Raw genomic sequence first — 112,014 nt, 5'->3', positions numbered from 1 at the left:
GAACCGGATCATGGCCGGTGCGCTTGTGTTGATGTTCGTGCTCGTGGCTGCCGCGGCGGCGCTCGGACGGTAGGGCCGTCAGGTGAGCTCGACCAGCCCCGGCCGGACGGCTTCGCCGACGGTGGCGGCACGGTTCTCGGTGCCGAGTTCGCGATAGCTCCGTACGGCGTGGGTGAGCAGCCAGGCCAGTGCCGCCTCGCCGGGCTCCAGACCGTGCTTGTCGAGCAGGTCCTCGTACGCCTGGACCTTCGCGCGTACGGCCGGGGCGGCGAGGGCGTCGGAGGCCCGCCCCGAGCTGCGCCGTCCGCCCTCGACCTCCTTTACTTCATGACTCTCAGCCAACGGCTTGGAGCGCGCTCTTTGCATGCGATCTTGACGCTAACTACTGGTTAGTGCTTTCCTTTGGTTAGCACTAGCTTGAACTTTCAATCTCCTTGGAAAGAGAGCCTCGTGACCCCCACCTCCCCTGCCCGTAGGGCCCTCGTCGCGGTACTGGCCTCGGCCGCCCTGCTCGGGGCCGCCGCCGTGCCGGCTGCCGCATCCGCGCCTGCTTCCGCCGCTGCCGCCGCGTCTGCCGGGTCCACCGCTTCCTTCGCCGATTACCCGGATTCCGTGCGCCTCGGCTACCAGAAGGCCGTCGCCGTCCGCGTTCTCAAGGGCGTGTTCGAGCAGGGCGACACCGAGGTCGTGGACCGTTTCGTGCGGTCGGACTACATCCAGCACAACCCGCTCGCGCCGGACGGCGCCGAGACGCTGAAGAACCTGGGCACGTCCATCCACCAGCAGTTCCCGGACGCCCGGTACGACGTCAAGCGGGTCATCTCCGAGGGCGACCTCGTGCTGGTCCACTCCCACGTGGTCCTGACGCCGGGCACGCGCGGTCAGGCCGTGTTCGACATCTTCCGCTTCCAGGGCGGGAAGATCGCCGAGCACTGGGACGCGGGGCAGAACGTGCCGGAGGGCTCCGCCAACGGCAACGACATGTTCTCCACGGTGAGTTGGCCGCGCACCGAGCAGCCGGGGCCGGCCTGGCTCACGGCGTACAACAAGAAGCTGGTCACCAAGGCCTTCGACCAGCTCCTCGTCCAGAAGGACCTGTCCGCCGTCGACCGGTACTGGGGTGCCGAGTACCACCAGCACAACCCGACGATCGCCGACGGCGTGGAGGGCGTGAAGTCGGGGCTGGGCGGTTACTTCGAGGCGTTCCCGCAGCTCACGGTCACGCCGAAGCGGGTGATCGCCGAGGGCGACCTGGTGGCGGTCCACAGCCACTACGTGAACGCGCCGGGGGAGCGGGGGCAGGCGGTCGTCGACCTCTTCCGGGTGCGGAACGGGAAGATCGTCGAGCACTGGGACGTGCTGCAGGACGTGCCGGAGACTTCGGCGAACGACAACGGGATGTTCTGAACGGGATGTTCTGAACGGGGTGTTCTGAACGGGACTCCAGAAGAGGGCATGGGTGCGGAGTGGCCCGCGAGGCCACCCCGCACCCATGCTGGCGCACGCCTTGGTGCCGTCCCTGAAGGACTTGTTGACGGTGATCGGGCCCCAGGAGAAATCCCGGGCCTCGCAGATCTTGCCGGTGGTCTTCTTCCAGGAGCCGATGGTGATGATGGCCTTGCCGCAGTCGTCGGCGTGGTTCTTGGTGAGGGTGGTCCTGACCGTCTTCACCTTGAGCTTGGTGCCCGTGACGGATGTGCACTTGGATCCGCTGCTGCCCGGGCTTCCGGTGCAGCCGCTGCCGGAGGCGTGTTGCGATTGAGTTGCTCGGTCGGAGTTGACGCTAATGATCGGCGATCTTCCCCGGCAAGTTGTTATCGCCGCTTTTCGCTGGTGCTGCACAATGTGTCGAGCACGGGCGGCGTTCCGTCGAGATACCAGCGCTTCTCCGTTTCGACCACCTGCCAGGCCGTGCAAGTTCCGGGGCCGTTGACCACGACGAACGTGGCGTCCGCGGACTTTTTGACAGCCCCTCGGGAATTATTTGCGGCCGTTTCGCCGAGGCGATTCAGATAGCTCTCCGCATAGTCGTCGGCGACGCTGTCCTCGGTGAAGAGCAGCTGGAATTCATCCGCGTCCCGGTTGTGCAGTGCCGTGACGGTGTGCTCTTCGAGGGAATTCAGGTCAGGGGCTCCGCCGGGGGGCTCGTTGTTGATACTGACGACAATGGTGGTGAGCCATCCCACGAGCAGTGCCCCACCGATCCCAATGCCCAAGCGGCCCTTCCTCATCGGCTGCACCTGCTCTCCGCGTCTCGCTTCTCTGATCAACGTGAGGGAAGCGTAGCTTGCACAATGCGCTGCTCTTCGGGCTGTCCCCAGGTGCCGTGTGGGGATGCCTCCCGCGCGGAACCGGGGGACAGCCGGGGCGAGTTACGGCGGTTGCGTCCGTAGCGTCGAGGTTCATGGAGCGGATGAACAGCACACGCCGAAGCGTGCTCGCGCTCGGCACCGCTGCGGCGGCCACGCCGTGGCTCGGGTCGGCCCCGGCCCAGGCCCAACCCCAGGGTCAAGACCAGACCCACGCCGCCGGCGCCCCCGGAGAACTCGACGAGTTGGGCATCGCGGAGCTGCGTCGGCGGATGGCCGACGGGCGGCTCGACGCCGTACGCCTCACCCACTACTACCTGGACCGGATCGACCGCATCGATCCGCTCCTGCGCTCGGTGATCGAGGTCAACCCCGACGCCCTGCGCGAGGCACGGAGGCTGGACGTCGAGCAGGGTCCCCGGGGGCCGCTGCACGGCATGCCCGTCCTGCTGAAGGACCTGGTGGAGACCGGGGACCGGATGCACACGACGGCCGGGTCGCTCGCCCTGGAAGGCCTGCGGCCGGCGCGGGACGCCACGGTCGCCGCCCGGTTGCAGGCCGCCGGTGCCGTCATCCTCGGCAAGACCAACCTGAGCGAGTGGGCGGGCGGGATGTCGCTCACCCACCACGCCGGGTGGAGCGCCCGCGGCGGTCAGACCCGCAATCCCTACAAGCTGGACCGGTCACCGAACGAGTCCAGCTCCGGTACGGGCGTCGCCGTCGCGGCGAACCTGTGCGTCGCCGGGATCGGTACCGAGACCAACGGCTCGATCATCGACCCGGCCTCGGCGAACTGCGTCGTCGGGGTCAAGCCGACCGTCGGGCTGGTCGGACGCGGCGGTGTGATCCCCGGGGTGCCGAGCCAGGACAGTGTCGGGCCGCTGGCGCGTACGGTCCGGGACGCCGCGATCCTGCTCGGGACCCTCGTCGGGATCGACGCGCGCGACCCGGCGACCGAGGCGAGCCGTGGCCGCTTCCACCGTGACTACACCCGCTTCCTGGACGCCGACGGGCTGCGCGGTGCGCGCATCGGCGTGCCGCGAGCCGTGTACTTCGGCTACAGCGAGCACGCCGACGAGATCGCGGAACGGGCGATCGCCGTGCTCCGCGCGGCCGGTGCGACCGTCGTCGACCCGGCCGACATCCCGACGGCCGAGCAACTGGAGGACCTGCCCGGCTCGATGGTCGTCCAGGCGTACGAGATCAAGCGGGCGCTGAACGCCTACCTGGCCGCCGCGCCCGGCGACCACCCGCGCAGCCTCGCCGAGCTCATCGAGTTCAACCGCGCGCATGCCGACCGCGAGCTGCGCTACGTACGCCAGGACGGGCTGGAGACGGTGCACCGGCTGGACTTCACCGAGCGTGAGTATCGGGAGGCGCTGGCCACCAACCACCGGCTGTCGCGCGCCGAGGGCATCGACGCGGTGCTGCGCCGGCACCGCCTGGACGCCCTGGTGATGCCGACCTCCGGACCCCCGGCCAAGATCGACCTGATCCGCGGGGACACCTACGGCGGCGGCGCCTCGACCCCCGCCGCACTCGCCGGATACCCCGCGATCAGCGTCCCGGCGGGCTTCGCCTTCGGCCTGCCGGTGGGCCTGACGTTCATGGGGACGGCGTGGAGCGAGCCGACGTTGCTGCGGTTGGCGTACGCCTATGAACGGGCGAGCGGGGTGCGGCGGGTGCCGACGTATCGAGCGGCGGACGTGGGGTTCTGAGAGGGGGCGTCAGTCGCGGGGGAAGTCGTCCGTCTTGAGGGTGAGGCCGAGGGGGGTGGTCGTCAGGTCGACGTCGGTTCCGTAGTCGACGCGCAGCTCACACTGATAGTCCCCGTCCTTGGGCTCGGTGTAGACGGTGCACCTGCCCTGGTAGGGGTCGGCAATGAGGTACACGGGGACCTCGGCGGTGGCGCAGGCCGTCTTCTTGCGGCCGTAGTCGTTGGGAGCCGTCCCTTGCGAGATGACTTCGCCGACGAACTCGATGTCCTCGTACCGCCAGCGGCCGTTCTTGTCCTTCGTCGCGCCGCTGCGGAATTTGGCCACGTCGGGGCAGAAGCCGTTCTGATGGCCGGGGAAGTCGACCCGGGCATCCGAGAAAATCCGCCCGTTCCGCCTTCCGAAGCGGTCTTCGAGGGCCCAAAGGATCTCGCGAATGGTTTCCCAGTGGATGTCCCGCTGCGGAGTTATGTGGACGTAGCCCCCGACGATCTCAACCTTGTATCCCTCGGGGACGGGCAGTCGCTCAAGCCGCTCGAACCACTCGTCCAAGCGCTTGGTGTTCTCGTCGGCCATATCGATCTCGATCCTGTCTTCCAGGACGGTCATCTGGCGCTCCTCCCCGGCTGCCCCCATGGACGAGTGCAGCCGCGCACTAAAACGATACGCACAGTGACCGCGACACGGAGAGGAAGCTCACAGGCCTGCCCCGGACACCCAGCCCCTCCTCCACCGCACCCTCGGCATCCACCTCCACAGCTCCGCCATCCTCGGTGGCGCCGGGAACTGCTCGGTGAGTTGCGCAAGGTGTCCGGCGTAGGAGACGGCGCCCGCCCCGTCGAGCTCATCGTCGTCGTACAGGACGGCGTCCCCCCTGCCCCGACATCCTCGTGGACGCCATCAACCGTCAGGCGGCCTCGTACGGCTCGCCCAGCCCCCACGCCTGATACATCGCGTCCGCGAAGGCCTCCGCGATCTTGTGCTCGCCGCTCGCGTTCGGGTGCGTGCCGTCGTACGTGTCGAGGTGGATGTCGTACGACGGGGGAGGGGAGGCCAGGAGCAGGGGCGAGCGTGGCTCGTCCAGGTCCGCCACCGCCTTGGCCAGCAGTTCGTTGAAGCGGGTGACCTCGGCGGCGAAGGGCGCGTCCGATGTGGCGCGGACGTTCGGGATCACCGGCAGCACGGCCATCCGCACCTTCGGGTTCGCCGCCCTCGCCGCGGCCACGAACCCCCGTACGTTCTCCGCGGTCTGCTCCGCGTTCGTGTAGAAGCCCAGGTCGATCAGGCCCAGCGACACCAGCAGCACATCCGCCCGGTACGACCGCACCGCCTCGCCGATCAGCGGGGCCATGTGCAGCCAGCCCTCGCCCCAGCCGGCGAGGTGGGCGCGGGGGAAGTCGGGGTCGGCGTACTCGTACGACGTGGGCGCGTCCATCGCCTTGTCGTACAGCGTCTCGCGCGGGCCGACGAGGGCGAAGGGGCCGCCGTACGTCTCACGCAGGTGCTGCCACATGCGGTAGCGCCATGTGTGTTCGCCGGCGCTGCCGATGGTCTGGGAGTCGCCGACGGGCATGAACCTGAGCATCCGCTCATGATGGACGATCGCTACCTGTCGGTAGGGGCGGGCGGGGTGTGAAGCCTGACACTCCCGGAGCAGTTCACCCCGCTGCCCACCCGGCCGCCGAATCACCGGGCCGGATGGCAGGCTTGGGGACATGCGCCGACCGATCGCCCTTCTCGCCGGATTCCTGCTCGCGGGCGCGTGCGCCCTGCCCGCCTCCGCCGCCGACGGCGACGAGGACTTCACGATCAAGGACCCGCGCATCACGGAGTCCAGCGGCCTCGCCGCGTCGCGTCAGCACCCCGGCATCTACTGGACGCACAACGACCAGGACAAGGGCGCCTACCTCTACGCCGTCGACAGCAGCACCGGCGAGACCGTCGCGACGATCACCATGACCGGCGTGGGCACCCCGCGCGACGTGGAGGCGATCGCCATGGGGCCGGGCAACGAGATCTACGTCGGCGACATCGGCGACAACGACGGTGTGGAGTGGCCCTATGTGTGGGTCTACCGGCTGCCCGAGCCGAAGACGCTCAAGGACCGGACGATCCGTGCCACGCAGTACGTGGTGAAGTACGCCGACGGGCCCCGAGACGCCGAGTCCCTCGTCGTGCACCCCAAGACCGGACGCGTCTACATCATCGACAAGCAGGAGGACGGCGGGCACCTGTACGAGGCGCCGGCCAAGCTCTCCGCCACCGGCACGAACGTCTTCAGGCCCATCACCCCGGTCGACCTGTGGGCCACCGACGCCGCCTTCTCCCCGGACGGCGAAACCCTCGCCGTACGCGGCTACTTCGGCGGCATCGCCTACGACTGGAACGGCGGCAAGCTCAAGCGGCTGGAGCGCATCAGCGTGCCGCTGGGGCAGGGGGAGTCCCTCTCCTACTCCACCGACGGCACGAAGATCATGCTCGGCAGCGAGGGCGCCAACAGCAACGTCGTGGCGAAGGACGCCCCCGGGGACGCAGGATCCTCCGGCTCGTCGTCCGACGGCGGGAGTTCGGCCTCCTCGGACGACGGCGGCAGCGGCAGCGGCAGGACCGGCGACCTCAAGGTCGGCGCCATCGCCGTGCTCGTCGCCTGCGTCGTGGTCTTCGGGTTCCGGCGGCTGGTGCGCCGCAGGTGAGCGGTTACGGCGCGGGGGGTGAGGTCTGTGCGCGCCGGGCGACGAAGACCTCAAGGCCGTCCAGGATGCGTTGCAGTCCGAACTCGAAGTGGTCGAAGTCGGAGCCCCAGGTGCCCTCGTCGAGGGAGGCGAGCAGCGGGTAGCGGCCGGAGGCCATGATCTTCTCCAGCATGGGTGCCTGGGCCTGCCAGAACTCCGTGTCCGTCAGGCCCGTCCGGCGCTCGGCCTCCCGCTGGTACAGCTGGGTGCGCGCGGCCCCGACGACGTAGCCGTCGATCATGATGATCGCCGAGACCAGCTCGGGGTCGGTCAGGCCCATCGGCTTGATGCGGTCGAGCACCTTCTCCATGCCGTCCAGGGCGCTCGGGCCGAGGATCGGGCGGGACTGGTTGACCTGGAGTAGCCAGGGGTGGCGGCGGTAGAGGGCCAGGGTCGCTCGCCCCAAGGCTTCCAGGGCCGAGCGCCAGCCGCCGTCGCCGAGGTCGGCCGGGTTCTCGGAGGGGCGCTGGACGCGGTCCAGCATCAGGTCGAGCAGCTCGGCCTTGCCGGGGACGTACCGGTACAGCGACATCGTGCCGGTGCCCAGCTCGGCGGCGACCCGGCGCATGGACATCGACTCCAGGCCCTCGGCGTCCGCGACCCGGACGGCCGCTTCCACGATCTGGTCCAGGGTGAGGGTCGGCTTGGGCCCGCGGCTCGGGCGTCGGCCCGCGTCCCAGAGCAGCTCCAGCGTGCGGACGATGTCGCCGCTGCCGCTGGTCTCCGTACCGCTGGTGCCGCCCTTGCCGCTCGTCATGCAGTTCAGCTTAAGTCCTCCCGAAAAAACTGAGTACGGTGTACGCGCAATCGGGTACGGTGTACTCAATTACCGAAAGGGGGACCCCATGGGCGAGGGAAGCAACGGGAACGACGGATACGCGGTGCGGGCCGAAGGGCTGGCGAAGCGCTACGGCGAGAAACACGCCCTCGACGGCTTCGACCTGACCGTCCGTCAGGGGACGGTGCACGGTCTGCTCGGGCCGAACGGCGCGGGCAAGACCACCGCCGTACGCATCCTGTCCACGCTGATCAGGCTGGACGGCGGCCGGGCGACCGTGGCCGGTCTGGACGTGGCCCGGCAGCCGCGCGAGGTGCGGGCGCGCATCGGGCTCACCGGGCAGTACGCGGCCGTGGACGAGGTGCTCACCGGCCGGCAGAACCTGGAGATGTTCGGCCGGCTCTTCCATCTGGGCGGCAAGCGGGCGAAGGTGCGTGCCGCGGAGCTCCTGGAACAGTTCGACCTGACCGACGCCGCGAACAAGGGCGTCGGCGCCTACAGCGGCGGTATGCGGCGCCGCCTCGACCTCGCCGCCTCGATGATCCTCGCCCCGGCCGTCCTCTTCCTCGACGAGCCGACGACCGGGCTCGACCCCCGCAGCCGGGGCGAAGTCTGGGATTCCGTGCGGGCGTTGGTGGCAAGCGGCACGACCGTGCTGCTGACCACCCAGTACCTGGAGGAGGCCGACAAGCTGGCCTCGCACATCACGGTCATCGACCAGGGCCGGGCCATCGCTGACGACACCCCGGACGGGCTGAAGAACCTCGTCGGCGGCGACCGTATCGAGGTCGTCGTCGCCGAACGGGCCGACATCCCGCGGGTGGCGAAGGTCGTCGCCCGCGTCGCGGACGGCGAACCGGAGACGGAGGAGGGCGAGTCGCGGGTGCACGCGCCCGTGGTCGACCGGGTGTCCGCGCTGACCGAGGTCGCGCGGACGTTGCAGGACGAGGGCGTCCAGGTCGAGGACATCGGGCTGCGCAGGCCGAGCCTCGACGACGTCTTCCTGCGCCTGACCGGACACCGCGCCGAGAAGACGGAGAAGGCCGAGAAGGCCGAGAAGAGCGAGAAGACCGAGAAGGAGGCCGTCGCATGACCGCCGTAGACCTGCCCGTCCCGGCCACGCGCGGCCGCCTGTACTGGACCCTCGCCGACGTCTGGAACCTCGTCCGCCGCGGCCTCACCCACTACCAGCGCCAACCGGTCAACATCGCCTGGCAGTTGGGCTTCCCGATCCTGTCCGTCCTGCTCTACGGCTATGTCTTCGGCAGCGCGATGAAGGTGCCCGGTGGCGGGGACTACAAGGACTTCCTGATGCCGGGCATGTTCGTGATGACGATGGCGTTCGGCTTCATCAACACCGCCACCCTCGTCGTCCACGACTCCACCAAGGGCGTCATCGACCGGTTCCGCTCCATGCCGATGGCCTCGTCCGCGGTGGTCGCCGGGCGCGGGATCACCGATCTGCTCGCCGCCTGCGCGGAGTTGGCGATCATGATGCTGACGGCCTTCGCGATGGGCTGGCGGCCGGACGGCGGGTTCGGCTTCCTCGGCGCCTTCGGTCTGCTGCTGTGGCTGCGGTTCGCGCTGATCTGGATCGGGGTGTGGCTGGGCCTGATGGTCCCCAACCCGGAGGCCGCGGGCGGTCTGTTCGCCGTCGCCTTCCCGCTCACGATGATCTCCAGCATCTACGTCGCGCCGCAGCTGATGCCCGACTGGCTCGGCTGGGTGGCGGCCTGGAACCCGATCTCGTCCACCGCCGCGGCCGGCCGCGAGCTGTTCGGTACGCCGGCCGGGGGCGGGGACTCCTGGGTCGAGCAGCACGCGGTGCTGATGGCGGGAGTGTGGCCGGTGATCCTGACGGCTATCTTCCTGCCGCTCGCGGTGCGCAGGTTCCAGAAGCTGAGCCGGTGACGGTGACGTCTGCACGGCAAGTGTCTTGACGTGTCCAAGTGACCTGACTTCCATGGGGGGTGAGGGTTGTGGGAGCGCTCCCACTCGGTTCCGGGCCCGCACCTCCCGAGGAGGAGGCAGGACATGTTCCGCAGTTTGCGAAGAGCGCTGTGCGCGGTGGCCGCAGCGCTCCTGTTACCGCTTGCCGGGGCCGGGGCGCAGACGGCCCACGCGGCCGAGGCCGGCGCCGGCTACTGGCACACCAGCGGTCGGCAGATCCTGGACGCGGCCGGGCAGCCGGTCCGTATCGCCGGGATCAACTGGTTCGGCTTCGAGACCGGCAACCACGTCCTGCACGGTCTGTGGGCCCGTGACTACAAGAGCATGCTCGACCAGATGCGATCGCTGGGCTACAACACCCTCCGCCTGCCCTTCAGCGACGACATCCTCAAGCCCGGCACCATGCCGGACAGCATCAACTTCGCCGACGGCAAGAACGCCGACCTGCAGGGGCTGACGTCCGTGCAGGTCCTCGACAAGATCGTGGCGTACGCCGGTCGGACCGGCCTGAAGATCGTCCTCGACCGGCATCGCCCCGACGCCGGCGGCCAGTCGGCGCTCTGGTACACGGCGGCGGTCCCCGAGTCGACGTGGATCGCCAACCTCAAGGCACTGGCGCAGCGCTACAAGGGCGACAGCACCGTCGTCGGCATCGACCTGCACAACGAGCCCCACGATCCCGCCTGCTGGGGCTGCGGCGACACGACCCGCGACTGGCGCCTCGCCGCGCAACGGGCCGGGAACGCCGTCCTGTCCGTCAACCCCGAGCTGCTGATCATGGTCGAGGGCGTCCAGTCGTACGACGGCGTCAGCGGCTGGTGGGGCGGCAACCTCATGGGCGTGGCCCAGTACCCGGTGCAGCTCGACGTCCCGAACCGGCTCGTGTACTCGGCCCACGACTACGCCACCAGCGTGGCCCAGCAGCCCTGGTTCAGCGATCCGGCGTTCCCCGGCAACATGCCGGGCGTCTGGGACCGGTACTGGGGCTACATCTTCAAGCAGAACATCGCCCCCGTGTGGGTCGGCGAGTTCGGTACGACGCTCCAGTCGACGGTGGACCAGAAGTGGCTGACCGCGCTGGTGACGTACCTGCGGTCGACGTCGACGTACGGGGCGGACTCGTTCCACTGGACGTTCTGGTCGTGGAACCCCAACTCCGGTGACACGGGTGGGATTCTGAAGGACGACTGGTCGACCGTGGACACCGTGAAGGACGGGTATCTGGCGAGCGTCAAGGCGCCCGGATTTCCGGGGAGCGGGGGCGGAGGCGGGGATGATCCCGACCCCGGCGGGGGCACGGCCACCTGCAGCGCCGTCTACACCGTCAGCAGCGACTGGGGCGGCGGCTTCAACGCCGAGGTGAAGGTCACCAACTCCGGCGCCACGGCGCTCAAGTCCTGGCGGGTGACCTGGACCTGGCCCGGCTCCCAGCAGGTCACCACCATGTGGAACGCGTCGTACACCCAGACCGGGTCGACCGTCACGGCCACCAACGCGGGTCACAACGGGGCGATCGCGTCCGGAGGTTCGGCGAGCTTCGGGTTCGGGGGCGCGCCCGGGGGTGGCGGGGTGCCGACCGTGAGCTGTGTGGCGACGTGAGAGGAGCGAGGTGAGAGGAGCGACGTGAGAGGAGCAAGGTGAGAGGAGGGCGCCCGGTGTGCGCCGGGCGCCTGACTCGAACCGGCTTCTCAGAACAAGGAGTCCCACAGTTCGAGGACCGCGGGAAACATGGCGCACAGCTGTGCCGCGCGGTGGAGCAGCGGCTCAGAGGCCGTCCGCGCAGGCATGTGGTCAGCCCGATGCGCAGGCACTGGGTGACGCGGTGCAGCAGGTGTGACTCGTGGGGACCGGTCCGGTCGAAGATCGCTCCCGCCAGGGCGGCCACGCGTGGTGCGACCGCTCTGGCCAGCAGCGCGGCGCGTTCACGGTCCGCGACCGTGAGCTCTTGGTCTTCCGGTTCAGTTGGGCAGCTTGGGAATGATCTTCAGGCGCTGGTCCATGTCGTCGAGGTCCTCCGACATGCTGGACAGCGTTCCGTTCATTCCGCCCATCTGCTTGGAGAGATCCTTGATGCTCGACTTCATGTCCTTGACGTTCTTCGCCACCGTGTGCAGTGACGAGGCGTCCTTCTCCAAGGCGCTGACGCTCGAGTTGAGAGCCGTGATCTGATCGCTCAGCTTCGATATCTTGGAAGCCATTCCGGGCAGTGGCTTCATCAACTCCCGCATGGCGGTCATGTTCTGGTTGAGCAGTAGCATCCGCTGCTTGAGGTCGCCCAGCGCGTTGAGCTTCTTGTTGGTCGTGCCCAACTGCGTGTTGGTCGAGTTCAGTTTCCTGTTCGTCTCGCTGAGCTGCCGGTTTGTCGTGCTCAACTTCTTATTGGTCTCACTGAGCTGCTTGTTCGTCAGGGCGAGCCCCGACGTCGTGCCGTCCTGGATGTGGACGAGCGCGTCGTGCATACGCGTGAAGTTGAACTGCAGGACGCTGAGGATTCCGAGATAGAGCAGCGGGGCGATGAGGAGAATCCGCTTGGGCGTCCCTCCGCCGGACGGCTTCTCCTTCTCCTTCTCCTTTCGCTTCCCCTTCCCCTTCCCCTTCTTGTTCTTCTCGCCCGTCGGGTTCTGCTCTTCGTCCCCGGGCGGGACGGCGAGCCCTTCGTCCCGGTCGGGGACCGCGGTCAGCTTGTCGCTCATGGATTGCCTCGCTTTTCCGTGGGGGCATGGCTTTGTGCCCGACGAGCGCCGGTGAACGGGGAGGTGCGGGGGGCGTACGGCTTGGTCGCCGGGCGGTCGCTAGGACGGCGGGAGGGCGTCGTCGCGCAGGCAGGTGTGCAGGATGAGCCGGGAACAGATGTCGGTGGCCTCCTCGTCGCTGAGGCTCGTCCACGGCGGCAGGTGCAGGCCTTCGATCAACCCGCATACGGCGATGGCCAGTTGGTCCAGATCGATCTCCGGGCGCATCCCGGGGTGCGCCGAGAGCAGCTCCAGTCGGTCGCGCAACTGCTTGACGATGCTGTCGCGGATGCCGGTCTCCAGCTCGCGCATCTCGGGATGATCGATGCACGCGTCGGCCCAGGCGGTCAGCAGTCCGGCGGCTCCGCGACGGCGGCTCACCACCAGCGCGACGGTCGCCCTGAGTCCGCCTACGGGGTCGTGCAGGAGCTCGGTGAACTCGGTCGTCTCGACCAGCCCGGTGATCTCCTCGAGGCGCTCGCCCACCACCGCGAGCAGCAGGTCGCGCTTGCTGCCGAAGCGGGTGTACACGCTGCCCACGGACGTGCCGGCCGCCGCCGCGATGCGCTCCACGGAGGTGCCGCGCCAGCCCTCGGTGCTGAAACCGGCGTCCGCGGCACGCAGCAGCGCGGCGTGGGTCTCCTGGCTGCGCCGCTGTTGCGGTTTGGCCGGACCCCGGCCGAGGGGTCGGCTCCCGTATGAGCTCATCGCAGCCTCCGATATATGAATCCTGATTCTTAAGTCAGGTTCATGTTTCCCCTCGGCGCCGGAGCATGTCAACCTCCGACCGCGCGCGGCGTTCCGCTGCCGGAAGCCCATATCCCCGGCGTGACCTGCGGTTTTCACGCCCGGGTGCCAAAGCCCGGACGCCCCGATCTGGGCATCGGTGATATTGCTCGTGGCTCTTCCAGGTGCCTCGATGAGCGCACAGGCACGGCGGACGGCGACGGGGCCGCGGATCCTGGCGTTCGGCCACTACCAGCCCGAGCGTGTGGTCACCAACGAGCAACTCGCCGCCCGGGTGGACACCAGCGACGAGTGGATCCGCAGCCGCGTCGGCATCGCCCGTCGGCACATCGCGGCCCCGCAGGAGTCGGTGACGGACATGGCGGTCCACGCCGGAGCGAAGGCACTGGCCGCCAGTGGACTGCCGTCCGACGAGATCGACCTGGTGGTCGTGGCGACCTGCACGCAGGAGACCCAGATCCCCGTCGCGGCGCCCGGCGTCGCACACCGGCTGGGCATCGAGGCGCCCGGGGCCTACGACGTCAACGCGGGCTGCGCCGGGTTCTCCTACGCGCTGCGCGGGGTCCGCCCGCAATGCGCTGGCGCGCCACCGCACGTCGGCCGGACGGCGGGAACGCGGGCACCACGGCGCACCCCGCCCGCAGCACGCCGAACAGCGCGGCCACGTAGTCGAGTCCGGGGTCCAGCGCCAGGACCCCCCGCCCGCCCGCGAGCCCACGCCGGCGAATCTCCGGCAGCGAGAGGCCCCGGGGTGGGCTTGCGGCTGGTTCCATCGGGCAACTCCCGTTCGCCGTTCGATCGACGAACTGCAGCCTTGCTGCCGACGAGCGCCCCGGACAATGTCACCGATACCCAGACTCGACCGGCCCGCGATTTGTATCCGAAGTAAATCCCGCAGGTCAGGCCATGCTTCACGAGAAAGGGCGCCCGGTGTGCACCAGGCGCCCTTCGTCGTCGTACCGAAGTGATCAGAGCTTCTCGATCACGTAGTCGATGCACTTCGTCAGCGCGTCGATGTCCGCCGGGTCGATCGCCGGGAACATCGCGACGCGCAGCTGGTTGCGGCCGAGCTTGCGGTAGGGCTCGGTGTCGACGATGCCGTTGGCGCGCAGCACCTTGGCGACGGCGGCGGCGTCGATCTCGTCCGTGAAGTCGATCGTGCCGATGACCGCCGAGCGCTTGGCCGGGTCGGTGACGAACGGGTTGGCGTACTTGATGTCCTCGGCCCAGCCGTACAGCGTGCGGGCGGAGGTGGCCGTACGGCGGACCGCCCAGTCGAGGCCGCCCTGGCCGTTGATCCACTCCAGCTGCTGGTTCAGCAGGAAGAGGGTGGCGAGCGCCGGGGTGTTGTACGTCTGGTTCTTGCGGGAGTTGTCGATCGCCGTGGGGAGCGAGAAGAACTCCGGGATGTGGCGGCCGGACGCGTGAATGCGCTCGGCGCGCTCGATGGCGGCCGGGGAGAACACGCCGATCCACAGGCCGCCGTCGGAGGCGAAGGATTTCTGCGGGGCGAAGTAGTAGACGTCCGTCTCGGAGACGTCGACCGGGAGGCCGCCGGCGCCGGAGGTGGCGTCCACGAGGACCAGGGCGCCCTCGTCGGCACCTGCCACGCGCTTGATCGGCATGGCGACACCGGTCGAGGTCTCGTTGTGCGTGAAGGCGTAGACGTCGACGCCCGCCGCGGCGACCGGCTCGGGGTGCGTGCCCGGGTCGGTGGAGATGACCTCCGGCTCGGCCAGCCACGGGGCGAGCTTGGCGGCCTTGGCGAACTTCGAGCTGAACTCACCGAACGTGAGGTGCTGCGACTTGTTCTCGATCAGGCCGTGCGTCGCGATGTCCCAGAACGCGGTGGAGCCGCCGTTGCCGAGGACGACCTCGTAGCCGTCGGGCAGCTGGAACAGCTCGGAGATGCCCTCGCGCACCTGGCCGACCAGGTTCTTGACCGGGGCCTGGCGGTGGGAGGTGCCGAGGAGGGAGGTACCGGTCGCGGCCAGCGCGTCCAGCGCTTCCGTCCGCACCTTGGAGGGGCCCGCGCCGAAACGTCCGTCGGCGGGCTTGATGTCAGCGGGAATCTGGATCTCAGCCACGGGGGGAGCGTAGCTGTTTCGGGAAACCTCGGTGAAACGTGGTCCGTCGGGTGAGACGGCGTTTCGGTGGGCGTCGGACCTGGGGGCTGCCGCCCCCAGCCCCCCGCTTCGGCCCTTAAGGGGCCTCGTCCTCAAACTCCCCCAGAGGGGGCACCCCCAGACGGGCTGGATTGCCTCAGGTTCTCCACTCTGTTGGGGTTCGCGGGTCCGGCAGATAGGCGCAGTACGTACCCGTTCGGACAGTGCGGTCGAGGTGTTCGCCGAGTTCGGGGTGGTGCTCGGCGATGCGCCCCATCGCCCTGCGGACCGCGCGGGTCACCCCGACCCGGGCCCGCTCCGACGTGGACGCGGCTCGCCGGTCACGGCCCCCGAGCCCCACCGCGCGAGACAGCTCCCGTACCAAGAAGTCGCGTTCCCGTTCGGCCTGCGCTGCGCGCTCCGCGTCGCCGAGGGCGCGCGCCTGCGCGAGGTCGTCGTCGATCTCGGTGAGGCGCCGCCGATAAGCGTCTTTGGCTCGCGCGTCGAGCATCTCGCCCGCGTCGCCGAACGCCTCGTACGACAGCTTCGGCCGGTCGGCTGCCCCACCGCTCTCTGCCGCCACCAGGTCCAGGGTGTGGAACTCCCGGCCGGGGTGGGTCAGCAGCCGCGCGAGGTAGTGCATGCCCTTGACGTCACGGACACGCACCGTGCGGCCCTCGAACGCGACGGACCAGTAGTCGCCCTCGCGGCGGAAGAGGGTGGGGTGCGGGGCAGCAGGGCGTGTGACCGTGGCAGCAGGGTCGGGTTCGGTGGGCGTTCCAGCCGCCCGGTCGAGGACTGCGCGGGCCGCTTCCCACTCCAGGGCCGCCCGCTCCGCACTCCCCTCCGCACGCAGCGCTGCGGCGAGACCGAGCCGGGCGAGCGCCGTCTCGTGGGGTGCCCCGACCTCGCTCCACAGGCGCGCGGCATCGGCGTACAGACGTTTGCCGTCGGCCACGGCGCCCTCGGCGAGCCGGACCCTGCCCTGGGCGAGCGTCGCAGCCGCGATCAGTGCCTTGCTCTGGAACCGGGCGGCGACGCGCTGCAGTTCGCCGGCGGCCGCGCGCGCCCCCTCGATGTCGCCGGCCGCGATCCCGATCTCGACCCGCGCCTCCAGCAGCGGCGCCCGCCGCAGGCCCGTGTCCGGTGGCAGCTCCTTCGACGGCACCCGCAGCGGATGCTCCAGCGCGTCCTGGACGGCGGCCGAGGCCGCGGCCACGTCGCCCTGGGCCAGGCGCACCAGGGCCAGACCGGGCTGCGGATCCCACCCGGCGCGATGCGCGGCCAGCAGTGCCTGCTCCGCGCCCTCGATGTCACCCTTGCGCAGCCGGATCCTGCCGAGCTCGCTCAACGGCCAGCCCATCTCGCGCCGCAGGTAGGGACGCAGATCCACGCACGCGCCGAGCGCCACCCGCTCCGCCTCGTCGTACGCTCCGCGCAATCTGAGGATCTCCGCGCGGTGGACCTGGCAACGCCCGTGGAGGCTCCCGATCGCGTCGGTCGCGCACCAGCGTTCCATCGCGGCGGTCCATTCCTCGGCCGCCTCGTACTGGGCGAGGCCCTGCAGCGCGCAGACGAGCTCGCAGTAGACGACGCCCGTGGAGAGCGCGTCGAGGTCTCCGGAGACCGCCGTCACCCCGGCGTCGTCGAGCAGCGCCAGACCGTCCCGCACCTCGCCGTCCAGGATCATCAGTCGGGCCTCGGCGATCCGGCCGATCGCGCACGCCGCCGGATCGCAGCCCGCCCCCACCTCGATCGCGCGCCGGGCCCACGGGCGGGCGCCGGAGAGGTCGCCCGACAGCATCCGTTCGTACGCGCGGACCGCCGCGCACCAGGCCCACGCGGGATTCTCCGCCGGCCCCTCCAGCAGCCGTTCCGCCCGTGCCAGCCAGCCCCGCACCGGCGCCATCAGGGCGACGTCGAACAGCAGGTGCATCGCGACGCGCACCGCCGCCCCCGCCGCGGCGACCCGGTCACCGGCCCGCACACAGGCCGCGTGCACCCGCTCCCAGGCCTCGATCGTGACGTCGAGATGCCCGGCCGCGTAGGCCACCTCGGCGAGCACCGGCAGATCGCCGGGACCGGCGAGACCGTGCGCGTCCGCCTCCGTCAGCAGGTCGTAGGCCGTATGCCAGTCGCCGTGGGCCGCCGCGTCGAGGCCGCTCCGGAGGGTCGGTGCGCTCAGGTCATCGCTCATCGTCGGGTCATCGCTCATCGTCGGCGGCCGTAACCGTCGGAGTCACCGCCGTAACACCACTTGTCACGCACAAAGAGGTAGGAGCACTACAAAAGCCAGCCTATGGGGTGAAAACCATGAAGCGCGTCGACGTCGATGGCGTAGAGCTCGAATACGAGGTGACCGGCGAGGGTGAGCCCGTCCTGTTCATCAGCCCGGTCATCGCCGACGGTTTCCTGCCGCTGCTCTCGGAGCCGGTACTGGCCGACCGCCACCGGCTGATCCGCTACCACAAGCGGGGCTGGGCCGGCAGCACCCACACCCCGCCACCGGTGACTGTCGCGGACCACGCGCGCGACGCCGCGGGGCTCCTCGACCGGCTCGGTGTGCGTCGGGCCCATGTGGTCGGCCACTCCAGCGGGGCCGCGGTCGCCGCGCAGCTCGCCCTGGACCATCCCGAGAGCGTGCACACGCTGAGCCTGCTGGAGCTGTCACTGTTGTCGGTGCCCAGCGGCAAGGCGTTCCTGGAACAGGCGGAACCCGCGTTCGAGGCGTACGGGAACGGCGGCCACGCGCGCGCGATCGCGATGTTCATGGAAGCCGTGAGCGGCCTCGACCGGGCTGCCTGCGAGGACCTGTTCGAACGGCGGGTGCCCGGAGCGTGGGGGCAGGCCGTCGAGGACGCCGACACGTTCTTCGGCATTGAGCTGCCCGCACTGGCCCAGTGGGAGTTCGGTGCCGGGCAGGCGGCGTCCATCCGGCATCCCGTGCTGTCCGTGCTGGGTGCCGAGACCCGGCCGCTCTGGGTGGAGGTCGCCGCGTTCCTGCGCTCCTCGCTTCCCGCGGTGGAGGAGGCCACGATCGACGGCGTCGGTCATCTCCTGCAGATCCAGCGCCCCGAGCCCGTGGCCCGGGCGGTGGCGGGGTTCGTGGACCGGCACCGGCCGACGCCGTCACTGTCAGTGGTCGGGGGCATGCTGGATGCATGACGGATGTCCAGGCCCTTGGGGCTGTTGAGGCGGAGCTGCGGCGGGCCGTCCGGGGTGACGTGGGCTTCGACGTCACGTCCCGGGCGCTGGTCACCATGGACGCGTCCAACTACCGGCGGGTGCCGCTGGGCGTCGTCGCTCCTCGTGACGCCGACGACGTGGCGGCCGTGCTGGAGGTGTGCCGGGAGCGCGGGGTGCCGGTCGTGGCGAGAGGAGGCGGGACGTCGATCGCCGGACAGGCCACGGGCACAGGGGTGGTCCTGGACTTCACCCGGCACATGAACCGGCTGGTGTCCCTGGATCCGGCCACGCGTACGGCGGTCGTCCAGCCCGGCCTCGTCCTCGACCGTCTCCAGGAGGCCGCCGCCCCGCACGGGCTCCGCTTCGGCCCCGACCCCTCCACCCACAGCCGCTGCACGCTCGGCGGGATGATCGGCAACAACTCGTGCGGCTCGCACTCGGTGGCGTGGGGGACGACCGCGGACAGCGTGCGGGAGCTGGACGTGATCACCGCGCGCGGGGAGCGGTTGCGGCTGGGGGAGGAGTGGGCCGGGGCGCCGCGAGGGCTGCGGGAGCTGGTGGAAGGGGAACTGGCTCGCCTCCGTACCGGCTTTCCCGAACTGCCCCGGCGTATCTCCGGATACGCGCTCGACGCCCTGTTGCCCGAGCAGGGCGCCGATGTCGCCCGCTCCTTCTGCGGGAGCGAGGGCACCCTGGGGATCCTCACCGAGGCGGTCGTAGGGCTCGTCGAAGCTCCACGCGCGCGTGCGCTCGCCGTGCTGGCGTACGCCGACGAGAGCGCGGCCGCGGAAGCGGCGGCCGGGCTGCTGCCGTACGGGCCGCTGACCGTGGAGGGCATGGCCGCCGATCTCGTGCCGTCGACCGCCGCGCTGCCCCGGGGCGGGGCCTGGCTGTTCGTGGAGACGGGCGGGGAGTCGGAGGGGGAGGCACGGGCGCGTGCGGAGGCGATCGTGCGGGCCGCCGATGTCGTCGACACGCTGGTCGTGACGGACCCGGCCGGGCAACGGGCCTTGTGGCGCATCCGGGAGGACGCCAGCGGTACGGCGACCCGGATGCCGGACGGCAGCGAGGCGTGGCCCGGCTGGGAGGACTGCGCGGTGCCGCCGGAGCGCCTCGGGGCGTATCTGCGGGACTTCCGCGCGCTGCTGACCGCGCACGGGCTGCGCGGGACGCCGTACGGGCACTTCGGGGACGGCTGCATCCATGTCCGTATCGACTTCGACCTGTTGACGGAGGCGGGCATCGGCCGCTTCCGGCGCTTCTCGGAGGAGCTCGCCGAGGTCGTCGTGGCGCACGGGGGCTCGCTGTCCGGGGAGCACGGGGACGGGCAGGCACGGGCCGAGCTGTTGCCGGCGATGTACGGGGCGGAGATGGTCCGTCTCTTCGAGCGGGCGAAGGGGGTGTGGGACCCGGACGACCTGCTCAACCCGGGCATGCTGGTGCGCCCGGCGCCCCTGGACGCGAACCTCCGGTTCGCGGTCCTGCCCCGCGAGCCGGTGGACGTGGCCTTCGGATACCCGGCCGACGGCGGGGACTTCTCGGCGGCCGTACGGCGGTGCGTCGGGGTCGCGAAGTGCCGTACGCCATCGGTGTCTGGCTCGTCCGTGATGTGCCCGTCCTTCCGGGCCACCGGCGAGGAAGAGCACTCCACGCGCGGGCGTGCCCGGCTGCTGCACGAGATGCTCGCCGGGGAACTGGTGACCGACGGGTGGCGGTCGACCGAGGTGCGGGACGCGCTGGACCTGTGCCTGTCCTGCAAAGGGTGCCGGTCCGACTGCCCGGTCGAGGTCGACATGGCCACGTACAAGGCGGAGTTCCTGCACCACCACTACGAGGGCCGCCGACGCCCGGCCGCGCACTACAGCATGGGCCGGCTGCCGCAGTGGCTGCGCCTGGTGGCACGCACGCGTACGGCGTCGCTGGTCAACGCCCTGGCCGCCATACGGCCGTTGGCGCGGGTGGCGAAAGGGCTCGGCGAGATCGCGCCGGAGCGGGAGATTCCGCGGGTGGCGACGCGGACGTTCAGCCGGTGGTGGGAGGGGCGGGAGAAGACCGCGCAGGGCGAGCTGGTCATCCTGTGGCCGGACACCTTCACCGAGCACCTGTCGCCGTCCGTGGGGAAGGCGGCCGTACGGGTGCTGGAGGCGGCTGGGTTGCGGGTGGGGCTGCCGCCGACGGTTCACCTGAAGAGCCCGCCGACGGGGGACGGCACGACGGTGGCACTGGACCCGGTGTCCCTCCTACGGGGCCGCAGTCGCGTCTGCTGCGGGTTGACGTACATCTCGACCGGGCAGCTCGACCGCGCCCGCGCGGTGCTGCGGCGCACGCTCGACCTGATGGAGCCGGTGCTGGAGACGGCCGCCCCGGTCGTCGTCCTGGAGCCGAGCTGCGCGGCGGCCCTCCGCGCGGACCTGCCGGAACTGCTGCACGACGACCCCCGGGCCCGGCGCCTGTCCGACCGCGTCCTGACCTTCGCGGAGACGCTGGAGCGGCACGCTCCCGACTGGACGCCGCCCCGCGTGGACCGGGCGGCGGTCGGGCAGACGCACTGCCATCAGCACGCGGTCCTCGGTGACGGGGCTGACCGCCGACTGCGTCAAGCCGCTCTGCTCTCCGGCGAACTGAGTGGTGGCTGCTGCGGCCTCGCGGGTAACTTCGGCTTCGAAAAAGGGCACTTCGAGGTGTCGGTGGCCTGCGCGGAGGAGCAGTTGCTGCCTTCGGTGCGGGGCGCGCAGGAGGGGACGATGGTGCTGGCCGACGGTTTCTCCTGCCGGACGCAGCTGGAGCAGCTGGCCGGGGTGCGGGGTCGGCATCTGGCGGAGGTGCTGGCGGAGGCGTTGGAGGGCGACGGAAGTGACCGATGAGCTGGGCCGGGTGGCCGTCCTCTCCGACATCCACGGGGTGCTCCCCGCCCTGGAGGCGGTGCTCGCCGAGCCGGAGGTCGCGGCTGCCGAGCGCATCGTGCTCACGGGGGACATCACCGCGGGACCGCAGCCCGCCGAGGTGCTCGACCTCCTGCGCAAGCAGGGCGACCGCGTGCTGTGGATCGCGGGCAACGCGGACCGGGAGCTGGTCGAGTACCGGCGGGGCGACCGGGCCGGGATCCCCGACCCGATCGCGCCCTACGCCGCCGACCGACTCACCGACGAACACGTCGAGTTCCTGGCAGCCCTCCCCAAAACGCTCACGCTCGACATCCGCGGCCTCGGAAAGGTCCTGTTCTGCCATGCCACCCCGCGTGACGACGAGGAGGTCGTGCTCGTCGACTCCCGCCCCGCCCCGCCCGCTGGACAGAGGTCCTCGCCGGCCTCCCCGACTCCGTCCGCACGGTGGTCTGCGGCCACACCCACATGCCGTACGTCCGCCTCGCCCACGGCCGCCTGGTGGTGAACCCCGGCAGCGTCGGCATGCCGTACGGCCGCCCGGGCGCCCATTGGTGCCTGCTGGGACCGGGAGCCGACCTGCGGGTGACGCCGTACGACATCCCGGCGGCCGTCGCCCGGCTCGTGGCGGAGTGCGCGTACCCGGAGATCGCGGAGTGGGCCGGCTACTTCCTCAACTCCCGGGCGACGGACGGGGAGGCGCTGGAGGTGTTCGGGCCGCGGGACGGCAGAGAGCCTTCGTAGCGGCCGGCCCGCTCGGCGGGCACCCGGTCCTGCGGTCAGGGAACGGGCGCCACGTCGATGACAACGGCCCCGTTTCCGCCGGCGTCCGCGGCCACGCCGGTGCTCCCGGTACCACCGGCGGACCCGCCCGCGGCGGAAGCACCGCCGCTGGTGGCGCCCGCGCCGCCGGAACCGCCGGTGCCACCCATGCCGCCGTCGCCCCCGTCGCCGCCGCTGCCGTAGGTGTCGGTGCCGACGGTGATGCCGGTGCCACCGTTCCCGCCGCTACCGCCACTGCCGCCGGCGCCACCACTGCCGCCGGCCCCGCCCGTGCCGCTCTGCTGGCCCCCGCCGCTGCCGCCGGCCGTGCCGGAGCTGCCTACGGCGCCGGCAGCACCGTTGTTGCCGTCCTGCGTGGCGGTGGGGATACCCAGACACCCTGATACGTCGCCGCCGCTGCCGCCGGATCCCGTGACGCTGCCGCCGCTCCCACCGCCGCCGCCGAATCCGCCGGCCCCGCCGAGCCCGCCGGCAGCGCCGCCGCCACCACCCCGGCCGCCCGTCGGGGCCCTGGTGCCGGCGTCGCCGCCGGAGGCGAAGGCCAGGTCCACCAACGTGGTGAGGCCCACCGAGCTGTCCTGACCGGCTCCACCGAGGGAGCCGGAGCTGCCCGCGCTGCCGGGAGCGCCGCCGAAGGGACCGCCGCCGCTGCCGCCGGCGCCCCCGTTTCCGCCGGTCCCCGCGCCCCCGGTGCTTCCCCCCGCTCCCACCACGATGGTCAGGGTCACGCCGCCGGGAAGTACCTCGGTGCACTCCACGAAGCTGCCGGAGCCGCCGCCACCGCCGCCGGCGCCTCCCCCGCCGCCGCCGCCTCCGCCGCCACCGCCTCCCCCGCCCAGCGCGAGAAGGGCGTTGCCGCCGCCCCCGCCGCCGCCTCCTCCTCCGCCGCCGGCTCCGCCGCTCCCACCGGCCCCGGCGCCCCAGACCTTGATGGTCACGGTCTTCAGGGAAGTGGGGCTGCCGGGAACCGTGAAGGTGTGCACGCCCGGATCCTCGAACTCCTCATGCTGGTTCGGCTGCGCAGCCGCGCTGCCGGCGCTCACCATCGGCGAGAGCAGCCCTCCCACCAGCGCTGCCACGCCTACGCCGACCCGTCTTCCCAGGCTTGAGTGCTTCCGCCGGTTCATCGAAGCCCGCACCATGATGTGCCTCCTGATTCGTACGTGTCCCAAAACCGACTCCGCGGGAATGTCTGCCCGGCGGGAATGTGACGCCACTGCCACGAGAGGGGCGGGAAGGGGCAGAAAAGGAGCAAAAGGAGCAGTGCGGGGAGTGCGATTCAGGCCATCACCGACTGGTCGGGGTCTCTGGGGGGCGTGAGGCAGGCGGGAGTTCGACCGGAGGGCCTCCAGACGTTGTCGCGCAACGACGTAGCGCGTGTATGCCCCGCACGGTCTCTCGGACGTCTTCAATCTCGTCGTACGGCCCAACCCGGTGCTCGCCCCCCGAATGGTCTACGAGACGAAGGGGGCGCGGTGGCTGGAGCAGTGGCCCGAGCTGACCGTACTGGACTGGCCTCGGCCGGGATGAGGGGTGGGAGCTCTCCTCGTAGGGTGGCAGGCGAGCCACCTAAGGAGCCCTGAACATGCCCCTCCGCATCCAGCCCATCACCCGCGACGAGCACCTGGCGTTCGTATCGGGCCGGTCTTCCGCCAGCCACATGCAGGTGCCGTCCTGGGGTGAGGTGAAGCCCGACTGGCGGGCGGAGAGCCTCGGGTGGTTCGACGGGGAGCAGGGCGGCGGGCGGGAGGAACACGGCGGCGGGCGGCTGGTCGGGGCGGGGCTTGTGCTGTACCGGCCGCTGCCGAAGCTGAAGCGGTACCTCGCCTATCTGCCCGAGGGCCCGCTGATCGACTGGGACGCGCCGGACCTCTGCGAGCGCTGGCTCGCACCGATGCTCGCCCACCTCAAGCGTCAGGGCGCCTTCTCGGTGAAGATGGGTCCGCCGGTCGTCGCTCGCCGCTGGAGCCCCGAGGCGGTGAAGGCGGCGATCGCCGATCCCGCGGCACGGCGGCTGCGGGAGGTGGAGGCCACGTCGCACGAGCCGGGCGCCCTCGAAATCGCCGGCCGGCTGCGGCGCGCGGGCTGGCAGCAGACGGAACCGGGCGGCGAAGAGGCCTTCGCCGCCGGGCAGCCGCGGTACGTCTGCCAAGTGCCGTTCGCCGGGCGCTCGTTGGACGACATCCACGGCGGCCTCAACCAGCAGTGGCGGCGCAACATCAAGAAGGCCGAGAAGGCGGGCGTGAAGGTCGTGCGGGGCGGCTACGAGGACCTGCCCGCCTTCTACGAGCTCTACGCCGAGACCGCCGAGCGCGACCGTTTCATCCCGCGCCCCCTGCCCTACTTCCAGCGGATGTGGACCGCGCTCACCGCCGAACACCCCGACCGCATGCGGCTCTACCTCGCCCACCACGACGGCGACACCCTCGCCGCCGCCACCATGCTGACCGTCGGCGACCACGTCTGGTACTCCTACGGCGCCTCCACCAGCCGCAGGCGAGAGGTCCAGCCGAACAACGCCATGCAGTGGCGCATGATGACCGACGCCCACGAACTCGGCGCCGCCGTCTACGACTTCCGCGGCATCACCGACACCCTGGAGGAGTCCAACCATCTGCTGGGCCTGCTGCGGTTCAAGGTGGGCGCGGGCGGTGAGGCCGTCGAGTACCTGGGGGAGTGGGACTTCCCGCTCAACCGGCTGCTGCACAAGGCGCTGGACCTGTACATGGCGCGGCGGTAGCTCGCCCCCCCCCGACCTCCGTTCGGAATTCACTCGACACTCGACCACACTCTGAGACAGCGGCGTAATGGGTTCACACACCTGACGATGTCCAATACTCTGGACTAGGCAGTACAGCACGATGAACAAAATGAATCCCCGAGTCGAGCCCTGGAACGCCCGTGAGCACCCCTGACGCCACCGCCACCGCCACCACGCCCGCACCGTCCCGCGCTCGGGCCACCCCCGAGCCGATGGTCGGCGCCCCTCGCCGCTGGGGCTCCCTCGGCCCGGTGGGTCTGGTGCTCGCCGGAGGGATCTCGGTGCAGTTCGGCGGTGCCCTGGCGGTGAGCCTGATGCCGCGGGCCGGTGCGCTCGGGGTGGTGGCCCTGCGGCTGCTGGTGGCGGCGGTCGTCCTGCTGCTGGTCTGCCGGCCTCGCCTGCGCGGCCACTCCCGCACCGACTGGGGCACGGTGATCGTCTTCGGTATCACCATGGCCGCGATGAACGGCCTCTTCTACCAGTCGGTCGCCCGTATCCCGCTGGGCCCCGCGGTCACTCTGGAGGTGCTCGGCCCGCTCGCCCTCTCCGTCCTGTCCTCGCGTCGTGCGATCAACGTCCTTTGGGCCGGACTCGCCCTGGCCGGCGTCTTCCTCCTCGGCGGCGGAGGCTTCGGCAGCCTCGACCCCATAGGTGTCGCCTTTGCCCTGGGGGCCGGCGCCATGTGGGCTGCCTACATAATCTTCAGCGCTCGCACGGGCCGACGCTTCCCACAGGCCGACGGGCTGGCGCTCGCGATGGCGGTGGGCGCCGTACTCTTCCTCCCCTTGGGCATCGCCGAATCGGGCATGAAGCTCACCGACCCCGTGACCCTCGGACTGGGCGCGGCCGTGGCCATCCTCTCCTCGGTCCTCCCCTACACCCTCGAACTCCTCGCCCTGCGCCGCCTGCCCGCAGCGACCTTCGCCGTCCTGATGAGCCTGGAGCCGGCGGTCGCCGCGGCGGCGGGCTTCCTGGTCCTCGACCAGGCCCTCTCCACCACGCAGGCCGCCGCCATCGCCCTGGTCATCGCCGCCAGCATGGGGGCGGTACGGACGCAGGTGGGGCGTGGGAAGGTGGGGCGGGGCAAGGTGAAGAGGGCGCAGGGCTGAGGGCCCGCCCGGCCACGAACGCCGACGGCGACGCCGTCCGCCCGTCCCGGCCTACCGCATGAGCAGGCCGCGGACGGCGAGGCCGTAGTGAAGGCGCAGTCGGCGCAGTTCCCACAAGCCCACCGCAGTCACGGAGAGGGGGGCGCCGAGGATGAACACGGCCCGGACCGGCCCCGGCAGGCCGGCGTGGGCGCCCGTGAACATGTCGATCAGCGCCATCTCCCACACAACAGTCATGGCCAGGAGCGGCGGCATGGTCTGGTGGATGTCGGCGGTGCGGAACACGTGGACGAGGGCCAGGCCGATGCCCCAGATGACGAAGGGCAGCACCCACACGATGATGAGCACGTTGGCGGTGTAGGTGACGGCGGTCATCACCTGGTTGGTGGTGAAACGGCTGCTGCCGAAGCCGAAGTCGGTGAGCACGGTCAACGGGAAAACGAACATCGCGGCCACGATGGCCACCATCGCGCCGAAGCACCTGGCGGCCCTGCGCAGCAACTCCCGGCGGGCCGAAGGCGCGGCCAGGGCGAGCAGGACACCCACGACGACCGGGAAGGTCACGCACAACACCAGGACGCTGATCCAGGACTGGTTGAGGCGGTCCCTGGCGACGTCACTCACGGAGTTGGCGATCTTGTAGGTGACCGACACCCACACCACCGCACCCAGACCCACCAAGGTGCGGATCTTCTGCATCTGGGTCACCACGGGGTCCTCGATGATGCCCGGCCTGGACGGCTTGAAGACCCTGCGCGCGGTGTGGATGGGGCCGATCTTCTGCCGTAGCCGCGTGAAGGGCCCCGGTGGTGCGGGCGTCGGCAGAACCGGATACGGCGGGTAGGGCGGATGGGGGTGCGGCGCGTAAGGGTGCGGGACGTTGGGCGGCTGACCCCCGGCCGGCGGAGTGGGCTGGGGTGGGTACGGTCCGGGATGCGGCGGAAACTGCTGCTGCCGGTGTGGGTCGTAGGGTGGCTGCCCGCCCGGGTTCCAGTTGCTCATCCCTGTGTTTCCCCCGGCGTGTGAGCGATGCGTTGCCGATGCAACAGGCGCGGCGGCCGAGTGTATTGATCGCACGCCGCACCCGCACCCACACCCTTCCCTTCGGGAACACCTCCCAATTAATGCAAGCATGCTTGCTTGTTTTTCTCCGCGCTGCCATGCTCCTCACCACGCCGTGCCAGAGGGGAGCGCACCGTGTCCGATCCGACGCCCGTGTTCGACGATCTGCGCGAGGAGAGCGAGGAACTCGACCGGCTCGTGGCCGAGTTGAGCCCCGATCGGTGGGCGCTCGCGACGCCCGCGCCCGGCTGGAGCGTCGCCCACCAGATCGCGCACCTCGCCTGGACGGACCGCTCGGCGCTGCTGGCGGTGACCGACGTGGACGCGTTCCACGCACTGGTGGAGAAGGCGCTGGTCACACCCGGTTCGTTCGTCGACGAGGGTGCCGAGGAGGGGGCCGGTCTCCCGCCCGCCGAGCTACTGGCCCGGTGGCGGGAAGGGCGCGTCGCCCTCGATACGGCCTTGCGTGCGGCACCCCAGGGCGTCCGCTTCCCCTGGTACGGCCCACCCATGTCGGCCGCCTCCATGGCCACGGCCCGACTTATGGAGACCTGGGCCCACGGTCTGGACATCGCCGACGCACTGGGTGTGGTGCGCACACCTACCGACCGGCTGAGGCATGTGGTGTGGATCGGGGTACGGACCCGGGACTTCGCCTTCGGCGTGCACGGACTCCCCGCGCCGCTCGACGACTTCCGCGTCGAACTCGTGTCGCCGTCCGGCGAGTTGTGGGCCTACGGTCCCGAAGACGCCCCCCAGCGCGTGACCGGCCCCGCCCTCGACTTCTGCCTCCTGGTCACCCAGCGGGCCCACCGCTCCGACCTCGCCCTGCGTGCCGAGGGCGCCGACGCCGACCGCTGGTTCGACATCGCCCAGGTCTTCGCGGGCCCGCCCGGCAAGGGCCGCGCGCCGAAGGGGATCGCACAGTGACGCCGACGCCCCGCCCGCCGCACCTTCCGCTGCGGATCGGCAACGCCTCCGGCTTCTACGGCGACCGCGTCGACGCCATGCGCGAGATGCTCACCGGCGGTGAACTGGACGTCCTCACCGGCGACTACCTCGCCGAGCTGACCATGCTGATCCTCGGCCGGGACCGGCTGAAGGACCCCGGCGCCGGATACGCCCGCACCTTCCTGCGGCAGCTGGAGGAGTGCCTCGGGCTCGCGCACGAGCGGGGCGTCAGGATCGTCACCAACGCGGGCGGCCTCAATCCGGCCGGACTGGCAAACGCCGTACGGCAGTTGGCCGATCGTCTGAGCGTCCCCGTCCAGGTCGCCCATGTCGAGGGCGACGATCTCACGGCCGCCACCCCGGGCAGCCTCGCCGCCCACGCCTACCTCGGCGGCTTCGGCATCGCCGCCTGCCTGCGGGAGGGCGCGGACATCGTGGTCACCGGGCGGGTGACGGACGCCGCCCTGGTCACGGGGCCCGCCGCCGCCCACTTCGGGTGGGGGCCGGGGGAGTACGACCGGCTCGCGGGCGCGGTCGTCGCCGGGCATGTGCTGGAGTGCGGGGCGCAGGCGACCGGCGGCAACTACGCCTTCTTCCACGAGAGGGGCCACGACCCCGGGAAGCTCCGCCGCCCCGGCTTCCCGCTCGCCGAGCTCCACGACGACGGCACCTGCGTCATCACCAAGCACCCGGGCACGGGCGGCTTCGTCGACGTCGGCACGGTGACGGCCCAGCTGTTGTACGAGACGGCGGGTGCCCGGTACCCGGGGCCGGACGTCACCGCCCGCCTCGACACCGTACGGCTGACGCAGGACGGGCCGGATCGCGTCCGCATCGAGGGCGTACGGGGCGAGGCGCCGCCCCCGACCCTGAAGGTCGGCGTCAACCGCTTCGGCGGCTTCCGCAACGAGGTCGCCTTCGTGCTCACCGGCCTCGACATCGAGGCCAAGGCCGCCCTCGTACGCGAGCAGATGACGGACGCGTTCGCCAAGTCGCCGCCCGCCGAGGCCCGTTGGGACATCGTCCGCACCGACCGGCCCGACGCCCCGACCGAGGAGATGGCGAGTGCGCTGCTGCGGCTCGTCGTACGCGACGCGGACCAAGCGGTCGTCGGGCGGGCGCTGAGCGGGGCCGCCGTGGAGCTGGCGCTCGCCAGTTACCCCGGCTTCCATGTGCTGGCGCCACCCGGAAAGGGCTCGCCCTATGGGGTCTTCGAGGATGTGTACGTCCCCCATGGTGCCGTCGACCATGTGGCCGTCCTCCACGACGGACGCCGGGTTACTGTGCCACCGGCCCACGACACCCCCGTACACGACACCCTCGTACCGGAGGCACCCGTACCGGAGCCACCCCTACCGCAACCGCTGCCCCCCGCGCCCACGAAGCGCGTCCCCCTCGGCCTCGTCGCCGGCGCCCGCAGCGGGGACAAGGGCGGGAACGCCAACGTCGGCGTGTGGGTGCGGACGGACGACGCCTGGCGTTGGCTCGCGCATGAGCTGACGGCCGAGAGATTCCAGAAGCTGATCCCGGAAGCCGGTCAGCTGAAGGTCACCCGGCACTCGCTTCCCCACCTCCGCGCCCTGAACTTCGTCGTCGAGGGGATCCTCGGCGAGGGCGTCGCCGCCCAGCACCGCTTCGACCCACAGGCCAAGGCCCTCGGCGAATGGCTGCGCAGCCGCCACCTCGACATCCCGGAGGTCCTCCTGTGACCGTCCTCGCCTCTTCCCTGGACCCGAAGAGCCCCGACTACGCGGCCCACCGCGAGACCATGCTCGCCAAGCTCGCCGACCTCGACACCGAGCACGCCAAGGCCCTCGCGGGCGGCGGGGAGAAGTACGTCGAACGGCATCGCAAGCGTGGCAAGCTCCTCGCGCGCGAGCGCATCGAGCTGCTCCTCGACCCCGACACGCCCTTCCTGGAACTGTCGCCGCTGGCCGCCTGGGGCAGCGACTACACGGTCGGCGCGTCCCTCGTCACCGGCATCGGGGTCGTCGAGGGCGTGGAGTGCCTGATCACCGCCAACGACCCGACCGTGCGCGGGGGAGCGAGCAATCCCTGGTCGCTGAAGAAGGCCCTGCGCGCGAACGACATCGCCCTCGCCAACCGGCTGCCCGTCATCAACCTCGTCGAGTCGGGCGGCGCCGACCTGCCGTCCCAGAAGGAGATCTTCATCCCCGGAGGCGCCATCTTCCGGGACCTGACACGGCTGTCGGCGGCCGGGATCCCCACCGTCGCGGTCGTCTTCGGCAACTCGACCGCAGGCGGCGCGTACGTCCCCGGCATGTCCGACCACGTGATCATGGTCAAGGAGCGCGCCAAGGTGTTCCTCGGCGGTCCGCCCCTGGTGAAGATGGCGACCGGCGAGGAGAGCGACGACGAGTCGCTGGGCGGCGCGGAGATGCACGCGCGCGTGTCGGGTCTCGCCGACTACTTCGCGGTCGACGAGCCGGACGCGTTGCGGCAGGCACGCCGGGTGGTCGCCCGCCTCAACCACCGCAAGGCGTACGGCGATCCGGGCCCCGCCGAACCCCCCAAGTACTCCGCCGACGAACTCCTCGGCATCGTCCCCGGCGACCTCAAGACCCCCTTCGACCCGCGCGAGGTCATCGCCCGCATCGTCGACGCCTCGGACTTCGACGAGTTCAAGCCGATGTACGGAACGAGCCTGACCACCGGCTGGGCGGCCCTCCATGGCTATCCGATCGGCGTGCTGGCGAACGCCCAAGGGGTCCTGTTCAGCGAGGAGTCGCAGAAGGCCGCCCAGTTCATCCAGCTCGCCAACCAGCGCGACATCCCGCTGCTGTTCCTGCACAACACCACCGGCTACATGGTGGGCAGCCAGTACGAGCAGGGCGGCATCATCAAGCACGGCGCCATGATGATCAACGCGGTCAGCAACAGCCGCGTGCCGCACCTCTCCGTCCTCATGGGGGCGTCCTACGGCGCCGGCCACTACGGCATGTGCGGCCGCGCCTACGACCCCCGCTTCCTCTTCGCCTGGCCCAGCGCCAAGTCGGCCGTCATGGGCCCCCAGCAGCTCGCCGGCGTGCTCTCGATCGTGGCCCGGCAGTCGGCGGCCGCCAAGGGACAGCCGTACGACGAGGAGGGGGACGCCGCGCTGCGCGCCATGGTGGAGCGGCAGATCGAGTCGGAGTCGCTGCCGATGTTTCTGTCGGGGCGGCTGTACGACGACGGCGTCATAGATCCGCGCGACACCCGAACCGTCCTCGGTATGTGTCTGTCCGCCATCCACACCGCGCCCTACGAGGGCGCGCGCGGTGGCTTCGGCGTCTTCCGGATGTGAGGCAATGATTACTTCTGTTCTGGTGGCGAACCGGGGCGAGATCGCCTGCCGAATCTTCCGCACCTGCCGTGAGTGGGGAATCCGGACGGTCGCCGTGCACTCGGACGCCGACGAGAACGCCCTCCACACGCGCGTGGCCGACACGGCGGTACGGCTGCCGGGGGCGGCGCCCTCCGCCACGTACCTGGACGGCGACCTGATCGTGAAGGCGGCCGTGGCCTCCGGCGCGGACGCCGTGCACCCCGGCTACGGCTTCCTCTCCGAGAACGCCGACTTCGCGCGCGCCGTCCTCGACGCGGGGCTCGTCTGGATCGGCCCGCCGCCGGAGGCGATCGAGGCGATGGCGTCCAAGACACGGGCCAAACAGATGATGGGTCTGGCCCCCCTGGGCGAGGTGACCGAGGCCGACCTGCCGGTGCTGGTGAAGGCGGCCGCGGGCGGCGGCGGGCGCGGAATGCGTGTCGTGCGCCGTCTGGAGGAGCTGACCGCCGCCCTGGAGAGCGCGCGCACCGAGGCCGCGAGCGCCTTCGGCGACGGTGAGGTGTTCGTCGAGCCGTACGTCGAGAACGGCCGCCACGTCGAGGTGCAGATCCTCGCCGACACACACGGCACGGTCTGGGCCCTCGGCACCCGCGACTGCTCCCTCCAGCGCCGCCACCAGAAGGTCATCGAGGAGGCCCCGGCGCCCGGACTGTCCGCGGAGCTCGCAGAGGAGTTGCGCGCGCTGTCCGTACGCGCCGCGCGTGCTGTGGACTACGTGGGTGCCGGCACGGTCGAGTTCCTCGTCGCCGACGGCAAGCCCCACTTCCTGGAGATGAACACCCGCCTCCAGGTCGAACACCCCGTGACGGAAACCGTGCACGGCATCGACCTGGTCGCCCTCCAGATCCAGGTGGCCGAGGGCCACGCCCTCGAAGCCGAGCCCCCACGCGCGCGTGGCCACGCCGTCGAGGCACGCCTCTACGCCGAGGACCCGGCCCACGACTGGGCCCCGCAGACCGGCACCCTGCACCGTTTCGCCGTGCCCGAGCACGTCCGGCTGGACACCGGCTTCACCGACGGCGACGAGATCGGCGTCCACTACGACCCCATGCTCGCCAAGCTCGTCGCCCACGCCCCCACGCGCGCGGGCGCGATCCGCAAGCTCGCCGGCGCCCTGGAACAGGCGACGATCCACGGCCCGCTCACCAACCGCGACCTCCTGGTCCGCTCACTGCGCCACGAGGAGTTCACGACCGCCCGCATGGACACGGGCTTCTACGACCGCCACCTGACCGACCTGACCGAGCCGACCCCCGACCCGCACGCCCCCCTGGCCGCGGCCCTGTCCGACGCCCACGGCCGCTCCCGCTTCGGCGGCTGGCGCAACGTGCCGTCCCAGCCCCAGACCAAGCGCTACGCGATGGCAGGGCAGGAGCACGAGGTCCCTTACCGGCACACGCGGGAGGGCCTTGAGGCCGACGGGGTCCGGGTCGTACACGCGGACGCCCGTGAGGTCGTACTCGAAGTGGACGGCGTACGAAGGAAGTTCGACGTCGCCAGGTACGGCGACGAGATCCACGTCAACGCCACGCGCCTCACCGCGCTGCCCCGTTTCCCGGACCCGGCCACACAGCACACCCCCGGGTCCCTCCTCGCGCCCATGCCGGGGACAGTCGTCCGCGTCGCCGACGGCCTGACCGTAGGGGCGGCCGTACGGGCCGGAGAGCCCCTGCTGTGGCTGGAGGCGATGAAGATGCAGCACAAGATCGCAGCGCCCGTCTCAGGGACGCTGAGCGCCTTGCACGCCGTGCCCGGCCGGCAGGTGGAGGTCGGCGCACTGCTAGCCGTCGTGGAGGAGGACCAGTGAGCGCCATCATCGAAACGGACGAGCACAAAGCCCTGCGTGCCGCCGTCGCCCAGCTCGGAAAGCGGTACGGACGCGACTACATCACCAGGATCGTCAGCGAGGGCCGCCACCCCGAGGAACTCTGGTCCGAGGCCGCGAAACTCGGCTACCTGGGCGTCAACCTCCCCGAGGAGTACGGAGGCGGAGGCGGCGGAATCGCAGAACTCTCCCTCGTCCTCGAAGAACTCGGCGCGGCAGGCTGCCCCCTCCTCATGATGGTCGTCTCCCCGGCGATCTGCGGCACAGTGATCGCCCGCTTCGGCACCGACGCCCAGAAGCAGCACTGGCTCCCCGGCCTCGCCGACGGCACCCGCACCATGGCCTTCGGCATCACCGAACCCGACGCCGGCTCCAACAGCCACCGCATCACCACCACGGCCCGCCGCGACCCGGACACCGGCGACTGGCTGCTCACCGGCCGCAAGGTCTTCATCTCCGGCGTCGACACAGCCGACGCCACCCTCATAGTCGGCCGCACCGAAGACGCCCGCACCGGCAACCTCAAGCCCTGCCTGTTCATCGTCCCGCGCGACGCCGAAGGCTTCACGCGCCGCCAGATCGACATGGAACTCAACGCCGCCGAGAAGCAGTTCGAGCTGACCCTCGACGACGTACGACTGCCCGCAGACGCCCTGGTCGGTGACGAGGACGCGGGCCTCCTCCAGCTCTTCGCCGGCCTCAACCCCGAACGCGTCATGACGGCCGCCTTCGCGATCGGCATGGGACGCTACGCCCTCGCGCGTGCCGTCGAGTACGCGCGCGACCGCACCGTCTGGAAGGCCCCCATCGGCGCCCACCAGGCCATCGCCCACCCCCTTGCCCAGGCACACATCGACCTCGAACTGGCCCGCCTGATGATGCAGAAGGCCGCCCACCTGTACGACGCCGGAGACGACGTGGGCGCAGGCGAGGCCGCCAACATGGCGAAGTACGCGGCCGGGGAGGCCTGCGTGAAGGCGGTCGACCAGGCCGTGCACACCCTCGGCGGCAACGGCCTCACCCGCGAATTCGGACTGGCCTCGTTGATAACCGCCGCGCGCGTGTCTCGTATTGCTCCGGTGAGCCGGGAGATGATTCTCAACTACGTCTCCCACCAGACCCTGGGCCTGCCCAAGTCGTACTGACCGGCACCCGTCCGGCACCGTGTCGCGAGGAGGAACCGTGTTCCGCAGCGAGTACGCAGACGTCCCGGCCGTAGAACTCCCCATCCACGAAGCCGTACTGGGCCGGGCCGCCGCCTTCGGTGACGCACCCGCGCTCATCGACGGCACGGACGGCACCACCCTCACGTACGAACAGCTCGACCGCTTCCACCGGCGTATCGCCGCCGGCCTCGCCGAGGCGGGCGTCCGCAAGGGAGACATCCTCGCCCTGCACAGCCCCAACACCGTCGCCTTCCCGACCGCCTTCTACGCGGCCACGCGCGCGGGCGCCTCCGTCACGACCGTGCATCCGCTCGCCACGCCCGAGGAGTTCGCCAAGCAGCTGAAGGACTCGGCGGCCCGGTGGATCGTCACCGTCTCGCCGCTGCTGGAGGCGGCACGCCGGGCCGCCGAACTCGCGGGCGGGGTCCGGGAGATCTTCGTCTGCGACAGCGCACCAGGACATCGCTCACTCATCGACATGCTGGCGTCCGCGGCCCCCGAACCGCAGACCGGCATCGACCCCGCGACGGACGTCGCGGCCCTGCCGTACTCGTCGGGCACCACCGGCATACCCAAGGGTGTGATGCTCACCCACCGCCAGATCGCCACCAACCTCGCCCAGCTCGAACCCGTCATCCCGGCCGGCCCCGGCGACCGCATCCTCGCCGTGCTGCCCTTCTTCCACATCTACGGCCTGACGGCCCTGATGAACGCGCCCCTGAGGCTGGGCGCGACGGTCGTCGTCCTGCCCCGCTTCGAGCTGGAGACCTTCCTCGCGGCGATCCAGAACCACCGCATCACCGGCCTGTACGTGGCCCCGCCGATCGTCCTCGCCCTCGCCAAGCACCCGCTGGTCGCGCAGTACGACCTGTCGTCCCTGAAGTACATCGTCAGCGCCGCAGCCCCCCTGGACGCGAAGCTCGCCACCGCCTGCTCGCAGCGCCTTGGCCTGCCGCCGGTCGGCCAGGCGTACGGCATGACGGAACTGTCCCCCGGCACCCACGTCGTCCCCCTGGCCGCCATGCACGACGCGCCCGCCGGAACCGTCGGCAGGCTCATCGCCGGCACCGAGATGCGCATCGTCTCCCTCGACGACCCCGACAAGGACCTCGGCATCGGCGAGTCCGGCGAGATCCTCATCCGCGGCCCCCAGGTGATGAAGGGCTACCTCGGCCGCCCCGACGCCACCGCCGCGATGATCGACCCCGACGGCTGGCTGCACACCGGCGACGTCGGCCATGTCGACGCCGACGGCTGGCTGTTCGTCGTCGACCGCGTCAAGGAACTCATCAAGTACAAGGGCTTCCAGGTGGCACCCGCCGAACTGGAGGCACTCCTGCTCACCCACCCCGGCATCGCGGACGCGGCCGTGATCGGCGTCTACAACGACGACGGCAACGAAGTCCCGCACGCGTACGTGGTCCGCCAGCCGGCCGCCACCGACCTCTCCGAAGGAGAGGTCATGATGTACGTCGCCGAACGCGTCGCCCCCTACAAGCGCGTCCGCCAGGTCACCTTCATCGACGGCGTCCCGCGGGCCGCCTCCGGCAAGATCCTGCGCCGCGAACTGCGGGCACTGAGGGAGGCCACATGACACTGATCGGCCGTACACGCGCGCGTGCCGTGCAGACCCTCACCCTGGACTCCCCGGACAACCGCAACGCGCTCTCGGCGGCGCTGGTGGGCGAGCTGACCGACGCGCTGACGGACTGCGCCAAGGACGCCGACGTACGCGCGATCGTCCTCACCCACACCGGCAACACGTTCTGCGCGGGCGCCGACCTGCGCGACCCCCCGCCCCCGGACGCACTGGTGGCGCTGCTCCGGCAGGTCGTGGAACTGCCCAAACCGGTGGTGGCCCGCGTCACCGGCCATGTACGCGCGGGCGGACTGGGCCTGCTCGCGGCCTGCGACATATCGGCGGCGTCGCGGGAGGCCACGTTCGCCTTCACAGAGGTCCGCATCGGAGTCGCCCCCGCGGTGATCTCCCTCCCGCTCCTGCCCCGCACCGACCCCCGCGCCCTCGCCCGCTACTACCTCACCGGCGAACGCTTCACCGCACCCGAGGCCGCCCGCATGGGCCTGCTCACGGCGGAGGGCGAGGACGTCGACGAGACCCTCGCCCCCGTCCTGGACGGCCTGCGCCGCGCCTCCCCCCAGGCCCTGGCCGAGACGAAGGCGCTGCTCACGACTAAGGTGCTGGAAACCTTCGACCGGGACGCGGCCGACCTGACCGCGCTCTCGGCCCGGCTGTTCTCCTCCGCGCAGGCCCGCGAGGGAATGACGGCCTTCCTCGAAAGACGGGATCCCGAATGGGTGGTGTGAGCACAGTCGGCGACCGCGTGGACCGCGCGGACCGCGTGCCCAAGCAGGACCGCAGCCGCGCCACCCGACAGCGGCTCCTGGAAGCCGCCGTGGCCTGCCTCGCCGAGCACGGCTGGGCGGGCTCCACGGTCTCCGTCGTCGCCGAACGCGCCGGAGTCTCCCGCGGCGCCGCCCAGCACCACTTCCCGACCCGCGAGGACCTCTTCACCGCCGCGGTCGAGTACGTCGCCGAGGAACGTTCGACGGCACTGCGGGCCCTGTTCCCCGAGGGCGCGGCGGGCGACCGCCGGGCGGTGGTGTCGGCATTGGTCGACCTCTACACCGGCCCGCTGTTCCGCGCGGCCCTGCACCTGTGGGTGGCCGCGTCCAACGAGGAACAGCTACGGCCGAGGGTCACCGAACTGGAGGCCCGCGTGGGCCGCGAGACCCACCGGATCGCGGTGGACCTGCTGGGCGCCGACGAGTCCAGGCCGGGCGTGCGGGAGACGGTCCAGGGCCTGCTGGACATGGCCCGCGGCCTGGGACTGGCGAACCTCCTCACCGACGACACGGGGCGTCGGGAACGGGTGGTGGCGCAGTGGGCGGCGCTGCTGGAGGAGGCGTTGGGCTGACAGTCTCTCCATGCTCTCCATGAGTGCGGAGACTGGACCCGACCGTCAGTCGTCCTCGCCGCTGTCGTCGCCGTCGTCGTCCTGTTGCGCCTCGCGCTGCTTCTGCAGGTCCTTCGTCTCCTGATCGCGCAATTTCTGTTCGCGTTCCTCCTGCCCCCACCTCTCCTGCTCCCGCTTCGCCTCGTCCTGTGCTTCCTGAACGGCGCTGGTCTGCGCCACCGGGACCGGGGAGGCGGTCGGAGACGGGCTCGATTCCAGGGGGAGGGTGGATGCGGAGGCGCTCGGGCTGGGCGGTGCCTCGGACTTCGTCCCCTCCGACGCGGTGTTGTCGGGGGAGAACCACAGCATGCCGAGGAGCATCGCGGCCACGAAGAGCACCGCTCCGGCCACGGTGGCGGTCACGCGCCGGGTCCCGAACCGGGACCGCGGTCGGGGGCGGGACCGGGATCGGGATCGGGATCCGCCGACGGACGCCGTTCCCTGGGCGGACGGCAGCATGTACGTGGTCGGCGTGCTGGCCTCCCCCACCTGCTGTGCCCCGGCGGCGGACGCCGGGGCGGCCGCGCGCTGCCGGGACGGTGACGTCGCGTCGGGCAACGGCTCGGGGCGTCCCTGCCAGGCGCCGCCGGCGAACCAGTCGGCGGCCTGCTGGGCCGTCGGCCGGTGCTCGGGGTCCTTGGCGAGCAGGCCGAGGAGGTAGTTCTCGAAGGCGGGCGGGAGGCCGGGGACGCCCAGCTCGCGGGGCGGCACGGGGGCGGCGTCGAGGTGCTGGTGCAGGATGGCGACCGCGGTGTCCGCGTGGAACGGCGGGCGGCCGGTGAGGAGCTGGTAGAGCACACAGCCCAGCGCGTAGACGTCGGAGGCCGGGCCCGCCGGCTTTCCCAGGGCGCGCTCGGGGGCGAGGTAGAGGCTCGTGCCGACGATCTGCCCGGTGGCGGTCAGCGCGGCGCCGGGGTCGTCCAGGAAGCGGGCGATGCCGAAGTCACCGATCTTGAGGGTGCCGTCGGCGTCCAGGAGCAGATTGCCGGGCTTGATGTCCCGGTGGACGATGCCCTGCCGGTGCGCGGCGGCAAGACCCGCGGCGGCCTGGGCGGCGATACGTGCCACGCGCTCGACGGGCAGCGCGCCGAACTGCGACGCCACTCGGGCGAGGCTGTCGCCCGAGACCAGCTCCATCACCAGGAAGAGCCGGTTGTCGTGCTCGCCGAAGTCCCGGACGCCGACCACGTTCGGGTGGGCGATCCGCGCAGCGGTCTGCGCCTCCAGCCGGAACCGGGAGGTTGCGGTGGGGTCGGAGTCCTGGGGCAGCAGGAGCTTGACGGCCACGGGCCGGGCGAGCGTCTCGTCGTACGCCCGCCAGACCTCCCCCATCCCACCGCGCCCGATCGACTCGCTCAGCCGGTAGCGGCCCGCTATCAGCACCTGTTCTCATCCTCATGCCGTGGGACGTCTCGGTCGCCGCAGGCCGTAACTCACCACGTGGGGACGGGTGATGGAGGAGGGGCGCCGCAGCCGACCCAGCATACTGGCGGAGTGGATCAGTCACGTTCCGTAGGACGTCTTCGCCGACACGGGCCGGCCGCCGAGCGGCATCACGCGGAGCTGGTCCGCCCAGCGTGATGCCGTCCCGCCGGAGGGGGCGGGGATCCCGGAGCGCTCGGGATCAGTGCGCGATGTCCGCGTAGCCCTCGATCTCGCGCGGGTCGCGCGGGCCCGGGCCGATGTAGCGCGCGGAGGGGCGCACGAGGCGGCCGGTGCGCTTCTGCTCCAGGATGTGCGCCGACCAGCCCGCCGTACGGGCGCAGGTGAACATCGACGTGAACATGTGCGCCGGGACCTCCGCGAAGTCCAGCACGATGGCGGCCCAGAACTCGACGTTCGTGGCCAGGACCCGGTCCGGACGGCGGGCGTGCAGCTCCGCCAGGGCCGCCTTCTCCAGGGCCTCGGCGACCTCGAAGCGGGGAGCGCCCAGCTCCCGGGCGGTGCGGCGCAGGACCCGGGCGCGGGGGTCCTCGGCGCGGTAGACGCGGTGCCCGAAGCCCATGAGGCGTTCGCCCTTGTCGAGGGTCTGCTTCACATACGCGTCCGCGTCGCCGGTGCGCTCGATCTCCTCGATCATGTGCAGGACGCGGGAGGGGGCGCCGCCGTGCAGCGGGCCGGACATGGCTCCTACGGCGCCTGAGAGGGCGGCGGCCACATCCGCGCCGGTGGAGGCGATGACGCGGGCCGTGAAGGTGGACGCGTTCATGCCGTGCTCGGCGGCGGACGTCCAGTACGCGTCGACGGCGGCCACGTGCTTGGGGTCGGGCTCGCCCCGCCAGCGGATCATGAAGCGCTCGACGACGGACTGGGCCTTGTCGATCTCGCGCTGCGGAACCATCGCCAGGCCCTGTCCGCGCGCGGACTGGGCGACGTAGGAGAGGGCCATGACGGCGGCCCGTGCCAGGTCCTCCCGGGCCTGCTCCTCGTCGATGTCCAGCAGCGGTTTCAGTCCCCACACGGGGGCCAGCATGGCGAGCGCGGACTGGACGTCGACGCGGATGTCGCCGGAGTGCACGGGGATCGGGAAGGGCTCGGCGGGCGGCAGGCCGGGGCGGAACGCGCCGTCGACCAGCAGGCCCCAGACATTGCCGAACGAGACGTGGCCGACCAGATCCTCGATGTCGACGCCCCGGTACCGAAGAGCGCCGCCCTCCTTATCCGGTTCGGCGATCTCCGTCTCGAACGCGACGACTCCCTCGAGTCCGGGTACGAAGTCGGACATCAGGCGGCTCCTCGTGATGTGTGCGACGGATGGGTTGTGGGTGGGACGACCACATGTCGTCGGCAGAGATCGGGACGTACGCCCGGTGGATCCACGGTCACGAACTCGGGGGACTCGCGGTCCGGGGCGTACCCCTGTGATGCCCCGTGCGGTCGGCGGTCATCCAACCGCGACGACATCAGAACGATATCCCCGAGTGCCACCTTTGGGGAGGCCTTGCGGCACTCAGTGCCAGGCCGCCGTGAGGAACGACACCGTCCCGGACGGCGCCCGCCGCATACGGCAAGATGGCCGCGTGACCGACCGAGACGCCGTGCCCCTCGATCCCTCCGAGCCCGTCCCCGACCCCGCCGCCATGCGCAAGCACTACCGGGCCGAGGGTTTCGCCGAGGCCGACCTGGCAGCCACTCCGGTGGAACAGTTCGCGCGCTGGTTCAAGCAGGCCGCGGCACAGGCCCACCTCTTCGAGCCGAACGCGATGATCGTCTCCACCGCGGACGCCGAGGGGCGGCCCAGCTCCCGCACGGTGCTGCTGAAGCAGTTCGACGAGCAGGGCTTCGTCTTCTACACCAACTACGACTCCCGCAAGGCCCGCGACCTCGCCGAGAACCCGTACGTCTGCCTCCTCTTCCCCTGGCATCCGATGGCCCGCCAGGTCATCGTCACGGGCGTGGCGCGGCGTACCGGTCGCGACGAGACGGCCGCGTACTTCCGCACCCGCCCGCACGGCTCCCAGCTCGGCGCCTGGGCCAGCGCCCAGTCCTCGGTCGTCGCCACGCGCGCCGACCTCGACGCCTCGTACGCCGAGCTGGCCGCGCGCTATCCCGAGGGCGAGCAGGTGCCCGTGCCGCCGCACTGGGGCGGTTTCCGGGTGGCGCCGCAGGCGGTGGAGTTCTGGCAGGGCCGGGAGAACCGGCTGCACGACCGGCTGCGGTATGTGGCGGAGCAGGACGGGAGCTGGCGGGTGGAGCGGCTCAGTCCGTGAGCGGCGGCGCGGTACAAGGGCCCGTGATAGCAGACGACCCGCGAGCTCGGGTCCCTCCGCCGGTGGCGGGGGAGCCGGCCGGACGTTACCGGCGAGCTCGCGGGTCGGGTGACTGCGTTGGATTGGCCGGCTGCGTGCATTGCGCACACGCTGGTCCGGCACCGCACTCGGTGGGTGACGGGCCGCTAGCCCGCAGCCACCTCTTCCGTCCGGTATGCATACATCTGCCGAACCACCTCCTCTCCGAAGTACCAGCAACTCTAAGAACCGGTGGGGCACGGATCAACGGGTTTTTCGAGATGTTGACGGCGGAGATTCCAGTCGAGTGCTGTAGCCGTACCCATCGCCCCGTTGCAGGAGCCGAAGGTTCCAGTGCGAAACATTGATCCGGCCTGTAGGTGTTGTGAGGCTGTGCTGTCCCCTGGCCCGGACTGAGATACGTCCCGTCCAGGTCCCTGCCCACTTGCCGGTGGGCATGACGGCGCGCACCAGATCACCGGTTACGTATCCGAAGTGCTGCTTGGTGCGGGCGCGCCGTAGGCGGGGGAATCCGTAGCGGTCCGGGGTGGTGCGGGCGTAGGAGCCGCGTCCGGTGGCTTTGGCGACGAGGACCCGGTCGGGGAACCGTACGATCGCGTCGCCGCTCTCGTGATCCAGAGGCCCGGCGCAGAGAGCGTCCAGGGTGTGCGTCTTGGCCAGCCCCATGGCGCTGCGGTTCTCTTTGGTTCCTACGCCTGTCCACGTGTGCACCGCTCTGTCGAGGGTGCCGAGTGACTCGATGAGCTGCCATCGGGTTGCGTTCATGGCGGCGGCGTCATGGAGAGGTGCCTTGACCTGCTGAAGGATTTTTGCGAGGCGGTCGGGTCTGTGGGCGAGGAAGACCTCGACAGGTTGGCTGTCCTTGGTCCGGTTGCAGGGGATGCAGGCGAGGACAAGGTTGGAGATGCGGTTCGAGCCTCCCCGGCTGCGGGGTGTGAGGTGCTCGATGTTGAGGGGGACGCCGATGGCGTCGCAGTAGGCGCAGGCGTTGTTCCACTTGGGGCGTAGGTGGCCGCGGGCGTCAGTTCCGGCGAGCGTTCCTTGTTCGTGTTCGGCTCCTCTGAGGGTTCTGCCCGCGTTCATGGAGTGGGTGTCGAAGGCGACGCTTTCCACGTGGATCTCGCTGACGGGGGCGTAGCGGCTCAGGCGGTTCGCCAGGGAGAAGATGGTGTCGACGCGATGGCGAAGGGAGGGCGGCAGCCATCTCGCCGGGTGGGTGCGGTTGTCGTAGCGAGGCGCTCGGTAGCGGCAGTTGGCGGATCGCCGTCTGTGTCGGTATCCGGCACGCTGACGCATGCACGCTCGGATCTGGTCGCCGCGATGCTGGAGCTCGATCGAGATGAGGCCGCGTCGGACGGTGACGGCGGTGCCGTGTTCGTCGGTTTCCTTCTTCTCGTCGGTGAGGGCGAGACCGGTGCCCTTGGAGCCGGGGTCGATGCGCAGTTGCACGCCGTCGACTGCCGATTCGGCTCGCGTGCGGTCCTTGATGCGGATGGTGAAGGGGACTTGCCGGGCGACGACGGCTCGTCCCTTGCCGAGGAGTTCGCGGGCCCGGGCAGGGTGGCAGGGCATGAGTGGTTGCCCTTCTTTGGACAGCACGAAGACTCTGCCCGCGCCCACGCCACCTGTGTACGACCGGATATGTGAGGGAGCGTCACCGCTCCCGTTCTCTGCCTCCTTCGCCGCAGTGGCGGCGCTCTTGGCGTGACGCCGACGTGCCCTGGTGCCGTGCCCGCCAGTCTCCCCTCGCCCATGTTCCCTGCCGGTGCCCCGCGCAGTGGCGGGGTGTCCGTGAGCCGTTTCGTCCCTACTCCCAGGGGTGTCTGCTCCCACGAATTCCAGAGCAGGCTGCTGAGGAAGCACAGCCTGGTGGGTTTGCTCGCCTACAGGAAACGTAGTCATCGGGGCACCTCCCTGATCCTGTGGGTCGTGATGACTGGGGCTGGTCACTCGACGACCTTGCGGTCGGGGAACGAGTGATCTCCCTTCTCGTATGTGCAGCTGGCGCTAGTGGCCAAGATCCGTGCACTGGGTTGCAGCTTTCACAAGCCGTCCATTCGTGCGAACCGGTCGAATTCTCCGAATGGGCAGTCGATCCAACTGCTAAGTGGCCACCGCCATCAGGAGGTTGGTTACGCGATAGACGTATCAGTGCAGGTCACCTAGCGTTCCGTACATGACAGAGCAGCAGGCGGTGCGGCAAGCGATACTCAGCGGTTCGACCTTCGAGGAGCAGATCGGGTACGCGCGGGCCGTGGTCGACGGGGACTGGGTGCACGTGTCGGGGACGACCGGGTTCGACTACGCGACGATGACGATCTCCGAGGACGTGGTGGAGCAGGCCGAGCAGTGTCTGCGGAACGTGGGGGCCGCGCTGGAGGAGGCGGGGTGTTCGTTCGCCGATGTGGTGCGGGTGCGGTACCTGCTGCCGGAGCGGACGGACTTCGAGCCCTGCTGGCCGGTGCTGCGGCGGTACTTCGGGGAGGTGCGGCCGGCGGCGACGATGATGATGTGCGGGCTCGCCGACCCTCGTATGAAGATCGAGATCGAGGTCTACGCCCGGCGAGGGAGCGGCGCCCGTGTCTGACCTTTCCGGCCTTCGCATGGCGCCTGTCGACGGCGAGGTCATGCTTGAGCAGTGGCGGCACGTCCACAACGTGATCGTTCCGCCCGCGGCCATGGATCTCGACGGGGTACGGGAGCGCAGCCGCCGGTACCGCCTGCGGAACGCGTACGTCGGTGACGTCCTCGTCGGCTGCTCGACCGTGCGGCCGCCGGAGGGCGAGGACGCGGTGGCGACGGTCATCGCGCGCGTGCTGCCCGAGTTCCGGCGGCGCGGGTACGGCACGCAGCTGTACGAGGAGGGGCTCGCCCACGCGCGCGTGCTGGGCGCCAGGGTGATCGAGACCTGTGTGCTGGCGGTCAACGAGGACGGGCTGCGGTTCGCCGAGGCGCGCGGGTTCGTCGAGTCCGATCGGTATGTGCTGGACGGCGAGAGCGATGAGTGGCTCGACCTGCGGCTGGAGTAGTCGCGGAGCGGCTCGTACAACGATTCCTTCAATCTTGGGGAACACGGTGTGTGCTGCGTCACGTTCGAGTTAGATGATTGCAAGTGAGCGAACCGACGCGTCGTACGTGCGGACGCAGCTTGGCAGGGGGTCCAGGTGAGTGCTTCCCGGCGTAGTGGGACCACCGACGAGCTGGGGCCGGACGAACCCGAGCGGGACGGTCCGGACGGTTCGGCAGGTGGTTCGGAGGGTTCCGCAGGCGGCTCGGATCTGCTGGCCGCGCTGCTGGACGGCATGGACGCGGCCCTGTGCGCCTTCGACGCGGACGGGGTCGTCACCCATTGGAACCGTGAGGCGGAGCGGATCCTGGGGTGGAGTGCGGCCGAGGCCGTGGGACGGCATGGGTTCGCCGGGTGGGCCGTGCGCGAGGCCGATGCCGAGGAGGTCGAGGGGCGGCTGATGTCCGCCATGCAGGCTCCCGGGCGGCAGGTGCACGAGTTCGCCCTGCTGACCAAGGACGGCGGGCGGGTCCTCGTACGGACGCAGTCGGCGGCCGTGCGGGGGCCGGACGGGAAGCCCGCCGGGCTGTACTGCGCCTTCAGCGAGGTGCATGTGCAGATCGATCTGGAGCGGTCGATCGCGCTGAGCGAGGCACTGTTCGAGGACGCGTCGTGGGGCGTGGTGCTCGTCGACGCGGATCTGCGGCCGGCGGTGGTGAACGCTCACGCGGCTCGGGCGCTCGGGATCGGGCGTACGTCCGTGCTCGGGCGGCCGCTCGGGGAGTTGCTCGCCCAGGGGGTCGAGGAGCTGGAGAGCGCGCTCACCCATGTGCTGGCGGAGGGTGCGCCGCCCGCGCCCGCCGAGATCTGGGTGAGCGTGCGGACGCCGGAGGGTGAGCGGCGTCGGTGCTGGCGGTGTGGCTTCGTACGGCTGGCCTCGCCGCTCGCGGAGGAGCCGGTGCCGTTGGGGGTGGGCTGGCTCTTCCAGGACGTGACCGAGTCCAAGCAGGCGGAGCAGGAGGCTGCGCAGCTGCGGTTCCGGACGAATCAGCTGCATCGGGCCGCTCGGGCCGCCGCGGAGTGCGAGGACCCTGCGGAGGCGGCGACCGTGCATCTGGACTTCGCGCTGGCCGGGTTCGCCGATCATGCGCTGATCGACCGGGTCGCGGGTGGGGCGGTCCTGGACACGGACATGGCGGGTCCGGTGCGGCTGGTTCGGATCGCGGTGACGCCCTCCGGGGCGCCGGGGCCGAGTCTGCTCGGCGGGGAGGCCGGGTTGCCGGTGCGGTACGGCGAGGGGCATCCGGCGTTGCGGTGTGTGGCGCGGGCCGGGTCCGTGCGGGCCGATGCGGGCGATGTGCCGGCGGAGCAGGCGCGTGCGTGGGCGGTGGGCCGGCAGTGGCCGGCGGACACGGTGCACGCGCTGTGTGCGGTGTTGCGGAGTCGGGGGCGGACGCTGGGGGTCGTGACGTTTTTGCGGGGCGCCGGGCGGAGTGCGTTCGAGCGGGCCGATGCGGTGTACGCGGAGGGGGTGGCGGTGCGCATCGCTTCCGCGCTGGATTTGGCGGCGGCTGTGGGCGCGGAGGGCTCGGAGGGTTCGAGGGGCTAGGAGGGCTTGCGGTAGCGATGCCTCGTCAGTGCCGGTAGAAGATCCGGTCGCCGTACTGCTCGAACACCCGGGCGTTCCAGTCGTGGCCGCCGTCCACGTTGCCGGAGCGCAGGAGTGGGGGCTCGATGCCGCGGGCGGCCAGGGCGGCGGCTGCCGTGGCCATGACGGCCTGGAGGAGCGCGCTGGTGACGACCGTGGACGCGGGGGCGAAGGGGGCCGGGATCGTGTCGAGGGTGAGTTCCGCGTCGCCGATCGCGATCTTCGAGTCGAGGACGATGTCGCAGTGGTCCTTGAGGTAGGTGCCCGAGACGTGGCGGGACTTCGTCTCGGAGGCGTACGCCACCGAGGTCACGCCGATGACCCTGACGTCGAGGGCGCGGGCGTTCATGGCCATCTCCACGGGGAGGGCGTTGCGGCCCGAGAGGGAGATGATCACGAGGGTGTCGCCGGCGCGGAGGGGGGAGCTGTCCAGGACCGCGCTCGCGAGGCCGTCCACGCGTTCCAGGGCGGAGCCGAGGGTGGCGGGCATGACGTCGACGCCCACGACGCCGGGGACCGCGAGCAGGTTCATCAGGGCGAGGCCGCCTGCGCGGTAGACGATGTCCTGGGCGGCGAGGGAGGAGTGGCCGGCGCCGAAGGCGAAGAGGCGGCCGCCGGCGGCGACGGTGTCGGCGAGCAGGGTGCCGGCTGCCTCGATGCTCTCGGCCTCCTCGTCACGGACCCGCTGGAGCAGGCCGATCGCGGCGTCGAAGAACTGGTCGGCCGGCTTGCTGTCGCTCATGCGGGGCCCTCCGGTGGTGGCGGGTGCGGGTGTGTCGCGGATCACCGTGCGGTCTGGACCAGTGTGGTGTCAATACGGCCGGATGCCCTCCGCATCCCCGCCTAAATCGCTGGTTTCAACGGCGCGGCACGGTTGTCGGTGGTATCCGGCAGAATTGACTGCAGGGCCAGCGCACGCGCCGTGGAGCTGTCTCGCTTCCGGCTGAGCTAATCGCAGAGCTAATCGAGGGGCACGTATGTCCGGACTGATCGACACCACGGAGATGTATCTCCGCACCATCCTCGAGCTGGAGGAGGAAGGTGTGGTCCCCATGCGCGCCCGGATCGCCGAGCGGCTGGACCAGAGCGGGCCGACCGTCAGCCAGACGGTGGCGCGGATGGAGCGTGACGGGCTGGTGTCCGTGGCGACCGACCGGCACCTGGAGCTCACGGACGAGGGGCGGCGGCTGGCCACCCGCGTCATGCGCAAGCACCGCCTCGCCGAGTGTCTGCTCGTCGACGTGATCGGGCTGGAGTGGGAGCAGGTGCACGCCGAGGCGTGTCGCTGGGAGCACGTGATGAGTGAGGCCGTGGAGCGGCGCGTGCTGGAGCTGTTGCGGCACCCGACCGAGTCGCCGTACGGCAACCCCATCCCCGGCCTGGAGGAGCTCGGCGAGAAGGACGGTGCCGATCCGTTCCTGGACGAGGGCATGGTCTCGCTGGCCGACCTCGACCCGGGCGTCGAGGGCAAGACGGTCGTCGTGCGCCGTATCGGCGAGCCGATCCAGACCGACGCGCAGCTGATGTACACGCTGCGCCGGGCGGGCGTGCAGCCCGGCTCGGTGGTCAGTGTGACCGAGTCCGCGGGTGGTGTGCTGGTGGGCAGCGGTGGTGAGGCGGCCGAGCTGGAGGCGGACGTCGCCTCCCATGTCTTCGTCGCGAAGCGCTGAGTCGGCGGCAGCTGTCGCCTTCGCGTTTCCCCCCCGCGTAATTCCCGGTGCGGGAGCGGGAGTTGTGGCGATCCTTCGATCTCGTCGATTCCAAGATTCAGTGCGCTGAATCGCAGCGCTCGCCCGCTTCGCGTGCCAGGCTGTCGTGAGGCGATGCATCCGGCCGGGAGGGGGCGGGAGGATGTGCCGTGAGTGTGGAGAGGGCCCCGGCGCCGTGTGGCGCCGGGGCCTGTCCTCCCCTGTGCTGACCCGGAGCCCCGAGCTCCCAGGGTCATTCCCCTCGGACCGTTTTCCCCGAGCGGTCCGCCTCCCGGTGAAGATCTCCCCCCGGCGATGGCGATCAATCCTGGAGAGGGGTCACTCGAATGAGGGGTGTTGCCCGCAGAGACCGCATTTTCGAATAGGGGTTCGATAGTCTGCGGGTGACGGATCATGCGGAACGTGCGCTTCATGGATGTGCGCATAAGATCACGTCAGGTACACAGGACATGCACATCGCGTGCGAGGGCGTCTACGCTGCGTGCGGTGCGGGTGGCACGCGGTGCTCGCGTGAGCGACGTCGGATACGGCAGATACGCAGATACGGCAGGCACAGCGCACGGCAGGCAGGACGCGGTCCACAGGATCGGCCGGCTCGAGCGGGAGCGAGCGGTCCGAGCGGAGCTAGGGGGGTGCCAGGAGCAATGGCGCGGCGCATCGACGTGACTGGTACAGGCGGCGTACGTCTCGCGGCCTGGGAGTTCGGCGACCCTCCCAAGACCGACCCGGCCAAGGAGCACGACCGCACGCCCGGTGTCTTGTTACTGCACGGCCTGATGGGCCGCGCCTCGCACTGGGCCTCCACCGCCCGCTGGCTCTCCGAGCGGCACCGTGCGGTCGCGCTCGACCAGCGCGGCCACGGCCGTAGCGACAAGCCCGCGCAGGCCTCCTTCGCGCGCGGGGCGTACGTCGACGACGCGGAAGCCGCCCTCGAACAGCTCGGTCTCGCCCCGGCCATCCTCGTCGGCCACGCCATGGGCGCGCTGACCGCCTGGCAGCTCGCCGCCAAGCGGCCCGACCTGGTGCGCGGCGTGATCATCTGCGACATGCGGGCCTCCGCGCTCGGCTCGGCCTCGCAGCGGGAGTGGGCGGACTGGTTCAAGTCCTGGCCCGTTCCCTTCGCCACGCTCGCCGATGTGCGCAAGTGGTTCGGTGAGGACGACCCGTGGGTCGAGCGGCCGAATCCCGCGCGCGGGGAGTTCTACGCCGAGGTGATGCACGAGTGCGAGGACGGATGGCGGCCGGTTTTCGAGCCGGACCAGATGCTCAAGTCCCGGGAGACGTGGGTGTTCGACGCGCACTGGGAGGAGTTGGCGCAGGTTCAGTGCCCCGCGTTGGTGGTGCGTGGCCTCGATGGGGAACTGGGGCGGGCCGAGGCTCAGGAGATGGTGCGGGTGCTGCCGCGGGGGGAGTATGCGGAGGTGGCTGACGCCGGGCACCTGGTGCATTACGACCAGCCGGAGGGGTGGCGCGCCGCTATCGAGCCGTTCCTGGACTCGGTAAGGGTGGGGTGACTTCCCGTCCAGGAGCGCGGTTCCCGCTGTCTGACGCGACGGCGGGTCCCGTCAGCCCTTGCTCACCGCCGTAAGGATCTCCGGTAGGCGCGCCGCCGTCCGTGGTGCCGCCAGCCGGAGACCCAGCCACGCGACCGTCGCCCCGTACGCCGCGCCCACCGGCAGCAGCAGCCAGCTCCACGCCTCCCCGTCCTCGCTCACGTTCAGCCAGATCGCCACCGCGATCACAGGCGCGCACACCAGGGCCGCCGCGATCATGCCGCCGAAGATCGAGATCCAGGCCAGGCCGGTCTGACCGGGAGCGACGTTCTTGTAGCCCTCCTGCGGGATGGAGTACGGGAAGCGGGCCGAGGTCCAGGCGCCGGTCGCCAGCATGGCGCCGAGGAGGGCGAAGGACAGGCCCAGCACCTCGGGGAGTTCGGTCCAGTCGCCGAGGAGTGCCGTCGTCAGGACGGTGACGAGGACGGCGTAGGGCAGGGTGATCAGCAGCAGTGCCAGTGCTCGGCCGCGCAGCTCGACGTAGGCGTCCCGGGGGGACGAGATGGTCATCGCGACCATCCAGAACGCGGACGTGTCCTGCCCGAACTGGTTGTACATCTGGATGCCGAGCATCCCGGCGGCGAAGCAGGCGAAGTAGATCGAGCCGGTGCCCTGCAGGGCGTTGAACACCGGCACGATCAGGCCGATGGCGAGCGAGGTCACCCAGGCCGCCTTGGTCTTCGGGTCGCGCCAGACGTAGCGCAGGCTGCGCTCCATGACGGTGCCGGTGCGGCCGGCCGGAAGGAGGCGGGCCAGGCCGGTCGAGGTCCGTTCCCGTACGGCGGCCTCGGTGGCCGCCTGGAGTGTGGAGCCGTCGGGCGAGGTCATCAGCCGCGTCAGGTGGCGCGACCATACGGCGATCAGCGCCACCAACGCGCCCGCGCTCAAGGCGAGTTGGAGGGCTCCGGTCCCGTACGACCCCTCACTCACCGACTCCACCGCCCCGATCGCGGACGCCGGCGGCACCCACCGCAGCACATCCGCCGCCGGATCGAGCCGGCCGAGCCCCGTCGAACCCAGCTGCTGCGCCCCGAAGTTCACGACCTGCGCCCCGACCGCGATGACCAGCCCGCTCAGCACCGCCAGATCGCGCCCCTTACGGCTGGTCAGCAGTCGGATGTTGGCCGCGGCGACGGCCCGCGCGAGCGCCACGCACACCAACAGGGCCAGGGCGACGCCGACGGCACCGACGACGTACGCCACCCCGCCCCGCGCGACCGCGATCACCGAACCGGTGAAGAGGCACAGCGTGAACAGCGGACCTATGCCGACCAGCGAGGCCGCGAGCAGCGCCCGCACCAGCGGCCGGGGCCGCAGCGGCAGCATCACGAGCCGCGTCGGGTCCAGGGTCTCGTCCCCGCCGGGGAAGAACAGCGGCATCACGGCCCAGCCGAGCGCGAGCACCGAGACCAGGAGGACGGCCACCGTGCCGGCGTGCGCGTTGCCGCGCAGCATGATCAGGCCGAGGAGTTGCAGCGCGGCGAAGAGGAGAACGAGGACGGCCGAGGCGACGTAGGCGGCCCGGCGCCCACCGGACTGCCGCAGCCCGTTCCTGAGCAGCGACAGCTTCAGCCGTACGACGACTGCGGTCACGTCGGTGCTCATCGCGCCCCGCCGCCCAGCCAGTCGAGGTCGGATCCGGCGGCGCGGCCGTTCGCGCCGACGAGTTCGAGGAACGCCTGCTGCAACGAGGCCGCCTCTCCGCGCACCTCGGCGAGCGGGCCGTGGGCACGGATGCGCCCGGCGGCCATGACGGCGACCCAGTCGCACAGCGACTCGACGAGCTCCATGACATGGGAGGAGAAGACGACGGTCGCGCCGGAGGCGGTGTAGCGCTCCAGCACGCCCCGGATGGTCTGGGCGGAGACGGGGTCGACGCCCTCGAACGGCTCGTCCAGGAACAGCACTTCGGGATTGTGCAGGAGCGCGGCCGCGAGCCCGATCTTCTTGCGCATGCCGGTCGAGTAGTCGACGACCAGCTTGTGCTGGGCCCCCGCCAGATCGAGTACGTCGAGCAGCTGGGTGGCCCGCTTGTCGACCTCGGCTCCGGGAAGCCCGCGCAACCGCCCCGAGTACGCGAGCAGTTCCCGCCCGGAGAGCCGCTCGAAGAGCCGAAGCCCCTCCGGCAGCACCCCGATCCGCGCCTTCACCTCAACGGGGTCCCGCCACACGTCATGCCCGACGACTTCAACGGACCCCTGATCGGGCCGCAGCAACCCGGTCACCATGGAGAGGGTGGTGGTCTTCCCGGCCCCGTTGGGCCCGACGAGCCCGATGAACTTCCCCGCGGGCAACTCCAGATCGATCCCGGCAACGGCAACTTGCTGCCCGAACCGCTTCCAGAGCCCACGCACACTTACGGCCGACGTCATGGAAGCCAACCTAAGGGGGCGCGGGACGGTACCGATATGCGGCTCCGCCGCCGAGAAGGCGCTACCGGTCCCGGCCGCAGGCGTACGCGAGCGGCGAGATCAACTCCTCCGCATCCGGCAACCACCGATTCGCCGGCGTAGGCCGACAGGCCCACTGCACAGCCCCCCGAGACCCGAACCGCGTAGGAGGCCCGGCGACATACGCCCCCTCCCCGAGCGCGACCAGATCCAGCGACCCGATCGACCACCCCAGCTTGCGCACCAGCTCAGGAACCTTCACCGACGCACCCGGCAATACGAAGAAGTGCATCCGACGATCCGGCGTCAACGTCACCGGCCCCAGCGACAACTCCATCCGCTCCATACGGGCCAGGGCGAGAAACCCCGCGGTCTCCGGGACGGAGATCGCATCGAAGGTCCGCCCCGTCGGCAACAGGATCGAGGCGGTCGGCTGCTTCTGCCACATGCGGCGCGCGACCGTGGCGCTCCCCGTCGCCTGCGTCTCCCAATCCGGGCGTGCGGCGTGCGCGCCGGGCGCGGGGCATGCGGTGTCGCCGCAGGAGCACAGCTGCACGCCGTCGACGGCCTCCAGCCAGGTCCCCGGGAACACGTCCCAGTGACGCTCCTCGGCATAGCGAACGGCGGTCTCCAGCAGCGTTTCGCCGCGCTGCTTGGGAATCTGTGCGGCTTCGGTGGCCGGGATCGTCTCTTCCACGCTGAACACAACTCCCGCACCCACCTCGGGTTACGGCCGGAGCGCGCGCGGGGGAGGAGCATTGATTCCTCATCTGGGGCGCATGGGTGCACGTGTGGGGGCGCGTAGGAGGATCCGTGGCCCGGGCTGGGTAGCCACCTGTGGGGTCGGCTTCCGCCTTTACCCCGGCAATCCTCGCAAGCCTCGCATTTTCGGTATGTCGACGGGGCATTGATCTTCACGGCCGGAACCTTGCGGTGTCACCACCAGTGCCCCGCGCCGGATTTCGGCGGTGAAAGACACGTCAACTCGGTGCGTGGGCAGGCACCGCAGCCACAGGGGGTACGCCATGGCCGCAAGGCCTCTCGTCGCGCGACAGCCGAACGAACGGCTGCAGGCGCTCATCCAGGAAGCGGGCTGCTCGAACGCAGGGCTGGCCCGCCGGGTCAACATGTGCGGCGCCGAACACGGCCTCGACCTGCGCTACGACAAGACGTCCGTGGCCCGTTGGCTGCGCGGACAGCAGCCGCGGGGACGGGCGCCGGCGATCATCGCGGAGGCGCTCGGCCGCAAGCTGGGCCGTACGGTCACGATCGACGAGATCGGCATGGCCAACGGCAAGAACCTCGCGTCGGGCGTCGGTCTCCAGTTCTCGCCGACTGTACTGGGGGCCATTGAGCAGGTCTGCGAGCTGTGGCGCAGCGACGTCGGGCGGCGGGACTTCCTGTCCGGCTCCTCCGTCGCCGCGTCCGCGCTGGTCGAGCCCAGCCGCGACTGGCTGATCTCGTCGCCGGACTCACAGGTGTCGCGCTCGGCCGGGCCGCGCGTGGGGCAGTCCGACGTGGCGGCCGTGCGGGCGATGACGCAGGCGCTCGTAGACCTTGATCACCAGTACGGCAGCGGGCATGTGCGCCCGGTTGTCGTGCACTACCTGAACAGCGTCGTCTCCGGGCTGCTGGCCGGGTCGTACCGGGAGGCGGTCGGGCGGGAACTCTTCGCCGCCGTCGCGCGGTTGACCGAACTCGCCGGGTACATGGCCATCGACACCGGGCAGCCGGGGCTCGCCCAGCGGTACTACATCCAGGCGCTGCGGCTCGCGCAGGCGGCGGGAGACCGGGGGTACGGCGGGTATGTGCTGGCCGCCTCCATGAGTCACCTCGCCGCGCAACTCGGGAATCCGCGCGAGATCGCGCAGTTGGCACGGGCGGCGCAGGAGGGGGCGCGTGGGCGCGTGACCCCGCGCGCGGAGGCGATGTTCTACGCGGCCGAGGCGCGCGGGCATGCGTTGATGGGCGACGCGCGGGCCGCGCAGGTGGCGTCCGGGCGGGCGGTGACCGCGCTGGAGACGGCGGATCCGGAGTCCGGGGACGACCCGGCGTGGATCGCGCACTTCGACGAGGCCTATCTCGCCGACGAGTTGGCGCACTGCCACCGCGACCTCGGCCAGGCCGAGGCGGCGGCGCGACGCGCGGAGGAGTCGCTCGCCGGGCTCCCCGAGACGAAGGCGCGGCGCCGGGCGATCGGTTATGTGCTGCTCGCCACAGCGCAGGTGCAGCAGCGTGAGGTCGAACAGGCCTGCCACACCGGGCTGAAGGCCGTGGAACTTTTGGAGACCCTGCGCTCCAACCGGGGCGCCGAGTACCTGGAGGACTTCCAGCAGCGGCTGGAGCCGTACCGGGACGAGCCGGTGGTCAGGGACTTCGGGGCACGGCTGGATCTTCAGGCGGCGGCGTGAAACCACGGGGTACGAGGGCGTGAACGGCAGGGAAATGAAGGCGCCGGTGGGGGAAGGGGAGCCCATGTAGGGGATGGGGGACCGGAACTGTTACGGCGGTCACAGGGACGCAGGTCACGTCCCGGGCTGCGTAGCACGCGGATCGCAGGAGCCGGTAGCGTGAGCCGACGATTCACAAGGTCCCCCATTAGTAGGAGTCCCGGTGACGCAGAGTGGACAGGGCGAGGAGCCCTCGGCGCGGCCCGCGCGCGAAGGCATCGTGCTGCCCTCCGACGGTGGTGAGCCGCTGCTGCCGGGTATGACGGGCGGGCAGGGCGGCCGCCCGACGTCGGTACCGCCCACGCCGCCGACCCAGCCCGCGCCCTCGGCGCCGCCCGGCGGCCAGGCCTGGGGCACCCCCTGGGGACCCGGCCAGAGCCAGCACCCGACCCCGCCGCCGGCCGCGCCGGGCCAGGCCTGGGGAACGCCGCCCGGCCAGTCCTGGGGCGGGCAGGAAGAGCCGTACCAGTCGCCGTCGCCGGCCCAGTGGGGCGCGGCGCCGGATGCCGCCGCGGGCACGCCGTCCCAGCCGCTGCCGCCGGAGGGCGTGTCGTACGGCGGGGACGCGCACGGTGTGCCGGGCGCGCCTTCTTACGGCCATGGCACCCCGCCCGGATCACCGATGCCCGCGCCGCAGCCGCCGTACGGCCAGGTCGGTCCGTCGTCGACGCCACTGCCGCCTGCCGGTGGGGAGACCTACGGCGCTCCCGGCCCCGGTGGTGCTTTGCCGCCCGCGGGTGGGGTGGCGTACGGCGCTCCCGGCCCCGGTGGTGCTTTGCCGCCCGCGGGTGGGGTGGCGTACGGCGCTCCGGGCGCCGGCGCGCCCTTGCCGCCCGCCGCGCACGACGCTCCTGGCGCGCCCCTCCCGCACGCCGGTGCCGGTGGCTTCGGGGCCCCGTTGCCGCCGGCCGACGAGGGCGCCACTCAGTACATACCGCCGGTCGGCGGCGCCCCCGCGGGCGCGGGCGACCAGGCGACCCGTTACATACCGCCCGTCGCCGCATCCCCCGCTTCCGCCGCCGATGAGGGAGCGACGCAGTACATCCCGCCGGTGGGGCCGGGGGCGTTGCCGCCCGAGGTGCCCGGTGAGAGCACGCAGATCCTGGGGCGCGTCCGGCAGGGGGGAGGCGCCGGTCTTCAGGGCGGTGCCGGACCGATGCCGCCTGGTTCCGGTGCCGACGCCGAGGCCACGCAGTACATCCCGCCCGTGCCCGGCCGGCCCGGCGGGGCGCCGTACGCGGGGGCGGAGCGGCAGCCGCTCTCCGACTTCGACAACCTGTTCCGCAGTGAGCCGGGCGGCGAGCCCCCGGCCGCGGCCACCCAGCAGATGCCGCGCTTCCAGCAGCCGCAACCGCAGCCACAGGGCCGGCACGAGACGGGCTACTTCCCGCCCGGCCCGAGCGGCGACGACGGAGGCCACGGGGGCGGTCCTACGCGCTCTCGGCTGCCGCTCATAGCCGCCATCGGCATCGGTATCGCCGTGCTCGGCATCGGGGCGGGTGCGCTGCTCGCCGGCGGCGACAAGGACGACGACGGCGGCGAGGACAACACTCCCGTCTCCGCCACGGCCCCGGCGAGCGAGGCTTCCCCCTCCCCGTCGGCCGATCCCGCCGAGGAGCAGGCGGTCGCCCTGGACAAGCTGCTGGCGGACAGCGGCGACAGCCGTACCTCCGTGATCAAGGCGGTGGCCGCCGTGAAGTCCTGCGGCAACCTCGCCCAGGCCGCCACGGACCTGCGCGGCGCGGCCAAGCAGCGCAACCAGCTGGTCACCGACCTGTCCAAGCTCACCGTCGACCAGCTCCCGAACCACACCGCGCTGACCACCGCGCTGACCAAGGCGTGGCAGGCGTCGGCGTCCGCCGACAACCACTACGCGGCGTGGGCGGACCAGGTCGCCGCCAAGAAGAAGCAGCTCTGCAAGAAGGGCCAGGCCCAGGCCACCAACCAGACCCAGGCCGGCAACCGGGCCAGCGGCACCGCCAGCGCGCAGAAGAAGACGGCCGCGCAGCTGTGGAACTCGATCGCCCAGAAGTACGGCCTGACGGAGCGCCAGCCGACCCAGCTGTAGTCCGGGCCGGGCGGCGGTCAGTTCACGTCGGCGCTCTGCAGTGTCTTCGTCACGTCGATGAAGCCCTTGCGGGCCGCCACCAGCCGCCCGTCCCGTACGACCTGGAGGGTCACCTCGCGGTTGACCAGGCGGGGGAAGCCGACGGAGGCCAGGACGTCCTGGAACTTCCACCGCAGGGCCGGTGTGAGCCCGCCCGTGGAGACCTTCAGGCCCCCGTTGAGAGCCTCCCGCACCGAAGAGGCGGTCACCTCGCCGTCGCCCAGCGACTGGACGACCTTCTTGAACACCGTGTACGCGATCCATGTGGTCTGCACACCGGCGTCCGCGGGGTCGATGCGGTTGTCGCCGAAGGCCTGCTCGCTGATCACCTTCTTCATCGGGTCCCAGCGCGGATCGCTCGCGACCGGGTACCAGCCGGTGATGTACGACCCCTCGTACGGCCCCGACGCCCCGCCGCCCGCGTTGATCACGGTCTGGTCGACGCTGCCGAGGACGGTGGCGGTGCGCACGTCGGGGTAGTCCTCGCGGGAGCGCCGGAAGGAGTCCATGAAGGTGGTGGTGCGGTCGCCGAGCGCGGGCACCACACAACCCGTCTTTGTCAGGTTCTTGGTGGAGTACTCCAGCGCCCGCGCCGACTGGCCGCCGTACTCCGTGGCGTCCTCCTCGGCGAGCTGGTCGGCCGAGGCCGAGTGTCGGCCCGCCTGGAGGCCCGAGTTGAGCAGGGGCGGCAGCTCGTCGCCCGCGATGCTGTCGGGGCGCACCAGCGCGACGGGGCCGCAGGAGCGGGCCAGTTCCTTGCCGAGGCCCGCCAGGAGGGTGGGCTGGCCGCCGTTGACGGGGTAGGAGAGCGGGCTGGTGAACTCGGCGTTGGTGACGCCGTAGCCGCCTATGTACGGGATGCCGACGCCCTCCAGCGAGGGCAGGAAGGTGTCGCCGTACTGGCTGTAGGAGCCGATGACCGCGACGACGTTCTCCTCGACCGCGCGGTCGGCGCACTTCGCCGCGGAGACGCTGTCGTTGTGGTCGTTGCAGGTGAGGACCTTCAGCTTGCGGCCGCCGAGGCCGCCGTGGGCGTTGACCCAGCGGGCGTACGCCTGCGCGAAGGCCGGCATGCCGGGCTTGTTGGTCGCCTTGGTGTTCTCCGGTGCCCAGGTCATGACGGTGATCGTGTCGTCCCCGGAACCCCCCGTGGTGCCGGGGACGACCCCGCATCCGACGGCGAGCGACGCACAGGCCGCCAGTGCCGCCGCGGTACGTGCGGAGGCTCGGACGGGCCGGTTGGTGATCGTGGGGAGGACGGTGCTCTGGGTGCGTCGCCTGCCAGTCATGGTTACGCACGATTCCGCCACACCACTAACCCGGGCGTGACCTATGGTTATCACATGGTGACGGGAAGGTGAATTACGGGGGTCGGCGGGGCGAGTGTGACGGGGAACGTACGATCGATGACCGTGCAAGGTTCGGAGAACTCTTCCCGTCGCGGCCGTCGCTCATCCACCATGGGCGGCATGCCACTCAATGACATGCCGTGGTGGCGCTGGCGCAGCAATGTGCGCTCCGCGCTGCACATGCTCTCCGATCCGGTGTTCCAGCGGGACGCCTGGCTGGCCGGCGTCGACGGATACGGCGACGTCACCGACGCCGTGTACCGCCTGGTCGAGGACACCTGGCTGGACAACTGGTCCGCCGAGAAGTACGTCGGCACGATCTTCCGGGACTCGCAGGAGGCGGCGCTCGTCGACACCGCCGTGCTGCGCGTGCTGCGGATCATGCACCAGGTCGGCCCGGACGCGCCGGTCTCCGCGTACCTCGAGAACCAGGGGTGGCCTGAGGCGGTGCGGGCGGCGCGGGACGCGCACGTCCGGATGGCCATGGCCGACGGCGACGACCCGGACGCTCCGCCGCGCACACTCGAAGTGCTGCGGATCATGACGCGGTCCGCGTAGCGGGACGGCACTCCGGTGAGGGCCCCGGATATGGGACCCTGTGCTGCATGAACGAGCAGTCCGACCGAGCCGCGGTCCCCTCCGACCAGTACGTCCTCATCCTGTCCTGCCCCGACAAGCAGGGCATCGTGCACGCCGTGTCGAGCTACCTCTTCATGACCGGCTGCAACATCGAGGACAGCCAGCAGTTCGGCGACCGCGACACGGGACTGTTCTTCATGCGCGTCCACTTCTCGGCGGAGTCGCCGGTGACGGTGGACAAGCTGCGGGCGAGCTTCGCGGCGATCGGGGACTCCTTCCAGATGGACTGGCAGATCCATCGGGCCGAGGAGAAGATGCGGGTCGTGCTGATGGTCAGCAAGTTCGGGCACTGCCTGAACGACCTGCTGTTCCGGGCCCGGATCGGGGCGCTGCCGGTGGAGATCGCCGCCGTGGTGTCCAACCACACCGACTTCGCCGAGCTCGTGGGGTCGTACGACATCCCCTTCCACCACATTCCGGTGACGAAGGACAACAAGTCCGAGGCGGAGGCGCGGCTGCTGGAGATCGTGCGGGAGCAGGGCGTCGAGCTGGTCGTGCTCGCCCGGTACATGCAGGTGCTCTCCGACGATCTGTGCAAGGCGCTCAGCGGGCGGATCATCAACATCCACCACTCCTTCCTGCCGAGCTTCAAGGGTGCGAAGCCGTATCACCAGGCGCACACGCGCGGTGTGAAGCTGATCGGGGCGACGGCGCACTACGTGACCGCCGACCTCGACGAGGGGCCGATCATCGAGCAGGAGGTCGAGCGGGTCGGGCATGACGTCACGCCGGACCAACTCGTCGCGATCGGGCGGGATGTGGAGTGCCAGGCGCTGGCGCGGGCGGTCAAGTGGCATGCCGAGCGGCGGATTTTGCTGAACGGTCGGCGGACGGTCGTTTTCGCCTAAGAGCTCGGGGACTTCTGTTTCGGCGGCGGCTGCGGGTAGTCGTTGGCTGGTCGCGCAGTTCCCCGCGCCCCTGGAGGTGCGTCCACTGCACGTACTCAAGGGGCGCGAGGAACTGCGCGAGCAACCACGAACTACCCGCAGCCGCCGCCGAACCTGCAACCCGCCCCTACATCCGGCTCAAGCTCGCCGCCGAGAACAGTACGTCCCTGATCGCCGCACGGTCACCGACCTGCCCTGCCGCAGCCTCCTCCGGCGACACATGCCCCGCCGCCAAGCGGCAGAACTCCGCGCCGTCCAGCGCGACATGCGCCACCTCATGCTCGGCGGAGCCGACGGCCGCCGGAGAGTCCAGGGGGATCAGCCACTCGCCGCCACCCGAACCCTCGATCTCCAGGCGCACGCTTCGGCCAGGCTCGCCGGCAGGCACCAGGTGGCGGTGCGGGCCGGGTGACGGCGCCGCGAGGCCGGCGCGGCGGCGGGCCGCCAGGACCGTGGGGAGCATGCGGGCCGCCAGGTCGACCATGTGGTGCAGATCGCGGCCGGACGGCGCCTCGTACGGGTAGTCCACCGCCTCGGCGATGTCCTCGGCGTGCACCCAGCACTCGAAGGCGCGGTCCAGCATCGCGTCGCGCAGCGGCAGCTCGAAGTCGCCGTAGGGGACGGACAGTCTGCCCGTGCCGCCGCCCGTGAAGGACACCGTGCGGACCAGGTCGTGGCTCTGCTCCCGCCAGGGGGCTCGTACGGCGCGCGTCGGCGGGAAGTGCGAGGCACGCCAGTACGCCTCGGTGCGCGCGGACGGTGTCGGCCGGTCGGCGGCCACGTCGCCCAGCGGGTCCTGAAGGCCCAGCGCGACCGCCACCAGACCGTCGACCGTCAGCAGATGGGCGATGACCCCGGCGACGGTCGTACGACGGCTCGTCGGCTCGTCCTTGCGGAACCACCGCAGCCGCACGGGCGCGTGCCACTCGGCGTCCCCGAAGTCCTGCAGCAGGGCGTCGAGGCGGGCCGCCTCGGCGTCGTACGGCGTCGCCCACTCGGGCAACGGGATGCGCGGCGGGCGCCGCTCCAGGCAGCCCTCCAGGACGCGGGTGCGCAAGGAGGGGGCGAGGTCGAGGGTCTCGGCGGGGTGCAGCAGGCCCACGGCCTCACGCAGCCGTCGCGCCTCGTCCGCGCAGGAGCCGCAGTCGCCGAGGTGCTCCTCGACGGCCGCCGTCTCCTCCGGCGAGCAGGCGGCCAGCGCCCACGCTCCGAGGAGCGCCTTCAGGACCCGGTGTTCGAGGACGAGCGGGGCTGGGCGCGGCGCCAGGTCGCCGAGGTCCTCCAGGGCGGGCAGGGGACGTCCGGTGTCCTCGACGGAGGCGCGGGGGAGCGGTATGCGGGGCGGCTGGTCCGGGTTCGGCTCCGGGGTGGGGTGCTGGCCGTCGCCGTTGCCGCCGCTCATACCGTCGGCTCCGCGGGTGGTGTCTTTGGAGCCGTGCTCCTCCTTGTTCTGGTCGCGCTCGTACTGGTCGCGTTCGTGCTGGTCGTGCTCTTTCTGGTCATGGTCCTTGTCGGGGAACCGCTCCGCCTCGTTCACACCGCACCCCCGTAGCCCGGCGGTGCCCCGGGCGCGGCTCCCGCGTCGTGGGCCGTGGACAGCAGCTGCAGGCCCAGGCGGAGGCGGCGGCGGGCCTCGTCCTCGGTGACGCCGAGGTCGGCGGCGGTCTGGCGGTAGTCACGGCGCTGGAAGTAGGCCAGCTCCAGGGCGGCGCGCAGCGGGACGGGCATGGACTGGACGATGTAGTCGGCGCGGGCGGCGACCGAGGCGTGGCGCACCTTGCGCTCCAGCTCCTCGGTGGAGCTCTGGCCGGCCCGGACGAGGGCGGCGGTCTCGGTGTCGCGCAGCCGCTGCACGGCGAGGCGGTGGGTCAGCGTGGCGACCCAGGAACGCAGCGGGCCCTGCTTGGGGTCGTAGGCGTCCGGGTGCTCCCAGACGTGCGCGAAGACGTCGCGGGTGATGCGGTCGGCGGCGCGCTCGTCGCCCAGCACGGTGTGGGCCAGGCCGTGCACGAGCGAGGCGAAGCGGTCGTAGAGCTCGCCGAGGGCGGCCGCCTCGCCGCGGGTGAGCCGCTGCTGCATCTTGCGGTCCCAGCGCGGCGGTGCGTCCTTCTTCGCCATGCGGCCCCCCTCACCGGTCCGTCCCTGTCCAGCGTGCGTCCACCTTCTCCCCGAATGTAGTCGGCACGTCTGACAGCGCACGCCCCTTTGTCGCATTGTGCGCCCCTCGACTAGCAGTGGGTGGTAGTGGACCTTGTTCCGTCTGTCCTGTCTGTCCTGTCTGTCCTGCCTGGCCGGTCTTGCAGTCGCTCGGTTACCCGGCCACCGTGCGATCGGAACCGATCGAACAGGATCGAATGCGATTGAAACAAGCCTCTTCTGATCGGTGACCGTTTTCGTGAAGGTGTTTCAGGGAACAGCCGCTGGGCAGCCGCGCTGCAAGGAAGCGTAGGTGTCGCTTCCGTTTCGGCCGGCGAGGGGCGTGGTGGTGACGTTGAAAGTGACCGGTGGCGAACAAGGCGACTGGGCTGTGCTCCAGGTGTCCGGCGAGTTGGATCTGGTGACCTCGCCGGTGATGCGTCAGCACATCCATGACGTGGTGGCCGAGGGGCGTCACAGCCTCGTCCTCGACCTCTCCGAGGTCATGTTCTGCGACTCCAGCGGCGTGGGCGTCCTCATCGCCGCCCGCCGCCTCATCCGCTCCTGTCAGGGCAGCCTGCGGCTGATACTCCCGGCGCAGGGCGCGGCGGACGGGTCGCACGTCAACCGGGTCCTGGGCGCGCTGGGCGTACGCCGGCTCTTCGAGGTCTATCCGGACGTCGCGGCGGCGGTCGCGGACGACGCCCGGCCACTGTCGGCCTGACCGGCCCCGACCCGGGTCGCGGCGACACCCCACTCGAAGTGCCACACCGTTGTCCCAAAATTCCCCCGGTCTTGGCACAACCGCCGCTTTCCCGCGCCCGGACGGCCCCCGGCGTCGTACGCTCCGTGCGAGATGCACCCCACGTCACGTAAGGCGGCCCGATAAGACATGGTCAGCAGCGAGTACGAGCGCAGGATCGCCGCCCGGTTCGCCACCTTCGACCAGGACGGCAACGGCTACATCGACCGGGAGGACTTCAACGCGGCGGCCAAGGCGCTGCTCGCGGAGTTCGGCACTGCCGCCCGGTCCGACAAGGGCCAGGCCCTGTACATCGGCGCCGAGGCGTTCTGGCAGGGCATGGCGGGTATCGCGGACCGGGATGGCGACCAGCGCATCACCCGCGAGGAGTTCGTGAACGGCGCGGTCAAGCGGCTGCGTGACAACCCGGACCGGTTCGCCGAGATCGCCCGCCCCTTCCTGCACGCCGCCCTCGCCGTGGCCGACCCCGACGGCGACGGATCCGCCACCGTCGCCGACACCGCGCGCGTGCTCGTCTGCCTCGGCGTGCAGCAGGAGGTCGCCAAGGCGGCCGCCGCCACGCTCGACGCGGACAGCGACGGCAAGGTGGCCGAGGGCGAGATCGTGACCGCGTTCGCCCGCTACTTCACCGTGCCCGAATGAGACGAGCACCGCTGGTCCCTACGCCCCTGAGAAGCGCTCCCTGAGCTTGTACTTGAGCACTTTCCGCAGGGTGTCGTTGCGCGGAAGGGCGTCCACCACCTCCAGCTGCTCCGGCAGCTTGTGCGTCGACAGCCCTTCCCCGCGCAGATACGACGTCAGCTCCTCCAACGTCGGCTTGTGCGCGCCGGCCGGCTGTTCCACCACCGCGCAGACCCGTTCCCCGCGCTCCGCGTCCGGCAGCCCGATCACCGCCACGTCCCCGACCGCCGGATGCCGGTGCAGCAGGTCCTCGATCTCCTTCGCCGAGACGTTCTCGCCCTTGCGGATGATCACGTCCTTGAGCCGGCCGGTCAGCACCAGATGCCCGCTGTCCGTCAGATAGCCGAGGTCACCGGTCCGCAGGAACCCCTCCTCGTCGAAGGCCGCCGCCGTCTGCGCCGGATCCAGATAACCCCGGCACACCGCCTCCCCGCGCAGCCGCACTTCACCCTCGACGATCCGTATCTCCATCTCCCGCGGCGGCCGCCCCTCCGTCGTCGCCAGGTTCTCCGCCGTGTCGTCCGGCGCCCCCATCGTGATCATCGGCACCTCGGTCATGCCGTATCCGTGCGTGAGCTGCACCCCCATCTCGCGGACCACGGCGTGATACAGCTCCGGCGGCTTCGGCGCCCCGCCGCCCGCCAGCAGCCGCAGCGAGGGCACGACCTTCCCACCGCCCGGCTCCTTGCGCTGCTCGGCCAGGAACATCGAGTAGAAGGCCGTCGACCCGCCGGCGATCGTCACGCCGTGCCGGCGGTACGCCGCCAGCGCGTCCGGCAGCGCGAACTGCTCGAACATCACCGCCGGGAAGCCGTACAACAGCAGCATCACCATGTAGTCCGGGCCGCCTATGTGCGCGTACGGGAAGGCGATCGACCCCACGTCGTCTGCGGTCGGACGCAGCGCGTGCGCAAGGCAGGAGCCGCCCGCGATCAGTGAGCGGTCGGTGTGCAGTACGCCCTTGGGGTCGGAGGTCGTCCCCGAGGTCCAGTAGATCCAGCGCACCGAGGTGCCCTCGGCGGGCGGCGGGGGCAGTACCGAAGGATCGCCGTCGGGCAGGCTGTCATACGCCTCGAAGACCCCCTTCGCACCCAGCCTCCGCGCCATCTCCGTGTGGTCGAAGCCCCGCCACTCGCCCGGCACCGCGAAAAACTCCGCCTTCGACTCCCGCAGCGCGAAACCGACTTCACGGTCCCGGTAGAACGGGATGACCGGCGACTGTACGGCGCCCAGGCGGGCCAGAGCGCAGGAGAGCAGGGCCGTCTCGATGCGGGTGGGCAGCTGCCAGGCGACGACCGTGCCGGGGCGTACGCCCATGTCGTACAGGCCCGCCGCCACGCGCTCGGCACGCGCGCGTAGGTCGCCGAAGGACAGGGAGCGCTCGTCCTGGAGGAGGACGGGTCGGTCGGGGGTGCGCTCGGCGCGCCGGGCGACCAGGTCCCAGAGGGTGCGCGAGGAACTCAGGGCGTGAGCGGTGTCGTTCATGACAGCCCCCTGCATTAGCTGACGGTCAGTCAGATGGTGGGCAGAGCGTAGGGCTCACCGCCTTGTCGGTCCAGGGGTGCGGGTCTAGCCTTCCAGTTGGCTCTGGAAATCTGACGGCCCATCAGGTCTCTGGTACTTCCGGCGGAGGGGGTCCGGCACGTGGATCTGGCGTACACGCCCGAAGAAGAGGAGTTCCGCGCCCGGTTGCGGGAGTGGCTGGCCAAGGCGCTCCCCACCCTTCCGCCGAAGCCCTCCCCGGACGACTGGCCGGGACGCCGCGCCTACGACCTCGGCTGGCAGCGCAGGCTCTACGACGCCGGGTACGCCGATGTCCACTGGGACGCGTCCCCGACCGTACGGCTGATCTTCCTGGAGGAGACCGAGAAGGCGGGCGCGCCCTACGTGGGTGCGGGATTCGTCGGGCTGCTGCACGCGGGGCCGACCATCGCCGCCGAGGGGACCGCCGAGCAGCGGGCGCGCTGGCTGCCGCCGATCCTGCGCGGAGAGGAGGTCTGGTGTCAGGGCTTCAGCGAACCGGACGCCGGATCCGACCTCGCGGCGCTGCGCACGCGCGCGCGTAGGGACGGCGACGACTATGTGGTGAGCGGGTCCAAGATCTGGACATCCCACGCCGAAGTGGCCGACTGGTGCGAGCTGTTGGTGCGCACCGACCCGCAGGCCCCCAAGCATCGTGGGATCAGCTGGCTGGCCATGCCCATGGGCGCGCCGGGCATCACCGTACGGCCGCTGAGGACCCTGGCCGGGTCGGCCGAGTTCGCCGAGGTGTTCCTCGACGAGGTGCGGGTGCCGGTCGCCAACCGGGTCGGGGACGAGAACGACGGCTGGCGCGTGACGATGGTGACCCTGTCCTTCGAGCGCGGTACGGCCTTCGTGGGCGAGGTCGTCGCGTGCCGTCGGGTGCTGCGCGAACTCGCCGGTGAGGCGCGCAAGAACGGCCGCTGGGACGATCCGGTGCTGCGGCGAAGGCTCGGGCGGCTGAACGCCGAGTTCCGGGCGCTGTGGCGGCTGACGCAGTGGAACGTGAGCGAGGCGGAACGGACGGGCGGGGTGCCGGGGGTCGGGGGTTCGGTTTTCAAACTGAGGTATTCGCACGCCCGTCAGGAGCTCTATGGCGCCGCCGCCGACGTACTGGGGCCGCAGTCACTGGACCTGGACCAGCCGTGGGTGCTCGACCGGCTGTCCTCGCTGTCCTACACCATCGCGGCCGGCACCTCGCAGATCCAGCGGAACATCGTGGCCGAGCGGATCCTCGGGCTGCCGAAGGGGCGGTGACGGATGCGTTTCCAACTGACCGAGGACCAGCGGGCGTTGCGGGACGGTGTGCGGGAGTTGCTGGCGCGGCGCTTCGGCCGGGAGGTGCTGCGGGCCGCCGTCGACGAGCCCGGCCGCCTGGACCGGGCGCTGTGGCGGGAGCTCGGCGTGGCCGGGTTCTTCGCGCTACGGCTGCCGGAGGCGCGGGGCGGCGTCGGACTCGGGCTGCCCGAGGCGGTGTTGGCCTTCGAGGAGGCGGGGCGGACGCTGCTGCCCGGGCCCTTGGTGGCCACGCATCTCGCGGCCGGGGAGGTGTCGGGCGCGGCCACTGGGGAGGCGGTCGTGGCGGACGTCGGCGCGTGCGGGCTGGTGGAGTGGCTCACGGAGGCGGACGTCGTACGGGGGGACGCGGCGGGGGCCGTACCGCTGCGGTCGGTGGATCCGCTGACGCCCCTGCACCGGGTTCCCGTGGCCCGCGGCGTGGACCCCGTCGCCGTACTCCTGACCGCCGCCGAGCAACTCGGCAGCGCCACGCGTGCGTGCGAGCTGGCCGTGCAACACGCCCGGGCCCGCGAGCAGTTCGGGCAGCCGATCGGGGGCTTCCAGGCGGTGAAACACCTGTGCGCGGACATGCTGGTGCGGACGGAGACCGCCCGCGCCGCCGTCTACGCCGCGGCCGTCACCGCCGACGCGGCGGACATCGACACCGCCCGGCTGCTCGCCGACGAGGCCGCCGTGCGGGGTGCCCGCGACTGTCTTCAGGTGCACGGCGGCATGGGATTCACCTGGGAGTTCGAGGTCCACCTGCATCTGAAGCGCGCATGGGTACGGACACACCGTGCGGGTGACGCTACGGAGAGTGAGGAGAGTCTGGCCGCCGAACTTCTCGCACAGCCGATCTAAGACCGCCTGGTCTGCGGCATCACCGACGGGGCCTGCGCGGATGTCGCGGATTGTGGCATACCGGAATTACGGAGCGTTGATATCGGGTTGTGTCCTACGCGTGACTCGTCACGGCCTGGAGTCGACTGCCCGCTCCGGTACCTTGTGTGAGATGCGAGTGGTTCCGAGCACGAGCCATGCCGGAGTTGCCCTTGAGGCGGCGCCGGATCCGGCGGTGCGCGCCAGTGCTCGCAGGGCGGAAGGGCTCTCTGCTCCCGCCTGTTCGACTCCCCGCAACAAGCGTCGCACAGTATGCCGCAGGGGTACTCCTTCGCGCTGGAATATGCCCGAAGCGCTTGTTGGGGTGACTGTACGTCAACCATGCTGTCAGCTAAGGGATTCACGTTCCGTGACCCTGGCTTTGGCCATTGTTCTGGCCATGAAAAGAATGGCTAGGATCGTGGCCCTCGTGAGGCGCGGGGCTAAGTGTCCGCCGGTTCGGATGGTGTGAGCGGTGCAGGTGCTTCAAGTGCAGCTGGAGATCCGGCCCGACCCCGCTGAGGTGGGGCGAGCCCGGCGGTGGGCCCGCTCGCGGCTTGCCGGTTCCGGGATAGAGGCCGACGAACCGCTCGCCGAGACGCTGATCCTGCTCATCTCCGAACTGGTCACCAACGCCGTGGTGCACACCGGTTGCCCGGCCGTGCTGCGACTGTCCCTGCCAGGCGCGGCCGAGGAGTCCGCCACCGTACGGCTGGAGGTCGCCGACCGCAGCGACCGTGCCCCCGTGCCCCGGTGTGTCGACGGCGACGCCACCGGCGGCCGGGGCCTCGCGCTCGTCGACGGCCTCGCGGACCGGTGGGGCTGGAGCTGTGAAGGTGCCGGCAAGCGGATCTGGTGCGAACTGGACCGCGAATCGGAGTCGCACGGGCCCGCTTCCGCCTACGGGAGCGGGGCGTCGGCGTACGAGGGGCTCGCCTACGAAGCGGTGTGACGGGCGCACGGTGCGCCAACTCCGCCGGGTTCGGTGCACGGTTGCAGAAAGCGCTGTCACCCCTGTGTGGGCGAGCGTCGGTGCGCCCGGACATGCTTCTGTGCGCGCCTTCTGTAAATAGGGCGTAAGTAACAAATCACCGAGTGGGTGTTGACGTCGCGTGTCCGGTTGATCACGCTTGTGTTCAGCGATTCGCCGCGAGGGGACGACGAGGGTTTCGGTGACGGGGGCCCTCGCCGAGTGTGGGTCGCGATTCGGCGTCGGTTCTCTCAGGGCCCGGAGAGACGGGGCGGGTACGCCGGAGTCGGATGGCGGCGCGCGGTGCCGTGCTCGGGGCGATCACCGCCGCGCCGCCAGCCGACCTCGTCAGAGCACCGCCACGGGTGCCACGGGAGTTCCCGTACCGCCGACGAAGGGCTCGGGCATCGCCGACAGCAGGAACGCGTAGCGGCCCGCTTCTCCACAGGCTGTGGACAACTCTTCGAGATTCCAGTTCTGGCCCTGGAGCATCCCCATTTCCACCAGGTCGAGCGCGTGCACGGGCAGCCACAGATTCTCGATCTCGGGCGGAAAGATCTCAAATGTGAGGGTGTCGTTCGCGACGGCCGCCACGTCGCGTGCGTGGAACCACTCCGGCGTACGGATCGACAGACCGGGCGAGGGGTAGCCGTACCCGTGCTTGTCGCCCGCGAGACAGACCTGGATCTGCCCCGTCCGTACGAGCACGATGTCGCCGGCACGCACGCGTGTGCCCGCGAGTTCCTCGGCCGCCTCCAGGTCCTCCGGCGTGACCGCGTGGCCGCCGTCGAGCCGTGTGACGCCACGCGCGCGTGCCACGTCGAGCAGTACGCCCCGCGAGACGATGTGCCGTGCCTTGTCGATGCCGCTGAACTCGGCGCCGCCGTGCGGGGTGATGGTGCCGGCGGGGCGGCCGTTGTAGAGCCGGCCCGAGTGGGAGACGTGGGTGAGTGCGTCCCAGTGGGTCGCGGCCTGCAGCCCCATCGTCACGGCGTCGTCGCTGCATGCGATGGTTCCCGGCCCGAAGATTTCCTGGTTGATCTGCACCATGGTGTGCAGCGGGTTGACGCGGCCGGGGATCATGCCGGTCTGTATGCCGTCCTGCTGCAGGGGGAGGGCCAGGGGGACGCGACGGCCGGTGCGGACGCAGGCGGCCGCCTCGCGGACCACCTCGTCGGTGATCAGGTTGAGGGTGCCGATCTCGTCGTCCGCCCCCCAACGGCCCCAGTTGTTCACGCGCTTGGCGATCTCGTGGAACGCATCCGGCAGTGACATGAGTCCTCCCCGGGGCTTGTCTCCGCGTATCTGACGGGTCGTAGAATCAAGTCGAATCTAACGGACCGTCAGAAACCGCGGGAAGGGGCCGGGGCGTGGGGAACTTCTTGGCAGGCAGGGTCGTCGCCGTGACGGGCGCCGGGCGGGGGATCGGGCGAGCCGTGGCCTTGGCGGCCGCGGCCGAGGGGGCGCGGGTGGTCGTCAACGACTATGGCGTGTCCGTGGACGGGGTCTCGCCCACGAGTGAGGTCGCCGAAGGTGTGGTCAAGGAGATCGAGGCGGCGGGCGGCGAAGCGGTCGCCGTGGCCGACGACGTGTCCACGATGGCCGGTGGGCAGCGGGTCGTGGACGCCGCCGTGTCGGCCTACGGGCGGATCGACGGGGTCGTGTGCGTCGCCGGGATCCTGCGCGAGCGGATGCTGTTCAACATGACCGAGGAGGAGTGGGACCCGGTCGTCGCCACACATCTGAAGGGGACCTTCACGGTGTTCCGGGCCGCGTCGGCGGTGATGCGCAAGCAGCGGGCGGGGACCTTGATCGGGTTCACCAGCGGCAATCACCAGGGGTCGGTTTCGCAGGCGAACTACAGCGCGGCGAAGGGCGGGGTCATCTCGCTGGTACGGAGCGCCGCGCTGGGCCTGCACCGGTACGGGGTGACCGCCAACGCGGTCGCGCCGGTGGCTCGTACGCGGATGTCGGCCGGGGTTCCCACCGAGTTGGCGGAGATGGGGGAGCCGGAGGACGTCGCCGCGTTGGTGGTCTACCTGTTGTCGGATCCTGCTCGGGAGCACGGGGTTACGGGGCAGGTGTACACGGTCGCGGGGGCGAAGATCGCGGTGTGGGCCCAGCCGCGGGAGTTGCGTGCCGCGTATGCCTCCGGCGGGTGGACGCCGGAGAAGATCGCGGAGGCCTTGCCCGGGTCGGTGGGGGTGGATCCGATGCCGATGTTGGAGCGGGTGGAGGCGATGGCTAGGGCTGCGGCGCGGGGGGAACGGCCGAACGCCTAATAGCTCGGGGCTCAGGGTTCGTGCGGCGTCTGCGGATTGTTGTGGCTTGTCGCGCAGTTCCTCGCGCCCCTTAAGGGCGCTGTTCCTGGCCGGTAATCAAGAGGAGACCCCATGGACTTCGGGTTCACGGCGGAGGACGAGGCGTTCCGTCGGGAGACGCGGGCGTGGCTCGACGAGCATGCCAAGGACGCTCAGGATCGGCGTACTTGGGAAAGAACTCTCGGGAAAGCCGGGTGGGTAGGGCTGGGTTGGGGCGAGGGCGGGTACGGCAATCGGACCGCGACACTCACTCAGCAGGTCGTCTGGGCCGAGGAATACGCCCGTTCGGCCGCGCCTGCTCGCTCGGGGCACATCGGCGAGAAGCTTCTGGCGCCCACGCTCATCGCGCACGGCAGCGCAGAGCAGAAGAGCCGGTTCCTTCCGGCGATCGCGGCCGGGGACGAGCTGTGGTGTCAGGGGTACAGCGAACCCGGTGCGGGGTCGGATCTCGCGGGGATTCGGACCAAGGCCGAGCTGGGGTCCGACGGGGCATATCGGGTCACCGGGCAGAAGATCTGGACCTCCCTTGCCCATGAGGCCGACTGGTGTTTCGTCCTTGCCCGTACGGACCCGGAGTCGAGCCGGCATCGCGGGCTGACTTTCCTGCTCGTGCCCATGGATCAGCCGGGGGGGATCGAGGTGCGGCCCATCCGGCAGATGACGGGGACCAGTGACTTCAATGAGGTGTTCTTCGACGGGGCACGCGCGCGCGTGGAGCACGTCGTGGGGAAAGAGGGCGGTGGCTGGCGCGTCGCGATGAGTCTGCTCGGGTTCGAGCGGGGGGTTTCGACGCTGGCCCAGCAGGTCGGGTTCGCCGCCGAGTTGGGGCGGGTGGTGCGGGCGGCCGTCGAGTCGGGTGCGGTCGGGGATCCCGTCGTGCGGGAGCGGCTGGTGCGGCAGTGGGCCGAGCTGCGGGTGATGCGCTGGAATGCGTTGCGCACGCTCGGCAGGGCCGGGGACGCGGGGGCGCCCAGCGTGGCCAAGTTGCTCTGGGGCGGCTGGCATCAGCGGCTCGGAGAGCTGGCGATGCAGGTGCGGGGGGCGGTGGCGGGGGTCGGGCCCGGGGAGTGGTCGGCTTCGTCGCCGTACGAACTCGACGAGGCGCAGCACCTGTTCCTGTTCTCCCGGGCCGACACCATCTACGGCGGGTCGGACCAGGTTCAGCGCACGATCATCGCCGAGCGGGTGCTCGGGCTGCCGAGGGAACCCAAGGGGGTTGCGTGATGCGCGGCGTGGTGTTCGACGGGAAGCGGGTCGAGGTCGCGTACGACCTTCAGGTGCGGGACCCGGGGCCGGGGGAGGTGCTGGTCGCCATCTCGGCCGCGGGATTGTGCCACAGCGATCTGTCCGTGGTGGACGGGACCATACCTTTCCCGGTTCCTGTGGTGCTGGGCCATGAGGGGGCGGGGGTGGTGGAAGCGGTGGGTGTGGGAGTCACCCATGTCGTGCCGGGAGACCATGTGGCGCTGTCCACGCTCGCCAACTGCGGTACGTGCGCCGAGTGCGACCGGGGGCGGCCGACCATGTGCCGACAGGCCATCGGGCGGCCTGGGCAGCCGTTCGCCCGAAGTGGGCGGCCTGTCTTCCAGTTCGCGTCCAACTCCGCGTTCGCGGAGCGGACCGTGGTGAAGGCCGTGCAGGTGGTTCGTATCCCCGAGGACATTCCGCTGCCCTCGGCCGCGCTCATCGGCTGCGGGGTGCTGACCGGGGTGGGCGCTGTGCTCAACCGGGCGAAGGTGGACCGCGGGGACAGCGTGGTCGTGATCGGTGCCGGCGGTATCGGTCTCAACGTCATTCAGGGGGCCCGGATCGCGGGTGCGCTGCGGATCGTCGCCGTGGACGCGAATCCGGCGAAGGAGGCGGTGGCGCGGCAGTTCGGGGCGACCGACTTCCTGACGTCGGCGGAGGGGGTGCGCGAGCTGCTGCCCGCGGGCGCGGACCATGCCTTCGAGTGCGTGGGGCGCGTGGAGCTGATCCGGGCGGCCGTCGAGCTGCTCGACCGGCATGGGCAGGCGATTCTGCTGGGCGTTCCGCCGGCCGGTGCCGAGGCCTCCTTCGTCGTGTCCTCCATGTACCTGGACAAGTCGATCCTGGGGTGCCGGTACGGGTCGTCGCGGCCGCAGCGGGACATCGCGCTGTACGCCGAGTTGTATCGGAGCGGGCGGCTGCTGCTGGACGAGCTGGTGACGCAGACGTACCCGGTCGAGGAGTTCGAGAGGGCGGCGGCGGATGCGGAGGCGGGGAAGGTGGCTCGCGCGGTGCTCACGTTCTGAGGCCTCCTCCGGCTTCTGAGCTCTCCCGGCTTCTGCCCCCCCCGCGGCTTCTGAGCTCTCCCTCCGCTTCTGAGCTCTCCCTCGGCTTCCGAGGCTCCTCTGGGCCGTTTTCCACAGGCCCGGAAATCCGCTGCCGTGTTGTCAGTGGCGGCGCCTACCGTCGTCTCCATGACCTATCGAGACGTCGCCTCCAAGCAGGTTCTGATCTGGGCCTGCACCGCCGTCGCCGCTCGTATGCCGGTCGCCATGGCGCCGCTGGCCCTGGTGTTCCTGGTGCGGGAGCGGCCCGGCGGTTACACCCTGGGTGCGACGCTCGCGGCTGCCTATGTGCTCGGCGAGATCATCGCCGCTCCGGTCCTCGGGATGCGGCTGGACCCGGCTCGCGGCCGGCGTCATCTGGCCCTCGGGCTCGCGGGCGGGGCGGTGGGTTTCGCGGGGGTCGGGGTGCTGGCCGGGGCGCACCCCGTCGTGCTGGGGGCGTTCGCGTTCCTGGCCGGTGCGGCACCGGCCGCGGCCGCCGGCGGTCAGCGGGCGCTGCTGACCTCGCTGGTCCCGGAGCGTGCCGTGGCGCAGGCGCTGTCCGCCGAGTCGATGCTGATGTCGGGCGTGTGGGCCCTCTCCCCGGTCGCGGTCGCCGGCCTCGCCCTCGGGGTGGCGCCCCGGCTGCCGCTGCTCCTAGCGGCCGCCCTGATGGCGTCGTCGATCGCGGGCCACTGGCTGCTGCCCGCCGGCTGGGGCAAGGGGGAAGAGGGCGGGGAGGAAGGCCGGCCGAAGCTCCGCGTGCTGATACGCGCGTGGCCGGTGTACGTCACGGGCGCGGCCAGCCTGACCCTGCTCGGCCTCGCCGAACTCACCCTGCCCGCCCTGCTGGAGCAGCGCGGCATCGGCGTGGGCTGGTCCGGCCCGATGCTGGCGGGCATGGCGACGGGGGCGGGGCTCGGGGCGTTCCTGTACGGCCTCCGGTCGTGGCCGGGGCGGCTCCGCGCGCGCAGTGTGGTGCTGATGTGCGGCATGTCGGCCTTCGTGACCCTCGCCGCGCTGATACCGGGGGCGGCCGGGATCGCGGTCGCCCTCGTCCTGGCGGGCACACTGCAGTCGGGCGCGCTGATCACCCGCAACCTGTCCCTGCGCGAGGCCCTGCCACCGGGCGCCCTGGCCGCCGGGTACTCCGTGATGTACGCGGCCGCGGGCGCGGGTTACGCGGCGACGGGTTCCCTCGCCGGCGGCCTGCTCCAGGTGGTCGCGCCGTCCACGGCCGTAGTCGCCGGTGTGGTGCTGACCCTGCTGCTGACGGCGCTCGGCTGGTGGGGAGAGGTCCGCAGGGTCGGCTCAAGTGTCGCTGAGAGCCTGGGTGTCGACGTTGCGACCGGCGCCTGCGCGGAAGGTGCGCCGATAGCTGGTGGGTGTGACGCCGAGCGCCGCCTGTAGGTGCTGCCGCATCGACTGGGCGGTGCCGAAGCCGGCGTCCCGGGCCACCTGGTCGACGGACAGGTCGGTGGACTCCAGCAGGTGCCGGGCGCGTTCGACGCGCTGCTGGGTGAGCCACTGGCCGGGGCTGACGCCGACCTCCTCGCGGAAGCGGCGCGTGAAGGTCCGTACGGACATGGCCTCCTGCTCGGCCATGTCGCGCAGCTGGATCGGCTCGTGGAGCCTGCCCAGGGCCCAGGCGCGGGCCGCGGTCGTGGACGCCGTCTGGGGGTCGGGGACCGGGCGGTGGATGTACTGGGCCTGGCCGCCGTCCCGGTGGGGCGGTACGACCGTGCGGCGGGCCACCTCGTTGGCGATCGCCGTGCCGTGGTCGCGGCGGACCATGTGCAGGCACAGGTCGATCCCGGCCGCGACCCCGGCCGAGGTCAGTACGTCGCCGTCGTCGATGAACAGCACGTCCGCGTCGACCTCGACCTTCGGGAACAGCCGTTGGAAGCGCTCGGCGTCCGCCCAGTGGGTGGTGGCCGGGCGTCCGTCGAGGTGGCCGGCGGCGGCCAGGACGTACACGCCGGTGCAGATCGAGGCGAGCCGGGTGCCGGGGCGGATGTGGGCGAGCGCGGCGGCCAGTTCGTCGGTGAGGACGCCCTCCTCGAAGACCGGGCCGAGTTCGTACGACGCCGGGACGATCACGGTGTCGGCGGTGGCGAGGGTCTCCGGGCCGTGTTCGACCTGGATGGCGAAGTCGGCGTCGGTCTGCACGGGGCCGGGTGGCCGGATCGAACAGGTGACGACCTCGTACAGATGCCGCCTCCGGGCGTCCTTGGGGCGGCCGAAGATGCGGTGCGGGATGCCCAGCTCGAAGGGGAGGGCGCCGTCGAGGGCCAGGACGACTATGCGGTGCGGCCGGAAGCCGCGGCCCTCGGCCTCCGTGCCTTCGGTCTCCGGGCCATTGGTCGCCGCGGCGCTTTCGGGCTCCGTGCCCCCGATCGCCATGCCCTCGATCTCCGGGCCCTGGGCCCCCGTGCCCCCGGTCTCCGTCTCCTCGGTCCTCGTATCCATGGCCCGATCCTAGCGAATGCTGTCCTTCGGGCCACTCGTTCGGACCGATCACAGGCCCGAAGCTCTATGTCGTGACCCAGACAACCGAGGCAGCAGCCACCGCAGAGGACATCCGGCCACTCAAGAGCTCCCGCCCGCGGCGGACCCGCAAAATGTCACTGCACCGGGCGTGGTTCGTCGCCGCCGTGGCCTTCGTGACGATCATCGGCGCCGCCGCCTTCCGCTCCGTGCCGGGGTTGCTCATCGACCCGCTGCACGAGGAGTTCGGCTGGTCGCGCGGCACCATCAGTGCCGCTGTCTCGATCAACCTCGCGCTGTACGGGCTCACCGCCCCCTTCGCCGCCGCCCTGATGGACCGCTTCGGCATCCGGCGCGTGGTCGCGGTCGCGCTCACCATGATCGCGCTCGGCTCGGGCCTGACGGTGTGGATGACGGCGGCCTGGCAGCTGCTGCTGTGCTGGGGCCTGCTGGTGGGCCTCGGCACCGGTTCGATGGCGCTGGCCTTCGCGGCGACGGTCACCAACCGCTGGTTCACCGAGCGGCGCGGCCTGGTCACCGGCATCCTGACCGCCGCCTCGGCCTCCGGCCAGCTGATCTTCCTGCCCGTGCTGTCCTTGATGGTCCAGGCGGGCAACTGGCGCCCGGCCGCCGTCACGGTCGCCCTCGCGGCCCTCGCGGTCGTCCCCTTCGTCTGGCTGCTGCTGCGCGACCACCCGGCCGACGTGGGCCTGAAGCCGTACGGCGCGAAGGAGTTCGTGCCCAAGCCGCCCCCCGTGCCGGGCGCCGCGCGCCGGGCGCTGACGGTGCTCTTCTCGGCGGCCCGCACCGGCCCGTTCTGGCTGCTGGCCGGCACCTTCGCGATCTGCGGCGCCTCCACCAACGGCCTCATCCAGACCCACTTCGTGCCCGCCGCGCACGACCACGGCATGGCCGTCCCGGCCGCCGCCTCGCTGCTCGCGGTCATCGGCGTGTTCGACGTGGTCGGCACGATCGCCTCCGGCTGGCTCACCGACCGCTTCGAGCCGCGCCGCCTGCTCGCGGTCTACTACGCCCTGCGCGGCATCTCACTGCTGTTCCTGCCGATGCTGCTCGCCCCGTCGGTCCACCCGCCGATGCTCTTCTTCATCGTCTTCTACGGCCTCGACTGGGTCGCCACCGTCCCGCCCACCGTCGCTCTGTGCCGGGAGCAGTACGGCGACGACAGCGCGATCGTCTTCGGCTGGGTCCTCGCCTCCCACCAGGTCGGCGCCGCGCTGGTGGCCTTCCTCGGCGGGGTCGTGCGGGACGTCTTCGGTACGTACGACATGGTCTGGTACGCGTCGGGGGCGCTGTGCGCGGCGGCGGCGCTGATGGCGCTGGTGATCCGGCGGCAGACGGAACCTGTGGTGATGGCGGCTTAGGACAGGCCCGAAGCAGGCCCGAAGCAGGCCCGAAGCAGGCCCGAAGCAGGCCCGAAGCAGGCCCGAAGCAGGCCCGAAGCAGGCCCGAAGCAGGCCTGAAGCAGGCCGGGCCGAGGCCGGGCCGTGGCAGGGCCGTGGCCTGGAGGGCGCCTAGAGGAACCGCCCCTTGTGGAACAGCAGCGGCGCCTCAGCCGCGTCGCTCGCCCCCAGGGCCTCCACCCGGCCCACCACGATCAGATGGTCGCCCCCCGTGTGCACCGCGTGGATCGTGCAGTCGATCCACGCGAGCGTGCCCGCGAGGCGCGGGGAGCCGGATGCCGGGGCCGCGTCGTACGTGACCCCCGCGAACTTGTCCGCGCCGCTCACCGCGAAGGCGCGGCACAACTCGCCCTGACCTGCGCTCAGGACGTTCACGCAGAAGACGCCCGCGCGGGCGATGCGCGGCCACGTCGTCGACGTACGGCCGACCATGAAGGCGACGAGGGGCGGGTCGAGGGAGAGGGAGGAGAAAGACTGGCAGGCGAACCCGGCCGGTGGGCCGCCGACTGTGGTTGCCGGTGCCGTGACAACGGCCACGCCCGTCGCGAAGTTCCCCAGCACGCGCCGGAACTCGCCCTGCGGGATCGGCGCCCGCTCGTCCTCGCCCACACACCGCAGTTCCGGGCGCGGAAGGGCTGCTACGGGCGGTGCGTCGGCCGACCTGAGGTAGCGGACGGCGGCGGCCGCCATCCCTGCGTGTCCCATCACACCGACCATTGAAGCTGACGGTCTGTCAGATTGGAAGGGGTGTGCGGGGGCGCGGAAAACCCCTGCGTACGCTGCGCCCATGGGGTGGGGAGACATGCAGCAAGGGCACATGTGGCAGGAACACATACAGCAGGAACACATACAGCAGGAACACATACAGCAGGAACACATACAGCAGGAACACATACAGCAGGAACACATACAGCAGGAACACATACAGCAGGAACACAGACCCGACGGCTCGACCACCGTGTTCGCCGAGCTGAACACGGCCGCCGCGATCGCCGCCGCGCAGCTGCCGGCGGCGTGGCTGTTGTGGTGGGTGGTCGAGGTCACCGGCAGCGACGACTACGGCATCGGTTATGGCGGCGCCTTCGGCTTGGTCTGCCTGTTCCTCTTCGTGCCGCTGATCCTGCCGGTGCTCGGCCTCCTCCACGCGGCTGCGCACATCGGACCGGCCGGCGTCCTCGCCCGCCTGGCGGCCGGCCGCCTTCGCGGGCCCCGGTGGGCCTGGCACCTGCTGTGCGCGACGGCGGTCGGTGCGGTCTGGGCGGTGCTGACCGCGGTGCTCTGGGGCTGGCCGTTCCTTCGCACGGCCGCGGCTCTGGCGGCCTTGGGCGTGCTGCCCGTACTCGGGCTCGCATACGGACGCGGACGCGCGCGTGCCACGGGCCGGGTGTGGGGGGCGTGGGGTGTCTGGCTCCGCTCGGCGCTGCTCTCCGCCGCGCTGTTCATGCTGGTGATCGTGGTCGCCGTACCGGCCACGGTGACGGGACTGATCGAGGAGTACGAGCCTCCGAAGCTGTCCGCCGAGCGACTCGCCGGAGTCTGGCGTGGCGAGGACGGGGCTGTGCTCCGGTTGCACACGGGCGGACGGGCCGAGGTGAGCAAGCTGCCCGCCCAGGCCGAGTCCGGCGACTGGTACCCGGACCCGATCGACGTGTGCGACGGAACCGGCAACTGGTCGCCCGGTGAGCACAGCGGTCGCGACGGCGTGCTCGTACGACTCGACGGCGGATGCGGGCGGGACACGTACTGGACGATCGGCGGCACGGAGCAAGAGCCCGAGCTTTTCGTCCTGTTCGGCGACCCGGACGCGGGTGACCTGCGGATCCTGAAGCGGCCCTCCTGAGCGTCACCGGCCCTTGTACTCGGCACTCCTGCGCTCCACGAAGCTCGCCACCCCCTCCCGCGCGTCCCGCGTCGTCATGTTGATCTCCTGCGCGGCCGCCTCCGCCGCGAAGGCCGTGGTGCGGTCGGCGTCGAGGGAGGCGTTGACGAGCTGCTTGGTGAGGGCGAGGGCGCGGGTCGGGCCGGTGGCGAGGCGTTCGGCCCACTCGCGGGCCGTCTTGTCCAGCTCCCCGTCCGGCAGGACACGGTTGACGAGGCCCAGCCGCTCCGCGTCCGACGCGGTGAGCGCGTCGCCGAAGAACATCAGCTCCTTCGCCCGCTGGGGGCCGATGAGGCGGGGGAGGAGATAGGCACCGCCGCCGTCCGGGACGAGGCCGCGGCGTACGAACACCTCGATGAACCGTGCGGACTCCGCGGCCAGTACGAGGTCGCAGGCGAACGCGAGATGCGCGCCGAGGCCGGCCGCGGTGCCGTTGACCGCCGCGATCACCGGCTTCTCGCAGTCCAGGACGGCCGCGATCAGCCGCTGGGCGCCGAGCCGGATGGTGCGGGCCACATCGCCGGCGATGCGCTCCGCGCCGGCCGCCGTCCCCCGCAGGTCCGCACCCGCGCAGAAACCACGGCCCCTGCCGGTCAGTACGACGGCCCGTACGCCGGGGTCAGCGGAGGCGTCGGCGAGCAGTTGGATGATGCGTTCGCGCTGGTCAGGGGTGATGGCGTTGAGGGCATCGGGGCGGTTGAGGGTGATGCGGCAGACCCGATTGTCAGTGGCGTGCTGTACCAATGAATCAGCGGAAATCGGCGGCTCGATTTCCGGCTCGACGGACATTTCGCCGGACATTTCGACGGGCAATTCGACGGACTTCGCGACGGACTTGACGGACTTCGCGACGGACTCTTCGGGGGAGGAAGTCATGGGGGTACTCCGCTTCTTACGACAGCTGTTCGGGGGCCGGTCGGCAGATGGCCAAGGCGTCCAGGGCCACTGCCCCCTGCCCCTGCGGCAGCACCATCAGCGGGTTGATGTCGAGTTCCGCGAGGTCGTCCTCCAGTTCCAGGGCCATGCGCTGCACCCGCAGGACGACTTCCACGAGCGCGTCGAGGTCCGCCGGGGGACGCCCCCTGACCCCGTCGAGCAGGGCCCGCCCGCGCAGTTCCGCGCACATGTCCCGCGCCTGCTCCTCACCGAAGGGCGGCACGCGCACGGCGGTGTCGCCCAGGACCTCCACGAGCACCCCGCCGAGTCCGACCGTCACCGTCGGCCCGAACAGCTCGTCGTGGGTGACGCCCACCACCATCTCGACGCCCCGCTCGACCATCTGGCAGACCAGGACGCCGTCCAGGGAGACGTCCTCGTAGCGGGCGATGTCAGTCAACTCACGGTAGGCGTCCCGCACTTGGCTGGCGGAAGTCAGTCCGATCTTGACCAGGCCGAGCTCGGTCTTGTGGGCGATCTGCGCGCCGGACGCCTTCATCACCACGGGGTAGCCCACCAGCCCCGCGGCCCGTACGGCGGCCGCCGCGCTGGTCACCAACTGCTCGCGCGGGACGCGGATTCCGTACGCCCGCAGCAACTGCTTCGCCGCGTGCTCGCTCAACTGCTGGCCCGGACGCATCAGCGCCTGCGCCTTGCGGAAGGACGGCGAGGGCGTGCGCGGGGCCTCGTCGAACGGGGAGCGGTAGCCGGCCACGAAGCGATGGTGGTCGAGGTAGGCGCGGACGGCGGTGATGCAGTTCGCGACCGTGCGGAAGGTGGCCACGCGCGAGGAGCCGAGCAGTACCTCGCGGTACGCCGGCTCGGTGCCGACCGGCGACCCCCAGACCACGCACACCAGCTTGGCCGTCCGCTCGGCGGCGTCCACCAGGTCCTGGACGAGCCGGTCGCTGAGCGGCGGGAAGGGGCCGGTGACCGGGCAGATCAGCACCCCGACGTCGGGGTCGTCGAGGATCGCGTCGATGATCTTCCGGCCGCGCCAGTCGCCGACGGGATGGCCGCCGTTGTCGACCGGGTTGGCCACGCTCAGGTACTCGGGTATCCACTGGTGCAGCTCGGCCTGCTTGGCCTCCGACAGCGCCGGCAGCGTGAGGCCTGCCTCGCTCGCCAGGTCGGCGAAGTGCGCGCCCGTGCCGCCCGAGATCGAATAGACGACGACGCCTTCGGCGCGGGGCGGCCGTGCGCGGGCCAACAGGGCGGCGGTGTCCTGGAGTTCGTCCAGGCCGTCGACCCGGATCACCCCGTACTGCCGCATCGCCGCGTCCACCACCGCGTCCGCGCCGGTCAGCTTGCCGGTGTGTGAGGCGGCCGTGCGGGCACCGGTCTCGGTGCGGCCCACCTTGACGGCGACGACCGGCACCTTGCGGCGGGCGGCCCGGTCGGCGGCGAGCAGGAAGGACCGGCCGTCCTTGAGGCCCTCGACGTAGCAGGCGATGGCTCCGATCTCGGGCCGCTCGGCGAAGTAGGAGATGAAGTCGGCGGTCTCCAGGTCGGCCTCGTTGCCGGTGGGTGCCCAGTGGGTCAGGCGGATGCCGAGCTCCTGGAGGGCGAAGACGGGGCGGCCCTGGTGGCCGGACTGGGTGATCAGGGCGATCGCGGGACCGTCCAGGTCGTCGCGGAACCGCTCGAAGGCGTTGAGGTTGGTGTTGGGGCCCAGCAGCCGCATCCCGGACCGCTCGACGGCGGCGGAGAGCCGGTCCTGCGCTGCGGCGCCCTCCTCGCCGGTCTCCGCGAACCCGGAGGCGAAGACGACGGCGAACTTCACCTTGGCCTCGGCCAGTTCCTCGATCACCGGAAGGGGGTCGGCGACCAGCAGTACGGCGAGATCGACCTGCTCGGGCAGGTCGGCGACGGAGGGAGAGCAGGGGATGCCGAAGACGGACGGGCGGTTCGGGTGCACGGGATGGAGCCGGGCGCCGACCCGCTCGGACCAGGCGATCAGCTGGCGGGTGACGCCGGTGTTCGGCCGGCCCTCGGCGTCCGAGGCGCCGATCACCGCGACCGCCTCCGGCCGGAAGAAGCGGTCCAGATCGGGCACGTCGGAGTACAGCGGACGGCCGCTGACGTCGAGATCGTCGACCTCGGCCGGCCGGCCGTGGACGGCGGGCCCGGGCTGTTCGCCGCAGGCGATGACCCGGGCCCGGCGGGAGTCGGTGGTGAGGGTGCCGTGGGTTGATCCAAGCATCGGTCCGCCCGCTCCTGTGTGACAGCGATTAACTGACGCAGTGTCAGATTAAGGGAACTGACGCTTAGTCAGGAATGGCTGTGCACGCAAAGTTGGCCGAGCCGACGCGGGAACCTGCGCGGCGACCTCGCGCAGGCGCCACTCATAGCGCCACTCATAGCGTCGCTCAGAGCGCCTCCAGCACCTCCTTCGCCACCCGCTCCCCCGACCGCACCGCCCCGTCCATGAAGCCCATCCAGTAGGTGGAGGTCTCCGTGCCGGCCCAGTGGATGCCGCCGACGGGCTCGCGCAGGGCGGGGCCGTACTGGGTCAGGACGCCGGGCGCGGCGATGGAGACGGGGCCGCCGCGGGTGTAGGCCTCGTTGTTCCAGCGTTGCAGGACGAAGGAGGTGGGGGAGGCCGCTTTCTCGCCGAAGTACGTGACGTAGTCCTTCAGTACGGCCGCCCGGACCTCCGCCTCGCTCGCGGCGTCCAGCTTGCGGGCCTCGTCGGCCTCGATGAAGCCCATCAGGGCGCCGTAGGAGGCGTCGGGCGGGGAGTTGTCGAAGGTGGAGCTGACCACGCCGGTGTCGCTGACGACCTGGCCGTTGAGGCCGTCGGCGCGCCAGAAGGGGGTGTCGTAGATCGCGATCGCCTTGCCGACCGAGGCCATCGGCAGGCGCTGGGTCAGCTGGTCGCGGGCGGCCGGGAGGAGGGGGTCGTACGAGATACGGGCGGCGATCGGCGGGGGTGCGGCGACGACGACTCGCTTGGCCGTGACGGTGATGCCGTCGGCGGTCACGACGTAGTTGCCGCCGGACCGGGCGATCGTGCGCACCGGGGCGCTCAGCACCACCCGGTCGCCGAGCGTGGCGGCGAGTTTGATCGGCACCAGCTGGGAGCCGCCGACGAAGCGCAGTTCCTGGGCGCCGTTCGCGGTCTCGGTGAGGCGTTCCAGGGTGCCGGGGGTGGAGGCGTTGCCGGCGGCGGCGATGTAGAAGAGGACGAACAGGAAGGAGAGTTCACGGGGTTCGGCCGAGAAGATCGACGTGCAGGCCACGTCGAAGAGGAACTTGGCGGACGGGACGACCGCGTTGGCGCGCAGCCAGGTCTCGAAGGTCTGCCGGTCCCACTCGTCGGCCTTCGCGGCGGTCCAGGGCGCGGCGACCGGGATCTGCTTGGCCAGGTCATCGAGCGTGGCCTGCACGATCGCGGCGTTGGCGAGCCCGGCCGCGTCGATGGGCGGGACCGAGCCGAGGATGCCGTCGGTGGCGTAGGGGGTCTTCTTGCCGTCCTTGTAGAGGAGGTTGTCGCCGGTGTTGTAGGTGGCGAAGGTCTGCACGCCGAGTGAGTCCGCGAGCGCCTTGATGCGGTCCTGGGTGGGGCCGATGAACTCGCCGCCGCCCTCGGTGACTCCACCGCCCGCGAGGTTGAGGCCCACCACCCGGCCGCCCACGCGGTCGCGGGCCTCCAGGACGACGACCGACTTGCCGGCCGCCACCAGGTCGCGGGCCGCGGTGAGGCCGGCCAGACCGGCACCGACGATGGCGACGTCCACCGCGCGGGTGGCCGCGGAGGCCGTGCCGGCGGTGGTCGCGGTGAGGGTGGCGGCGCCGGCTGCGGCGGCCGCGCCGCCCAGGAGTGAGCGCCGGGAGATCTGGGAGTTCCGGGAGTTACGAGGGAGCGGGGGGAGCGGGGGGAGCTGTCTTTCACGTGCCACGTGCGTCCTCCGTCGTAGCGAGAGGGGGGTGGAGCCGGAAAGTTGAACAGGGCTCACATTCTGGCTCCGTGCGGTGGCGCGGTACAGCTCTCGCGCAACTTCTGACTCGTAAGTAACAGGAGATATACGTAGGAGAGTTGAGCGTGTCTACGCCGTGCGGCTGGTTGCGGAGGCGGTCTTGGCGAGCGCCGTGCGTCGATCGCCATCTCGCGGAGATTGCCGCTGATCGGGTTGGCGATGCCTGATCCGGCGATCCGGCACGCCCCCAACTCGCGTCAGCGGATGTCGTGGTCGGGGTGGGTCCGGTCGTAGGCGTGCCGTGCCTCGGCGATGACGGCGCGGTGGGCGAGGGACCAGTCGGCGAGTGCCTTGACCAGGTGGGTCAGGCCGGCCCCGGTTTCGGTCAGGCGGTAGTCGACCTGGGCCGGGACGGTCGGGTACACGGTGCGCAGCACGAGGCCGTCGCGTTCGAGCCTTCGTACGGTGAGGGTGAGCATCCGCTGGGAGATGCCGTCGATGGCGCGCTGGAGTTCGCGGAACCGGCGCGGTCCGCCCGCGAGTTCGACGATCACGAGCACCGACCACTTGTCGCCGATGCGGTCCAGGACGTCGCGGATGCCGCAGTCGGGGTGGTCCTCGCTTCCACAGGGGGCGAGTTCGGCGGGTGTGGTGGTTACGCCGGTGTGCGTGAGTGACATCGAACTGCCTCCTTGTGGCCGGTGGATGTGCGGTCAAGGATCAAGCGTAGTTACCGATGAGAACCACGACCGAGAACCACGACTGAGAACCACGACTGAGAACCACGACTGAGAACCACGACGGAAGACTGCGATTGACATGATCTTGGTGACCGGAGCGAACGGGAATCTCGGCTCGGCCACTCTTGCGGCGCTGCGCGCCCGCGGCGTCGTCGTGGCGGGCGGCAGCCGCACGCCGGGCGAGGGGATGCGGCGTATCGACTTCGACGACCATGTGGGCCTCGATCTGGCCGGTGTGTCGACCCTGGTGCTGGTTTCCGCCGGTTATGCCGAGGACGACCAGGTCGTCGAGCGGCATGCGGCGGTCCTGGACGCCGCCGTCCGTGATGGCGTCCGCCACGTCGTCTACACGAGCCTGACCGGTGCCGGCGACCATCTCGGTTTCGCGCTCGCGCACCGTGCGACCGAACGCCTGCTGCAGGCAAGCGGATTGCCGTGGACGATCCTGCGCAACGGCCTGTACGCCGAGCTCTTCGGCGGTCTGCTGATGTGGGCCGGCGATCGTGTGGAGTCCGCGTTCGGTGATGGTGCCCTGGCGGCAGTCGCGCGGGAGGATCTAGCGGAGGCCGCGGCGATCGTTGCGGCGGCTCCGGCACGGCACAGCGGGCGCGTCTACGACCTCGTCGGCACGCCGGTCACGGCCGGGCAGGTGGCCAGTCGACTCGGGGTCCCACACCGCAGCATCAGCCTGGGCGAGTACCGGCGCAGGCTCCTCGACGAGACGCCGGGACTGCTGCCGTTCCAGCCGCCGATGCTGGCCTCGATCGCCACCGGCATCCGGCATGGCTTCCTGGACGGCACCGCCTCCGACCTCGCGGACATCCTTGGCCGCCCGGCCCGCGATCCACTGGCTACGGCCGTTGCAGCCGCATCCGCCACGAGACCGGAAGCGAGTGCTTAGCGGCGGGCACCACGCGCATCGCGCTCGAGCTCGCCCAACAAGCCACCAGCGAGGACACCTGTGGATCTCATACGAGACGGGAAACCCTTCCGGCGCTGTGCCGGGCGACGGCCTTCGCGATCTTCTGGGCGTCGATCGCCATCTCACGGAGGTTGCCGCTGATGGGGTTGGTGAAGCCGGTGAAGTACAGGCCGGGTGCGTTCGCCGGGGTGCGGGCGCCCTGGACGACCGGCTTGCCGCGGGCGTCGAGCACGCCGAGGTGGCCGACGAGGTCCTCCAGGGCACGGACGTAACCGGTGGCGGCGATGACGGCGTCCGGTGAGACGCGGTTGCCGTCGGCGAGGATGACCTTGCCCTCCTCGAAACCGTCGACGGCGGCCACGATCTCGACCCGGCCGTTGCGTACGGCGTCGACGAGGCCGACGTCGAGAACCGGGATCGCGCCTTCCTCGACCCGGCTGTACAGGCCGGTCTCGGGGCGCGGCAGTCCCTGGGCCGACAGGTCCGGCACGCTGAGCTTCGCCACGGGCCTCGCGAGCCGGTCGACGAGCCCGACCGGCAGCCGTCGTACGAGGATGCTGGTGAACTGGGCGGCCCATCCGGCGGTCGAGCGGCGCACGATGTGCGGAACCGTCCGCACCGCCAGCCGCACCCGAGCCGCCCCACCCTCCACCAGGTCCACGGCGATCTCGGCACCGGTGTTGCCGACGCCGACGACCAGGACGTCGCGGCCGGCGTAGGGCGCCGGGTTGCGGTACTCGCCGGCGTGCAGGAACTCGCCGCCGTATGCGTCCCGTCCGGGCCAGCGCGGGATGTGCGGGGTGTGGTTGTGGCCGGTGGCCACGACGACCGCGGCGCCGGTCAGTTCCCGGCCGCCGGTGGCGTGCAGCAGCCAGCCGGAGCCGTCGGCCGAGGGCTCGACGCGGGAGACCTCGACGCCGGTGACGATCTCCAGGTCGTGGTGCTCGGCGTACTTCTCCAGGTAGCGCACCACGTCGTTCCGGGACACCCAGCGCCCGAAGCGGCGCGGCATCGGCAGCCCGGGCAGGCCCGACAGCCGGCGGGTGGTGTGCAGATGGAGCCGGTCGTAGTGGCGCCGCCAGGAGGCGCCGACCCGGTCCGACCTCTCCAGCACGACGGCGCGCAGTCCCTGGGCGCGCAGCGCGTACGCGACGGAGAGTCCGCCGGGGCCGCCGCCGATGACGTAGACGGGGCGGTCCGTGGGGGTCGGGGACGCTGTGGAGTCGGCCATGTTCGGGAGCGTAATCAGACTGCCGGTTGATGGGTCTCGGTCAAGACCGGAATTGGTTGCGGATCGATCACGGCTGTGGGAGGGGTGGGCGGAGTCTGTGGCGTGGATCTCCTGGTTGTGGGCGTGGATCTGGTGGTGTGGGGGTGGAGTGGCTATGGGGCGAGTCCGGACATTGTCGGGATACCCGTCAGCCGTCAGCCGCCCCCCGGGCAGCCGTCAGCCGTCAGCCGCCCCCCGGGCAGCCGTCAGCCGTCAGCCGCCCCCTCCCCCCCGCCACGCATACGAACGGGGCGGCGTACTCCGACGCGTGTGTCGGTGTACGCCGCCCTGGGGTGGGACGGGGTGCGGGAGATGGCCCGCGTTGTCATGGCGGTTACTTCGGGTCGTCGTTGAACTTCGAGGTCGACCAGAAGTAGCCGAGCACCGCGAGGCCCAGGCACCAGGCGACGGCGAGCCAACCGTTGTTGCCGATCTCGGTGCCGAGCAGCAGGCCGCGCAGGGTTTCGATGGCGGGCGTGAAGGGCTGGTACTCGGCGATCGGCTGGAACCAGCCCGGCATCGCGTCGACCGGGACGAACGTGCTGGAGATGAGCGGCAGGAAGATCAGGGGCATGGCGTTGTTGCTCGCGGCCTCGGCGTTGGGGCTGACCAGGCCCATGCCGACCGCGATCCAGGTGAGCGCCATGGCGAAGAGCACGAGCAGTCCGAACGCCGCGAGCCACTCCAGGGCGGTGGCATCGGTGGAGCGGAAGCCGATGGCCACACCGACGGCGCCGACCAGGACCACGCTGACGATCGACTGCAGCACGCTGCCGACGACGTGCCCGACGAGCACCGAACCGCGGTGGATCGCCATCGTGCGGAAGCGGGCGATGATGCCCTCGCTCATGTCGGTGGAGACGGAGACCGCCGTTCCGATCGTGGTGCTGCCGATGGTCATCAGCAGCAGGCCCGGGACGAGATACGCGACGTAGTCCGCGCGATCGGCGCCACCGCCGCCGATGCCCGCGCTCATGGTGTCGCCGAAGATGTAGACGAAGAGCAGGAGCAGCATGACCGGCGTGAGCAGCAGGTTCAGGGTGAGGGACGGGTAGCGCCGGGCGTGCAGGAGGTTGCGGCGCAGCATCGTGGTCGAGTCGCGGACGGCGAGGGAGAGGGAGCTCATCGGGCAGTCTCCTTGGACTGGGTGGGGATGGCGGTTCCGCCGGTCAGGGCGAAGAAGACGTCGTCGAGGTCGGGGGTGTGCACGGTCAGCTCGTCGGCCTCGATGCCGGCGGCGTCCAGCCGGTCGAGGAGGGAGCGCAGCTCGCGCTGGCTGCCGCCGCTGGGGAGCTGGAGGGTGAGGGACTCGTCGTCGCGCGTGACCTCGCGCAGGGTGGAGGCGGCGGACTGGTAGGCGGCCGGGTCGGTGAAGCGCAGGCGGACGTGTCCGCCGGGGATGAGTCGCTTGAGCTCTTCCGCGGTGCCTTCGGCGGCGATCTTGCCGTCGTTGAGTACGGCGATGCGGTCGGCGAGTTCGTCGGCCTCCTCCAGGTACTGCGTGGTGAGGAAGACGGTGACGCCGTCGGAGACCAGCTCGCGGATGATCTGCCACATGTTGTGCCGGGAGCGTGGGTCGAGGCCGGTGGTCGGCTCGTCGAGGAAGATGATCCGCGGGTTGCCGACCAGGGTCATGGCGATGTCGAGGCGGCGCTTCATGCCGCCGGAGTAGGTGGAGGCGGGCTTCTTCGCGGCCTCCACGAGGTCGAAGCGCTCCAGCAGTTCGGCGCTGACCTGCCGTCCCGCACGCTTGGAGAGGTGGTGCAGGTCGGCCATGAGGAGCATGTTCTCCTCGCCGGTGATCAGCCCGTCCACGGCGGAGAACTGCCCGGTGACACCGATCGCGGCGCGCACCGCCTGCGGGTCGGCGGCCAGGTGGTGACCGCCGATGCGGATGTCGCCGGTGCCCGGGTCGGCTGAGATCAGGGTGGAGAGGATCTTGACGGCGGTGGTCTTGCCGGCGCCGTTCGGGCCGAGCAGGGAGAAGATCGTTCCTTCCGGGACGGTCAGGTCGACGCCGTCGAGGACGGTCTTGTCGCCGTAGGACTTGCGCAGCCCGTTCGCCGCGATGGCCAGGTTGGTCATGAAGGGTGCTCCTATTTGCTTTGCCGGCCGCTTTGCTTTGCCGGCTGCGGGTTTTACAGGCTGCGGGCGGTGATGTCGCCGTGGGAGGTGGTCGCGCGGATGTTCAGGCCGGCGGCGGCGCCGTCGGTGTTCTTGAGCGAGTTGTTGATCCGGCCGTAGCCGGTGCCGGCGTCCAGGGAGGCGGACACTCCCTGGGCGGCGCCGATGGTCACGTCGCCCATCTGGGTGGTCAGCACGACCGTGCCGTGCACCGCCTCGGCGATGTGGATGGCGCCCTGTTGGGTGCTGATCTCCGCGGGGCCGCCCAGGCGGCCGACCGAGACGTCGCCGGTGGCGGTGAGGCGAACGCTCGCGGCCTCGTCGATCCTGACCGCGCCGTGCGCGCCCTCGAAGTCGATGTCGCCGAGGCGTCCGACGACGCGGAGTTCGGCCGCGGCCGCCTTCGCCTCGACGCGGGAGCCGGCCGGCAGCTGGACCGTGACCTCGACGGAACCGAAAGCGCCGAGGATCCGGTTCTTCGCCGCCGGGGCCTCGATCCGCAGGACGCCGTCGCCGTACGCGACCTCGATCTGCTCCGCCGCCTTGACGTCGCGGCCCTTCGAGGCGTCCGCGGGCCGGACCTCGACCGTGGTGTCGGCTCGGTCGGCGGCGATGAACTGGATGCGTCCCGCGGGGATGTCGAGGACGGCGGAGATCGGGGCGGGGGTGTCGAACTTCTGCATCGTGCTCTCCTGTGTTCGGTGGTGTTTCCGGTGGTGTCTCCGGTGGTGTTTCCGACGATGGAAAAGCTACGTTGCGTTCATGGATTCGGCAACAGAGTCGTTGCGCTTAATCAATATAAGTGCAGGTGAAAGCCGAGAAATCGTTGCAACGGCTCTATATTTAACGCAACGTCAGGCATCTGTTCGTTGCAATGAATGGCGAGTGAACGCTATCCTGGAGGCGTCAAGGAAGCACGAAGGGAGACCGCGGTGCCGGGAGGCAGGCTCACTCAGCAGGAACGTCAGCAGATCGCGCTGGGGCTGGCCGACGGCCTCGCCTACGCGGAGATCGCCAGGCGCCTCGACCGCCCGACCTCGACCATCACGCGCGAGGTCATGCGCAACGGCGGGCCCACGACCTACCGCGCCGACCTGGCCCACCGCGCCACCGAACGCCGTGCCCACCGGCGCAGGCAGGCCGCGCCCCGAGGGTCGCAGGCGCCCGAGCAGGCCCACGGGCGCGACGCCGAGGCCGTGCGCGAGTACGAGGAGGCGTGGACCACGCTCCTCATGCAACAGGGCCTGCCCAAGATGATGTCCCGGGTGCTGACCTGCCTCTACACCACCGACGCGGGCAGCCTCACCGCGTCCGAACTCGTCCAGCGGCTCCAGGTCAGCCCGGCGTCCATCTCCAAATCGGTCACGTTCCTCGAAGGGCAGGGCCTCATCCGCCGGGAACGCGACGAAGGCCGCCGCGAGCGCTACGTCGTCGACAACGACGTCTGGTACCAGGGGATGATCGCCAGCGCCCGGTCCACCGCTCAGCTCGCCGAGACCGCACGGCAGGGCGTCGGCGTCCTCGGCCCCGACACCCCGGCCGCCACCCGCCTGGAGAACATCGCCCGCTTCATCGACTTCGTCGCCGAGAGCATGACCCGCGCCGCGGAGCAGGCCCGTGACGTCCTCTACGCGAAACCCGAAGCGACCTCGGGCGGCCCTGCCGAGCCGGGTTCGGATCGCTGACCACTACGACGCCGGGCCCTGACATTGGTCGGGCCCGGCGTCGTGTGGGCGGTGGCCGGAGTTATGACGGGAAACCGGCACCGCGTCTTGAGGGGCTACTCGGTCACAGCGGACTACTTGGTCCCCTTGGTCCGCTTGCCCTTGTAGCCGCTGATCTTGGCGATCCACTCGATGAAGTCGCCCGGGTCCGAGTTGGCGCCGTGGCCCTCGTCCCAGTAGTAGAGGTGGCTGACGTCGTCGCCGAGGCCGTTCGCGGCGGCGGCGAGGTTGGCGGAGACCGTGTGCGAGGTGTCGGAGTCGTTGGTGCCGAGGCGGATCCACCAGTGCTTGGTGCGCTGCGGGTTGGCCTTCTCGACGAGGAAGTGCATCGGGTTCATCAGCCGCAGCGTGGCGGGGATGTCGCTCGCCACCCGCTTGCCGCTCAGGCCCGTGGAGTCGTTCTTGGCGCTGTACGCCGTGAAGTGGCGGGCCTGGGTGGTGCCGAGGCCGAACAGGTTGTTCTCGCCCGTCGACAGGTCGAAGGCGTCGAAGGCCGGGGTGGTCTTCTTGCGGGCGCCCACGTGGGCGAGGAAGTCGGCCCAGGAGAAGGCCGCCTTGCCGCCGGACCAGGTGATGAAGGTGTTCGCGGCCAGGTACGACGCACGGTCCGTGTCCGACAGGGCCGCGAGGTACTTGGTGGCCGACGGCTCCAGGTACTGCTTGACCAGGTACTCGTCGTAGTTGCGTGCGGTGAGCGTGCCGAACCCGCCGAGGCCCTTCAGCCTCAGGGACGCCTGGTACTCGGCGAACTGCGACCGCAGCTCCTTCGACACCGTCTGGTCGACCTTCGAGCCGGAACTCGTGGCGTTGGAGCCCCAGTTCCACTCGTAGGCGCCGTCGGCGTGCTCCAGGTCGGTGATCGGGCACCAGGCGCCGGTCGCGAAGATGGCGTCGCTCGCCTCGGCCGCGCCGATCTCCTTGAGGTACCTGTCGTAGAGCGGGCTGTCGCCGGACGCGCCGAGCAGGGAGGACAGGGCGCCGCCGGCGCTGGTGCCGGAGGAGACGATGCGGTCGACGTTGCCGGGTATGCGGCCCCTGTTGGACCGCACGTACCGGACGGCGGCCTTGAGGTCGACGATCGCGGCGGGGGCGACGCCGTAGTACTCGCCGGCGGAGTTCTTGAGCGTACGGCCGCGGGCGCCGGGCTCGACGACGACGTACCCGGCCGCGAGCGCCAGCTTCGGGAGGCTGACCCTCTCGCCCTGGCCGTTCACCATGCCGTTGCCGCCGGAGGCGACCTCACCCGAGCCGGTGGATGCTGGCATCCCGCCCCCGCCCTCGCCCCCGCCCACACCGGTCGCGTCCGCAACGGACGACGGCATGTACCCGCCGACCGCGTTGGCGAAGAGGATCGGGGCGTCGGTGGCGTCCACGGCCGTTCCGTCGATCTTGACGGGGACGCTGACGTTCAGGCTCTGGTACGCCTCGTCGACCGGCTTGGTGACGTACGTGATCGCCTTGTAGAAGCGGTACTCCACCTCGTGGTCGGTGCTGTCGGCGTCGGTGATCGTCGTCGTCAGGGTCGAGAAGGCGTGCTTGTCGAAGACCAGGGCGTCCGACGAGGAGGACTTCGAGGTGCTCGTGTCGCCCGACGCCTGCGCGGTCAGGGCGACGCCCCCGACCGCCGCGACCCCGGCGGTCGCCCCGATCCCCATGACAACGCTCCTGCGCTTGATTGCCCTGTGCTTCACGTCCGGCTCCCTCGGTGTTTTCTGCTTGCGTCGGTGAACCTAACGGGAGTGCGGACAAGATTGCCAACAATTCTGTTGGACTCATCGCGGATGCACAGGCGATTGTCAGGCTCCTCTTATCTGACGTACCGTCAGATCCATGGACGCGATCTGGCTCACAGGTGCGGAATGGCTGGCCGTGCTCCGCATAGGCCTCGGGCTGTGGTGGCTGGAGAGCTGGCGGCACAAGGACAAGAAGAGCTGGTTCGAGGGGTCCGGGATCGCGTGGGCGGCGGACGTTGCGGCCAAGCACCGCTGGAACGCCGTACGTTCCGGCTTCGAGGTCGTCGTCACGCCACGGCCGCGCGCGATGGCGTACGTCGTCCTGTACGCGGAACTGGCCCTGGGGCTAGGGCTCGTCCTCGGGTTCCTGACCCCGATCGCCCTCGTCGGCGGGCTGCTGCTCAACGGCCTCTACTTCGCCCTGATGATCCACGACTGGGCGGAGCAGGGGCAGAACTCGATGATGGCGCTGATCTCGCTGGTCGCGCTGGGCGGCATGTCGTGGCAGTCGTGGTCGGTGGACAGTGCGCTGGGGCTCTTCTGATGGGCGGCGCGCGCTCCGCCGGTCCGCACTCCGGCAGCCAGTGCTCCGCCGGTCCGCGCTACGACCTCCCGGAAGCCGACGCCTTCACGCGCGCGTACTGGGACGCGGCGGCCGAAGGGCGGCTGCTGATCCGCCGCTGCCGGGCCTGCGGACGCGCCCACCACTACCCCCGCGAGTTCTGCCCCCACTGCTGGAGCGAGGACGTGACGTGGGAGCCTGCGGGCGGCCGGGCCACCCTCTACACCTGGTCCGTCGTCCACCGCAACGACCTGCCGCCCTTCGGGGAGCGCACGCCGTACGTCGCCGCGGTCGTCGATCTCGCCGAGGGCCCGCGGATGATGACCGAGGTCGTGGAGTGCGCGGACGCCTCGCGGCTGCGGGCCGGCGCGGAGCTGGAGGTCGCCTTCCGGGACGGGATGCCGGTGTTCCGGCCATCCGCAAGGTGAGCGGAGCCTTGAGTGCGGTTCTGCTGCAGAAGCGGGGCACGGGAGAGGGAGCGTGATCGTCGTATCTCGTAGTCCCCTGCAGGCATGGCGTCTCACTTGGCTACGTTCGCTACATGTTCTATGAACCCCGTGCCTCCTCCACGCTCAGCACGGGCATGTTGCTCCTGGCCGTCCCTCGCCGACCCCTTCGCCACATGCTGGGCCAGGCTGGGCCGTCAGCGGTGGGCGCTCCAGGTGCGGGCGGCGTTCAGCATGTCGAGCACCCAGGGTTCCGTCTGGCCGTCCGCGATCCCTTCCCAGACGCTAACCGTGGCGCGGGCGAAGGCGTCGAGGCTCCGCGCCGGAGCGTTGTTCCAGGCCGGGATGTGGGCGGCCCACTGCTCCGCCTGGGCGGGCGTGTGGCCGGAGTTGACGAGCCACACGACCCACAGAGCGGGGTCGATCCATGCTGCTCCTCGGGAGGCCCATGCCCAGTCGACGACCACAGCGCGGCCGGAGATCAGGACGTTGGTGGGGAACCAGTCCGTGTGACAGAGCGTGTCGCCGGCGAACAGCTCCGGGGTGTCGGTGTGTTCCTTCATCCGGTCGGGCATGGTGCGCGTGATGCTGTCCGGCGCCTGGATGGTGGTGAGGCGACCGATTACGTCGGCCACCAGCGGGAGGTCTGGAGAGCCGGGCGCGTAGTCGGCGTGGCTGCCGGGGATTTCCTCAAAGACGAGGAGGTCCCAGCCGCCTGCCTGGATGTGCCACAGCAGGGCCGGGGCGATGCCTCGCACGTGAGGGTTGACGTTCGCCTCGCGCGCCTGTGTCCACACCCGTCGGTGCTCCTCACGCAAGCCCTTTACGAAGATCGTCGTGTCGGCGGTGTGGATGAGGGTGGCGATCTCGCTGTTGAGGCCCGCGTTCAGGTTCTCCGTCTTGATCACGGGACCGGCTTGGGCCTCGATGAGGGCCAGGGCGTCGGCGGGAATCTCGGGCAGGCGCACGGTCGGCATGGAGGCCACCTTTCCATACGGGGCGGGGCCCCGGCGCGGGATGCGGCCGGGGCCCCGGATCGGATGGGGATCAGTTGTAAGGGTTGTCGTCGCCGCATCCGGGGAGGGTTCCGGCGGCGGCGGTGTAGGTCTCTACGTCGTCGATGAGGACGATCTCGTCGGTTTCCTCGGCCCGGGTGGGGCCGAGTTCGAGCAGGAGCGGGCTCATGCTGTCTCCTTCATTCCGTGCTGGCAGTAGTGGTGCAGTGGTGCCTTCGCCTCCTGGAAGACCTTCGCCATCGGCCTGCACACCCGACATGAGTCGGAGAGCTTGCAGCCGCTGCATCCTCCGGTGCGAAGCATTAGGGAGTCGGCGATGCCGCCGAGCCGGGCGAGCCCATCCGCGCCTTCCGCGATCAGGTCGACGTTCGGTTCGCGGCTGACCTTGCAGATCGACGCGCGGCCGAACGGGTCGGCGTGGAAGAACGTGACGCCGGCGGGGCAGCCGGTGAACGGCGCCCTGCTGGTGAGGTGTTCGGGCGACTGCGACGGCAGCGGCTCGGCGGTGCCGTGGATCGTCGGGGAGAGGTTCGCGTACTCGCGGAACGGCAGCCCGAGCCGTTTCGCCCACGCGCGCATCCCGTCGATCTCGTGCGCGTTCTGCCGCGTGATGATCAGGCTCAGATCGAGGTTCAGAGCGGCGCCGACGGCCTTGTTCAGCCCGGCGGAGAATCGCTCGAAGGCGCCCCGGTTGCGGGTCACGGTGTCGTAGGTGTTGGCCGTCGCGCCGTACACGCTCAGCGACATCTTTGACGGCGGCAGCTCGACAAACAGCTCCAGGACGTGATCCTTGTGCAGCCGTGATCCGTTCGACAGCACCTCGACCTGCATGCCCAGCTCATGCGCGTACCGGTATGCCGCCGGAAAGTCTGGGTCGATCAGCGGCTCGCCGCCCGTCATCTGAAGCCAGATGACCCCGGCTTCGGTCATGACCTCCAGCAGCCGCCGTTTCCCGGTCATATCCAGGCCCTCGAACCGCTTCTCGCCGAGGTAGCACATCACGCAGTCGTAGTCACAGCCGAGGTTCAGTTCCCACGTGGCCCGGCTGATCCTGTAGGGACCGGCGGCGCGGATCAGCACGGTTCCCGCGGCGGGGCGCCCGGCGAGGTCGATTTTCCAGGAACGCCTGGCCGCGTCCGCGAGCCACGCAGGGACTGGTTCGCTAGCGGATACGGCCGCCATGAGCTGCGCGAACTTCACACGTGGGATCTTGAGGGCCTTCGGGCTTCCCGGGCGTAGCACCAGGTGATCGTCTTGGAACGGACTCGCGATCAGGTCATGCATGCTCGCGTCACTTCCTCTCCGTGTCGTCGGTGGTAGCGGATGGTGTTGTGGTTCTGGCCGGGGCGTGTGGAGCAACGAGGCAGCCCCGGCCGGTGGTCCCTCGGGGCGGGGACGTCACGCGCGGCGCTTGCTGGAGTCCTCCGGACTCGAGCGGTGATCTGCCGCCAGCCCCACTGGCACCTCCGGCGCTTCTTCGCGGTGGCTTCTTCGAGGGCCTTGTCGATCCTGTCGAGGATCACGAGGACGCCTTCAGCTCGGCCCACACCGCTTTCCCGCCGTCCCGCATCACGAAGACGTCCCACGTCGCGGCAAGGGCGTCCACCATGTTCAGGCCGCGGCCGTCCTCCTCACCGTCGCCCGGCTCGCGTCGTACGACGGGACGCGATGAAGTGTCCGTGACCCACACCCGGACCCTGTCCGGCTCCGGCTGCTCCAGCGTCAGCCTGCACCGGCCTGGCTCGTCCCGGGTCGCCGCCGCAGGGCGCGCATGCCGTACGGCGTTGGTCACCAGCTCCGACACGATCAGCTCGGCATCACCGGCCAGTTCGCCGAGCGACCAGCACCTGAGTGTGGTACGCGTCGACAGACGGGCTAAGGCGGCGGACGAGGCCACTAGGGACAGCGTCTGCGTGTAGGTGGGCACCGTGCCCGTGGTGGGCCTGAGGCTGGGGGCGATCAGGATCATGACGCTGCCTCCTGCACGCCGTACATGCCCGCGCACGGGGTGCACGCGTACAGGCGGACACCGGTCAGACGCAGTATCCGGACGGGGAACCGGCGGTCCGGGGTACCGCTGCACCAGCAGCACGAGGCGCCCTCGCTCTGCCGGCCGCTCAGTCTCTCCAAATGGATCGCGGGGGCGTCCACGAGTTCACCGGCTGCGGTCGCGGTCGGCGCCCCGGCCGCCCTCGAGGGAAGGGGGCGGCAGGGGCCGTATGCCGTCGGGCTCCGGGCAAGTACGTACGGATTACGGAGCGTCGACCGACGGCGGACAGCTTCCGCCCGGTCCGGGTGGCGTCACCATGCCGTACCGGGGCTCACCTGGCGCTCTTTCAGGTGACCAATGTGGCGTGCAGCTGGCGTCAACGTGTCATGTGCGGTGGGGGCGTTGCGATGCGGGAGGGTTGGCGTTTCCCTTTCAGCGAGGGAAGCGCCCGCGCGAGTGCGCCGACAGAACGGGAGCGATATGAGTAAGACAGCTCGCACGCTGCTGAAGGTCTTAGTGGATCAACGGCGTTGGCGTTACGTCGACTTCGAACGTGCTTTCCGCCGCGCGGCAGCTCAGGTGCTTGCGGAGGAGTCCCGGAATCTGACCGTGTCGGAAGCGCAGTTTCGGCGCTGGACTGCTGGTCGGGTCCAGACCCTTCCGGGAACGGAGGCGTGCACCGTGCTGGAGCACATGTTCGGGATCGATGCGGTAGTTCTGTTCGAGGCGCCTCCCTCTGTTGCACCCGCACCCGCGTTCAACCTGGAAGACGAAATTCTGATGACTGCACGTGACGCCCAGAGCGAGGCCGCCGAGGCTGCCGCCGCTTCCATCTCGGATACCACCCTTGATCAGCTGCGGGACGACGTGGCCACGCTGGCGCGCACGTACAGCAGCACAGCGCCCTTCGACGTGTTCCAGCAGGCGCGGGAGCTGCGTGAGGAGGCCGAGACGCAGCGCGACCGGACTCAAGTCCCGGTACATACACAAGAGTTACTGATCGTGGCGGGCCAGGCGTGCGCACTGCTGGCCACGGCCGCATTCGACCTCGGGTCACTGGACGGGGCGAAGCGCTTGTGCCGTTCGGCGGCTCTGTATGGGGAGACGGCGCGGTTCGATCCGCTGCGCGGGTTCGCCGGCGGGACGCTGGCGTACATCGCGTACTTCTCGAATCAGCCTGCGGAGGCCGCGCGGCTGGCGCGGCAGGCCCAGATGTGCACGGGCCTGGGGGATGTGGCGCGACGCAGGCTCGCAGCGATCGAGGCCCGCGCGTTCGGGTACCTGGGTAATGCGGCCTCCGCACAGCGGGCACTGGACGCCTCGCAGGCTGAAGGCCAGGGGGCGACAGACGACCTCCACGACGGTGTGGCCGGAGAGTTCGGCTTCACCGTCGAACGCCTCGCGATGTCGAACAGTTCGACATGCCTGCTGCTCGGTGACGGGGACCAGGCGGAGACCGCGGCCACGAGGGCGCTGGAGCTTGCGGCCCAGCGACCGGCGTCGCAGCGCTCGGTCCGCGTGGTCGGTGGGGCAGCTGCGGACCTGGCCGCCGCCCGGCTGCTGCGCGGTGACCTCGACGGCGCGGCCGACGCCCTCGAACGGGTGTGGGTCGTGCCGCGCGACCAGCGCGCTACCGGCCTGCTGACCCGCACCTCCCGGGTACGGCGCGCGCTGACCGGCGAGCCGTTCAGGGGCGACCAGCTTGCCGGAGAACTCGGCGAACGGATCGAGGACTTCACCCGCCTGTCTGCGCAACACCAGCTCGGAACCGGCTCCGGCCCGCTCGCCGCCCTGGAAGCATGACCAGCGCCTGTCAGTTCGCCCCCGAGAGAGACGCCAGGATCTTGGCCTCTTTCTCGGGGGCGATGCCGTGTTCGGCCCACCGTGGATGCTCGACGGGGCGCCCGTCGGCCTGAATCCAAGTCCAGGTGTCGGCGATCGTCTCGCTCAGCGGGCGGCAGCGCAGACCGGCAGCAACGGCCCGCGAGGGGTCGACGGCCCATGCCCCGGCGTGCGTGCGCCACAGGGGGAATTCCGTCCACTGCTTGACGCCGTGGCGGGCGAGGTCCTCCGGAGCTGTCCACACGGGCCGCCCTGCGCCGCTGGTCACGGTCAGGCACGCGGTCACGAACTCGGCGAAGGTCAGCCCGTCGGGGTGGGCGACGTTGAAGGCCCCGCCGGCATTCGTATCGGCAGCCTGGTCCAGGGCGAAGGCGGCCACGTCGCGGACGTCGACCGGCTGAATCCGCCGCTCGCCCGGGGACGGCGCGAGGATCCGGCCGCCGCGCTCGGCGCGGGTAAGCCACCAGGGCAGGCGTCCGACGTACTCGCCGGGGCCGAGGATCACCCCGGGTCGCAGGAACACCGCCCGGTCGCCGAGCGCTTCGGATACGGCCCGCTCTCCGCCCGCCTTCTGGAACCCGTACTTCGTCGGCGAGCCGTCCGGGCCCGTGTAGCCGAACGTGTCGTCGGCGTCCGCAGGGCAGTCGAGAAGCGGCGATTCCTCCGTGAGGGGGTAGTGGGGCCAGCCCTCGTACACGGACACTGTGGAGACGTGCACCCACCGAGCCACCTGACCGGCCAGAGCATGTGCGGCCAGGAGCACGTCACGGGGTGGAAGTTCCGAGCTGGACGTGTCCACCACAGCATCCCACGGGCCGTGTCCAGCCAGTCGCTGAAGGTTTTCCGGGTCGGTCCGGTCGCCATGCACCGCGTTAACGCCGACGGCATCGGGTCCCGAACGGCCACGGTTGAACGTCGTCACATCCCACCCGCGCGCCAGCGCGCCGACGACCAGCTCTTTGCCCAGGAACCACGTACCACCAAGCACCAGCATCCTCATGGTCCCTGATCCTGCCGGGCGGATTGGCCCAGAGGAAAGTCACGGACGGCCCGGGGCAGCCCATCCACCGGTGGCCGCCGTCATGGCAGCCGTACAGCGCGCACCCGATCGTGTCGCCCGACACGTCCAGGCCGCCGCGCTCGACGGCGCACCGAGGAATGAGCCGGATGCGGTACGGCTTCTAAAGCCGGTTTCATTACCTTCATGACCCACGCCGATATACGACCCCCTGCCCACCCCTTCCCCGACCTGCACGGCCACGGCCTCCGCCTGCGTCCCTGGGACGCGGACTCCGACGTCGACCTCGACGCATGGTTCCGGGGGCGCACCGACCCGGAGTTCCGGCGCTGGAACACCCCGCTGAAGATCACTACGGACCTCGACAGCGCCCGGGAATCGCTGCGCGACTCGGCACGGAAAACGGCGGAAGGAACGGCGGCGTCCTACTGCGTCACCGACGCGGCGACCGGCACACCCCTCGGACAAGTCGGCGTCAACGTCATCGACCGCGTCATGAGCTGCGCCCGCGTCGGCTACTGGGTCCTGCCCGAGGCCCGTGGGCGCCGAGTCGCCACCCACGCCCTCGCCCTCACCGCCCGCTGGGCCCTCACCGAACTGGGCCTGCACCGCCTCGAACTCGGCCACGCCGTCGGCCACGACGCCTCCTGTCATGTCGCCGAGCGGTGCGGTTTCCGTCACGAGGGGACCCTGCGGGGTGCGATGTGGGAGGCAGAGCGGTACGACGTGTACCGGGACGTGCATCTGCACGCGCGGCTCGCCACCGATCCGGACGTCAGCCCTCAGGCCACGAGGCACGTCAACCCGTAGACCACGCATCGCGTGAACCCGGCGCCCCTCAACCCCCGCCTGGGAGTGGGGTCTTGTGTCGGCTTCGTGTCCACGGCGGAAAAGGGTGCACAACCACCGCCCGGGCGCGGGATCATGAGGTATGCGCCCGGACGACTGGTACTGCACCCAGGACCTCACCGGCTTCCTCTCCCACGCCGGTGGCTTCCTGCGCTCACGCCCCGATCTGCACACCGTCGCCCTGACGGTGACCGAGACGCTGCGCAGGAGCGGGTCGCGTGCCTACGGCGACGAGGCGCCGGTCTTCGGAGTGCTGGAGCTGGGCGGGCAGGTGCGCGCCGCCTACTTCCGCACCCCGCCCTTCCGGCTGAACGTCACCCCCCTCAGCCCCGACGAGGCCGAGTCCCTCGTCGCCCACCTGGTCGCCCTCGGCCACTCGGTCCCCGGCGTCATCGCGGCCCACGACACCGCCGAGGCCTTCGTCGCGGCCTGGCGCCGGCAGACGGGCGCCAAGGGTGCGGTCAGCCAGCGCCAACGCCTGTACCGGCTCGGCAACTTGACCGCCCCGCATCCCCTCCCGGCGGGCCGGGCGCGGGTCGCGGGCAAGGAGGACCGGGAGCAACTGGTGCGCTGGTACCGCGAGTTCGTCAACGCCGTCGGCGATCACGCCGCCCGTGACGCCGCCGCATGGGCCGACTCGCGGATCTCCTACGGAGGCGTCACCTTCTGGGAGGGCGAGGACGGCACCCCCCTCGCCATGGCCGGCGTGACCCCGGTGGTCGCCGGCCAGGTCCGGGTCGCCCCCGTCTACGCCCCGGCCCACCTGCGCGGACGCGGCTACGCGGGCGCGGTCACCGCACAGGTCAGCCGGTCCGTGCTCGCCTCCGGGGTGCGCGAGGTGCTGCTCTTCACGGACCTGGCCAACCAGACCAGCAACAGCCTCTACCAGCGCATCGGGTACCGGGCGGTGGCCGACTTCACGGCGTATGACTTCCGGGGCATCCGCACCTACTGAGAGACGACAGGTCGGTCCTCAGGGCCAGAGCAGCTCCTTGGCCCAACCCGCCTCGGTGCGCCGGTAGTTGAGCCGCACATGCCGTCGCCGGGCGTCCCCCTGGAAGAACTCCACCGTCTGCGGGCGCAGGTAGTACAGCGTCCAGGTGGGCACCGGAGCGTCCGGCTCGCGCCGGGCCCGCTCCCAGGCCGCTTCCGACGTGCGCGCCAATTCCTCCAGGGAGCCGAGGGCCTGGCTCTGGCGGCCGGTCAGGGCAGCCGCCAGGGCGCCGGTCGAGCGGGCGTGCAGGTCGGCCTGGGACTCGGCGGACGGGGCGTCCGTCACCGGGCCCCTCAGGCGTACCTGGCGGCCCTGGGCGGGCCAGTAGAAGCCGAGGGCCGCGTACGGGCGGGCGGTGAGCTGACGCCCCTTGCGGCTGTCGATGTGCGTCGCGAAGGACCAGCCGGACGCGTCGGCGCCGTGCAGCATCACCGTCCGTACGTCCGGCAGGCCCTCCTCGTCCGTCGTGGCGAGGGACATCGTGTGGGGCTCCACCTGCCCCGCCGCGACTGCCTGCGCGAACCAGGCCGTGAAGAGGGCGAGGGGTTCCGCGGGCGCCGCGGCTGGGTCGAAGGCGGGCAGGTCGACGTCCCACACCCGAAGCGACCTCAGCAGCTCATGGAAGTCCTGCTCGCGACGATGTTGCTCGTGGTGATCCTGCTCGTGACGATCCATGCCGCGATTGTCACGTGCGGGGCCGGATCACACCTGCCCGAGGTCGGACGACACCCAGCGTTCGGGCCGCATGTGGATGACGACCTGCTCGCCGTGGTTCTTCCAGGCGGCGTCGACATAGCCGTCGACCTTCTCGGCCGGGAGGTAGCGGGCGGAGATCTCGCGGAGCTGTTCGAGGGTGGCGGGGGTCGTCCCGATGACCGGTCCCTCGACGGACGCGTACCGGATGGTGGGGTCGAGCCGGTCGATCATCAGGGAGAACCGGCCCGCTTTCTGGATCAGCCGGTTCTTGCGGCTGTCCAGCCCGGTCATGATCCAGATGTCGCCGCCGGGCTCGTACTGGTACCAGATCGGCACGGTCAGTGGAGCGCGCCCCGCGCCCGCGTCGACCGCCAGCGCGGCGACGTGGGGCTCAGCCAGGAACTGTTCACGCTCTTCGCGGGTCAGGGCCATGCCTGTTTCCTCCGGAGTTGCTCTCGACAGTCTCAATCCCTGCCCAGTACCAACGTCCCCGACGAGCAGAACCATCCCCCGGTCGCCGAAGCGACCCCCAGCCGCGGCAACTCCCCCTCCCGCCCCCGCACTTGACGCTCCCCGCCCTCCCCCCGCAACTGCCGCACCGCCTCCACCAGAAGGAACAGCCCCCGCATCCCGGGATGTTGGGCCGACAGCCCGCCCCCGTCCGTGTTGACCGGCAGCTCCCCGCCCCGCACCAGCAGCCGCCCCTTCTCCACGAATGCCCCGCCCTCGCCCTTCCCGCAGAAGCCGAGGTCCTCCAGGGTCACCAGGGTCATGTAGGTGAAGGCGTCGTAGATCTCGGCGAAGTCGATCTCCTCCGGCCGCACCCCGGCCCGCTCGAAGGCGAGCCGCCCGCTGACCGCCGCCGGGCCGGTCGTGAAGTCGGGCCACTCGGACATCGCGGCATGCGAGACGTGCTCCCCCGTGCCGAGCACCCACACCGGTGCCGTGCGGCAGTCCCGTACGAACTCCTCGGCGGCCAGCAGTACCGCCGCCCCGCCGTCGGAGCGGATGCAGCAGTGCAGCTTGGTGAAGGGGTCCGCGATCATCGGGCCGGACAGGACGTCGTCCACCGTGATCGGGTCGCGGAACATGGCCTCGGGGTTCAGGGCGGCGTTCGCCCTCGCCTGGACCGCCACCTCCGCCAACTGCTCGATCGTCGTGCCGTGTTCGATCATGTGGCGGCGCGCGGCCATGGCGTACTTGGCGATGAGCGTGTGGCCGTAAGGGACCTCGAACTGCAGGGGGCCCCGGGCGCCGAAGGACAGGTTCCCCGTCCGCCGCCCCGCCTTGATGTCCGCGCGGGCCGTGGAGCCGTAGACCAGGAGGACGGCGTTGGCGTGCCCCATGGCTATCGCGTCCGCCGCATGGGCCGCCATGACCTCCCAGGTGGAGCCGCCGACGGAGGTGGAGTCGACCCAGGTGGGGCGCAGGCCCAGATACTCGGCCACCTCGACGGGGGCGAGGGTGCCGAGCCCGGCGGACGCGAAGCCGTCCACCACCTCCCGGCCGAGCCCCGCGTCGGCCAGGGCGCGGCGGGCCGCCTGGGCGTGCAGGGCGTACGAGGTCGCGTCGTCCACGCGACCGCAGTCGGAGAGGGCGACCCCGACCACGGCGACTTTCCGGCTCCGGGGAGTCATACGAGGCCTCCAACCTCTGTGCATCTCGTTGCGACCCCCCTAATATGACGGGCCGTCAGATACGGAGGGAAGAGCCATGGACGCCAGCTTCACCCCCGAGCAGGACGAGATCCGCCGCACCCTCCGCGAGCTGCTCCACAGCCGCTGCGGCCCCCGTGAGCTGCGCGCGGCCCTCGACGCCCCCGCCGGACACGACCCCGACCTCTGGACCGCCCTCGCCGGCCGGCTCGGCCTGCCCGGGCTCGCCCTTCCTGAGGCATACGGGGGTGTCGGCTGCTCGGCGACCGAACTCGCCCTCGCCTGCGAGGAGACCGGGCGGGCCCTGGCCCCTTCGCCGCTGCTCGCCACCGCCGTCCTCGCCGCACCGCTGATCGGCTCCCTCGGCGCCGAGGCCCAGCGCGCCGACCTGCTGCCCCGCATCGCCTCCGGCACGCTCACCGCCGCCCTCGCCGTCCCCGGCGCCGCACTCGCCACCGCCCTCGCACTCACCGGCGCGGGCGACGGCGACTGGGCCGGTGGTGGGCGGGCCGGGGGCGTGCAGGCGCGGCGGGTGGCGAACGGCTGGCGGTTGTACGGGCAGGTCGACCAGGTGCTGGACGGGCACAGCGCGGGGCTTCTGGTGGTCGCCGCGCACGCCGGGGGGTTCGCCCGGTCGCGGACGCTGCTGTTCCTGGTGCCGGGGGATGCGGTGGGGGTCGTACGGGTCCGGCAGACCGCCCTCGACGCCACCCGGCCGCAAGGCTGCCTCCAACTCCGGGACGTTGAGGCCGAGTTGCTGGGGGAGGAGGACGGCCAAGACGTCCTCGCCGCCCTCGCCTCCGTCGGTGGCACCGCCGCCGCCGTCCTCGCCTGCGAGGCCGTGGGGGCCGCCGACCGGGTGCTGGAGCGGACCGTGGAGTACGTCGGGCAGCGGGAGCAGTTCGGGCGGGCGATCGGGTCCTTCCAGGCGGTGAAGCACCGGCTGGCGGATGTGTATGTGGGGGTGCAGGCGGCGCGTTCGGCGGCGTACTACGCGGCCTGGGCCGTCGCTCATGGGGAGCACGTGTGCGGGCTCGCCCTCGCGCAGGCCCTGGAGGCGCTGCGTGCCGCGTCCGCCGAGGGGATCCAGCTGCACGGCGGCATCGGTTTCACCTGGGAGCACGAGGCCCACCTGTACTTCAAGCGGGCCGCCGGCGACGAGCTGCTCTTCGGGCCGGTCCACCGGCTGCGGGCACACGCCGCCGAGGCGGCGCGGCTCTTCGAGACGTCCGAGGCGCGGGAGGTGGCGGTGTGATCGGCGTGCGAGTGGTGCAGAAGGTGTCGTCGACGCGGGGCTTCGCCAAGGTCGCCCCCCATCTGATCCCCGCCCTCGACCGGGCCGTCCACCGGCTCACCCGCGGGAGAGTGCTGCTCAGCGCCCAGATGCTGCCGGGCGTGATCCTCACCGCGACCGGCGCGCGCAGTGGGCTGTCCCGCCGTACGCCGCTCGCCTGCATGCCCGAGGAGGGCGGCCGCAGCTGGATCCTCGTCGGCTCCAACTTCGGCCGCACCGGCCACCCCGCCTGGACCGCGAACCTGCTGGCCCATCCGGACGCCGAGGTCAGCTGGAAGGGCCGGGACCTCCCCGTCACGGCCCGGCTGCTGGAGGGAGAGGAGCGGGCGGCCGCCTGGAAGGCGGTGCTGGCGTTCTGGCCGCCGTATGCGACGTATCAGGCGCGGGTGGAGCGGGAGATCCGGCTCTTCAGGATCGTCCGCAGGTCATAGCGGCGCAGGTCGTAGCGGCGTGTGTCATAGCGTCGCCAGACGCTGTACGAGGAGGAACGCACCGATCCCCAGCATGGCCGCGCCGGACGTGCGGGTGACCGCCCGCGCCGCCGCCGGGCGGGCGCCGAGGACCGCGCGGGCCGCGAGGCCCACCGTCAGATAGACGGCGGCGCAGCACGCCATGTGGAGCAGGCCGAGTACGGCGGTCTGGGCGGGGACCGGCAGGTGGTCGCCCTTGGTCACCAGGAACTGCGGCAGCACCGACAGGTAGAGCAGCAGGCCCTTGGGGTTCAGACCGCTGATCGTGGCACCGCGCAGAAAGGCCCGGGCCGGGCTCGTGGCCACGGTCTCCTCGGCCGCCCCCGGCGTGCCCGGCCGGCGCAGCACGCTCCAGCCCAGCCACACCAGGTACGCGGCCCCGGCGACCGTCAGCGCGGTCAGCAGCCCCGGCTCGCTCGCCACCAGCACCGCGAGGCCCGCCACCGCGAGGACCGTGTGCAGCGCGTACCCGGTGACCAGGCCGGTCACCGCCGTCACCGGCGAGCGGTCGCGCAGCCCGGCGGAGATCGCGTACGCCCAGTCGGCGCCCGGTACGCAGACGAGCAGGAGGTCGATGGCGAGGAAGGAGAGGAGCAGTCCGGAGTCCATGGTGGGGACATTAGGCGGGAATGGCCCAAAAGTGTTGTCGAAGTTTGCTCATGATCGCGAGTTGTGAGCAAATATCTTCTTCATGGACGACGTGGACCGGAAGATTCTTGCCGAGCTGCAGCAGGACGGGCGGCTGACCGTGACCGAGCTGGCCGGGCGGGTGCGGCTGAGCGTCTCGCCGTGCCACCGGCGGCTGCGGGAACTGGAGCGCTCGGGGGCGATCAGCGGCTACCGGGCCGTGGTGGAGCCGGCGGCTGTGGGGCTGACCTTCGAGGCGCTGGTCTTCGTGTCCATGCGGCAGGAGGACCGGGACACGGTCGCCGAATTCGAGCGGGCGATCGCGGACATCCCCCATGTCCTGGACGCGCAACGGCTGTTCGGCGAACCCGACTACCTGCTGCGGGTGGCCACCGCCGACCTCGCCGCCTTCCAGCGGCTGTACGACGAGCGGCTGGCGACACTGCCGGGGGTGCAGCGGCTCACCTCGACGCTGGTGATGAAGCACGTCGTAAGGGATCGTCCGCTGCCCGAATAGCACGGCAGGCGGCGGCCCACGTCGGGTGAGCCACCGCCTGCCAGACAGGACTTGCTCAAAATCGGGGAGCTACTTCGTCGGCTTCTTGCCGGTCACGCCCAGGTGTACCAACAGGGCGAGGTTCGGCTTGAGTTCAGCCTGCTTGACGCCCCACGTCTGGAAGCCCTTCTGGTGCGAGGCCACCGCCGCGAGCATCGCGACGATCGAACCCGCGACCGCGGCGGGGTTGACGTCCTTGTCGACCTTGCCCTTGGCCTGCAGCTGAGTGACCGCTTCCGACAGGGAGTTGTTGACGGAGTTCAGGATCTTCATACGGATCTTGTAGAAGCGTTTGTCGCCCTCGGACGCGCCGAGGTCGACGACGCGGAGGATCGCGTCGTTCTTCCGCCAGAACTCCAGGAATCCGTCGACGAGTTCCTGGGCCGTCTGCCAGCCGGCCTTGCCGACCCAGCTGCGGCCCTCCACGAGCTCGGTCAACCCGGCGCCCTCGGCGGCCATTTGCTCGGCGATCTCCAGGACGGCGCCTTCGACGTCCGGGAAGTACTGGTAGAAGGTCGCGGGTGAAGTGCCCGCCTTCCGGGCGACATCGATGACTTTGACGTCCCGGTAGGGGGAGGAGCTGAGCATCTCGCTGAGGCAGTCGAGCAGCTTCTGCCGGGTCGCCTGCCCACGCCGACCGGCCACGCGGCCGTCGACGGTACGCACTTGTCCTGTCATGTCGTCAGCTTACCGAGGCGTGATCGGGGCGCGATTCGGCCGACTGCAAATGGGGTGCACGAGGATGCGGAGGCTGGTGTGCCTGGTCTGCGCGGTGCGTGAGACGCCGTTACTTTGGCCGCATGGCCGAAAACAGGGCATCCGCAGACGGAACGGGATACTCGGAGGGCGTTCCGTGCTGGGTGGACGCGCAGCTTGCCGACGTGGAGGCGGGCAAGCGGTTCTACGGTGAGCTCTTCGGGTGGGACTTCGAGGAGGCGTACGACTCCACCGTGCTCGCCCGGCTGGACGGCGAGCCCGTCGCCTCGCTCTCGCGCAAGACGGACGGGCGGATGCCCACCGTGTGGACCGTGTTCTTCGCCACCCCGGACGCGGCAGCGCTGGCAAGGCGGATCCGCGAGGCCGGGGGACAGGTGGTCACCGCGCCCGTGCGGGTGGGGGAGGGCCTCGGGACGGCCGCGCTGGTCACCGACCCCGAGGGCGCCGTCTTCGGGCTCTGGCAGGCCGGCGAGCACATGGGCTTCGGGCGACGGCACGAGGTCGGCAGCTTCGGCTGGGCGGAGCTGTACGCCCGGGACACCGAGGTCGCCAACGACTTCTACGGCGGGCTCTTCGCCGACGCCCTGTTCGGCCCGGACGCCAAGCCGGACTTCGGGCGGGCGGCCGTCGAGGAGGTCTTTCCGGCGATGATGCCGCCCCACTTCGTCGTCCACTTCCGGGTGGAGAACTGCGAGGCCGTGCTCGCCACGGTGACCCGGCTCGGCGGGCGGGTTCAGGTGCCGCCCTTCGAGACGTCGTACGGAACGGTCGCCGTGGTCACCGACAATCAGGGGGCGTCCTTCGCGCTGCTGGAGCGCCGAGGAGCGCCGGAAGTCTGACTTTGCTCTTACCTCTGGCTTACCTCCGGCGTCCCAACATGCGAACCGGAGCTTTCCGTCGGGCGCCGGAGTGTGGTTTTGTCCCAAGACACCCCGTTCCATCCTCGGGTTCGCAACCACGCCCCAGGACAGGAAGAATCAGGGTGCGTGCCGCCAAGGCGGTGCGGTGGTGAGACGCTGCACGGGGTCGCGTGAACATGTCGGTGGCGCGGCTCGTACGGGGAGGTGGCAGGCAGAGTGGTGGATCAGCTGACGCAGCACGATCCGCGCAGGATCGGGCCGTTCGAGGTGCTCGGACGGCTGGGTGCCGGCGGTATGGGGCTGGTCTATCTCGCGCGCTCGGCGTCCGGCCGGCGCGTGGCGATCAAGACGGTCCGTACGGAGCTCGCCGAGGACCAGCTGTTCCGCGTCCGCTTCACGCGTGAGGTGGAGGCGGCCCGGGCGGTCTCCGGCTTCTACACGGCGGCCGTGGTCGACGCCGACCCGCGCGCGGCCGTGCCGTGGCTGGCCACCGCGTACGTCCCTGCGCCCTCCCTCGAAGAGATAGTGAACGAGTGCGGGCCGCTCCCGGCCCAGGCGGTGCGCTGGCTGGCGGCGGGGGTGGCGGAAGCCCTGCAGTCCATCCACGGCGCCGGTCTCGTCCACCGCGACCTCAAGCCGTCGAACGTGCTCGTGGTCGAGGACGGCCCCAGGGTCATCGACTTCGGTATCGCATCCGGCGTTTCGAACACGCGTTTGACCATGACCAACGTCGCGGTCGGTACGCCCGCCTACATGTCGCCCGAACAGGCGAAGGACTCCCGGAGCGTGACCGGCGCGAGCGACGTCTTCTCGCTCGGCTCGATGCTGGTGTTCGCCGCCACCGGACACCCGCCCTTCCACGGCGCCAACCCGGTCGAGACCGTCTTCATGCTGCTCCGTGAGGGCCCGGACCTCGAAGGCCTCCCGGACGAGCTGCGCCCGCTCATCGAGTCCTGTATGCAGATGGAGGCGACGGCCCGCCCCAACCCCGCCGACCTCCAGGCCCAGCTGGCCCCCCACCTCTTCGGCTCCGGCTCCGACGACAGCGGCACGGCGTCGGCGTGGCTGCCCGAGCGGGCGGTGAGCCTGATCGAGGCGCGCCGCGGCGGCCGTCCGGCGGCGAAGCCGTCGACGTCCTCCGGTCGCAGCGGTGGCCGCGTCGCCCCCGCCCCGGTCCCTCCGCCGCCCTCGCACGACCCGGTGGTCCCCGGCCCGCAGCCGGCGCCCGTCCCGGTCGGCGCCCCCGACACCGGCCCGGTACGCCTGGCCGGCGCCGCGGTGCCCATCGGCCCCGGCCCCCGCGTCGCCGACGCCCGCGCCGCCGCCGTGAAGGCGCCCCCGCCGGAGGCCGGCCTCGTCGCCTCCTGGTCCAGGCCCCACCCCGGCGTCAACGGCGCGGACCCCGCCGTGGGCCCCGCCGTACCGGCACCGCCGCCCGTGCCCCCGGAGACGGCGGCCGGCTGGCGCCCCTGGCGTTTCCGCATGTCGAACGACGTCTGGGGCACCCCCTCCGTCGCCGACGACCTCGTCTACGTCACCTCCTTCGAGGTCCACGCCCTCGACGTGGCCACCGGCCGCCGCCGCTTCAAGACGCGGGACGTGGCCTGGTCGATGGCGGTCGCGGACGGCCGTATCCACGCCTCCGACGGGCCCACCCTGTTCGCCCTGGAATGCCGTGAGGGCGCGGACCTCTGGCGCCTGCAGACGGACGCCTGGGTGTACTCCCTGAAGGCCGAGCGGGGCACGGTCGTCACCGGCACCCGCGGCGGCGGCGTCCAGGCCTGGGAGGCCTCGAACGGCCAGAAGCTGTGGGAGATCACCGGGGCGCAGACCGACTTCGAGTCCCCGGAGGCGGGCCCCGCGCTGTACGACGGCACGGTGTACGTCTGGAAGGACGCCCGCCTGCGGGCCCTGGACGCCCGCACGGGCGACGAGCGCTGGTCGTACCCCATCGGCGACGCCGCCTCCTGCGGCGGAGTGCCGGTGCGGGTGGCGCAGGCCCAGGACGGCCATGTGTACGTGTCGGCCGGCACGCGCGTGCTCGCGATCGACGTGGCGAGCGGTCACGTCCGCTGGCACTTCGAGGCCCCGGCGTTGTTCCTGTGTCCGCCGACGTTCGTGCCGGGCCCGGCGGTGACGGGCGGCGGCGTGTACCTGGCCGACTACCTCGGCACGGTCTACGCCCTGGACGCCACCGACGGCCGCGACCGCTGGCGCATCGCCACCGAGTCCCGTTCGTCGCTGGAGCCGGTCCTGGTGGCCGCGGGCCACGTCCACGTCGGCAGCGGCAAGGGCCTGTACACGCTGGACGCGGTCACCGGGACGCCGAAGTGGCGTTTCCAGGCGGGCGGCGACATCGTGGGCGCACCGGCGGTGGCGGAGGGCCGTATCCACTTCGGCTCCACGGACCACCTGCTCTACACCCTGAAGGCCGACGACGGCCGCCTGAGATGGAAGCTCGCCACCGGCGGCGAGATCACCGGCTCGCCCGTGGTGAAGGACGGCGTCGTGTACGCGTGCAGCAAGGACCGGTGCGTGTACGCGCTGGACGCGGAGAAGGGCACCGGGACGGCCAGAACGGCCTAGGCCGTGCCCGGTGACGGCCGTCGTGCCGGTTGCACGGAAGGGGGCCGGACGGCGGCCGTCGCCGGGGTGAAGGCGGGTTCGCGGCCTGCTGGCGCTTTCTTCACCGCTCTCACACGAGACGCTACGCCGGGTAAGCGATTGCCGCCATGTGGCCGCTGCTAACGTGACGTGCTCACGATCAGTACAACGGGGTTGCACAACATTTTTCGGGGGTTGAACAACGTGAAGCTTCGCCATGTGCGCGCTGTGGCCGTGTCCGTCTGCGTGGTGGTCGCCCTGACCGGAGCCCGGCGCTCCCACGGCGGCGGGTGCGACGACAGCTCGAGCTCCCACAGCTCGTCGAGCAGTTCGGGCGGCTACTCGGGCGGCAGCACCCACTACGACGACGATGACGACGACTACTCGTCCTCGACCGGCGGCTCGGGCGGCACCGACGCGACCGCGACCGCCTCGCCCACCGAGGACGTGAAGATCACCAGCTGTGTGTACGACCAGAGCCGGGGCATCGTCGCCCGGGTCGAGGCCACCAACACCAGCAGCGTCACGACGTACACCTACGAGTTCGGTGTCACCTTCAAGGACTCCGACGGTGCCCCCGTACGCACCAGCGCGTCCACCATTCCGTACGTCTCGCCCGACTCCACGGAGACGCTGGACGTGACCGCCACGTACCTGCCGGGCGCCGGTGACAGCACGAGCGGCGTCACCTGCACGCTGGGCGACGTGACACGGACGGCGGAGTAGCTCACCGGACCCTGTGGTCGCGGCGCCGCGCCCGGAACAGCTCGCCCTGCCGCTCGCCCGGCAGGTTCCCGAGCGCGATCAGGTGCGGCGCCTGGGCGAAGGCGTGGGCGAGCGCGGCCTCCTTGGCCGCCCACAGGGCCCGCACGGTCCCCTGTACGCCCTGCGCCGGTTGCCCGGCGATGACGGTGGCACAGCCGACGGCGGCCGCCAACGCCCCGCCGGGCTCGGTGAGTTCCGAGACCAGCCCGATCTCGTGGGCCCGCCGCGCCGACAGTCTCTCCGCGCTCCCCATGAGCGCCATCCGCGCGACCTCCCCGTGCGGCATGCGCAGCGCCATGAGCATCGACTCGTAGGCGCTGACCATGCCGTAGGTGGTGTGCGGGTCGAAGAAGGTGGCGGTCGCGTCGGCGACGATGAAGTCCGCCTCCCCGAGGAGGTAGAAGGCGCCCCCGCAGGCCATGCCCCGCACGGCGGCGACGACCGGTTTCCACAGGTCGTTGCCCTTGGGCCCGACCCGCAGGAGCGGATCGTCCGTCATGTACGGCGAGCCGGGCTGCGCGACGACGACATCCCGGTCCAGTCCCGTGCAGAAGGCCCGCTCCCCGGCACCGGTGAGCACCACGGCCCGTACGGTGTCGTCGAACCGCAACTCCCGCCAGGCAGCGACGAGTTGATCCCGCATCGCGAGGTCGATGGCGTTGAGCCGCTCGGGCCGGTCGAGGGTGACGACCGCGACGCCGGTGTCCTTGGCGGCCGTGACGGTGAGGCTCATGGACGCTCCAGGACCCACTGGGGCAGGCCGGTGCCGCTGAAGACGGCGTGGACCTTGGCGCCGATGCGGATCCGGTCCGGGGCGAGGGAGTCGAGGGCTGCACCGGGGCCGGTGACGAGGTTGCCGACCAGGCGTATGCGGGGGGCGTCGGTGAGTTCGACGACGACGACGTTGTACGGCGCCTGCTCGGCGTAGTCGGGCAGGAGGGGCGGGTGCGGGACGACGTACGACCAGATGCGGCCCTGACCGGAGGTCCTGGTCCACTCGCTCGCGAAGGACCGGCAGTGCGGGCAGCAGGGTCGGGGCGGGAAGCGGGGTTCGCGGCATTCGGCGCAGGTCTGGACGCGGAGCTCGCCCTGGGCGGCGTACCGCCAGAAGGGGGCGCCGTCGGGGTCGGTGACGGGGGAGAGCATCCTTGGGTCAACTCCTCAGGAGCAGCGCGGAGGTGGGGACGCCTTCGCCGGCGGTGACGAGACAGGTGGCGGCGCCGGGGACCTGGGCGGTGCTGGTGCCACGCAGTTGCCGTACGCCTTCGTTGATGAGGTTGAAGCCATGGACGTAGGCCTCGCTGAGCCCGCCGCCCCCGGTGTTGAGAGGCAGCAGCCCGCCGATCTCGAGGGCGCCCCCTTCCGTGAACGCCCCGCCCTCCCCCCTCCCGCAGAACCCGTACCCCTCCAGCGAGAGCGGTATGAGGGCCGTGAACGCGTCATAGATCTGGGCGACGTCCACATCCTGTGGAGTGAAGTCGGCGTGCTTCCACAGATGCCGGGCGGCGGTCCAGGCGGGGCCGGTGAGCGGGTCGTCGTTCCAGTAGTTGACCATGCCGTGGTGCTGGGCGGGCAGGCCCTGGGCGGCGGAGTGGACGTAGACGGGGGTGTGCCGGCAGTCGCGGGCCCGCTCCCGGCTGGCGATCACGCAGGCGAGGGCCCCGTCCGTCTCCAGGCAGTTGTCGAAGAGGCAGAGGGGCTCGCTGATCCACCGGGAGGTCATGTACATCTCGCGGGTCAGGGGCCGTTCGTACATCACCGCGGCGGGATTCTGGTTGGCCCTGTTGCGGCAGGCGAGGGCGACGTTGAAGAGGTGGTCGCGCGTCGCGCCGTACTCGTGCATATAGCGGCGGGCGAGCATCGCGATCTCGTCGACGGGGCGCAGGAGGCCGTACGGCCGTGTCCACTGGGCGGGGGTGGGCAGTTGGGCGGCGGTGTTCCGCCAGGGCCGGGGCCCGCTGCCGCGCTTGCGTGACCGCCAGGCGACGCCGACCGTCGCCTGCCCGGTGGCGATGGCGGAGGCGAGATGCGCGACGGTGGCACACGAACCGCCGCCGCCGTACCCGACCTTGCTGAAGAAGGTGAGGTCCCCGAACCCGACGGCTTTCGCCAGCTCGACCTCGTCGGTCTCCTCCATGGTGTAGCTGGCGAGCGCGTCGACCTCACCCGGGGCTATTCCGGCGTCGTCGAGGGCGGCGAGGACGGCACGGCAGGCGAGGGTCTTCTCGTCCTCGGGAAGGTGTTTGGCGAACGGCGTCTGGCCTATGCCGACGACGGCGGTCGCGTCCTTGAGTCCGGCCATGTGCACACCTCCGCGCTGCGGACAGGCTGCTGACAGGGCGTCAGGCTACAGCTAATCTGACGGGTAGTCAGCTACTGAGTTCGGGGAGGCCTATCGTGGAATGGCAGAGCATCCCGGAGCTGGTCCGCCGCGCGGCCGAGCGGTACGCGGACA

The 112,014-nt window shown here is 70.9% G+C and carries 101 protein-coding genes and 3 pseudogenes (1 of these 104 cut by a window edge); 57 read left to right on the top strand and 47 right to left on the bottom strand.

Features of this window, described 5'->3' with window-relative positions:
- Positions 1–78: 78 nt before the first annotated feature.
- A pseudogene (locus tag PBV52_RS51775) lies at positions 79–321 on the bottom strand (aldo/keto reductase); the annotation flags it as partial.
- A gap of 129 nt (positions 322–450) precedes the next feature.
- On the opposite strand from PBV52_RS51775, the gene PBV52_RS21065 reads away from it, so the two are divergent.
- Both PBV52_RS21065 and PBV52_RS21060 read left to right on the top strand, forming a co-directional pair.
- On the top strand, positions 451–1,407 hold the full coding sequence (locus PBV52_RS21065; protein ID WP_274240154.1) for a nuclear transport factor 2 family protein: 957 nt from the start codon (positions 451–453) through the stop codon (positions 1,405–1,407).
- A gap of 85 nt (positions 1,408–1,492) precedes the next feature.
- Entirely contained in the window at positions 1,493–1,762 is a 270-nt protein-coding gene (locus PBV52_RS21060) for a hypothetical protein (RefSeq protein WP_274240153.1), read from the top strand.
- Positions 1,763–1,814: 52 nt separating this feature from the next.
- Here PBV52_RS21060 and PBV52_RS21055 read toward each other — a convergent pair whose 3' ends face one another.
- Complete coding sequence (locus PBV52_RS21055) at positions 1,815–2,216, bottom strand: hypothetical protein (RefSeq protein ID WP_274240152.1); 402 nt, start codon at positions 2,214–2,216, stop codon at positions 1,815–1,817.
- Between the two features lie 188 nt (positions 2,217–2,404).
- On the opposite strand from PBV52_RS21055, the gene PBV52_RS21050 reads away from it, so the two are divergent.
- Complete coding sequence (locus PBV52_RS21050; protein WP_306801437.1) at positions 2,405–4,027, top strand: amidase; 1,623 nt, start codon at positions 2,405–2,407, stop codon at positions 4,025–4,027.
- A gap of 9 nt (positions 4,028–4,036) precedes the next feature.
- Here PBV52_RS21050 and PBV52_RS21045 read toward each other — a convergent pair whose 3' ends face one another.
- Both PBV52_RS21045 and PBV52_RS21040 read right to left on the bottom strand, forming a co-directional pair.
- Positions 4,037–4,633 carry a Uma2 family endonuclease gene (locus PBV52_RS21045; RefSeq protein ID WP_274240149.1) on the bottom strand — a complete coding sequence of 199 codons (597 nt, stop codon included), beginning with the start codon at positions 4,631–4,633 and terminating at the stop codon, positions 4,037–4,039.
- Between the two features lie 298 nt (positions 4,634–4,931).
- Positions 4,932–5,609, bottom strand: a complete 678-nt coding sequence (locus tag PBV52_RS21040; RefSeq protein ID WP_274240147.1) for an SGNH/GDSL hydrolase family protein — start codon at positions 5,607–5,609, stop codon at positions 4,932–4,934.
- A 130-nt stretch (positions 5,610–5,739) separates the two neighbouring features.
- On the opposite strand from PBV52_RS21040, the gene PBV52_RS21035 reads away from it, so the two are divergent.
- Positions 5,740–6,717, top strand: a complete 978-nt coding sequence (locus tag PBV52_RS21035) for a WD40 repeat domain-containing protein (RefSeq protein WP_274240146.1) — start codon at positions 5,740–5,742, stop codon at positions 6,715–6,717.
- Positions 6,718–6,721: 4 nt separating this feature from the next.
- Here PBV52_RS21035 and PBV52_RS21030 read toward each other — a convergent pair whose 3' ends face one another.
- Positions 6,722–7,513: a TetR/AcrR family transcriptional regulator gene (locus PBV52_RS21030; protein ID WP_274240144.1), complete on the bottom strand. Its 792-nt coding sequence runs from the start codon at positions 7,511–7,513 to the stop codon at positions 6,722–6,724.
- A gap of 88 nt (positions 7,514–7,601) precedes the next feature.
- Between PBV52_RS21030 and PBV52_RS21025 the strand changes: the two genes are divergently transcribed.
- From PBV52_RS21025 to PBV52_RS21015, 3 genes are all read left to right on the top strand, one after another.
- Positions 7,602–8,627 carry an ATP-binding cassette domain-containing protein gene (locus tag PBV52_RS21025; protein WP_274240142.1) on the top strand — a complete coding sequence of 342 codons (1,026 nt, stop codon included), beginning with the start codon at positions 7,602–7,604 and terminating at the stop codon, positions 8,625–8,627.
- On the top strand, positions 8,624–9,445 hold the full coding sequence (locus PBV52_RS21020; RefSeq protein WP_274240140.1) for an ABC transporter permease: 822 nt from the start codon (positions 8,624–8,626) through the stop codon (positions 9,443–9,445). The genes PBV52_RS21025 and PBV52_RS21020 overlap by 4 nt, the downstream gene beginning before the upstream one ends.
- 123 nt (positions 9,446–9,568) lie before the next feature.
- Positions 9,569–11,083 carry a cellulase family glycosylhydrolase gene (locus PBV52_RS21015; RefSeq protein WP_274240138.1) on the top strand — a complete coding sequence of 505 codons (1,515 nt, stop codon included), beginning with the start codon at positions 9,569–9,571 and terminating at the stop codon, positions 11,081–11,083.
- Between the two features lie 359 nt (positions 11,084–11,442).
- Here PBV52_RS21015 and PBV52_RS21010 read toward each other — a convergent pair whose 3' ends face one another.
- Together PBV52_RS21010 and PBV52_RS21005 are read right to left on the bottom strand one after the other, a co-directional pair.
- Positions 11,443–12,177 carry a hypothetical protein gene (locus tag PBV52_RS21010; protein WP_274240136.1) on the bottom strand — a complete coding sequence of 245 codons (735 nt, stop codon included), beginning with the start codon at positions 12,175–12,177 and terminating at the stop codon, positions 11,443–11,445.
- Positions 12,178–12,276: 99 nt separating this feature from the next.
- The gene (locus tag PBV52_RS21005; protein ID WP_274240134.1) at positions 12,277–12,924 is read right to left on the bottom strand and encodes a TetR/AcrR family transcriptional regulator; all 648 of its coding nucleotides are present in this window, start codon (positions 12,922–12,924) and stop codon (positions 12,277–12,279) included.
- Between the two features lie 211 nt (positions 12,925–13,135).
- On the opposite strand from PBV52_RS21005, the gene PBV52_RS51435 reads away from it, so the two are divergent.
- Positions 13,136–13,852, top strand: a complete 717-nt coding sequence (locus PBV52_RS51435; protein ID WP_306801436.1) for a hypothetical protein — start codon at positions 13,136–13,138, stop codon at positions 13,850–13,852.
- Positions 13,853–13,931: 79 nt separating this feature from the next.
- On the opposite strand, the gene serC is transcribed toward PBV52_RS51435, so the two are convergent.
- Both serC and PBV52_RS20990 read right to left on the bottom strand, forming a co-directional pair.
- Complete coding sequence (gene serC / locus PBV52_RS20995; RefSeq protein ID WP_274240132.1) at positions 13,932–15,050, bottom strand: phosphoserine transaminase; 1,119 nt, start codon at positions 15,048–15,050, stop codon at positions 13,932–13,934.
- A gap of 175 nt (positions 15,051–15,225) precedes the next feature.
- On the bottom strand, positions 15,226–17,265 hold the full coding sequence (locus tag PBV52_RS20990) for a transcriptional regulator (RefSeq protein ID WP_274240130.1): 2,040 nt from the start codon (positions 17,263–17,265) through the stop codon (positions 15,226–15,228).
- 116 nt (positions 17,266–17,381) lie between these two features.
- Between PBV52_RS20990 and PBV52_RS20985 the strand changes: the two genes are divergently transcribed.
- The 3 genes and pseudogenes from PBV52_RS20985 to PBV52_RS20975 all read left to right on the top strand — a co-directional run bounded on the left by PBV52_RS20985 (position 17,382) and on the right by PBV52_RS20975 (position 21,880).
- Positions 17,382–18,233, top strand: a complete 852-nt coding sequence (locus tag PBV52_RS20985; protein WP_274240127.1) for an alpha/beta fold hydrolase — start codon at positions 17,382–17,384, stop codon at positions 18,231–18,233.
- A complete protein-coding gene (locus PBV52_RS20980; RefSeq protein ID WP_274240124.1) occupies positions 18,230–21,118 on the top strand; it encodes an FAD-binding and (Fe-S)-binding domain-containing protein in 2,889 nt (962 codons plus the stop codon). Before PBV52_RS20985 ends, PBV52_RS20980 begins: the two co-directional genes overlap by 4 nt.
- A pseudogene (locus PBV52_RS20975) lies at positions 21,108–21,880 on the top strand (metallophosphoesterase). Before PBV52_RS20980 ends, PBV52_RS20975 begins: the two are co-directional and overlap by 11 nt.
- 35 nt (positions 21,881–21,915) lie before the next feature.
- Here PBV52_RS20975 and PBV52_RS20970 read toward each other — a convergent pair.
- Positions 21,916–22,998, bottom strand: a complete 1,083-nt coding sequence (locus tag PBV52_RS20970; protein ID WP_274240123.1) for a hypothetical protein — start codon at positions 22,996–22,998, stop codon at positions 21,916–21,918.
- 295 nt (positions 22,999–23,293) lie between these two features.
- On the opposite strand from PBV52_RS20970, the pseudogene PBV52_RS20965 reads away from it, so the two are divergent.
- The 3 genes and pseudogenes from PBV52_RS20965 to PBV52_RS20955 form a co-directional block, all read left to right on the top strand.
- Positions 23,294–23,449 (top strand): annotated as a pseudogene (locus tag PBV52_RS20965) (nucleotidyltransferase family protein); the annotation flags it as partial.
- Positions 23,450–23,504: 55 nt separating this feature from the next.
- Entirely contained in the window at positions 23,505–24,659 is a 1,155-nt protein-coding gene (locus tag PBV52_RS20960) for a peptidoglycan bridge formation glycyltransferase FemA/FemB family protein (RefSeq protein WP_274240121.1), read from the top strand.
- Between the two features lie 161 nt (positions 24,660–24,820).
- A complete protein-coding gene (locus PBV52_RS20955; protein ID WP_274240120.1) occupies positions 24,821–25,789 on the top strand; it encodes a DMT family transporter in 969 nt (322 codons plus the stop codon).
- A 51-nt stretch (positions 25,790–25,840) separates the two neighbouring features.
- Here the strand turns inward: PBV52_RS20955 and PBV52_RS20950 are convergent, their stop codons facing one another.
- Positions 25,841–26,791 carry a hypothetical protein gene (locus PBV52_RS20950; RefSeq protein ID WP_274240118.1) on the bottom strand — a complete coding sequence of 317 codons (951 nt, stop codon included), beginning with the start codon at positions 26,789–26,791 and terminating at the stop codon, positions 25,841–25,843.
- 195 nt (positions 26,792–26,986) lie between these two features.
- Between PBV52_RS20950 and PBV52_RS20945 the strand changes: the two genes are divergently transcribed.
- The 8 genes from PBV52_RS20945 to PBV52_RS20910 are packed head-to-tail and all read left to right on the top strand — an operon-like array spanning position 26,987 to position 37,075.
- On the top strand, positions 26,987–27,781 hold the full coding sequence (locus PBV52_RS20945) for a TIGR03084 family metal-binding protein (protein WP_274240115.1): 795 nt from the start codon (positions 26,987–26,989) through the stop codon (positions 27,779–27,781).
- Positions 27,778–29,511 (top strand): acyclic terpene utilization AtuA family protein, encoded by a 1,734-nt coding sequence (locus PBV52_RS20940; RefSeq protein WP_274240114.1) that lies wholly within the window; start codon positions 27,778–27,780, stop codon positions 29,509–29,511. The genes PBV52_RS20945 and PBV52_RS20940 overlap by 4 nt, the downstream gene beginning before the upstream one ends.
- A complete protein-coding gene (locus tag PBV52_RS20935) occupies positions 29,508–31,106 on the top strand; it encodes an acyl-CoA carboxylase subunit beta (protein ID WP_274240113.1) in 1,599 nt (532 codons plus the stop codon). Before PBV52_RS20940 ends, PBV52_RS20935 begins: the two co-directional genes overlap by 4 nt.
- A gap of 4 nt (positions 31,107–31,110) precedes the next feature.
- Positions 31,111–32,955, top strand: coding sequence for a biotin carboxylase N-terminal domain-containing protein (locus PBV52_RS20930; protein WP_274240111.1), 1,845 nt, complete (start codon positions 31,111–31,113; stop codon positions 32,953–32,955).
- The gene (locus PBV52_RS20925) at positions 32,952–34,118 is read left to right on the top strand and encodes an acyl-CoA dehydrogenase family protein (RefSeq protein ID WP_274240109.1); all 1,167 of its coding nucleotides are present in this window, start codon (positions 32,952–32,954) and stop codon (positions 34,116–34,118) included. Before PBV52_RS20930 ends, PBV52_RS20925 begins: the two co-directional genes overlap by 4 nt.
- Positions 34,119–34,155: 37 nt before the next feature.
- Complete coding sequence (locus PBV52_RS20920; RefSeq protein WP_274240107.1) at positions 34,156–35,733, top strand: 4-coumarate--CoA ligase family protein; 1,578 nt, start codon at positions 34,156–34,158, stop codon at positions 35,731–35,733.
- Positions 35,730–36,464, top strand: coding sequence for an enoyl-CoA hydratase family protein (locus PBV52_RS20915; RefSeq protein ID WP_274240104.1), 735 nt, complete (start codon positions 35,730–35,732; stop codon positions 36,462–36,464). Before PBV52_RS20920 ends, PBV52_RS20915 begins: the two co-directional genes overlap by 4 nt.
- Positions 36,452–37,075 carry a TetR/AcrR family transcriptional regulator gene (locus PBV52_RS20910; protein ID WP_274240103.1) on the top strand — a complete coding sequence of 208 codons (624 nt, stop codon included), beginning with the start codon at positions 36,452–36,454 and terminating at the stop codon, positions 37,073–37,075. Before PBV52_RS20915 ends, PBV52_RS20910 begins: the two co-directional genes overlap by 13 nt.
- Positions 37,076–37,120: 45 nt before the next feature.
- On the opposite strand, the gene PBV52_RS20905 is transcribed toward PBV52_RS20910, so the two are convergent.
- Together PBV52_RS20905 and PBV52_RS20900 are read right to left on the bottom strand one after the other, a co-directional pair.
- A complete protein-coding gene (locus PBV52_RS20905; protein WP_274240100.1) occupies positions 37,121–38,497 on the bottom strand; it encodes a serine/threonine-protein kinase in 1,377 nt (458 codons plus the stop codon).
- Between the two features lie 241 nt (positions 38,498–38,738).
- Positions 38,739–39,839 (bottom strand): citrate synthase 2, encoded by a 1,101-nt coding sequence (locus tag PBV52_RS20900; RefSeq protein WP_274240099.1) that lies wholly within the window; start codon positions 39,837–39,839, stop codon positions 38,739–38,741.
- A 295-nt stretch (positions 39,840–40,134) separates the two neighbouring features.
- On the opposite strand from PBV52_RS20900, the gene pdxH reads away from it, so the two are divergent.
- Positions 40,135–40,824, top strand: a complete 690-nt coding sequence (gene pdxH / locus PBV52_RS20895) for a pyridoxamine 5'-phosphate oxidase (protein ID WP_274240097.1) — start codon at positions 40,135–40,137, stop codon at positions 40,822–40,824.
- Between the two features lie 282 nt (positions 40,825–41,106).
- Here the strand turns inward: pdxH and iscB are convergent, their stop codons facing one another.
- Positions 41,107–42,462, bottom strand: coding sequence for an RNA-guided endonuclease IscB (gene iscB / locus PBV52_RS20890; RefSeq protein ID WP_274249488.1), 1,356 nt, complete (start codon positions 42,460–42,462; stop codon positions 41,107–41,109).
- Positions 42,463–43,039: 577 nt separating this feature from the next.
- Between iscB and PBV52_RS20885 the strand changes: the two genes are divergently transcribed.
- The 3 genes from PBV52_RS20885 to PBV52_RS20875 all read left to right on the top strand — a co-directional run bounded on the left by PBV52_RS20885 (position 43,040) and on the right by PBV52_RS20875 (position 45,479).
- Complete coding sequence (locus PBV52_RS20885) at positions 43,040–43,450, top strand: RidA family protein (RefSeq protein WP_274240095.1); 411 nt, start codon at positions 43,040–43,042, stop codon at positions 43,448–43,450.
- Between the two features lie 16 nt (positions 43,451–43,466).
- Positions 43,467–43,892, top strand: a complete 426-nt coding sequence (locus tag PBV52_RS20880; RefSeq protein WP_274249487.1) for a GNAT family N-acetyltransferase — start codon at positions 43,467–43,469, stop codon at positions 43,890–43,892.
- Between the two features lie 135 nt (positions 43,893–44,027).
- Positions 44,028–45,479 (top strand): PAS domain-containing protein, encoded by a 1,452-nt coding sequence (locus PBV52_RS20875; RefSeq protein WP_274240094.1) that lies wholly within the window; start codon positions 44,028–44,030, stop codon positions 45,477–45,479.
- A 25-nt stretch (positions 45,480–45,504) separates the two neighbouring features.
- Here the strand turns inward: PBV52_RS20875 and PBV52_RS20870 are convergent, their stop codons facing one another.
- Entirely contained in the window at positions 45,505–46,260 is a 756-nt protein-coding gene (locus PBV52_RS20870) for an SIS domain-containing protein (protein ID WP_274240093.1), read from the bottom strand.
- 235 nt (positions 46,261–46,495) lie between these two features.
- On the opposite strand from PBV52_RS20870, the gene PBV52_RS20865 reads away from it, so the two are divergent.
- Together PBV52_RS20865 and PBV52_RS20860 are read left to right on the top strand one after the other, a co-directional pair.
- Positions 46,496–47,188: a metal-dependent transcriptional regulator gene (locus PBV52_RS20865; RefSeq protein ID WP_062703554.1), complete on the top strand. Its 693-nt coding sequence runs from the start codon at positions 46,496–46,498 to the stop codon at positions 47,186–47,188.
- Positions 47,189–47,871: 683 nt separating this feature from the next.
- Positions 47,872–48,741, top strand: coding sequence for an alpha/beta fold hydrolase (locus tag PBV52_RS20860; RefSeq protein WP_274240091.1), 870 nt, complete (start codon positions 47,872–47,874; stop codon positions 48,739–48,741).
- Between the two features lie 51 nt (positions 48,742–48,792).
- On the opposite strand, the gene PBV52_RS20855 is transcribed toward PBV52_RS20860, so the two are convergent.
- From PBV52_RS20855 to PBV52_RS20845, 3 genes are all read right to left on the bottom strand, one after another.
- The gene (locus PBV52_RS20855) at positions 48,793–50,385 is read right to left on the bottom strand and encodes a transporter (RefSeq protein WP_274240090.1); all 1,593 of its coding nucleotides are present in this window, start codon (positions 50,383–50,385) and stop codon (positions 48,793–48,795) included.
- Positions 50,382–51,152 carry an ABC transporter ATP-binding protein gene (locus PBV52_RS20850; protein WP_274240087.1) on the bottom strand — a complete coding sequence of 257 codons (771 nt, stop codon included), beginning with the start codon at positions 51,150–51,152 and terminating at the stop codon, positions 50,382–50,384. Before PBV52_RS20850 ends, PBV52_RS20855 begins: the two co-directional genes overlap by 4 nt.
- A 61-nt stretch (positions 51,153–51,213) precedes the next feature.
- Positions 51,214–51,876, bottom strand: coding sequence for a bifunctional DNA primase/polymerase (locus tag PBV52_RS20845; protein ID WP_274240085.1), 663 nt, complete (start codon positions 51,874–51,876; stop codon positions 51,214–51,216).
- 319 nt (positions 51,877–52,195) lie between these two features.
- Between PBV52_RS20845 and PBV52_RS20840 the strand changes: the two genes are divergently transcribed.
- Positions 52,196–53,581 (top strand): transcriptional regulator, encoded by a 1,386-nt coding sequence (locus PBV52_RS20840; RefSeq protein ID WP_274240083.1) that lies wholly within the window; start codon positions 52,196–52,198, stop codon positions 53,579–53,581.
- 202 nt (positions 53,582–53,783) lie between these two features.
- Positions 53,784–55,688: a hypothetical protein gene (locus tag PBV52_RS20835; RefSeq protein ID WP_274240081.1), complete on the top strand. Its 1,905-nt coding sequence runs from the start codon at positions 53,784–53,786 to the stop codon at positions 55,686–55,688.
- 17 nt (positions 55,689–55,705) lie between these two features.
- On the opposite strand, the gene PBV52_RS20830 is transcribed toward PBV52_RS20835, so the two are convergent.
- Complete coding sequence (locus PBV52_RS20830) at positions 55,706–57,016, bottom strand: ABC transporter substrate-binding protein (protein ID WP_274240079.1); 1,311 nt, start codon at positions 57,014–57,016, stop codon at positions 55,706–55,708.
- Positions 57,017–57,133: 117 nt separating this feature from the next.
- On the opposite strand from PBV52_RS20830, the gene PBV52_RS20825 reads away from it, so the two are divergent.
- Positions 57,134–57,634, top strand: coding sequence for a hypothetical protein (locus PBV52_RS20825; RefSeq protein WP_274240077.1), 501 nt, complete (start codon positions 57,134–57,136; stop codon positions 57,632–57,634).
- A gap of 47 nt (positions 57,635–57,681) precedes the next feature.
- Positions 57,682–58,563, top strand: coding sequence for a formyltetrahydrofolate deformylase (purU, locus tag PBV52_RS20820; protein ID WP_274240075.1), 882 nt, complete (start codon positions 57,682–57,684; stop codon positions 58,561–58,563).
- 166 nt (positions 58,564–58,729) lie between these two features.
- Here the strand turns inward: purU and PBV52_RS20815 are convergent, their stop codons facing one another.
- The gene (locus PBV52_RS20815; RefSeq protein WP_274249486.1) at positions 58,730–60,004 is read right to left on the bottom strand and encodes a zf-HC2 domain-containing protein; all 1,275 of its coding nucleotides are present in this window, start codon (positions 60,002–60,004) and stop codon (positions 58,730–58,732) included.
- 131 nt (positions 60,005–60,135) lie between these two features.
- Entirely contained in the window at positions 60,136–60,720 is a 585-nt protein-coding gene (locus PBV52_RS20810) for a sigma-70 family RNA polymerase sigma factor (protein ID WP_274240073.1), read from the bottom strand.
- Positions 60,721–61,081: 361 nt separating this feature from the next.
- Between PBV52_RS20810 and PBV52_RS20805 the strand changes: the two genes are divergently transcribed.
- Both PBV52_RS20805 and PBV52_RS20800 read left to right on the top strand, forming a co-directional pair.
- On the top strand, positions 61,082–61,462 hold the full coding sequence (locus PBV52_RS20805) for an STAS domain-containing protein (RefSeq protein ID WP_274249484.1): 381 nt from the start codon (positions 61,082–61,084) through the stop codon (positions 61,460–61,462).
- Positions 61,463–61,630: 168 nt separating this feature from the next.
- On the top strand, positions 61,631–62,143 hold the full coding sequence (locus PBV52_RS20800) for an EF-hand domain-containing protein (RefSeq protein WP_274240071.1): 513 nt from the start codon (positions 61,631–61,633) through the stop codon (positions 62,141–62,143).
- A gap of 18 nt (positions 62,144–62,161) precedes the next feature.
- Here PBV52_RS20800 and PBV52_RS20795 read toward each other — a convergent pair whose 3' ends face one another.
- Positions 62,162–63,667, bottom strand: coding sequence for a class I adenylate-forming enzyme family protein (locus PBV52_RS20795; protein WP_274240069.1), 1,506 nt, complete (start codon positions 63,665–63,667; stop codon positions 62,162–62,164).
- Positions 63,668–63,826: 159 nt separating this feature from the next.
- Between PBV52_RS20795 and PBV52_RS20790 the strand changes: the two genes are divergently transcribed.
- From PBV52_RS20790 to PBV52_RS20780, 3 genes are all read left to right on the top strand, one after another.
- Positions 63,827–64,960 (top strand): acyl-CoA dehydrogenase family protein, encoded by a 1,134-nt coding sequence (locus PBV52_RS20790; RefSeq protein WP_274240067.1) that lies wholly within the window; start codon positions 63,827–63,829, stop codon positions 64,958–64,960.
- A gap of 3 nt (positions 64,961–64,963) precedes the next feature.
- On the top strand, positions 64,964–65,842 hold the full coding sequence (locus PBV52_RS20785) for an acyl-CoA dehydrogenase family protein (protein ID WP_274240065.1): 879 nt from the start codon (positions 64,964–64,966) through the stop codon (positions 65,840–65,842).
- Positions 65,843–66,350: 508 nt separating this feature from the next.
- Entirely contained in the window at positions 66,351–66,812 is a 462-nt protein-coding gene (locus PBV52_RS20780; RefSeq protein ID WP_274249482.1) for an ATP-binding protein, read from the top strand.
- Positions 66,813–67,178: 366 nt separating this feature from the next.
- On the opposite strand, the gene PBV52_RS20775 is transcribed toward PBV52_RS20780, so the two are convergent.
- On the bottom strand, positions 67,179–68,105 hold the full coding sequence (locus PBV52_RS20775; RefSeq protein ID WP_274240063.1) for a cyclase family protein: 927 nt from the start codon (positions 68,103–68,105) through the stop codon (positions 67,179–67,181).
- Positions 68,106–68,200: 95 nt separating this feature from the next.
- Here PBV52_RS20775 and PBV52_RS20770 point away from each other — a divergent pair, with 95 nt between their 5' ends.
- From PBV52_RS20770 to PBV52_RS20755, 4 genes are all read left to right on the top strand, one after another.
- Positions 68,201–69,112 (top strand): SDR family oxidoreductase, encoded by a 912-nt coding sequence (locus PBV52_RS20770; protein WP_274240060.1) that lies wholly within the window; start codon positions 68,201–68,203, stop codon positions 69,110–69,112.
- Between the two features lie 111 nt (positions 69,113–69,223).
- Positions 69,224–70,375, top strand: a complete 1,152-nt coding sequence (locus PBV52_RS20765; protein ID WP_274240058.1) for an acyl-CoA dehydrogenase family protein — start codon at positions 69,224–69,226, stop codon at positions 70,373–70,375.
- Positions 70,375–71,424: an alcohol dehydrogenase catalytic domain-containing protein gene (locus PBV52_RS20760; protein ID WP_274240057.1), complete on the top strand. Its 1,050-nt coding sequence runs from the start codon at positions 70,375–70,377 to the stop codon at positions 71,422–71,424. Before PBV52_RS20765 ends, PBV52_RS20760 begins: the two co-directional genes overlap by 1 nt.
- Before the next feature lie 168 nt (positions 71,425–71,592).
- Positions 71,593–72,852: an MFS transporter gene (locus tag PBV52_RS20755; protein WP_274240056.1), complete on the top strand. Its 1,260-nt coding sequence runs from the start codon at positions 71,593–71,595 to the stop codon at positions 72,850–72,852.
- Here the strand turns inward: PBV52_RS20755 and PBV52_RS20750 are convergent.
- Complete coding sequence (locus PBV52_RS20750) at positions 72,754–73,911, bottom strand: GlxA family transcriptional regulator (RefSeq protein ID WP_274240055.1); 1,158 nt, start codon at positions 73,909–73,911, stop codon at positions 72,754–72,756. The two genes, PBV52_RS20755 and PBV52_RS20750, sit on opposite strands and share 99 nt — an antisense overlap.
- A gap of 71 nt (positions 73,912–73,982) precedes the next feature.
- On the opposite strand from PBV52_RS20750, the gene PBV52_RS20745 reads away from it, so the two are divergent.
- Positions 73,983–75,311: an MFS transporter gene (locus PBV52_RS20745; protein WP_274240054.1), complete on the top strand. Its 1,329-nt coding sequence runs from the start codon at positions 73,983–73,985 to the stop codon at positions 75,309–75,311.
- 150 nt (positions 75,312–75,461) lie between these two features.
- Here PBV52_RS20745 and PBV52_RS20740 read toward each other — a convergent pair whose 3' ends face one another.
- The gene (locus tag PBV52_RS20740) at positions 75,462–76,055 is read right to left on the bottom strand and encodes a flavin reductase family protein (protein WP_274240053.1); all 594 of its coding nucleotides are present in this window, start codon (positions 76,053–76,055) and stop codon (positions 75,462–75,464) included.
- Between the two features lie 82 nt (positions 76,056–76,137).
- Between PBV52_RS20740 and PBV52_RS20735 the strand changes: the two genes are divergently transcribed.
- The gene (locus PBV52_RS20735) at positions 76,138–77,190 is read left to right on the top strand and encodes a hypothetical protein (protein ID WP_274240052.1); all 1,053 of its coding nucleotides are present in this window, start codon (positions 76,138–76,140) and stop codon (positions 77,188–77,190) included.
- 3 nt (positions 77,191–77,193) lie between these two features.
- On the opposite strand, the gene PBV52_RS20730 is transcribed toward PBV52_RS20735, so the two are convergent.
- From PBV52_RS20730 to PBV52_RS20715, 4 genes are all read right to left on the bottom strand, one after another.
- Complete coding sequence (locus tag PBV52_RS20730; protein WP_274249480.1) at positions 77,194–78,018, bottom strand: enoyl-CoA hydratase/isomerase family protein; 825 nt, start codon at positions 78,016–78,018, stop codon at positions 77,194–77,196.
- 103 nt (positions 78,019–78,121) lie between these two features.
- Complete coding sequence (locus PBV52_RS20725; protein WP_274240051.1) at positions 78,122–80,368, bottom strand: acetate--CoA ligase family protein; 2,247 nt, start codon at positions 80,366–80,368, stop codon at positions 78,122–78,124.
- Positions 80,369–80,534: 166 nt separating this feature from the next.
- On the bottom strand, positions 80,535–82,067 hold the full coding sequence (locus PBV52_RS20720) for an FAD-dependent oxidoreductase (protein ID WP_274240050.1): 1,533 nt from the start codon (positions 82,065–82,067) through the stop codon (positions 80,535–80,537).
- A gap of 275 nt (positions 82,068–82,342) precedes the next feature.
- A complete protein-coding gene (locus PBV52_RS20715; protein ID WP_274240049.1) occupies positions 82,343–82,765 on the bottom strand; it encodes a helix-turn-helix domain-containing protein in 423 nt (140 codons plus the stop codon).
- Positions 82,766–82,904: 139 nt separating this feature from the next.
- Between PBV52_RS20715 and PBV52_RS20710 the strand changes: the two genes are divergently transcribed.
- Positions 82,905–83,726 (top strand): NAD(P)H-binding protein, encoded by an 822-nt coding sequence (locus tag PBV52_RS20710; protein WP_274240048.1) that lies wholly within the window; start codon positions 82,905–82,907, stop codon positions 83,724–83,726.
- 67 nt (positions 83,727–83,793) lie between these two features.
- Here the strand turns inward: PBV52_RS20710 and PBV52_RS20705 are convergent, their stop codons facing one another.
- The 4 genes from PBV52_RS20705 to PBV52_RS20690 form a co-directional block, all read right to left on the bottom strand.
- Positions 83,794–84,978: an NAD(P)/FAD-dependent oxidoreductase gene (locus tag PBV52_RS20705; RefSeq protein WP_274240047.1), complete on the bottom strand. Its 1,185-nt coding sequence runs from the start codon at positions 84,976–84,978 to the stop codon at positions 83,794–83,796.
- 373 nt (positions 84,979–85,351) lie between these two features.
- Entirely contained in the window at positions 85,352–86,143 is a 792-nt protein-coding gene (locus PBV52_RS20700) for an ABC transporter permease (RefSeq protein ID WP_274240046.1), read from the bottom strand.
- Positions 86,140–87,102: an ATP-binding cassette domain-containing protein gene (locus tag PBV52_RS20695; protein WP_274240045.1), complete on the bottom strand. Its 963-nt coding sequence runs from the start codon at positions 87,100–87,102 to the stop codon at positions 86,140–86,142. Before PBV52_RS20695 ends, PBV52_RS20700 begins: the two co-directional genes overlap by 4 nt.
- 53 nt (positions 87,103–87,155) lie before the next feature.
- The gene (locus PBV52_RS20690) at positions 87,156–87,824 is read right to left on the bottom strand and encodes a DUF4097 family beta strand repeat-containing protein (protein ID WP_274240044.1); all 669 of its coding nucleotides are present in this window, start codon (positions 87,822–87,824) and stop codon (positions 87,156–87,158) included.
- A 249-nt stretch (positions 87,825–88,073) separates the two neighbouring features.
- On the opposite strand from PBV52_RS20690, the gene PBV52_RS20685 reads away from it, so the two are divergent.
- Entirely contained in the window at positions 88,074–88,826 is a 753-nt protein-coding gene (locus PBV52_RS20685) for a GbsR/MarR family transcriptional regulator (protein WP_274240043.1), read from the top strand.
- A gap of 113 nt (positions 88,827–88,939) precedes the next feature.
- Here the strand turns inward: PBV52_RS20685 and PBV52_RS20680 are convergent, their stop codons facing one another.
- Positions 88,940–90,520 (bottom strand): subtype B tannase, encoded by a 1,581-nt coding sequence (locus tag PBV52_RS20680; RefSeq protein WP_274249478.1) that lies wholly within the window; start codon positions 90,518–90,520, stop codon positions 88,940–88,942.
- Between the two features lie 175 nt (positions 90,521–90,695).
- Between PBV52_RS20680 and PBV52_RS20675 the strand changes: the two genes are divergently transcribed.
- Positions 90,696–91,142 carry a DoxX family protein gene (locus tag PBV52_RS20675; RefSeq protein ID WP_274240042.1) on the top strand — a complete coding sequence of 149 codons (447 nt, stop codon included), beginning with the start codon at positions 90,696–90,698 and terminating at the stop codon, positions 91,140–91,142.
- Positions 91,142–91,588 (top strand): Zn-ribbon domain-containing OB-fold protein, encoded by a 447-nt coding sequence (locus PBV52_RS20670; RefSeq protein WP_274240041.1) that lies wholly within the window; start codon positions 91,142–91,144, stop codon positions 91,586–91,588. Before PBV52_RS20675 ends, PBV52_RS20670 begins: the two co-directional genes overlap by 1 nt.
- A gap of 215 nt (positions 91,589–91,803) precedes the next feature.
- Here the strand turns inward: PBV52_RS20670 and PBV52_RS20665 are convergent, their stop codons facing one another.
- The 4 genes from PBV52_RS20665 to PBV52_RS20650 all read right to left on the bottom strand — a co-directional run bounded on the left by PBV52_RS20665 (position 91,804) and on the right by PBV52_RS20650 (position 94,591).
- A complete protein-coding gene (locus tag PBV52_RS20665) occupies positions 91,804–92,583 on the bottom strand; it encodes a phosphotransferase (RefSeq protein ID WP_274240039.1) in 780 nt (259 codons plus the stop codon).
- A gap of 70 nt (positions 92,584–92,653) precedes the next feature.
- On the bottom strand, positions 92,654–92,791 hold the full coding sequence (locus tag PBV52_RS20660; RefSeq protein ID WP_274240038.1) for a hypothetical protein: 138 nt from the start codon (positions 92,789–92,791) through the stop codon (positions 92,654–92,656).
- Positions 92,788–93,822, bottom strand: a complete 1,035-nt coding sequence (locus tag PBV52_RS20655; protein ID WP_306801435.1) for a radical SAM protein — start codon at positions 93,820–93,822, stop codon at positions 92,788–92,790. The genes PBV52_RS20660 and PBV52_RS20655 overlap by 4 nt, the downstream gene beginning before the upstream one ends.
- Positions 93,823–94,141: 319 nt before the next feature.
- A complete protein-coding gene (locus PBV52_RS20650; protein ID WP_274240035.1) occupies positions 94,142–94,591 on the bottom strand; it encodes an ATP-binding protein in 450 nt (149 codons plus the stop codon).
- 501 nt (positions 94,592–95,092) lie between these two features.
- On the opposite strand from PBV52_RS20650, the gene PBV52_RS20645 reads away from it, so the two are divergent.
- Complete coding sequence (locus PBV52_RS20645) at positions 95,093–96,415, top strand: DNA-binding protein (RefSeq protein WP_274240034.1); 1,323 nt, start codon at positions 95,093–95,095, stop codon at positions 96,413–96,415.
- A 10-nt stretch (positions 96,416–96,425) separates the two neighbouring features.
- Here PBV52_RS20645 and PBV52_RS20640 read toward each other — a convergent pair whose 3' ends face one another.
- A complete protein-coding gene (locus PBV52_RS20640) occupies positions 96,426–97,454 on the bottom strand; it encodes an NAD-dependent epimerase/dehydratase family protein (RefSeq protein WP_274240033.1) in 1,029 nt (342 codons plus the stop codon).
- A gap of 204 nt (positions 97,455–97,658) precedes the next feature.
- Here PBV52_RS20640 and PBV52_RS20635 point away from each other — a divergent pair, with 204 nt between their 5' ends.
- Complete coding sequence (locus PBV52_RS20635) at positions 97,659–98,282, top strand: GNAT family N-acetyltransferase (protein WP_274240032.1); 624 nt, start codon at positions 97,659–97,661, stop codon at positions 98,280–98,282.
- A gap of 121 nt (positions 98,283–98,403) precedes the next feature.
- The gene (locus PBV52_RS20630; RefSeq protein ID WP_274240030.1) at positions 98,404–99,276 is read left to right on the top strand and encodes a GNAT family N-acetyltransferase; all 873 of its coding nucleotides are present in this window, start codon (positions 98,404–98,406) and stop codon (positions 99,274–99,276) included.
- 18 nt (positions 99,277–99,294) lie between these two features.
- Here PBV52_RS20630 and PBV52_RS20625 read toward each other — a convergent pair whose 3' ends face one another.
- Genes PBV52_RS20625 through PBV52_RS20615 form a run of 3 tightly spaced genes read right to left on the bottom strand, consistent with a single transcriptional unit; the run spans position 99,295 to position 101,648 of the window.
- Positions 99,295–99,990, bottom strand: a complete 696-nt coding sequence (locus PBV52_RS20625) for a pyridoxal 5'-phosphate synthase (protein ID WP_274240029.1) — start codon at positions 99,988–99,990, stop codon at positions 99,295–99,297.
- Positions 99,991–100,017: 27 nt separating this feature from the next.
- A complete protein-coding gene (locus PBV52_RS20620) occupies positions 100,018–100,443 on the bottom strand; it encodes a pyridoxamine 5'-phosphate oxidase family protein (RefSeq protein WP_274240028.1) in 426 nt (141 codons plus the stop codon).
- A gap of 32 nt (positions 100,444–100,475) precedes the next feature.
- The gene (locus PBV52_RS20615; RefSeq protein WP_274240027.1) at positions 100,476–101,648 is read right to left on the bottom strand and encodes an acetyl-CoA acetyltransferase; all 1,173 of its coding nucleotides are present in this window, start codon (positions 101,646–101,648) and stop codon (positions 100,476–100,478) included.
- Between the two features lie 76 nt (positions 101,649–101,724).
- Here PBV52_RS20615 and PBV52_RS20610 point away from each other — a divergent pair, with 76 nt between their 5' ends.
- Together PBV52_RS20610 and PBV52_RS20605 are read left to right on the top strand one after the other, a co-directional pair.
- Positions 101,725–102,921 (top strand): acyl-CoA dehydrogenase family protein, encoded by a 1,197-nt coding sequence (locus PBV52_RS20610; protein WP_274240026.1) that lies wholly within the window; start codon positions 101,725–101,727, stop codon positions 102,919–102,921.
- Positions 102,918–103,391 carry a nitroreductase/quinone reductase family protein gene (locus PBV52_RS20605; RefSeq protein ID WP_274240025.1) on the top strand — a complete coding sequence of 158 codons (474 nt, stop codon included), beginning with the start codon at positions 102,918–102,920 and terminating at the stop codon, positions 103,389–103,391. Before PBV52_RS20610 ends, PBV52_RS20605 begins: the two co-directional genes overlap by 4 nt.
- Before the next feature lie 24 nt (positions 103,392–103,415).
- Here the strand turns inward: PBV52_RS20605 and PBV52_RS20600 are convergent, their stop codons facing one another.
- Positions 103,416–104,039 (bottom strand): LysE family translocator, encoded by a 624-nt coding sequence (locus PBV52_RS20600; RefSeq protein WP_274240024.1) that lies wholly within the window; start codon positions 104,037–104,039, stop codon positions 103,416–103,418.
- Positions 104,040–104,121: 82 nt separating this feature from the next.
- Here PBV52_RS20600 and PBV52_RS20595 point away from each other — a divergent pair, with 82 nt between their 5' ends.
- Positions 104,122–104,574, top strand: coding sequence for an Lrp/AsnC family transcriptional regulator (locus PBV52_RS20595; protein WP_274240023.1), 453 nt, complete (start codon positions 104,122–104,124; stop codon positions 104,572–104,574).
- 69 nt (positions 104,575–104,643) lie between these two features.
- Here the strand turns inward: PBV52_RS20595 and PBV52_RS20590 are convergent, their stop codons facing one another.
- Complete coding sequence (locus tag PBV52_RS20590) at positions 104,644–105,291, bottom strand: TetR family transcriptional regulator (protein ID WP_274240022.1); 648 nt, start codon at positions 105,289–105,291, stop codon at positions 104,644–104,646.
- Between the two features lie 122 nt (positions 105,292–105,413).
- Between PBV52_RS20590 and PBV52_RS20585 the strand changes: the two genes are divergently transcribed.
- The 3 genes from PBV52_RS20585 to PBV52_RS20570 all read left to right on the top strand — a co-directional run bounded on the left by PBV52_RS20585 (position 105,414) and on the right by PBV52_RS20570 (position 109,520).
- On the top strand, positions 105,414–106,169 hold the full coding sequence (locus tag PBV52_RS20585) for a VOC family protein (RefSeq protein ID WP_274240021.1): 756 nt from the start codon (positions 105,414–105,416) through the stop codon (positions 106,167–106,169).
- A 237-nt stretch (positions 106,170–106,406) separates the two neighbouring features.
- Positions 106,407–108,776, top strand: a complete 2,370-nt coding sequence (locus PBV52_RS20580; RefSeq protein WP_373921890.1) for a PQQ-binding-like beta-propeller repeat protein — start codon at positions 106,407–106,409, stop codon at positions 108,774–108,776.
- A 237-nt stretch (positions 108,777–109,013) separates the two neighbouring features.
- On the top strand, positions 109,014–109,520 hold the full coding sequence (locus tag PBV52_RS20570; RefSeq protein WP_274240020.1) for a hypothetical protein: 507 nt from the start codon (positions 109,014–109,016) through the stop codon (positions 109,518–109,520).
- A 1-nt stretch (position 109,521) separates the two neighbouring features.
- Here PBV52_RS20570 and PBV52_RS20565 read toward each other — a convergent pair whose 3' ends face one another.
- The 3 genes from PBV52_RS20565 to PBV52_RS20555 are packed head-to-tail and all read right to left on the bottom strand — an operon-like array spanning position 109,522 to position 111,861.
- Complete coding sequence (locus tag PBV52_RS20565; RefSeq protein ID WP_274240019.1) at positions 109,522–110,292, bottom strand: enoyl-CoA hydratase/isomerase family protein; 771 nt, start codon at positions 110,290–110,292, stop codon at positions 109,522–109,524.
- A complete protein-coding gene (locus PBV52_RS20560; RefSeq protein WP_274240018.1) occupies positions 110,289–110,705 on the bottom strand; it encodes a Zn-ribbon domain-containing OB-fold protein in 417 nt (138 codons plus the stop codon). Before PBV52_RS20560 ends, PBV52_RS20565 begins: the two co-directional genes overlap by 4 nt.
- 7 nt (positions 110,706–110,712) lie before the next feature.
- Entirely contained in the window at positions 110,713–111,861 is a 1,149-nt protein-coding gene (locus PBV52_RS20555; protein ID WP_274240017.1) for a lipid-transfer protein, read from the bottom strand.
- Positions 111,862–111,956: 95 nt separating this feature from the next.
- On the opposite strand from PBV52_RS20555, the gene PBV52_RS20550 reads away from it, so the two are divergent.
- Positions 111,957–112,014, top strand: partial view of a FadD3 family acyl-CoA ligase gene (locus PBV52_RS20550; RefSeq protein ID WP_274240016.1) — the 5' end (the start) only. The gene runs 1,508 nt beyond the window's last position; only the first 58 of its 1,566 coding nucleotides appear in the window; it begins with the start codon at positions 111,957–111,959; the stop codon falls past the right edge of the window.

Source organism: Streptomyces sp. T12 (assembly GCF_028736035.1).
Taxonomy (GTDB): Bacteria; Actinomycetota; Actinomycetes; order Streptomycetales; family Streptomycetaceae; genus Streptomyces.
The sequence above is the reverse complement of the archived record's forward strand: the minus strand, read 5'-3'. Positions and strand labels throughout refer to the sequence as shown.

What these genes read in the sequence shown, in the direction of transcription:
- PBV52_RS21060 (WP_274240153.1), top strand. Translation starts at nt 1,493, where the DNA reads ATGCTGGCGCACGCCTTGGTGCCGTCCCTGAAGGACTTGTTGACGGTG.
- PBV52_RS21050 (WP_306801437.1), top strand. Translation starts at nt 2,405, where the DNA reads ATGGAGCGGATGAACAGCACACGCCGAAGCGTGCTCGCGCTCGGCACC.
- PBV52_RS21045 (WP_274240149.1), bottom strand. Translation starts at nt 4,633, where the DNA reads ATGACCGTCCTGGAAGACAGGATCGAGATCGATATGGCCGACGAGAAC.
- PBV52_RS21040 (WP_274240147.1), bottom strand. Translation starts at nt 5,609, where the DNA reads ATGCTCAGGTTCATGCCCGTCGGCGACTCCCAGACCATCGGCAGCGCC.
- PBV52_RS21035 (WP_274240146.1), top strand. Translation starts at nt 5,740, where the DNA reads ATGCGCCGACCGATCGCCCTTCTCGCCGGATTCCTGCTCGCGGGCGCG.
- PBV52_RS21030 (WP_274240144.1), bottom strand. Translation starts at nt 7,513, where the DNA reads ATGACGAGCGGCAAGGGCGGCACCAGCGGTACGGAGACCAGCGGCAGC.
- PBV52_RS21025 (WP_274240142.1), top strand. Translation starts at nt 7,602, where the DNA reads ATGGGCGAGGGAAGCAACGGGAACGACGGATACGCGGTGCGGGCCGAA.
- PBV52_RS21020 (WP_274240140.1), top strand. Translation starts at nt 8,624, where the DNA reads ATGACCGCCGTAGACCTGCCCGTCCCGGCCACGCGCGGCCGCCTGTAC.
- PBV52_RS21015 (WP_274240138.1), top strand. Translation starts at nt 9,569, where the DNA reads ATGTTCCGCAGTTTGCGAAGAGCGCTGTGCGCGGTGGCCGCAGCGCTC.
- PBV52_RS21010 (WP_274240136.1), bottom strand. Translation starts at nt 12,177, where the DNA reads ATGAGCGACAAGCTGACCGCGGTCCCCGACCGGGACGAAGGGCTCGCC.
- PBV52_RS21005 (WP_274240134.1), bottom strand. Translation starts at nt 12,924, where the DNA reads ATGAGCTCATACGGGAGCCGACCCCTCGGCCGGGGTCCGGCCAAACCG.
- PBV52_RS51435 (WP_306801436.1), top strand. Translation starts at nt 13,136, where the DNA reads ATGAGCGCACAGGCACGGCGGACGGCGACGGGGCCGCGGATCCTGGCG.
- PBV52_RS20990 (WP_274240130.1), bottom strand. Translation starts at nt 17,265, where the DNA reads ATGAGCGATGACCTGAGCGCACCGACCCTCCGGAGCGGCCTCGACGCG.
- PBV52_RS20985 (WP_274240127.1), top strand. Translation starts at nt 17,382, where the DNA reads ATGAAGCGCGTCGACGTCGATGGCGTAGAGCTCGAATACGAGGTGACC.
- PBV52_RS20980 (WP_274240124.1), top strand. Translation starts at nt 18,230, where the DNA reads ATGACGGATGTCCAGGCCCTTGGGGCTGTTGAGGCGGAGCTGCGGCGG.
- PBV52_RS20960 (WP_274240121.1), top strand. Translation starts at nt 23,505, where the DNA reads ATGCCCCTCCGCATCCAGCCCATCACCCGCGACGAGCACCTGGCGTTC.
- PBV52_RS20950 (WP_274240118.1), bottom strand. Translation starts at nt 26,791, where the DNA reads ATGAGCAACTGGAACCCGGGCGGGCAGCCACCCTACGACCCACACCGG.
- PBV52_RS20930 (WP_274240111.1), top strand. Translation starts at nt 31,111, where the DNA reads ATGATTACTTCTGTTCTGGTGGCGAACCGGGGCGAGATCGCCTGCCGA.
- PBV52_RS20915 (WP_274240104.1), top strand. Translation starts at nt 35,730, where the DNA reads ATGACACTGATCGGCCGTACACGCGCGCGTGCCGTGCAGACCCTCACC.
- PBV52_RS20910 (WP_274240103.1), top strand. Translation starts at nt 36,452, where the DNA reads ATGGGTGGTGTGAGCACAGTCGGCGACCGCGTGGACCGCGCGGACCGC.
- PBV52_RS20900 (WP_274240099.1), bottom strand. Translation starts at nt 39,839, where the DNA reads ATGTCCGACTTCGTACCCGGACTCGAGGGAGTCGTCGCGTTCGAGACG.
- PBV52_RS20885 (WP_274240095.1), top strand. Translation starts at nt 43,040, where the DNA reads ATGACAGAGCAGCAGGCGGTGCGGCAAGCGATACTCAGCGGTTCGACC.
- PBV52_RS20880 (WP_274249487.1), top strand. Translation starts at nt 43,467, where the DNA reads ATGGCGCCTGTCGACGGCGAGGTCATGCTTGAGCAGTGGCGGCACGTC.
- PBV52_RS20870 (WP_274240093.1), bottom strand. Translation starts at nt 46,260, where the DNA reads ATGAGCGACAGCAAGCCGGCCGACCAGTTCTTCGACGCCGCGATCGGC.
- PBV52_RS20865 (WP_062703554.1), top strand. Translation starts at nt 46,496, where the DNA reads ATGTCCGGACTGATCGACACCACGGAGATGTATCTCCGCACCATCCTC.
- PBV52_RS20860 (WP_274240091.1), top strand. Translation starts at nt 47,872, where the DNA reads ATGGCGCGGCGCATCGACGTGACTGGTACAGGCGGCGTACGTCTCGCG.
- PBV52_RS20855 (WP_274240090.1), bottom strand. Translation starts at nt 50,385, where the DNA reads ATGAGCACCGACGTGACCGCAGTCGTCGTACGGCTGAAGCTGTCGCTG.
- PBV52_RS20850 (WP_274240087.1), bottom strand. Translation starts at nt 51,152, where the DNA reads ATGACGTCGGCCGTAAGTGTGCGTGGGCTCTGGAAGCGGTTCGGGCAG.
- PBV52_RS20840 (WP_274240083.1), top strand. Translation starts at nt 52,196, where the DNA reads ATGGCCGCAAGGCCTCTCGTCGCGCGACAGCCGAACGAACGGCTGCAG.
- PBV52_RS20830 (WP_274240079.1), bottom strand. Translation starts at nt 57,016, where the DNA reads ATGACTGGCAGGCGACGCACCCAGAGCACCGTCCTCCCCACGATCACC.
- PBV52_RS20825 (WP_274240077.1), top strand. Translation starts at nt 57,134, where the DNA reads ATGACCGTGCAAGGTTCGGAGAACTCTTCCCGTCGCGGCCGTCGCTCA.
- purU (WP_274240075.1), top strand. Translation starts at nt 57,682, where the DNA reads ATGAACGAGCAGTCCGACCGAGCCGCGGTCCCCTCCGACCAGTACGTC.
- PBV52_RS20815 (WP_274249486.1), bottom strand. Translation starts at nt 60,004, where the DNA reads ATGAGCGGCGGCAACGGCGACGGCCAGCACCCCACCCCGGAGCCGAAC.
- PBV52_RS20810 (WP_274240073.1), bottom strand. Translation starts at nt 60,720, where the DNA reads ATGGCGAAGAAGGACGCACCGCCGCGCTGGGACCGCAAGATGCAGCAG.
- PBV52_RS20800 (WP_274240071.1), top strand. Translation starts at nt 61,631, where the DNA reads ATGGTCAGCAGCGAGTACGAGCGCAGGATCGCCGCCCGGTTCGCCACC.
- PBV52_RS20795 (WP_274240069.1), bottom strand. Translation starts at nt 63,667, where the DNA reads ATGAACGACACCGCTCACGCCCTGAGTTCCTCGCGCACCCTCTGGGAC.
- PBV52_RS20785 (WP_274240065.1), top strand. Translation starts at nt 64,964, where the DNA reads ATGCGTTTCCAACTGACCGAGGACCAGCGGGCGTTGCGGGACGGTGTG.
- PBV52_RS20775 (WP_274240063.1), bottom strand. Translation starts at nt 68,105, where the DNA reads ATGTCACTGCCGGATGCGTTCCACGAGATCGCCAAGCGCGTGAACAAC.
- PBV52_RS20765 (WP_274240058.1), top strand. Translation starts at nt 69,224, where the DNA reads ATGGACTTCGGGTTCACGGCGGAGGACGAGGCGTTCCGTCGGGAGACG.
- PBV52_RS20760 (WP_274240057.1), top strand. Translation starts at nt 70,375, where the DNA reads ATGCGCGGCGTGGTGTTCGACGGGAAGCGGGTCGAGGTCGCGTACGAC.
- PBV52_RS20755 (WP_274240056.1), top strand. Translation starts at nt 71,593, where the DNA reads ATGACCTATCGAGACGTCGCCTCCAAGCAGGTTCTGATCTGGGCCTGC.
- PBV52_RS20750 (WP_274240055.1), bottom strand. Translation starts at nt 73,911, where the DNA reads ATGGATACGAGGACCGAGGAGACGGAGACCGGGGGCACGGGGGCCCAG.
- PBV52_RS20740 (WP_274240053.1), bottom strand. Translation starts at nt 76,055, where the DNA reads ATGGGACACGCAGGGATGGCGGCCGCCGCCGTCCGCTACCTCAGGTCG.
- PBV52_RS20735 (WP_274240052.1), top strand. Translation starts at nt 76,138, where the DNA reads ATGGGGTGGGGAGACATGCAGCAAGGGCACATGTGGCAGGAACACATA.
- PBV52_RS20730 (WP_274249480.1), bottom strand. Translation starts at nt 78,018, where the DNA reads ATGTCCGTCGAGCCGGAAATCGAGCCGCCGATTTCCGCTGATTCATTG.
- PBV52_RS20725 (WP_274240051.1), bottom strand. Translation starts at nt 80,368, where the DNA reads ATGCTTGGATCAACCCACGGCACCCTCACCACCGACTCCCGCCGGGCC.
- PBV52_RS20715 (WP_274240049.1), bottom strand. Translation starts at nt 82,765, where the DNA reads ATGTCACTCACGCACACCGGCGTAACCACCACACCCGCCGAACTCGCC.
- PBV52_RS20710 (WP_274240048.1), top strand. Translation starts at nt 82,905, where the DNA reads ATGATCTTGGTGACCGGAGCGAACGGGAATCTCGGCTCGGCCACTCTT.
- PBV52_RS20705 (WP_274240047.1), bottom strand. Translation starts at nt 84,978, where the DNA reads ATGGCCGACTCCACAGCGTCCCCGACCCCCACGGACCGCCCCGTCTAC.
- PBV52_RS20700 (WP_274240046.1), bottom strand. Translation starts at nt 86,143, where the DNA reads ATGAGCTCCCTCTCCCTCGCCGTCCGCGACTCGACCACGATGCTGCGC.
- PBV52_RS20695 (WP_274240045.1), bottom strand. Translation starts at nt 87,102, where the DNA reads ATGACCAACCTGGCCATCGCGGCGAACGGGCTGCGCAAGTCCTACGGC.
- PBV52_RS20690 (WP_274240044.1), bottom strand. Translation starts at nt 87,824, where the DNA reads ATGCAGAAGTTCGACACCCCCGCCCCGATCTCCGCCGTCCTCGACATC.
- PBV52_RS20680 (WP_274249478.1), bottom strand. Translation starts at nt 90,520, where the DNA reads ATGGGGATCGGGGCGACCGCCGGGGTCGCGGCGGTCGGGGGCGTCGCC.
- PBV52_RS20675 (WP_274240042.1), top strand. Translation starts at nt 90,696, where the DNA reads ATGGACGCGATCTGGCTCACAGGTGCGGAATGGCTGGCCGTGCTCCGC.
- PBV52_RS20670 (WP_274240041.1), top strand. Translation starts at nt 91,142, where the DNA reads ATGGGCGGCGCGCGCTCCGCCGGTCCGCACTCCGGCAGCCAGTGCTCC.
- PBV52_RS20665 (WP_274240039.1), bottom strand. Translation starts at nt 92,583, where the DNA reads ATGCCGACCGTGCGCCTGCCCGAGATTCCCGCCGACGCCCTGGCCCTC.
- PBV52_RS20660 (WP_274240038.1), bottom strand. Translation starts at nt 92,791, where the DNA reads ATGAGCCCGCTCCTGCTCGAACTCGGCCCCACCCGGGCCGAGGAAACC.
- PBV52_RS20650 (WP_274240035.1), bottom strand. Translation starts at nt 94,591, where the DNA reads ATGATCCTGATCGCCCCCAGCCTCAGGCCCACCACGGGCACGGTGCCC.
- PBV52_RS20645 (WP_274240034.1), top strand. Translation starts at nt 95,093, where the DNA reads ATGAGTAAGACAGCTCGCACGCTGCTGAAGGTCTTAGTGGATCAACGG.
- PBV52_RS20640 (WP_274240033.1), bottom strand. Translation starts at nt 97,454, where the DNA reads ATGAGGATGCTGGTGCTTGGTGGTACGTGGTTCCTGGGCAAAGAGCTG.
- PBV52_RS20635 (WP_274240032.1), top strand. Translation starts at nt 97,659, where the DNA reads ATGACCCACGCCGATATACGACCCCCTGCCCACCCCTTCCCCGACCTG.
- PBV52_RS20630 (WP_274240030.1), top strand. Translation starts at nt 98,404, where the DNA reads ATGCGCCCGGACGACTGGTACTGCACCCAGGACCTCACCGGCTTCCTC.
- PBV52_RS20625 (WP_274240029.1), bottom strand. Translation starts at nt 99,990, where the DNA reads ATGGATCGTCACGAGCAGGATCACCACGAGCAACATCGTCGCGAGCAG.
- PBV52_RS20620 (WP_274240028.1), bottom strand. Translation starts at nt 100,443, where the DNA reads ATGGCCCTGACCCGCGAAGAGCGTGAACAGTTCCTGGCTGAGCCCCAC.
- PBV52_RS20615 (WP_274240027.1), bottom strand. Translation starts at nt 101,648, where the DNA reads ATGACTCCCCGGAGCCGGAAAGTCGCCGTGGTCGGGGTCGCCCTCTCC.
- PBV52_RS20610 (WP_274240026.1), top strand. Translation starts at nt 101,725, where the DNA reads ATGGACGCCAGCTTCACCCCCGAGCAGGACGAGATCCGCCGCACCCTC.
- PBV52_RS20600 (WP_274240024.1), bottom strand. Translation starts at nt 104,039, where the DNA reads ATGGACTCCGGACTGCTCCTCTCCTTCCTCGCCATCGACCTCCTGCTC.
- PBV52_RS20595 (WP_274240023.1), top strand. Translation starts at nt 104,122, where the DNA reads ATGGACGACGTGGACCGGAAGATTCTTGCCGAGCTGCAGCAGGACGGG.
- PBV52_RS20590 (WP_274240022.1), bottom strand. Translation starts at nt 105,291, where the DNA reads ATGACAGGACAAGTGCGTACCGTCGACGGCCGCGTGGCCGGTCGGCGT.
- PBV52_RS20585 (WP_274240021.1), top strand. Translation starts at nt 105,414, where the DNA reads ATGGCCGAAAACAGGGCATCCGCAGACGGAACGGGATACTCGGAGGGC.
- PBV52_RS20565 (WP_274240019.1), bottom strand. Translation starts at nt 110,292, where the DNA reads ATGAGCCTCACCGTCACGGCCGCCAAGGACACCGGCGTCGCGGTCGTC.
- PBV52_RS20560 (WP_274240018.1), bottom strand. Translation starts at nt 110,705, where the DNA reads ATGCTCTCCCCCGTCACCGACCCCGACGGCGCCCCCTTCTGGCGGTAC.
- PBV52_RS20555 (WP_274240017.1), bottom strand. Translation starts at nt 111,861, where the DNA reads ATGGCCGGACTCAAGGACGCGACCGCCGTCGTCGGCATAGGCCAGACG.